Source organism: Pseudomonas sp. PVC-3-1 (assembly GCF_057444315.1).
Map to the genome: position 1 here is coordinate 4,575,733 of NZ_CM172023.1, position 111,987 is coordinate 4,687,719.

The window sequence follows — 111,987 nt, forward strand, 5'->3', positions numbered from 1 at the left end:
GGTCACTGTATCCGGGCGAGGAGGCATGGCCGGGCGGCACCAGGCTGTCCACGAAGGTTTCGTCCTCGGTGGTCAGCTGCAAGTCCAGCGCGGACAGGTAGCCGTCCCAGTGCTCCTCGGTGCGCGGGCCGGCGATGAGCGAGCTGACCAGCGGATTGTTCAACACCCAGGCCAGGGCAAAAGCTGCTGGCGTGGTACCGCGGGCAGCTGCGTGTTCAGCGATGCGCTGGGCGATCTGCAGCGATTCGGGTCGCCATTCGGTCTGCTGAATGCGCTTGTCGCCGCGGCCGACGCGGGAGTCCGCCGGAGGTTCGGCGCCGGGCCGGTACTTGCCGGTGAGCACGCCACGGGCCAACGGGCTGTAAGGCACCACGCCGATGCCGTAGTGGCCGGCGACAGGCAGCTGCTCGACCTCGGCGGTACGATCCACCAGGTTGTACAGCGGCTCGCTGCAGATCGGCCGGTCGATGCCCAACTGGTCGGCCAGGCGTACCACTTCGGCGATGCGCCAGCCACGGAAATTCGACAGCCCGTAATAGCACACCTTGCCCTGGCGAATCAGCTCGCCTACTGCGCGCAACCCCTCTTCCAGCGGCGCGTCGACGTCGGTGCGGTGGAAGTAGAGGATGTCCAGGTAGTCGGTGCCCAGGCGCCGCAGGCTGTCTTCCACCGACTGATAGATCCACTTGCGTGACTGCCCACGGTTGTTCGGGCCGTCGCCCAGGGCGTTGCCGAACTTGCTGGCGATCACCCAGTCATCGCGCCGGTCGGCCACCGCGCGTCCGACGACCTCTTCGGAGCGACCCTTGTGATAGACGTCGGCGGTGTCGAGGAAGTTGACGCCCTGCTCGAAGGCCTTGTCGATGATGCGGCGCGAGGTCGGCTCATCGGTCTCGCCGCCGAACATCATGGCGCCCAGGCACAGGGGTGAAACTTTCAGGGCACTGCGGCCCAGGTAACGGTATTGCATGGGGTACTCCTCAGGCGGCGTCGCGCTCGGCAAACACGCGGCGGGCAACGCCCAGCGCGGTGGAGGCCGTGGGCCAGCCGGAATAGAAAGCCAGGTGGGTGATGGCCTCGATCAGTTCCTCGCGGGTCAGGCCGTTGTCCAGCGCCTTGCCCAGGTGGAAATGGAGTTCGTTGGCCTGGTAGCGCGCCACCAGACTGGAGACGGTGACCAGGCTGCGGTCACGTGGCGAGAGGCCGGGGCGCTCCCAGACATCGCCGAACAGCACCTGATCGGTGTAGTCGGCCAGCGCCGGGGCGATGTCGCCGAATGCCTTGTGGGCGGTGGAAGCTGGTTCGCTCATGGTGTTCTCCGCTTCGCTATTGACTGATGGGCCATGCTAGGCCCCGTCGGGCCGCCGATTAAGAGCCGAAACGCGTTTGGACCTATGAGGCAGACTCATGAATGCCCTGGCATAACCCATGAGCCAGGCTCATAGGCGAATGCGCTTTGGCCCGTCTAATCACGGCGAAAGTCCTTGAGTAAAGTCCATTCCAGAGGTTTCGCCGGGCAATCCTGCCCTTTCCGCTTCAGGAGAGACATCGATGGACAAGCGCACACTGGGCCGCAGCGGCCTGCAGGTATCGGCACTGGGTCTGGGCTGCATGGGCCTGAGCTACGGCTACGGGCCGGCGGTGGATCGCTACGATGGCATCCGTTTGTTACGCAGCGCCTTCGACAGCGGCGTGACCTTCTTCGACACCGCGGAGGCCTACGGCCCCTTCACCAACGAGGAGTTGCTGGGCGGAGCCCTGGCACCGGTGCGCGACCAGGTGGTGATCGCCACCAAGTTCGGCTTCAGGGACGGTGACGTGTCCCTGGCTCTGGACAGCCGCCCGGAGAACATTCGCGCCGTGGCGGAGGCTTCTCTCAGGCGCCTGAAGACCGACCGCATCGACCTCTTCTACCAGCACCGCGTCGACCCTAACGTGCCCATGGAAGAAGTCGCCGGCACCGTTGGCGAGCTGATCCGCGAAGGCAAGGTGAAACACTTCGGCCTCTCTGAAGCCGGCCCACAATCCATCCGCCGTGCTCACGCCGTGCAACCGGTGGCAGCGCTGCAGAGCGAGTACTCGCTGTGGTGGCGTGAACCGGAGAAGGAAATCATCCCGCTGCTGGATGAACTGGGTATCGGCTTCGTGCCTTTCAGCCCGCTGGGCAAGGGCTTCCTCACCGGCGCCATCGACGAACGCACGCAGTTCTCGGCCAACGATTTCCGCAACGTTGTGCCGCGATTCTCGGAGGAAAACCGCAAGGCCAACGCGGGCCTGATCGAGGTACTCGGCCGCATCGCCGACAGCAAGGGCGCGACCCGCGCGCAGATCGCCATTGCCTGGCTACTGGCCCAGCAGCCGTGGATAGTGCCGATCCCCGGCACCACCAAGCTGCATCGACTGGAGGAAAACCTCGGCGCGGCCTCACTGGTGCTGGACGCCCCCGACCTCAGCGCCATCGAAACGGCATTGCGCGAGATCGAGATCGTCGGTGAGCGCTATCCAGCCCATCTGCAGCAGCGCGTGGGGCGCTGACCGCCCCGCCTGGGGAGGCCCCACAGGAGCGGACTCCGTCCGCCCGCACCTTCGACAGGGCATAAGTGCGTGGTGTTCGGGATGTGGCCTCGATCGCCATAGCAGGGCGCAGCGCCCAGATCAATTGGAGTGGCGGAGATTCGATCGCGGACGGCGTCCGCTCCTACGCGGAACCATACCGCGGCAGGAGCGAGCTTGCTCACGAACAGCCCAGGCTCTCTGTCACGGGCGCTTTGGCCACACGGTTGATAGCAACTCACTGGCCGCCGTAGGAGCGAGCCGGCCGCATGCCCCGCCCGGACATCCATGGCAGGTCGGCTCGCCCCTACAGTGCCACGCCCTTCCCTCCCCAGGTCCCCGGCCCTTTCCTCTCGGGGAAAGGAGGCGCATGCCGGGTGTTCCCGTTACAGCGAATAGCAAGCCTGGCGTAGTAGCGAACTGCGTCCACGATCAACCCACCAACGCTCCGATCCAGCCGGGAGTTGAGCGAAATCATCACGGGTGAAACCGTTCCAGCACGAGCAATCCATGTCCGCACCGGCCAGCACGTAACGACGTTTCGTCTCCCTTGGATCGCGTCGGTACCATTTGCGTTCCGAACAGTTCCAAGATTCGTTTGAGCTGAAAGCACAAGGCCCGCCAATGAGCGGGCCCGTGGAACCCCTGGGTCGGTTACAGCGCCATGTCACTGGCGGCTTTTACTGGCGCCGGGGCAGCGTCGGTCGGCTGGGCGGCCGGGGCCTGGTCGATGGCGGGCGGCGGGTCCAGTTGCAGGACCTTGGCGGTGTAGCTCCACTCGGCGTAGGTCTTCTCCGGGCTGTCGTTGAGCTTGGTGCCGTAGCTCGGGACAATCTGGTGGACCTTGGCCTGCCACTCGGGGGTGGCGAGCTTGTCCTTGAACACCTTCTCCAGCACGTTGAGCATGATCGGCGCCGCAGTGGAAGCGCCCGGCGAAGCGCCCAGCAGACCGGCAATGCTGCCGTCGGCGGAAGCGACGATCTCGGTGCCGAGCTTGAGCACACCGCCCTTCTCTTCGTCACGCTTGATGATCTGCACGCGCTGGCCGGCCTGCCACAAGCGCCAGTCTTCGGCTTTCGCCTCGGGGAAGTATTCGCGCAGTGCGGCGAGACGATCATCGTCGGACAGCATCAGCTGGCCGGCGAGGTACTCAACCAGCGGGTACTCGTCGATGCCCACGCGAGTCATCGGCCAGACGTTGTGAACGTTGGTGCTGCCCAGCAGGTCGAGGTACGAGCCTTCCTTGAGGAACTTGGTGGAGAAGGTGGCGAACGGCCCGAAGAGGATCACGCGCTTGCCATCGAGCACGCGGGTGTCCAGGTGCGGCACGGACATCGGCGGCGCGCCGACCGAGGCCTTGCCATAGGCCTTGGCCAGGTGCTGCTGGGCAATGGTCGGATTCTCGGTGACGAGGAAGGAACCGCCCACCGGGAAACCGGCGTAGTCCTTGGCTTCCTCGATGCCGGATTTCTGCAGCAGGCGCAGTGCGCCGCCGCCAGCGCCGATGAAGACGAACTTGGCGTCGGTCTCGGTAACGCTGCCGTCTTTCAGGTTCTTGTACTCGACGCGCCAGGTGCCATCACTGTTACGGGTGATGTTCTCGACTTCGCTGGAGAGCTTCAGGCTGAAGTTGGGCTTGGTCTGCAGGTAGCCGGCGAACTGGCGGGTGATCTCGCCGAAGTTCACGTCGGTGCCGATCGGCGTCCAGGTGGCGGCGATCTTCTGCGACGGGTCGCGGCCCTGCATCATCAGCGGCACCCATTTGGCGATCTGCGCCGGGTCTTCGGAGTACTGCATGCCGCGGAACAGCGGGCTGGCCTGCAGCGCCTCGTAGCGCTTCTTGAGGAAGGCGATGTTGTCGTCACCCCAGACGAAGCTCATGTGCGGGGTGGAATTGATGAACGAGCGCGGGTTCTTCAGCACGCCGTTCTGCACCTGCCAGGCCCAGAACTGACGGGAGATCTGGAACGACTCGTTGATCTCCACCGCCTTGGCGATGGTGACGTTGCCGTCCTTGTCCTCGGGGGTGTAGTTCAGCTCGGCCAGGGCGGAATGGCCGGTGCCGGCGTTGTTCCAGCCGTTGGAGCTTTCCTGGGCGACGCCGTCCAGGCGCTCGACCATCTCCATCGACCAGCCCGGTTCCAGCTCGTTGAGCCAGACGCCCAGGGTGGTGCTCATGATGCCGCCGCCGATCAGCAGCACGTCGACTTTCTTGGTATCCGCGAACGCGGGCGCGCAATTCACTGCCAGAGCGAGGCCCAGCAGCGCCCCGCTAACTTTCTTGATCATCGAAAGGTTTCTCGTCGTTAGGGCTTGGCCTTCCCCATCGACGTCATACAGCGTGAAGGCCGAACCCGGCGCGCAAAGTGCGCACGATGGGCAAGGCGACAGTTGACGAGGATGAGTCGGGACTCAGTTCCCTCCTCCGCCGGCTCTGAGGCCTGCTTGATGGAATGAGGGACGTCCTGCGCAGAGAGACACGCAAAGCCTTCGGCTTTGGCTTTTGTTGTGGGAGGGATGCATGGTCTGCTGAAACGTTTGGGCATTCTATAGAAAGCCGCGGTCATTCACCAAGCGTCCTGGTCAACTATCGACCAGCCGGTTTGTGTGTAGGTGTGTTCTCCAGTGAACGCGGAGCGCGGCCCGAAGCAGTAGGAGCGAGCTTGCTCGCGAACCAACCTCAGCGGCGGTATCGCCGGGTAATCCTTCGCGAGCAAGCTCGCTCCTACAAAATGCGGCCCCCTTGCTGCACCACCCCTGCACCACAACGTTACCGAAGCGCACCGCAAACTCGCACGAATTGCCCTATCCGTTACCGTTTCGCCCCTTCCGATTCCATCGTTCCCAGTCCGTCTTCCTACACGTACCGCTCTACCCCGCCCAATTCCAATCACTTCGCCATCATTGGCACGGCATCTGCTTATTTGCATGCATGGATAATTGGATCCAAAAATCCACGAGGAAACACCCCCATGCGCCTGGTGCCCACTGCCCGCCCACCGATGAGTGCCGAAGACGAGGCCTATGACTATCTCCTCCAGGCCATCTGCACCGGCCGCTACAAAACCGGCGACCGCCTGGTGGCCGAGGACATCGCCAGCGAGATCGGCATGAGCCGGATGCCCGTGCGCGGCGCCTTCAAGCGCCTGGACGCCGAGGGCCTGGTGACCCTGCGACCCAATCGCGGCGCCATCGTCAGCGGCCTGAACATCGATGAGATGCGCGAAGTCTTCGAGATGCGCAGCGCCCTCGAAGGCCTGGCCATCCGCCTCGCCGTGCCGCAGCTGACCGACCGCGATCTCTCGCGCCTGGAACGCATGCTCGACGAAATGGACGACTACCGCGACGACAGCGCCGGGTGGGTCAGCCGCCACCGCGCCTTCCACGAATACCTCTGCAGCCTTTCCGGACGTCCGCGCCTGCAACGGCAGATCACCGCCCTGTACTCGGTGATCGAGCCGCACATGCGCCTGTGGCTGCAGCACGTCGACAAGCCCATGAGCGCCCGCGAAGAACACGCGGTGATCCTCGACGCGCTGCGCTCGGGCGATGCCCGCGAAGCCGAGCGGGTGATCTGCGACCACATCGAAGGGACCATCCCGTCCCTCGCGAAATTCCTGGAGGCGCAAGCCACCTGACAGCGCCATCCACCAATGCGCAATCCACCCAAAGCGCCATCCAACCAAACGAAATCCACGAAGTCGATCCACGAAGAAGCGAATCGAAGCAACGGGCGCCTAGACCCGTACTTCTGTGTCCCTGAACTGCCCCTGGCAACCCCACCCCGGAGAGCAACATGTTCGAACGCAGGATCCCGCAGTGCCTTCTCGCCCTTTGCCTGGCCGCCCCACTGGCGCACGCCGATGTGAAGATTCCCGACCGCTTGCAGAACGCCAGCAAGGTCACCTTCTGCGGCGGCATGGACTCTCCGCCCATGGGCTTCTATGACGCCAACCAGAAGCTGACCGGTGTCACCATCGACCTGGGCGAAGCCATCGCCAAGCGTCTGGGCGACAAGAAGATCGACTGGCGCATCACGCCCTTCTCCGGGCTGATCCCGGCGCTGCTCGCCGGCCAGTGCGACATGCTGGTGGACCAGTTGTTCGACAAGCCCGAACGGCGCGAAGTGATCGACATGGTCAACTACATGTACTCCAGCCAGGCAGTGGTCGTCGGCAAGGGCAACCCCGAGGGCATCCGCACCCTGGACGATCTCTCCGGCAAGAAGGTTGCGGTGCTCAACGGCTCGACCATCCGCACCCTGCTCGAAGCACACAACGAGAAGCTGGCCAAGGCCGGCAAGCCGCCGATGAAGGTGGTGGTCTACAACACCGACACCGACGCCTTCCAGTCCCTGCGCATCCGCCAGACCGACGCCTACGGCACCACCGTGGAAACCGCCGGCTACTACCAGAGCACCGCGCCGGACCTGTTCGAGATCGGCGTGCCGGCCTTCGCGCGCATCCTCACCGGCCTTGGCATCCGCAAGGAAGACAAGCAACTGAGCGAGGCGGTGACGCAGATCATCAAGGACATGCAGGCCGACGGCAGCTATGCCGCGCTCCTGGCCAAGTGGCACATCGAAGGCGACAAACTGGACTGAGGTAACGAGACATGAACTTCAGTTGGGACGTGTTCTGGCAGTACCTGCTGCGGCCGAGCGATATCTACCTCTACGGTCTGTGGCTGACCTGCGTGATCGCCGTCAGCGCGATGCTCCTGGGCTGCGTGCTCGGGCTGCTGGCAGCGCTGATGCGCCTGTCGACCAACCCGCTACTGCAATACCCGGTGCGCTTCTACGTGTGGCTGATGCGCGGCACGCCGCTGCTGGTGCAGATCGTCTTCCTCTACACCGCACTGGCCGCCGGCGGCATCTTCCGTTTCGAGGACCTGGATCTGGGGCTGTTCATCCTGCCCGGCAACATCCAGGCGGCGATCATCGCCCTGGGTCTCAACGAAGGCGCCTACATGGCCGAGATCATCCGCGCCGGTATCGGCGCGGTGGACAAGGGCCAGTATGAAGCCGGCAAATCCCTCGGCATGACCTTCCCCAAGCTGATGCGGCGCATCGTGTTGCCGCAGGCGTTCCGGGTGATCGTTCCGCCGCTGGGGAACGAGTTCAACGTGATGCTGAAGAACACCACCCTGGTCAGCGTGATCGGCGTGCAGGAACTGCTGCTGAGCACCCAGATGGTCACCTCGGCGACCTTCCGCGTGTTCGAGCTGTACCTGGTCGTGGCGATCTACTTCCTCGCCCTGACCACCCTGTGGGGCTTCTTCCAGCGCTGGCTGGAAGTGCGCTTCGGCAAATCCGATGGCCAGGCCGCCGCACCGAACCGCATGTTCGGCCGCCAGGCGATGAAATTGCTGAGGGGGCGTTGAGATGATCCCGGACATGAAAGACGTGGTGATCCAGGCCCGCGACGTGCATAAGGCCTTCGGCGAGCTGGAAATCCTCAAGGGGGTTTCCCTGGAGGTGCGCCGTGGCGAAGTAGTGGTACTGATCGGCGCCTCCGGCTCGGGCAAGACCACCTTCATCCGCTGCATGAACCACCTGGAAGACATCCAGGGCGGCAGCATCCGCGTCAACGGCGAGCTGATGGGCTACCGCGAGCGCCCGGACGGCAAGCTGGTGCGCGACTCGGAAAGCAACATCGCCCGCCGCCGCCGCGACATCGGCATGGTGTTCCAGCGCTTCAACCTGTTCCCGCACATGACCGTGCTGGAAAACATCATCGAAGCGCCGACCCAGGTGCTCGGCGTGTCCAAGAGCGAAGCGCTGGAACAGGCACGCCGGCTGCTGGCGCGGGTACGCCTGTCGGACAAGGCCGAGCACTACCCCGGCCAGCTTTCCGGCGGCCAGCAGCAGCGCGTGGCCATCGCCCGCGCCCTGGCGATGAAGCCGCAGGCCATGCTGTTCGACGAACCCACCAGCGCCCTTGACCCGGAAACCGTCGGCGAAGTGCTGCAGGTGATGAAGGAACTGGCCGACGAAGGCATGACCATGGTGGTGGTCACCCACGAGATGGGCTTCGCCCGCGAAGTGGCCGACCGCGTGGTGGTCCTGCATCAGGGCGAACTCATCGAAGAAGGCCCGCCCGCGCAGGTCTTCGGCAATCCGCACCACCCGCGTACGCGGGAATTCCTCAGTCGCGTTCTCTAAAGATAAGGACAGGTCATGCGTAAACGCGTTCTATTCGCCAGCACCCTCACCCTCCTCGCCTGCGCCACCGCCGCCCAGGCCGACGACAAGCTGGTGCGCTTCTACAACTGGTCCGACTACATGGGCCCGGACACCCTGAAGAACTTCGAGAAGGACACCGGCATCAAGGTCCAGTACGACGTCTTCGACACCAATGAGATGCTTGAGGCCAAGCTGCTCTCGGGGCACTCGGGCTATGACCTGGTGGTGCCGTCGAGCCAGTTCCTCACCAAGCAGATCAACGCCGGCGTCTACCAGAAACTCGACCGCGCCCAACTGCCCAACTGGAAGCACCTGGACCCGCGCCTGATGAAGCGTCTGGAAGCCGCCGACCCGGGCAACCAGTACGCCGTGCCCTACATGTGGGGCACCGTGGGCATCGGCTACAACTACGACAAGGTCAAGGCCGCTCTGGGTGATAGCGCCCCGCTGGATTCCTGGGACCTGATCTTCAAGCCCGAGAACCTCGCCAAACTGCACAGCTGCGGCGTGGCCTTCCTCGACGCACCGGTGAAGATCATCCCGCAGGCGCTGCACTACCTGGGCCTGGACCCGAACAGCACCAACCCCGAGGACTACACCAAGGCTTCCGCGCTGCTGCAGAAGCTGCGCCCGTCGATCACCTACTTCAACTCCTCGAAGTACACCACCGACCTCGCCAACGGCGACATCTGTGTAGCGGTCGGCTACTCGGGCGACGTAATGCAGGCGCAGACCCGCGCCCAGGAAGCCGGCAAGAAGATCGACGTGCGCTACGTGATCCCCAAGGAAGGCGCCAACCTCTGGTTCGACATGCTCGCCATCCCGCGCGACTCGAAGAACCCCAAGGGTGCCCACGCGCTGGTGAACTACCTGCTGCGCCCGGAAGTGATCGCCCCGGTCAGCGACTACGTCGGCTACGCCAACCCCAACCCCGACGCGACGCCGCTGCTCGACCCGAAAGTCCGTGACAACCCCGGCATCTACCCCAGCGACGCGGTGATCGAGAAGCTCTACGTCTCCGCCGACCTGCCGCCGAAAATCCAGCGCGTGATCACCCGCGAATGGACCCGTATCAAGACTGACCGCTGAACCGAAGAGAGTTTTCCATGCTGAGCTTCTCTGCCCACGAGTACCCCTACGCCTCCCAGCGCCAGAGCGTGTTCGCCCGCAACGGCATGGTCGCCGCCTCGCAGCCCCTGGCTGCCGAGGCAGGCATCGCCATGCTGCGTGCCGGCGGCAACGCCATCGACGCCGCCATCGCCACTGCCGCGGCGCTGACCGTGGTCGAACCCACCGGTTGCGCCATCGGCGGCGACGCCTTCGCTCTGGTCTGGGTCAAGGACCAGCTGCACGGCCTCGACGCCAGCGGCCACGCGCCGGCCTCCATTTCCATCGACAAGGTAAAAGCTGCCGGCTTTGAGAAGATGCCGGTACACGGCTGGCTGCCGGTCACGGTGCCGGGCATTCCCTCGGCCTGGGCCGAGCTGTCCTCCCGCTTCGGCAAGCTGCCCTTCGCCGATCTGCTGCAACCGGCCATCGCGCTCGCCCGCGATGGATTCCCGGTGTCCCCGGTGGTCGCCCACCAGTGGGAAATCGCCCGACGCGAATACCAGGAAAGCCGCGCCGCCGTGCCGGCGCTGGAAGCCTGGTTCGACGCCTTTACCGTCAACGGCGAAGCGCCGCGCGCCGGCCAGTTGTTCCGCAACCCGGCCCAGGCGAAAACCCTCGCCGAACTGGCCGAAACGAAGTGCGAAAGCTTCTACCGTGGCGCCATCGCCGAGCGCCTGGCCGAGCACTCCGCCGCCACCGGCGGTGAGCTGAGCGCGGCGGACCTGGCCGGCTACAAGCCCAAGTGGGTCGAGCCGATCAAGACCAATTACCGTGGCTATGACGTCTGGGAAATCCCCCCCGCCGGCCAGGGCCTGATCGCCCTGATGACCCTGAACATTCTGCAAGGCTATGACTTCGACCAGCGCGACAGCCAGCTCACCTGGCACCGCCAGCTCGAAGCGATGAAGAAGGCCTACGCCGACGGCCTGCACTACATCACCGACGCCGAGCACATGCGCGTCAGCACCGCCGCGCTGCTCTCCGACGACTACGCCGCGCGTCGCCGCGCCGAGATCGGCGAACACGCCGCCGAGCCCAAGCATGGCGACCCGCTCTCCAGCGGCACCGTGTACATCGCCGCCGCTGACGGCGAAGGCAACATGGTCTCCTTCATCCAGAGCGCGTACCACGGCTTCGGCTCCGGAGTAGTGCTGCCCGACAGCGGCATCGGCCTGCAGAACCGTGGCTCGGAGTTCAGCCTCGACCCGGCGCATTCCAACGCCCTGGCGCCGGGCAAGAAGACCTTCCACACCATCATCCCCGGCTTCCTCAGCAAGGACGGCGTAGCCGTCGGCCCGTTCGGCGTGATGGGCGGCTACATGCAGCCCCAGGGCCACGTGCAGATGGTGATGAACCTGGTCGACTTCGGCCTCAACCCTCAGGCCGCCCTGGACGCCCCGCGCTGGCAATGGCTGGGCGGCATGAAGGTCGGCATCGAGCAGCACGCCAACCGCGACCTGGCCTTCGGCCTCGCCCGGCGCGGCCACGAAGTGGAGATCGCCTGCGACCTGACCGACTACGGCCGCGGGCAGATCATCGTCCGCGACCCGCAGACCGGCGTGCTCTGCGGCGGTACCGAACCGCGCGCGGATTCGCATATCGCGGTGTGCTGAGGAGAAAGCCATGCATGCTCGTGACCTGAACCTTTCGCCACTGATACTGGGCGGCAACGTGTTCGGCTGGACGGCGGACGAAGCGATGTCGCGACGGCTGCTGGACGCGGCGTTTGAGGCAGGGCTGAGCAGTATCGACACCGCCGATATGTATTCGGTCTGGGTACCGGGTCACGAGGGCGGCGAGTCCGAGGCCATCATCGGCCGCTGGCTCGCCAGCCAACCGGGGCGCCGCACCGAGGTGACGCTGTGTACCAAGGTCGGCGCCGAACTCTCGGCACAACGACGCGGGCTGTCGCGCCGCTGGATCCTGGAGGGCGTCGAGGATTCGCTGCGACGCTTGAACACCGACTACATCGACCTGTACTTCAGCCATTATCCCGATGACAGCACGCCCCACGAAGAAACCCTGCGCACTTACGAAGACTTGATCGCCTCTGGGAAGGTGCGCGCCATCGGTGCGTCCAATTTCAGCCGACAACAACTGGAGGCGGCCGAAGCCACTTCTCGCAGCAACGGCCTCCCCGCGTACTCCGCGCTGCAGGTCCAGTACAACCTCTACGACCGCGCCGGCCATGAAGGGGCAACTGCCGCCTTTGCCGACGAACATGATCAACTGGTGGTGACCTACTTCAGCCTCGCCTCAGGCTTTCTCAGTGGAAAGTACCGCAATCCCGGCGACCTCACTGGCAGTGCTCGTGGCGAAGACTTGGCAGGCTACTTCGATGCTCGCGGGTTGAAGATTCTCGCGACGCTGGATCAGGTCGCCGAAGAATGCCAGTCGTCGCCGGCCGAGGTCGCCCTCGCGTGGCTCCGCCAGCAGCCAGGCATCACCGCCCCCATCGCCAGCGCTACCAGTGAACGCCAGTTAGCCAGCCTGGTGCGAGCGACCCAGCTATGCCTTTCCGCCACCCAGCTGGCAAACCTCGACCTTGCCAGCCAGGCGACCTGACGAACCTCCACCGGCCCTCCTTCGAGGGGGCTAGTGAGCAGAGCTCGGCAGCTGCGCCTGCAGCACGATGCCAGCGAGGAAAACCACCGCGCCTGTACCGACTGGCAGCGCCAGAGGCCGCAGCACGCGCACGGGATCGCCGACGAGCCCTCGAGCGGCGGGCCGTGCTGAGTACCTTCGGATTGCTCTCGGCGCTGCTCGGCGATCGGGTTTTCGACATACTGTCGTGAATTTCCCTTGGTGTTCCGCTGCTGCTGATCGTCTTTGTAGGGATGAGAATGCCTCGTCGTCCCAAGGAGCCCCGCTGAAATGACCGCCATGCCACCCCAGGCGCCGACCCTGAATCTGCGCCCGCTGATGTTCGAAACCTTCGTCTGCACGGTGGCGGTGATGTCCTTCGTGGCGCTGATCGGCCCGGTCGCGCGCACCCTGGGCCTGGCGCCCTGGCAAGCGGGCATGACGGTGACCATGGGCGGCATTGCCTGGATGCTCATGGCACGCGTCTGGGGCATCGCCAGTGACCGACTCGGCCGCCGGCGCGTGCTGCTCAGCGGGCTGGCTGGCTTCGCGGTGACCTACGCTCTGCTCTGCGCCTTCATGGCACTGGCGCTGAACACCTCCATGGCGGCACTCCCGGCGTTCATTGGTATCGTCGCTTTACGCGGGCTGGCCGGCGGCTTCTATGCCGCCGTCCCGGCGTGCTCTGCGGCGCTGGTGGCGGACCACGTGAGCGCGGACAAGCGCGCCTCGGCCATGGCCGGGCTGGGTGCCGCCAGCGCCGTGGGCATGGTGGTCGGGCCGAGCTTCGCCGGCCTGCTGGCCATGCTCGGTCTGGCACTGCCGCTGCTGCTCACCTGCCTGCTGCCACTGCTGGCATTGGCCGTGCTGTGGAAGTGGCTGCCGCAGCATGAGCGCGCCCACCAGCGCAAGGGGCCGGCGCTGGCGATCAGCGACAAGCGCCTGCGCCGCTCGCTGACCCTGGGCTTCATCGCCATGGTCTGCGTGACGGTGGCGCAGATGACCGTCGGCTTTTTCGCCCTCGACCGCCTGCAACTGCCGCCCGCCGATGCCGCTCGCGTCGCCGGCATCGCGCTCACGTCCGTGGGCGTGGCGCTGATCTGTGCGCAGATGCTGGTACGCAAGCTGAACTGGGTGCCGCTGCGCCTGATTGGTGTGGGCGGCTGCGTCTCCGCGCTGGGCTTCGCCACGGTGTGCTTCGCCGTGGCACCGTGGATGCTCTATGCCTCCTGCTTTGTCGCTGCCGCCGGCATGGGCTGGGTCTTCCCTGCCGTCTCGGCGCTCAACGCCAACGCAGTGGAAGCAGACGAGCAAGGCGCCGCTGCGGGCAGCCTGGTGGCGGTGCATGGGCTGGGCATGATCAGCGGCCCACTGCTGGGCACCTTGCTGCACCAGGTGGATAGCCGCGCACCCTATGTATTGGTCGCTGCGCTGTTGCTGTTCGGTGTCGCCTGGACCGTGCTGCCGCGCAAGGGTTGATCGCGCCCTGGTCCAGTTGGCTGACGCCCTACAGCAACCGCGCCGCGAGCCAATGGTGGAACGCTCTGCCAGAAGCTGGACGTACCCAGTGGGAGGAGCGCATCCGCGCGATTTGCTGGAACCGCCTCAAAGGCCGTGCCGCCCGGATCGCAGTCCGTGATCAAGGCGGCATGACGTGCAGTCTCGGCGCCGCGTGAAGCTACTGATCACGCGTGCCAGCAGCGATACCAGCCATCCTGCTCGGTCACTTTCAACGGTGCCTGGTAAAGCGCAGACAGATGCTCGCTGGTGAGGATCTCGGCCTTTGGCCCATCAGCCACCACCTTGCCGTTGGCGATCAGCACCACGCGCTCGATCTCCGGGATGATCTCGTCGAGGTGGTGGGTGGTGATGATCATCGCGTGCTCCGGGCCACAGAAGCGCCGCAGCAGGGTGAGCATCTGCAGGCTGGCGCCCATGTCCAGGCCGTTGGCCGGCTCGTCGAGGATCAGTGCGCGGGGCTCGTGGATCAACGCACGGGCCAGCAGCAGGCGGCGCTTCTGGCCGGTGGACAGACGCTGGAACATGCGCTCGGCATAGTCCTCCATCTCCACTGCGGCGAGCATCTCGCGGGACTTTTCGATCTGCTCCGGCGTGGGTTGCAGGTGACCATGGCTGCCGATGGCGCCGAAGAAGCCGGAGATCACCACGTCCAGCGCCTGGGTGAACGGTGTGTAGTCTTCCTGAAGGTCCTGGGAGACGAAGCCGATACGGCTGCGCAGGTCCCACAAGGTAACGTTCTGCAGGCCGAACAGGTTCAGCGAGCTGTCAGGGCGATCCACCGGGTAGAGTTCACGGCTGATCAGTTTGAGCAGCGTGCTCTTGCCGGCGCCGTTGGGGCCGAGGATGGCGACCTTCTCGCCTTCGCCGATGTGCAGGGAGAAACCATCCAGCACGCGGGTCTGCTGCTGGTAGGCGGTGACGTTGTTGAAGTCGATCATGGGCTTTTCGTATCGGGACTGAGGGCAGCCGCTGACAGTAGGCTCCTTGGGCGAGCGACTCAAGCCTTCATCGAATCGCAACTACGCTTTCCACATTTCCCGCCAGCGAGTGCAGCGCGATGAGCGAACAGGACCCTCCCAGCCTCGATGACGACATCTGCGTCCACATCTTCTCCGTTTCCGCCACCATGGTCGGCGTGTGCCTGACGGTAATCGGCATCATCCGGGTCATCCTCACCCTGCGCCGGGAAGACCTGATTATCGATGACATGGTGGCAGTCAACATGATGTTCTACCTGGTCTCGGCGTTCACTTCCTACTGGAGCCTGCGTACTCACCGCACCTTGCGTGGTCAGCGGATGATGCGGGTGGCTGACACGGTATTCCTGATCGCCCTGGCGTTTACCGCCGTCAATGCTGGATTCATCACCTGGGCAATGACCTCCACACCCGCCACCTGATCCACTGGACCGCACTCAGCCCCACTGGACTGCACCTTCACTCGCATAAATGGTCCTGACAGTAGAGAGCCGCGTTTCACTGGAATGCCCTTTCCTGCCACCCGACTTCGGCGGCGACGCCGCGCTGCTGATGGAGGACTTATCCTTCTGACCCAGGGTTGCCGCCTGTCCGAAGTCTCGGCGGGCGGCCTCGATCCGTAACGCCAGCTTTACACCCGCCTGCAATCCTGCCACCCAAGGCCGCAGCAGGTCGCGCCGCCTGAAACTGCACGCTTGGCTATTGCGGACGGTCGCCGTTATGCACGAATGCTCGTTGACAGTCCTCCTGCGCTTCAGTGTGATGGCCTTTCGTTCAGGCAAATGGCATTGCCGACTGACTGTGTGTGCGTTGTCTCCGCAATGCCGCGATGACGAAACTTCGGCGATCCCGACGGTCGCTTCCGGACGTTTCATGGTTTCATCGACACAGGAGATGCCGGCGATGTTGAACCAGGCACCCCGCGATACCCAGGACGTTGAATTCGACGAGCAATTCTTCCTCGCCTTCGAAATCCAGGTCCTGCAGAAAGCCCTGCCGGCTTTCGAAGAAGCCTCGCGCTTTGCCCGCGACCGAGGCCTGCGCTGCAGCGTGGAACTGATCACCAACGCTGACGGCCACCCCGAACTCAGCCTTAGCGCCACCCAGCGCAGCGACCTGCCAGACAGTTGCTATCGCCTGATCGCCGACCCGGCCTCCCAGGGCATAGTCCATGAAGAATTCACCGCGGTGAACCGCCGCACGCGCCGCCAGGGCGCGCGCCTGGCGACGCTGACCTCGCGCTCGCTGGAGCTGCAGTTGGAGGCATTCTTCATGCACGCCTTCGGCATGCGCCTGGACTACAACGTCCTGCGCCTGGACTACTCTTACGAGCATGTTTCTGGGCTCTAGGATTGTTCCGACGTCGCCGGTCGTCGGTTCGGCCGGTGGCGGAACGAGCGTTCCGTCGGACAGTTCCTGCAAAGGATGATTTATGGCAACGATGAACGCGTCGAAGTCGCTATTATTCGCGCCCTGTGCGCCACCTCGTGCGTGTTTCCTCGTTGTCGCTTCGCCATGAATGAATTCCTCGTGCATTTTCAGGACGGTCATTGCCTGGGCAAGACCGTGCTGCGCTCGTTTTCCCGTCAGATGACCCTCTCCGAGGCGCGCGTGCGCCTGCAGGCCTGCTACCCGCTGCGCGTTCCGCACCTGCTGAACATCCTGCACCTGACGCCGATGCTGCCCGGCCGCTGATCCGCCCCATCCGTACAGTTTTCCTGCGCCACTGTGCCTGCAACCGGGCATCGACCGTGGCTGGAGTCGTTCGTCCCGGCACCGTCATCGAGCCAGCCGCTCGCCTGACAGCGAACGCTGTTACCCGGACGCGCGAACCAGTGCCGGCTGAGCCTCGCCCAGCCCTGCGAGGGCTTGCCGCGCTGCCTCGCCGGCCTGCTCCAGCACCTGGCGCTTCCAGCCGTCCTCGTCCACATAGAAGGCATCGCGCAATTGGCGCTGGATGCGCAGGGCCTTGCCCGCCGGAACCCCAGGGTTGTTGGCCAGCCACTGGTCCGCGCGCAGCGCCTTGAGCACCTTGAGGCCCGGCAGCGTGCCGTACTCCAGGGCAATCGCGGTGAGCTCGGCCTGCGGACATTCGCTGGCGGCAGACAGGACCATCTGCCCCTGCAATTGCACCGATACCGATCCGCCTTCCTTCGCCGAGGTCACCTCCGCACCCCACCAGCGGCGCGTGCGCAGCAGGGTCTGCGGGTCATCGTCACCCACGTAGATGCGCTCGCCGTGGCCCTTCGCCCCCAGGCCGGTGTGCACGTCGATCCAGCCCAGCCGTGCGCAGTCGCGGGCGTGCTGGCGGAGTACCTGGCGCACAGTCTGGTTGCTCCAGGTCGGCTGCGCACCGATGTAGAACAGGCCCCTGGGATGGCTGTCCTGGCCACTGGAAATGGCCGACTGCAATTGCTTGCGGCCATGACGCATGGCGTAGCGCAGCAGGCGCAGATGGCTGGTGAGGGAAGGCCAGCGCCCCGGAATCAGGATAGGGTCCAGTGCGGCGTAGGCCTGGTTACGCTGGCGCGGCTGGGAGAAGTCGATGAAGTTGCGGTTGAGATCGACGTTCTCGTGGGTCCAGCGTCGCCACCAGGAAAAGCCGTACGGGTTCGCTGCATGCAGGTAGAGCACCGCGCAATCGGCCCTGGCACACAGCTCCAGCCAGTCGGGATCGTTGAGCAGCGCAACTTGCACTGCCGAACCACAGAAGCCTTCCACACCATGGCAGCCGCTGCTGATGATCAGCAGGTTCCGCGCATCGCGCGGGCCACTGCGCGCCACGTCCAGCGCGAGCGGCTCGCCATCGCGGCCAGTCAGCGGATGACGGTGGGATTCGACGACCAGGCCGGCGGACAGGCACGCGGCGAGGAACTTGCCACGCGCTTCGGCGTAGCTTTGGGAAAAGCAGGCGGACGGTTTCATCACCACTCCGGATGATTGGATTCGAGTCAGAAAAACGGGCCCGACGCGCGGGCCCTTTGGAGATTCAGGCGTGGCCGACAGCGCCCGGCAACGACGCTTCGCCGTGCTCACCCAGCAGGGACTGGCGGGTACGCTCGGGGGCAATGATCCGACAGCCGAGGATGGCGCCGACCACGGTGAGCACACCGAACAGGCCAAGCGCTGTTTCGAAGCCGTGAGCGATGTCGCCGCCGCGCAACTCGACAAGTTGGCCGACGATCCAGGGCGCGAGCATACCGGCGCTGGTCATGCCGCCAATGTGAATGGCCAGCATCGAGCCACGCTGCGCGCTCGGGGCGATATAGGCGACCAGGGTGTTGCAGAAGGTCGGCAGGACGTTCACCAGGATGGCGCCGAGGGCGTAGAGCACCAGGATCGCCAGACGGTCGCCGTGCAGCAGCGTCAGCGCGCAGAAGGCGACTCCGGCGACCGCCGCGAAGAGCATCGGCGGCAGCACCATCGCGCGCTGCACCGAACTGCCGCGCTTCATCGCCCGCTGCGAGAGCGTCGAGAGCAACAGGTTGGCGAGGATCACCCCGACCGTCACCACCATCACCGTATAGCCCGACTGCATGGGCGTCATGCCCTGGCCCTTCTGCAGGTAGACCGGCACCCAGCTGTACACCAGCGCGGTGGGCAGGTAGCTGAGGAAGCCCATCAGGGTGATCCAGATGAAGCTGCGGTTGAGCAACAGGCGGCTGTACGGCAGGCGCAAAGACGAGCCTGGCCCCTCCTCCTCGGTCTGCTGTCCTTCACGGCCGAAGATGAGCCAGACAACCAGCCAGACCAGGCCGAGCAGCGCCAGCAGGAAGTACGCGGTACGCCAACCGAAGTGCTGGATCGCCAGCGGCAGGCTCAGCGCGCCCAGCACGGCGCCGAGCATGATCGACACCTGGATCAGCGCCGAGGGCAGCACGCGCTCCTTCGGGCCGAACCATTTGAAGCAGGCGTGCTGGGTCACCGCCGTGCCCGGCCCGGTGCCGGCGCCCAGCAACAGGCGCCCGGCGACCAGCGCGGCAAAGCCGCTGGACAGCGCCACCAGCAGTTGCGAGGCCATCCACACCACCGACATGCCGGCGAGAATCCAGCGTGTCGGGAAGCGGTTGGCGAGGAACCCCACCAGCACGCCGGAGATCGAATAGAGGAAGAAGAACGCGCTGCCGATGAAGCCGAACTCGATTGGCGAGAGCTTCAGCTCGTCGATGATCTGCGCGCCGGCGAAGGCGAAGATGGTCTTGTCCAGCACGCTGATGACCATCACCAACATCAGCAGGATGAGTACCCCATTACGTCGGGTCATGCTCTGGCTCCCGTGCCCAGGAAGGTTTCCACCAGTCGCACCCACAGGGCCGCGCCGAAGGGGATCGCTGCGTCGTTGAAGTCGTAGCCGGGGTTGTGGACCATGCAGCCGCAGGGGCCGCTGTTGCCATTGCCCAGGGCGATGTAGCAGCCGGGGCGGCGTTCCAGCATCCAGGCGAAATCCTCGCTGCCGAGGAAGCCTGAAGGGATCTCGGACAGCAGGCGCTGCGGACCGACCAGTTCGGTCAGCACCTGGCGTACGAGACGGGTTTCTTCCGGCGTGTTGACCAGTACCGGCACCAGCTCCTCGTATTCGTACTGCAACTCCATGCCATGCACGGCGGCAACGCCACGGGTGATCTCGCCGATGCGCCGCTTGAGCAGCTCGCGCACTTCCGGCCTGGTAGCACGCACGCTCAGACGCAGGTCGGCATGGTCGGGAATCACGTTGGCTGCCTCTCCAGCCTTGAGCATGCCCACGGTCACCACGCCCACTTCGGTGGACGGCACATTGCGCGCAACGATGCTTTGCAGCGCCAGCACCAGTTCGGCGGCAGCGACGATGGGGTCTTTGGTCAGGTGCGGCATGGCGCCGTGGCCGCCGACGCCGGTCAGGCGAATCGCTACGCGGTCCGAGGATGCCGTCAACGCGCCTTCGCGGGTCAGGAAGCAGCCCACCGGCAAGCCTGGCGCGTTGTGCAGTGCGTACACCGCATCGCAGGGGAAGCGCTCGAACAGGCCATCGTCCATCATCGCCACGGCGCCGCCCAGGGTTTCCTCGGCGGGCTGGAAGATCAGGTTGAGCGTGCCGTCGAAGTTGCTCTGCCCGGCCAGGTCGCGAGCGGCGCAGAGCAGGATGGCGGTATGGCCGTCGTGCCCGCAAGCGTGCATGCGGCCGGAGTGCTGGCTGGCGTAGGGCGCGCCGCTGGCTTCATCGATAGGGAGCGCATCCATGTCGGTGCGGATGCCGATGCTGCGCCCGCTATTGCCTTTGCGAAGCACGCCGACAACGCCGGTGCCGCCGACGCCCTGATGAACGTCATAGCCCCATTCGCGCAGGTAACCGGCGACGATAGCGCTGGTGCGCGCTTCCTCGAAGCCCAGTTCAGGGTGCTGATGAAGGTCCCGGCGAATGCGGGAGAAGTCCTCGGCGCTAGCCTCAAGCCTTTCTATCGTGGGGTGCTGACTCATGCCGCATCCTGCTCATTGTTCTGATGTGGCCGGCAGGATGCCGCACGCGCGCGATGCTGAATAATGACCTTCACGCATGCTTATCAAGGCTGGTTATCGACACCTGCTCTCGAGCCAGGATCAGTCGGCCTTGCGCAGGTGCGGCCCCTTGAAGGCGTAGACCAGTTCATCCACCAGGGTCTGCGCCTCGCGGGTCATCAGCTCCGGCGGACGGCAGACCAGGGAAATATCAGTGCCGGGTACGGTCTCGGCGATGTCCAGCGCTTCCAGGGTACTGGACACGATCGGCAGATCGAACACCCGCCGCGACCAGAAGCTCACCGCGTCGGTATTGGCCGCCAGCTCCGCATAGAGCACCACCGAGGCGCACTCGATGACGCGTTCGGGATGGCGCACCTGGTACTGCTCGAACATCTGCCCGGCGAGTGATACATCCAGCGAATCGGGCACCAGCCATTCCTCGTCGAGCAGTTCGTGCAGCGAGCGCGCATGGCGCAATGGATGTCCCTTGCGCACTGCCAGCGTGGTGGGCTGGGCGTAGAGCTCCTGCCAGTGAAAACCGTCGACGTTGCGCGAGGACGGCTGCGACGTAAGCACCAGGTCCAGCTGACCTTCACGCAGGCCTTCAAGCAGCTTGGCTGGGCGCAGTTCGCTGATCTGCAGTTGCACCTTGGGGTAGCGCTTGCGGTAACGCAGCAGGCAGGCGGCGAACTGCTGGCTGGGCGTTACCGGTGACACGCCGATGGCCACACGGCCATCCATGGCGCCCTTGAGCGTCTCGATTTCGTCCCGCGCACGGCGCACCTCCTCCACCACCAGCCGGGCGCGGCGCACCAGGCGTTCGCCATACTCGGTGGCGGTGATGCCACGGTTGGAACGCACCAGCAGCGGCACGCCCAGCTCGGCCTCCAGCTCCTTGATGCTCTTGGACAGGGCGGGCTGGGAAATATGCAGCAGGCGCGAGGCTTCCTGGATGCTGCCGCTCTCGCAGATGGCGACGATGGCGCGGAGTTGATGCAACTTCATGGTTTGGACGACGGCTCAGGGGGCGGTAACGAGTCCGAACATAAAGCAAAATCGAGGCCGGCGTGAGTAACGGTTGGTAAACGGCAGCGGACTGCCCGGTCGAGTGCGCATGAGATTGTAGGAGCGAGCTTGCTCGCGAACGGAGTCAATCGGAGCGCCGAGACCATGCGGTTCGCGAGCAAGCTCGCCCCTACAAAGAGCCGCCTGCCCGCGAGATAGACGCAGGCGAAAAAAAGCGGCCCGAAGGCCGCTGAGTAAACACAAGGAGCGCCGGTGAGCGCCAGTGCAGCCCGCCGTCAGCGGATACCCGTGGCGCGCAAGGCGTTGGGGGTGAAGTCGTTGCTGCTCGACTGCACGGCGAAGTCGTAGCTGCTCTTCTCCTCGTTGCGCAAGCCGGACACCGTATAGCGACCCGACAACACGTCGTAGTGGGTTTCCGCCGTCAGCCAGGTGAACTGCTGGTCGTAGAATGGCCGTGCATGCCCCTCGGACACGCGCCAGAGGCTGCCACGGCCGTCGTAGGCATCGGCCTCGGCGATCTGCCAGCTGTCCTCGTCGATATACAGGTCACGCTTGCTGTAGATGTGGCGCTGCCCCGGCTTCAGGGTCGCCACCACGTGCCACACGCGGTGCAGTTCGTAACGGGTGTGGTCCGGATTCAGGTGGCCGGGCTTGACGATGTCGTCGTACTTCAGCGTCGGCGAGTCGAGCGCGAAGCTGTTGTAGGGGATGTACAACTCCTTCTTGCCCACCAGTTTCCAGTCGTAGCGATCCGGTGCGCCGTTGAACATGTCGAAGTCGTCGTAGGTGCGCATGCCTTCTGCGCCGGGGCTGTCGTAGCCCACCTGCGGTGCGCGGCGCACGCGGCGCTGGCCGGCGTTGTACATCCACGCCATGCGCGGTTCCTTGACCTGGTCGATGGTCTCCAGGACCAGCATCACACTGCCCGCGCGGCGCGGCGGCGAGAGTATTTCCTGGCGGAAGTAGTAGAGGATGTTGTTCATCTTCGCCGGGTCGTAATCCTTGAGCCCGAACGGGAAGGCGAACTGCTCCTTCATGTAGCTGATGGTGTAGGCGCCGTTGGTCTGCGGGTTCATCTGCGCGGTAGTGCGCAGCATGGCATTGCTGCGGTAACGGGTGACGTGGTTCCAGATCACTTCCAGGCCGCTCTGCGGGATCGGGAACGGGATGGTCATGGTGAAGTTGTTCAGCCCGTTGCCGCCCTCGGCCAGCGAAGTGGCGGTGGCGTTCTTTTTCGCCGCGTCGAGTACCGCCTGCGGGTAGCTGGCGCTGCGGTGACTGGGGTAGACCGGGATGCGATAGGTCTCCGGGAAGCGCTGGAACATCGCCATCTGGCCAGGCGTCAGCTTGTCCTGATACTGGCTGGCATTCTGCGCGGTGATGGTGAACAGCGGCTTGTCGGCCACATACGGATCGGCGAGGAAACCACCGGCATCGACCTTGCCGGCATTGGGCGCCAGGCCACCGGTCCAGGCCGGGATACTACCGTCGGCATTGCCTGCCTTCTCGGCGCCAATCGGGGTGAGCTCATTGCCCAGGCGCGCGGCCTGGTCGGCACCGACCGCGGCCATGACCTGGCCGGCGAGCAGACTCAGCGTCAGGCAGCCCGCCTGCAACCATTGCTTGTTGTTCATGCTTGTACCTCTGGGACGGATAGGCATCAGAAGCTGACGCCCAGGCTGACGGCGAGGAAGTCGCGGTCGGTGTTGACGTTGTAATCACCGCCGAAGTAGTCGGTGTAACTGATACTGGCGGTGTAGCGGCTCAGGTACTCGGCATCGACGCCAACGCTGACGGACTTGTCGCCTTCGTTGAAGGTCGGCCCATAGCCTTCCACGTCATGGGAGAACGCCAGGTTCGGGCGCAGCGAGATACCACCGATCAGGTCGTTGTATTCCAGGCCGGCGCGCAGGCGGTAACCCCAGGAGTTCTGGGTGTAGAAGCCCTTGTCGTTGCACTGGCTGGGGTTGGCGGTGTTGACCACCTTCTCGCACAGCGCGTTGCCCGACAGACCCAGCAAGGACGAGGAGCCGGCGTTGGCCAGTTCACCGTTGCCGTACACACTGCTGCGACCGAAGCGCAGGTCCGAGCCATCGGTGGAGCCCAGGTCGCCGATGTGACCGAAGCCGATCTCGCCGACCAGGGTCAGGCGTTCGGCAGCGATCAGCGGAATCTGGTCGAAGGTATTGGTGAAGGTCATCTGCGCCTGGGTGTAGGGCATGCGCTTGTAGCCCTGGATCAGCGAGCCGTATCTCGAGTCCGCCCAACCACTGGAGAAGATCGGCAGGCCGGCGTTGACCAGCGAGCTGGTGGAGGCCGAACCCAGCGTAGCGGCGCCGGAGACGTCGCTGGAGTTGATGCCCATGGGCATGTTCGGGCGGTAGCTGATCTCGCCCTGCACCGCGGTGCTGCCCCAGGTGGTGTTGAAACCCAGACCGTAGAGGCGGATGTCCTCGGGGTAGTCCAAGTACCAGCTGGCGGTGCTGCGCCCGCCCTGCCCGATCAGGCCGCCCACCGGGTCGGCCAGTGCGCCCTTGCCCACCACCCAGTTACTGGTGGGCGTGCGGCTGTGGTAGTTCATCGCATAGGCCGAGAACTCGGTATCGTTGACCATCCAGCGCAATGCCACGCCGAACTGGCCGCCATCACGGGCGTCATGGTCGCGTGTACGTGGCACGTAGCCGTAGCCGCCCTTGATGCCGGTGCCGTCGATGTCGCGGTCAAAGTCGCTGCCGTTCACCGCCATGTTGATGTCGCAGCCCTTGGCCGCCACGTCACTACCGAAGAAGGTGCCGCAGTTGTCCGGCACGGTCTTCTCCCACTCCAGCTGGTAGAAGGCCTCCATGGACAGGGTGTCGGTGAGCCCCTGGTTGAAATACAGCATGCTCACCGGGATCAGCGCTTCCTTCACCTCGGAACCGGGGCGGCGCAGCGCGGCAACGTCCGCCGGGTTGATCGAGTTGATGCCGTTCTGGATGAAGGTGCTCTCGCCCCAGCTCACCACCTGGCGGCCCAGGCGCACAGTGCCCGGCAGGTCGTGCAGTTCATAGTTGTGGTAGAGGAAGGCATCGAGCAGCTCGGCGCCGGAAGACTGGGCGGCGGTATCGCGACCACTGTCGTCGATGTCGTAGAGCGGACGATGCTCGTCCTTCAGTTCGAAGTCGTACCAGTACTTGCCACGCAGGAACAGGCCGCTGTCGCCGTACTTCAGCTCCAGGTCGTGCAGGCCCTTGAAGATCTTGGAGAAGGTCTCGCCCTTCTTGAAGTTCAGGCGACCGTCATCGGAAGTCTGGCTGGACGCCGTGCCGCCGTTGCGGGTGCCGATGAATTTCTTGTCCGGGCTGTCCATTGCCCAGCTCGCTCCGACGGACAGGGTCGAGTCGAAGCGACCCTCGATTTCCCCCACGTTGAAGCTCACTGCCTGAGCCGAAGATGCCCCGCCAAGGGCCATGCTGGTAGCCAGCGCCAGCGCGTGCGGCTTGAAGCCTGCGGCGCCGGTTATTGTTTTTTTCATGCTGCTCTCCGCCTGGATCGTGCTGGTCACGGCAAGCCGTGCCACCCCTGCTCCGCGGCACTTGGGCCGGGAGGCGGACGCATGGTAAGAGCGCTGTCACAACGCTGACTGCTGAAAAAAAGTGATGCCCATAGCCAGAATGAAAACGCCGGCATCTCGCCGCTTGCGAGGCTTTGCGGGTGATAACCGACGGCTATCGCGATACCCAGGATTCAGCCGACCCGGGCCACGCATTGCCCTAAAGTCCGCCGCCATCAGCGACTCCCCAACCCTGAGGTGGACCATGAAGATTGCGTTGACCGGCGACAGCATCCTGCAACGCCGCCTGAATAGCCGTGACGACGAAACCCTGCGCCCGCTGTTCGACCTGCTGCGCGGCGCCGACGTCAGCTTCACCAACCTGGAAGTGCTGCCCAACGACTTCCAGGGCGACGCCGTGCTGGAAAGCGGCGGCTCGCACTTCGGCGCGCCGTCGTGGGTTCTCGATGAGCTGGTGGATGGCGGCTTCGACCTGTTCTCCACTGCCAACAACCACAGCCTGGACTACGGCATTGCCGGTCTGCACGCCGCCCATGCCCAGCTGAAAAAGCGCGAGCTGCTGTTCGCCGGCACCGGCTGCAACCTAGAAGAAGCCCGTCGCCCGGTGTACTGCACCAAACCCGCCGGCACCGTCTCGCTGCTGGCCTGCACCTCCACCTTCGGCAAGGGCCAGGAAGCCAGCGAGCAGACCCGCGACATGCCTGGCCGCCCCGGCCTCAACCCGCTGCGCTACGACACCGTGCACCAACTCGACGGCGCGCAGATGGAGGCCATGCGCGGCATCATCGCCAGCCTCGGCCTGGACCGCCTCTACCAGGGCGCGGTCGACCTGGGCTTCGCCCATCCGATCCCCGACCCGTCGCTGGCGGTGTTCGGCCCCTTTACCCCGCTGCTGTTCCGCCAGGGCGAGTCCTCGCGCCTGCGCACCCTGCCGCGCAAGAAGGACATGGACGAGATTCTGCGCTGGGTCGAAGAAGCGCGGACGATGTCGGATATCGTCGTGCTGAGCATCCACGCCCACGAACTGGGCCATGACGCCACCGGCGAGTGGAACCTGGAGGCGGCCGCCGAATTCATCCAGCCGGTGGCGCGGCGCATGATCGATGCCGGCGTCGACATCGTGGTCGGCCACGGCCCGCACCTGCTGCGCGGCATGGAGATCTACAACGGCAAGCCGATCTTCTACAGCCTGGGCAACTTCATCGGCCAGAACGAACTGGTGGAACGCCTGCCGGCGGACAGCTACGAGCAGTTCCGCGTGGACCGCAACCAGACGCCGTCCAAGGTATTCCTGCAACGCACGCAGAACGACACCCGCAGCTTCCCCTCCGATGCACGCTTCTGGGAAAGCCTGGTGCCCGTCTGCCAGTTCGACGGCCGGCGCCTGACCGGCATCGAGCTGCACCCTGTGAGCCTGGGCCTGGGCGAGGCGGTCCACCGTCGTGGCCGCCCGCGCCTGGCCGAAGGCGAGCATGCACAAGCGATCCTGCAGCGCTTCGCCGCGCTGTCGGAGCCTTACGGTACTCGGCTGTCGGTAGACGGCTCGATTGCGCGTATCACACTCTGATACCGCAGCGCCGGGCAGCCACAAGCTGCCCGGCGCCCTCTTCTTCTCGTACTCATGACCACCGCTCGCATTCTCATCGTCGAGGACGACCTGCGCCTCGCCGCCCTCACCCGCGACTTCCTCGCACAGCACGGCCTGCGCGCCTGCATCGAGTCTGACGGGGCGCGCGCCGCCGACCGCGTGCTGGACGAACGACCGGACCTGGTGATCCTCGACCGCATGCTTCCCGGCGAAGACGGCCTGTCCATCTGCCGGCGCATCCGCTCCAGCTACCAAGGCGCGATCCTGATGCTCAGCGCGCGCTCGGAAGATACCGAGCAGATCGACGGACTGGAGAACGGCGCCGACGATTACGTGTGCAAACCCGTACGCCCCAGCCTGCTGCTGGCCCGTGTGCGGACCCTGCTGCGACGCCCGCGACCAGCCACAGAACCGCCGGATCGCCTGGAGCGCTCCGGCCTGGTCCTGGACGCTCGCCAGCGCGAAGCGCGCCGAGACGGCTCGCGCATCGACCTGACCGGAGCCGAGTTCGACCTGCTCTGGCAACTGGTTAGCCACGCCGGCCAGACCCTCGGCCGCGACGATCTGCTGCTGGCCCTGCGCGGCATCACCTGGGACGGACTGGACCGCTCCGTCGACGTGCGCATCGCCCACCTGCGCGCCAAGCTGGAGGAAGACCCGCAGCACCCGCTGATCGTCACGGTGCGCGGCAAAGGCTATCGTTTCACCGGATAACAGCCCCTGTAGGAGCGAGCTTGCTCGCGAACGGAGTCACCGGCGACACCGATGCTGCTCAGGTTCGCGAGCAAGCTCGCTCCTACCGGATAGTTCTGCGCTCGGATCGCCGCTCACCCTCTACCGATCGGTGCAGGATGAAACCACACGTCAGCCGGCACGATCTGCTCTCTCCCTGGGGAGACGGCCGGGGCGAAGGGAAGCGCAAACACAGGCCCATCCGTAAAAAGACAGTTGCTGCGACAAAGGCCAACTCTCCAAATGACCGCCCGGCTGAAAATTCGTCGCGCGAGGAACTCCTTCCAGTCAAACCAGGCACCCTCACCGCCGCAGGAGTGCCCGGCATGACCGTCAGCATCGACAATCTCAACATCGCCCTGCCCGTAGGCAAAACTCCGACCGATACCGTCTCCATCGAAATTCCGGGACCGCAGGCACTGGCGCAGTACCCCAACCTGGTGACGCGATTGCCGGACGGCAGCCTGCAACTCACCGCGCCCACCAAGGGTGTGGCGAGCAAGAGCGTCCACCGCACCCGCTGCGAGTGGAAGGAACCCATCTACTGGGCCCTGAGCGGCGCCACTGAGCATGTGAACCACCAGCTGATGAAGGTCACCCAGGTGAACTCGGCACAGAAAGTGGTGGTGGCGCAGATGCACGTGAAGGATGACGACAGCCCGCTGCTCAAGGTGTTCTGGCAGAAAGGCAAGCTGACCATGGGCTTCCGTCAGAACTTCAACCAGACCACTCCGGTGAACAGCACGGTGCTGGACAACGTACCGCTGGGAGCGGATTTCGATATCCTGATCCTCGCCACGTCCAGCCTGATGCTGACGGTGCAGGCCAGTTGCAACGGGCGCAATTCGGCGGTGCCGTCGATGCCACTGGATGCCAGCTGGGCGTCGCGGGTGTTCGATTTCCACGGCGGCGTCTACAACCAGATCGACTTCACTGACACGACATTGGCAAGCGATGCGTCGGTGTGCGTGATCAAGGACCTGCAGATCAGGCATGCCTGATGACAGGTGAGTTCGGCGCGTATCGGACATCGCTCGCGGACGCGGTCCGCTGCTGCAGGGGGCTCCTGTGCGAGCATCAACCCTCCCCCAGCCCCTCAGGGGAGAGGGATATCCCAGGCAAGGCGCCATCGAGCAAGACAGTCACTCCTGCGTCATCGTCGAGCGTAGGAGCGGACTCCGTCCGCGATGTCCCTGAGCTTGCTCCGTCGTAGGCGATGGAATCAGGCGATGGCGATCCCTTCGCTCCACGCCATCCTACATCTCTACGCCAAGCCTGCGCCTATGACTCAGGCCCGGCCACCCTGCCTGGCGGTGGTCTTCGGATACTCGCCGAACAGCGCGAAATACGACTGAGAGAATCGTCCCAGGTGCCAGAACGACCACTTCATTGCCACCTCGGCCACCGTCATGCCCGACTCGGCCGCAGCAAGCAGGTCACGGCGAGCGCCGTTGAGACGGCGGTTGCGCAGCCAGACGATGGGGGGAATGCCGGCATAATGCAGGAACGACTGCTGCAGGCTGCGCGGCGACACGCCGACCTTGGCGGCCAGCTCGGCCATGCCGAACTGCTCGTCGGGGCAGTCGTTCACCACTTCCTTGACCCGCTGCACCACGCGCTTGGCCTGGACGATGGAACGCGCGCGGCGCTCGCCATCCAGGGGCGCCTCGCACAGCAGCGAGAAGCAGTGGGAGACGATGCTCTGCGCCACACCCGGCGCATCCATCGGATCGTCGCCGGTCGACGCGCCGGTGAGCAGGTTGCTCAGGGAGGTCGCCACCGACTGGCAGTGGCCTGAGCGCAGTGGCGTCAGCACCAGGTCGGCGAAGGCGTCGGCCGGCTGGCCCCAGTTCGCCGACTCCTTGATCACCACCGCCACCTCGCGGTAGTTCTCCGGCGTGACCCAGGCGTTGCGGGTTTCCCCATCGAGCAGGTAGAGGGCGTTGTCGGACATGTCGAAGCTGAACACCAGCGCGCCGGGCGGGGCGTGGAATTCCTGCTCCACGCGCAGGTTCATCTGCTCTTCGTAGAGCTCGATCCCCTCGACCTCGGCATGCAGGATGCGCCCGGAGAATCGCCCGGCGGACATCTGCGTGTACTGCTGTTCCCAACCAGGAATGGCTATGCGCTGCTGATCTACTTCTTGTGCTTCGACAACCCGGATCGCCATACCCAGCCCTGCTGGTTTTTTCAGATGCAGAAGGCTAACAACCGGCGCGATACCCGTGCAAGATCTCGAACAGCAAAGGCGCGCGGTAATTACTCGCTCAGACGAGAAATCCGCCGACCGGACGTGGCGATCAGCCCGGTCGCCCGCGCGCGCAACTGGCCACAGCCGCCGTCGACGTCCTGCCCGGCGCTGTTGCGCACCTTGGTCAGCACGCCGCGACTGTGCAGGTAGCGGACGATCTCGCCGATGCGCTCGCCGTCCGGACGCTGGTACTGGTCGCCTTCCAGGGCGTTGAAGGGAATCAGGTTGAGCACGCCGCGCTTGCCCTTGAGCAGGCGCAGGATGCCGTCGAGTTCTTCCTGGCTGTCGTTGATGCCCTTGAGCAACGTCCACTGGTACTGGATCGGGTAATCGGTGGCGCGCGCATAGGCCTCGCCCTGCTCCACCAGTTCCTCCGGGGTGAGCTTGGGCGCGCGCGGCAGCAGGTGCTCGCGCAGCTCAGCGTTACTGGTGTGCAGCGACAGCGCCAGCGCCGGCTTGATCCGCTGCTGCGGCAGACGCTCGAACACACGCGGATCGCCAACGGTGGAGAACACCAGATTCTTGTGGCCGATGCCGCCGTCGGTGCCGAGGCGGTCGATGGCTTCCAGAACGTTGTCGAGGTTGTGCGCCGGCTCGCCCATGCCCATGAACACCACCTTCTTTACCGGCCGCACGCGACGCGCGAGGACCAGCTGGGCGACGATCTCGGTGGTGGAAAGCTGGCGCAGCAGGCCGCTCTTGCCGGTCATGCAGAAGCGGCACCCCACGGCGCAACCAACCTGGGTAGACACGCACACGCCGCCGCGCGGTAGCAGCACGCTTTCCACCATCTGCCCATCGGCCAGGCGCACCAGCAGGCGTTCGGAGTTATCGCCTGCGGGATGACGCGAATGGACGGTCGCCACGGCGTCCATCTCGATGGCGAGCTGCGCCACGCCATTGCGCACGTTAAGCGGCAGGAAGTCCTCGCTCGCCTGCCGCTTGGTGCCGGCATCCAGTGGCTTGCCCTGCAGCCAGGCGCGCAACATCCGCCCGCGATGCAGGGGCAGCGCGCCGAGGTCGGCGAGACGTTGGTCGAGGTCGGTGATTCGCATGGGGCGCGAATCCTACCACCGCGCGCTGCCGGGGCGTAGCGCTGCCGGTCGCACTGGAGCGTTCGCCGACTGGATGCTAGGGTCTGCCCATTGCAACGCCAAGGACGCCTCCATGTATCCAGAGCTCATGCGCCGGACTGCCCCGCTCGCACTCAGCCTCATTCCCCTCCTCCTCGCCAATCTCGCGCACGCCGCCCCGCCCGATTTCGACGCCAAGGTGAACAAGCTCGCCCAGCAGGTGATGCGCGAGCAGAACATCGCCGGCCTCGCCATCGGCGTGACCGACCATGGCGAGCAGCGTTTCTACAACTTCGGCGTGGCATCGAAGCAGAGCAAACAGCCGGTGAGCAGCGACACGCTGTTCGAGATCGGTTCGGTGAGCAAGACCTTCACCGCCACCCTCGCCGGCTTCGCCCAGGCCGTTGGCAAGCTCAAGCTGGAAGACAGCCCGACACGCTACCTGAAGGAACTGCGCGGCAGCGCGCTGGACAAGGTGACGCTGATCCAGCTTGCCACCCACGTCACCGGCGGCTTCCCGCTGCAGTTGCCCGACGAGGTGAAGACGCCCGAGCAGCTCACCGACTACTACAAGACCTGGCAGCCGCAGTACCCCGCCGATACCCAGCGCACCTATGCCAACCCCAGCGTCGGCCTGCTCGGCATCGCTACCGCGCGTGCCCTCGACGTGCCGTTCAAGACTGCGATGCAACGCAACGTCTTCGCGCCGCTGGGCCTGAGCAACACCCACATCGACGTACCGGTGACGCGCCAGGCCATCTACGCCCAGGGTTACGACAAGGACGATGCGCCGGTGCGGGTGAACCCCGACCAGGTCGCCGACGAGGCCTACGGGGTGAAGTCCAGTAGCCGCGACCTGCTGCGTTTCGTGCAGATCCAGCTGGGCGAGGTGAAGCTCGGCGACAAGCTGCGGGCAGCGGTGGATGCCACCCGCACCGGCTACTACCAGGTTGGCCCGATGACCCAGGACCTGATCTGGGAGCAGTACGCCTACCCGCCCAAGCTCGCCGAACTGCAGCAGTACAACGGCAGCAGCATGGTGCTGGAAAGCCAGCCGGTCACCGCCCTGCGCAAACCGCTGGCGCCGCAGCAGGACGTGTGGGTGAACAAGACCGGCGCCACCAATGGCTTCGGCACCTACGTCGCCTTCATCCCGGCGAAGCAGCGCGGCATCGTCATCCTCGCCAACCGCAATTATCCCAACGAAGTGCGGGTGAAGCTGGCCTGGGACATTCTCTCGAAGCTGGATTGAGGCGCGCCATGCCAGTGATCGCGTCCGTGTGGCGCTCCTGCAAGCAGCCCGACGCGTGCTTTTGCGTAGGAGCGGACTTTTTCCGCGATGTCGGCCCGGCGGCTCCGGCGTCAAGGCTCGCGAGCAAGCTCGCTCCTACCGGGTTCTCCCGAGGTGCGCGGCCTGTATCGATGACGGTGATGTTCTGAATCAAAACGCCGGTAATGATCCCTGGCGGCGGAGTCTGTAGCGTGCTCAGCTGACAGACTCCGCCACCAGAGGATCAGTGCCTTGCCCCGCCTCCCACTGCAACGCGCGCCCATCGACGACTACAGCCACTCACCGCATTACATCGCCGGGAGATTCCGCAACCTCAAGGCGCGCCCGGCCAACATGCCCGAACCGAGCGCAAAGGTGCTCTGGGATGTTCTGTTCAACAAACCGAAGAACACCGTGCCGCGTGCCCCGGTGCCCGTGCGCGCACTGACGCCGGAGGAACTGGAGGCCGCACCTGATCGCAGCCTGTACCGCCTCGGCCACTCCACCCTGCTGCTCAAGCTGCGCGGCGGCTGGTGGCTGACCGACCCGGTGTTCTCCGAGCGCGCCTCGCCCTTCAGCTTCGCCGGGCCCAAGCGCTTCCACGCGCCGCCGATTGCCCTGCAGGACCTGCCGCCGATCCGCGGTGTGATCCTCTCCCACGACCACTACGACCATCTCGACCGCGCCACCATCGCCGTGCTGGGCGAGCGCGCGGAGGTCTTCCTCACCCCGCTGGGCGTGGGCGACCGCCTGCTCGACTGGGGCGTGCCGGCGGAGAAAATCCGCCAGCTGGACTGGTGGCAGAGCACCGCGGTGGACGGCTTGTGCCTGACCGCTACCCCGGCGCAGCACTTCTCCGGCCGCGGCGTGCGCGACGGCAACCGCACCCTGTGGTGCTCGTGGGTGATCGAGGACGACAGCCTGCGCATCTTCTTCAGCGGCGACACCGGCTACTTCGACGGCTTCGCTGAAATCGGCCGGCGCTTCGGCCACTTCGACCTGACGCTGATGGAGACCGGCGCCTACAACGAAAACTGGCCTTACGTGCACATGCACCCGCAGCAGACCGTGCAGGCGCACCAGGACCTTAACGGCCGCTGGCTGCTGCCGATCCACAACGGCACCTTCGACCTCGCCATGCATGCCTGGTACGAACCCTTCGAGCGCGTACTGGAAATCGCCGGCGAGCGTGGGCTGACCGTCACCACGCCGATGATGGGCGAGCGCATCGACATCCAAGCACCGCACCAGGGCGAGCGCTGGTGGCGCGGCGTGGTCGCCGAAGAATCCCGTACTCCAGCGCCGCGTTGTGGATGCCGAACGGCGCGGGAAGGTTGAGCTCGCCAGGACCAGATGCCAATCGCGGACAAAGTCCGCTCCTACCTGACGCAGCCATGTAGGAGCGAGCTTGCTCGCGAACCGCCCAGCGCGGCACCTGTGGACGTATCACGGACAAGGTTTGCCTTTGTGCCTGCCAGGTACCGCGTAGGAGCGGACTCCGTCCGCGATGTCTCCCCGGCGACTTCAGCATCGCCTCGGGAGGTTCGCGAGCGAGCTCGCTCCTACAGAAAGCCGATTCCCCGGCGCGGACGAGTTGCGCTGGGGGATCGGCCGTTCAGGCAAACTTCCATCCTGCCGTCGCCAAGCGTGTTTCCAGTGCGGCAAGGTCGGCTTCGACTCGCGCAGCCGGTTCCGGCATGTACGCCAACGGATCGGGCAGCGTGGACGACTGACCGAGGAAGCCTTCGGTTGCGGCATGCAGGCAGTACGCGCTGTAGGCCGGGTTGTAGCCGCCCTCCTGAACGACCAGCAGCCGCCCGGCGCAAAGTTCGTCGGCCAGCGCACGGGCGCGGCGGGCCAGGCGGTTGAAGCCCTGCATGGTCACCAGTTGGCGGCCGTTGGGGTCGAACTGCGAGGCATCCAGGCCGTTGGCGATGATCAGCAGGTCCGGCTTGAAAGCGCGCAACGCCGGCTCGACGAAGCGGCTGAAGACCATCTCGTAGAGCTGGTCGCCCGATCCCATGGGCAGCGGCAGGTTGAGGTTACTGCCCAGCCCGGCGCCATAGCCGCGCTCGTCCGCCGCACCGGTCTGTGGATGGCTCGGCCCCCAGGCGCCGTGGTCCATGTGCAGGGACACGGTGAACACCGACGGATCGTCGTAGAAACCTTCCTGGGTGCCATTGCCGTGGTGCACGTCCCAGTCGACGATGGCGACGCGCTCCAGACCGGCCGCCTGGGCCGCGCGCGCGGCTATCCCGGCATGGTTGAAGAAGCAGTAGCCGTCCGCCATGGCGGGCGCAGCATGGTGGCCCGGCGGGCGCACCAGCGCCATGGCCGGATGGCCGCTGGCCAATACGCTCTCCAGCGCCGCCAGGCTGGTGCCGGCAGCGGCTAGCAGCCCGGCGAGACTTCCGGCGGACATCAGCGTGGTGCTGCTGAAGCGCTTGCCGGCGGCGTCCGCCTCGAAGATGCCGCGCAGGTAGTCGGCATCGTGGAAACTCAGCAACTCCTCTTCGCTGGCGTGGCGACCTTCATGCCAGCGCAGCGAGCCGGCCACCGGCCCGCGCTGGAGGATGGCGCGCATGTTCAGCAGCCGCGGATTGCTCTCCGGGTGTTGCAGCTGGTCGGCCAGCAGGTCGCTGGGCGGCGCCTCGAACACGCCAGCGGCAGTGTCGTGGCGCAGCACGTCGTCGTGCCAGAAAATATCCATCGTGTGACTCATCAGAAGCCCTCGGTTTCCATCACTGCGCCCGTGGGCGCAGGCATGCTTCAACTAAATCCATACGGGTTTGCATTCAGCCGGAGAACCAGGCGGGCGGCCGAAGACAGTGCTTCCAGCACGACGAGGCCGCCCAACGACGTTACACGGCTGGAGGCGAACCCGTATCAGTCGATGATGGTGAGTTCCGGCGGTAACTCCGACAGGCTCGCCGAACCCTTCTCGCCGCACAGCACGGTGTCGCCGAGCTTGATGCCGAAGCCCTCGTTGTACAAGGACAGGTTGGGCTCGATGGAGAACGACATGTTCGGCTGGAACACGTGGTCGTCGGCCTCGTCCACCATCATCGCTTCCAGCCAGGTCGGCGGGTACGCAAGACCGAGGCTGTAGCCGATGCGGTGCACGCGGGTGCGCGAGAGGTCGATGCGGTCGAGGATCTGGTTGCACACGCGGTTGGCCTCGCCCACCGGGGTGCCCGGTTTGGCGATCTCGATGGCGGCGTTGAAGGCCTCGGTGAGCAGGGTCGCCACTTTCTTCACGCGCGGGCTGGGTTTGCCGATCACCGCGGTGCGCATGAGGATGGCGTGGTAGCGGTTGCACACGCCGGCGTGTTCGAGGATCACCACGTCGCCATGGCTGATGGTCTGGCGGTGCGGCATGGCGTGGGTCATGGTGCTTCGGCGGCCGGTGGCGCACATCGGGCTGATCGCCGAGTACTCGCTGCCGGCGCGGCCCAGGGCGTTGGCAACGATGCCGGCCACTTCCACCTCGGAGATGCCCGGACGCAGCGCCTCGAAGGCGGCCAGCATGCCCTGGTCGGCCATGCGCGCGGCGCTGCGCTGGTATTCGATTTCCTCGGCGGTCTTGATCAGGCGGTTCTCGGCGACCAGGGGGCCGGCGTCTTCGAAGCGCGCCTCGGGCATGTAGCCCAGCAGCGCGTTATATTGCGCCGGGGAGAAGGTCGAGGCGGTCATTTCCAGGCCGATGCGCGCCTGACTCAAACCCGCCTGGGCCAGCACGTCGGCAACGATCTTCAGCGGGTCCTGCTTGGCGATGTCATAGAAGATCGCCTCGTTGATGCACGACAGCTCCCAGGTGCAGGGCTCTTCGCTGGTGCGGGTGATGAACACCGGCTCGGCCAGCTTGGGCGAGATGATCAGCGCCTGGTACCAGAGGAAGCCCAGGCTGTCGAAGCCGCTCAGGTAGTTGATGTTGTCCGGGTAGTTGACCACCAGGGCATCCAGGCCACGGTCAGCCATGCGGCGTTTGACGGCTTCGACGCGTTGACGGTAAGTGCGAGCGGGGAAAGCAGTAAGCATGGGGACTCCCTCCTCAGGGACAAGGTGCAAGCGACACAGGTGTTCTTGTTTGGGGCCGCCATCGGGCGGCCGTATGCGGTGTTGAAACAGTCAGCTGGGTGGTTGCTGTCGCGCCAGGTACAGGCGCACCAGCATCACCACCAGGGTGAGGACGATCATCAGGGTGGACACGGCGGCAATCGCCGGGTCGAGGTTGTAGCGCAGGCCGTCCCAGATACGCTTGGGCAACGTCACCACGTTCAGGCCGCTGGTGAACAGCGTCACCACCACCTCTTCCCAGCTCATCACGAAGCCCATGAAGAAGCCGCCGGCGACGCCACCGCGCACATTGGGCAGCAGCACGTTCCACAGCGTCGGCCAGAGCCCGGCGCCGAGGGAACGCGAGGCCTTGTACAGGCTCTGGTCGAGCCGTGCGTAGGCCACCAGCAGGGCGATCACTGCGTACGGCAGCGCCATCAGCAGATGGCCGAAGCCCACGCCCAGCAGGCTGTCGAGCACACCCAGGCGTGCATCGAGGTAGTAGATCGACATGGCCGAGACCACCTGCGGGACGATCATCGGCAACAGCACGATGGCGGTCAGCAAGGTGCGGTACCGGCGCTGCAGCCAGATGCCGGTGGCGAACAGGAAGGCCAGCGCCGTGGACAGCGCGCCGACCACCAGCGCCAGGCCGAGGCTCTGCAGGATCGACACCAGCCAGGCGCCATCGAACAGCGTCGCGTAATGGCGCAGCGACCAGCCGCCGTCCGGGAAGGCCAGGTAGCGCTGGTTGCCGAACGACAGCGGGACGATCACCAGGATCGGCAGCAGCAGGAACAGCGCGGACAGCGCCAGGGCGGCCCAGGACAGCCAGCGGCCGACCTGCGGGCGTGGCAGTTGCGGCTTTTTCACGCCCTTGGGCATGGCGGAGAGATAGGTTCCCTGCGGAGTCACAGCTCAGCCCTCCCGAGCAGGCGGCGGTAGCCGATGAGTTGTCCGAACAGCAGCGCGCAACCCACCACCAGCAGCATCAGCACGATGCTCAGTGCGGCGCCCAGGCCCCAGTTGGAGAGCTGGAACATCTGCACGTAGATGTACTCCGCGAGCATCGCCGCCTTGCCGCCGCCCAGCAGCGCCGGGGTGACGAAGCAGCCGAGGCTGAAGACGAAGACGATGGCCGATGCGGCGACCACGCCGGGCAGCGTCAGCGGAATGAAGATGTCGTTGAGCGTCCGCCAGTGGCTGGCGCCCAGGCTGCTGGATGCCCGCAGCAGGCTGTCGTCCACCTGCTTGAGCGAGGACAGTAGCGGCAGCACCGCGTAGGGCACCATGAAGTGCACCATGCCGATCAGCGCGCCCAGTTCGTTGCGTACCAGCGGCGGCGGCGCGTCGAACCAGCCCGTGGCCATCAGCCCCTGGCTGACCAGGCCGCCGTTGCGCAACAGCACCAGCCAGGCGAAGGCGCGGATCAGCATCGACAGCCAGAACGGCAGCAGCACGAACAGTTCGATCAGTTGCCGGCCACGCGGCGTCGCAAAACGCCAGCGGTAGGCGATCAGGTAGGCGATGGCAACGCTGATTGCGGTGGTCAGCAGGCAGATGCGCAGGGTGCGCCAGATAACTGCCTGCAGGTTGGCGTTGTCGGCAATCGCCGCATAGTTCTGCGTGCCCCACTCCGGCAGGCTGAAGCTCCAGCCCAGCACGCCAAGGGTCGGCAGCAGGTAGCCGACCACGACGAGCAATGGCAGGGGCAGGATCAGCAGGCCGTATACCGGCAGCACGCCCGGTGCGAAACGTCGCATCTCAGCCACCGATCAGCGCGAGGTAGCGCTCCAGGGTTTCACCGTAGTGTTCGGCGTGCCACTTGTTGTTCAGCGACACCTGCTTCTTCAGGTTGTCCGGCGCGGTGGGGTTGATCGCCTGCAGCTGGGCGCTGAGCAGGTCGTTGGCCGCAAGGTTCACCGGGCCCATGTTGTAGACCTCCATGAGCTTGGCCTGGACCTCCGGGCGCAATGCGTAGGCGATGAACTCCATGGCCGCCTTGGCGCCGGCCGGGTTGCCCTTGGGCACCATCCACACCGAAGGCGAGACGATGCCGCCGTCGAAGCCCCAGTCGATCTTGCCGCCAGTGTCGTTCTTCACCAGCTCGGCGCGGGTGTGCCACATCTGCGCCATGCTCACCTCGCCATCGCGGATCAACTGCTGCGACTCGGCGCCGGTGGACCAGTGGGTGGCGATGTGCGGCAGCAACTCCTCGATCTTGCGCAGGGCGCGGTCCACATCCAGCGGATAGAGCTGCTCCGGCGGCACACCGTCGGCCAGCAGCGCGCATTCGAGGTTGGCGCTCATCCATTTGTAGAGGGTGCGTTTGCCCGGGTACTTCTTCACGTCCCAGAAGTCGGCCCAGGACTTGGGCGGGTTCTTGCCGAACTGCTCATGGTCGTAGCCGATCACGTAGCTGTAGGTGTAGTTGGCGAGGCCGAAATCATGCACGTCGCCGTAGCCGATCAACGACTTGTCGACGATGCCGAAATCGATGGGCGCGAGGAACTTGTCCTTGCCCAGTCGATAGGACGAATACATCTCGCCGTCGCATACGTCCCAGCGCACCGCGCCGCTGCTAACCTGGGTCTTCAGCGCGCCCTCGGTGGGGCCGCTGCCGTCCACTTTCAGGGTAAGGCCGGACGCCTGGTCGAAGCCGCCGAAGCTCTTTTCGAAAGCCGGCACCGCATCGCCGCCCCAGTTGGCCAGCACCAGGTTGCCGCCAGCAGCGAAGGCACGGCTGCCGGAGCCGAATGGCAAGGCACTGGCGGCGGCGAGCAGCAGCAGGCTGCGGTTGAAATCGCGACGGCTGATGCCGGCGCGCTCGCTTTTCTCGGCGGCGATTTCGATGGCGTCTTCGATGAAGCCTTGGCGTTCTTTCATTGTGATTGCTCCCCGATCGTTTGTTTTCGTTATGCGTGTGTCAGGCGGACAACAGGTGGCAGTGCTGCGGCGACCAGCTGCACCAGTAGCGCTGGCCGCTGCGCAGATCGGCCAGCAGCGGGTGCGCGACCGGCAGGCGCAGGTCGAGGCGCTCGCCCTGCTCCAGGGTCAGTTCGAGGTTGACGTGGGCACCCTGGTAAGTGGCGTTGCCGACGGTGGCGCACAGGCCGTTGTCGCGGCCGGCGTCCTGCAGCGGGCGCAGGTCGATGTGCTCCGGGCGCACTGCCAACCAGCTCTTGCCGCCCTGACTCACCTGGGCCGAGTGGGCCACGCGCAGGTGCTGGCCGCGAAAATCACAGAGCGTGGCTTCTGCCTCGCGGCCCACCACGCCGACCTCCAGCAGATTGGTATCGCCGAGGAAGTTGGCGACGAAGCGGCTGGCCGGACGTTCGTATACCTCGCGCGGTGTGCCGACCTGCTCCAGGCGGCCCTTGTTGAACACGGCGATGCGGTCGGACAGCGCCAGCGCTTCCTCCTGGTCGTGGGTGACGAAGACGAAGGTGGTGCCGAAGTCCTTGTGCATGCGCGCCAGCTCGCCCTGCATTTCCTGGCGCAGACGGCGGTCGAGGGCGGACAGCGGCTCGTCGAGGAGCAGGAGTTTGGGCTTGAACACCAATGCACGGGCCAGCGCGACACGTTGCTGCTGGCCACCGGAGAGCTGGGCGATACCGCGATTGCCCATACCGGCCAGCCCGACGCGCTCCAGCACGTCCGCCACCCGGTGCTCGATCTCCGCGCCCGGCACCTTGCGGATGCGTAGCGGGTAGGCCACGTTCTGCGCCACGCTCATGTGCGGGAACAGCGCGTAGCCCTGGAACACCACGCCGAAATCGCGCTGGTCCGGCGACAGCTGGGTGATGTTGCGGCCGTCCATCTCGATATGCCCTTCGCTGGGCTCGACGAAGCCGGCAAGCATCATCAGCGTGGTGCTCTTGCCCGAGCCCGAGGGGCCGAGCAGCGTGAGGAATTCGCCCTGGCGAATGCTCAGGCTGAGGTCGCTCAGGACCTGCAGGTTGCCGTAGCGCTTGCCCAGGCCGAGCAAGTCGACGAAATGCTGCATGGCGGGTCTCCAGCCGTTTGTTCTTGTGATTGGGTGTTGGCTTGGGGACATCTTCTGTGCAAATTTAACTAACGACAATTCAATAGATTTCCATCTGAATCGTTAGTCAAATTCACACACAAAGGCCCTCCATGCGTCAGAACAGTGCGTTCCGAATGCCCTCCCTCATCGCCCTGCGCGCTTTCGAGGCACTGGTCCGGCAAGGCAGCATCAGCCGTGCGGCGCTGGAGCTGCACGTCACCCACGGGGCGGTCAGCCACCAGGTGAAGAAGCTGGAAGAAGAGCTGGGCATGGCGCTCGTGGAGCGCCAGGGTAAGGGCGTGAAACTGACCGCCGCCGGGCGCCAGCTGAGCCAGCAGATCAGCAGCGCCTTCGACCAGCTACGCGACATTCGCCGCGCCCTGCCCAGCGAGGAACCCGCCGGCGAACTGCGCATCGCCTGCGCTCCTGCATTGCTGGCGCGGGTGTCGTCGCTGCTGGAGAAATTCCTGCGCAACTATCAGGAAGTCGCCCTGCACCTGCTGCCGATGAGCAGCGACCTGGGCCAGGTAGACATGGTGATTTCCTTCGGCGAGACGCACATCGAGGGCCAGCGCTTCGCCGCGCTGGGCGACATCCGCTATTTCCCGGTGTGCAGCCCACGTCTGCTCAACACCCAGGAGCATCTGCGCAAACCGCGCGACCTGGCGCGCCAGGTGCTATTGCACGAGGACGATGGTTTCGACTGGAGCCGCTACTTCCTGGCCGCCGGGGTGCCCGGCTTGCAGGCACGGCAGAACGTCTTCCTGCCCGACGCCTACCTGACCATCCGCGCCGCACTGGCCGGCGGCGGCGTGACCATCAGCGACCATATCCTGGCTGGCGAGGAACTGGCCGAAGGCCGCCTGGTGCGTCTGTTCGACATCGACTTCCCGGCGCCTCATCCGTACTTCCTGATCATCCCGCCCCACGGCAACCAGGCGTTGGCGCGGGAGTTCGCGGATTGGCTGCTGCATGAGCTGGAGGCGATTCCGGCGTTTGACTGATGAGGGTTTTGCCTTTCGCCGGAGTGTGAGGAGTAACCCATCCTACGTTGGAGGCTATCCGGCAAGGTCCGCGTTGGGCGTTCGCGAGCAAGCTCGCTCCTACGAAGAGCACCATGACGCACCCTGTAGGAGCGAGCTTGCTCGCGAACAATGCCCCGCTGCGGGGTGACTACGTCCTCAGAGCTTCCTGCCACCGAGCAGGAAATGCGACAGCGCCGGAATCAGGATCAACGCCCCGAGCATGTTCCAGAGGAACATGAAGGTCAGCAGGATGCCCATGTCCGCCTGGAACTTGATCGGCGACCAGGCCCAGGTAATAACGCCTGCCGCCAGGGTCACGCCGACCAGCGCGACAACCTTGCCGGTGAAGGCGACCGCCTGCTGGTAGGCCACCGACAACGGCAGCCCGGCCCGCTGCAATTGCAGTTGCACGCTGAGCAGGTAGAGCGCGTAGTCCACGCCAATCCCCACGCCCAACGCGATCACCGGCAGCGTGGCGACCTTCACGCCGATGCCCATCATCACCATCAGCGCCTCGCAGAGGATCGAGGTGAGCACCAGCGGCAGCAACGCCACCAGGGTTGCGCGCCAGCTGCGGAAGGTGATCAGGCAGAAGATGCCCACCGCCGCATAGACGTAGAACAACATGCGGTGGTTGGCCTCGCGCACAACGCGGTTGGTGGCGGCCTCGATCCCGGCGCTGCCGGCGGCGAGCAGGAACTGGCGGTCCGGCGTGCTGTTGGCGCGGGCAAAGTTTTCGGCGATGCCAGCCACTTCGTCGAGGGTCTGCGCCTTGTGGTCCTTGAGGAAGGCGATCACCGGCATCAGCGAGCATTCGGTGTTGAACAGCTCCGGAGTGTTCACCGAAGCCTGTTGGGCGGCGTAGTTGAGTACGTCCTGATTGCGCTGCAGGCTGGCGAACTTGGGGTTGCCCTCGTAGGTGCCGGCGGTGATCTGGCGTACCGCGTTGACCAGCGATGTGGTGGCCTGCACGCCCTCGTGCTGTTGCAGCGCCCAGCCCAGGCGGTCGGCAAGGATCAGCGTGCGGTAGTTCAGGCAGCCTTCCGGCGCGGTCTTCACCATCACCGCGAAGAGGTCGCTGGAGAGCGCGTAATGGCTGGTGATGTAGGCGTTGTCGCGGTTGTAGCGCGAGTCGGCGCGCAGCTCCGGTGCGCCGGCGTCGAGGTCACCGATCTGCAGGTGCTGGCTGACCAGCAGGCCGCCGGCGCCCAGCAGCGTCGCCACGACCACGGCGATAGTCGCCCAGCGCCGCTCGGTGAAGTGATCGAGCAACGCCCACAATTTGCCGAGGCCCTGCTGGCGATCCACCTGGCGCTCCTCGCGCAGGGCACGCTCTGCCGCGCGCTGGCTGACGCCAACGTAGGACAGCGCCACCGGCATCATCAGCAGCGAAGTGAAGATCAGCACGGCTACGCCGATGCTGGCGGCAATCGCCAGGTCCTGAATCACCGGGATATCGATCAGCATCAGCACGGCGAAGCCCACGGCATCCGACAGCAGCGCGGTGACACCGGCCAGGAACAGGCGGCGGAAGGTGTTGCGTGCCGCCACCTGCTTGTGGGTGCCACGGCCGATGTCCTGCATGATGCCGTTCATCTTCTGGGTGGCGTGGGACACGCCGATGGCGAAGATCAGGAACGGCACCAGGATCGAATACGGGTCCAGCGCGTAGCCCAGCCAGGCCACCAGGCCGAGCTGCCAGACCACCGCCAGCAGCGAGCAGCCGATCACCAGCAGGCTGCTGCGCAGGCAGCGGGTGTAGAAGAAGATGATGACGAAGGCGGTGACCACCGCCAGGCCGAAGAACAGCATTACCCGCACCAGGCCGTCGATCAGGTCACCCACCAGCTTGGCGAATCCGATCACATGCAGGCGCACCGGGCCCTTGCCCTCCTCGCCGGCGGCGAACGCACGGGCGTCGCCCAGGTATTCGTACTTCAGCCGCAGGTCGTCGAGGGCGCGCGAGAATTCGCGGTAGTCGATGCCCTTGCCGGTGGCCGAGTCGCGGTCGAGCAACGGCACCACCAGCATGCTGGAGCGAAAGTCGTTGCCCACCAGGCTGCCGACAATGCCGGCGCGGGCGATGTTCTGGCGCAATTGCCCGATGGCCTCGGGCTTGCCGTCGTAGCCGTCGGGCATCACCGGGCCGCCCTGGAAACCTTCCTCGGTGACTTCGGTCCAGCGCACCGCCGGCGACCACAGCGACTTCATCCAGGCGCGGTCGACGCCGTGGCTGAGGAACAGCTGGTCACTGATCTGCCGCAGGCTGGAGAGGTAGGCCGGGTCGAAGATGTCGCCATTGGGGTTCTCCACCACCACCCGCACCGAGTTGCCCAGGCCGCGCAATGCGGCGCGGTTGTCCAGGTAATTGCGGATGTAGGGATCGCCGTGGGGGATCATCTTCTCAAAGGCCGGGCGCATTTCCAGGCGGGTCACAGCCATGTAGCCCAGCACCAGGGTGACCAGCGCAATCAGGGCGATGAACAGCGCGCGGTGGTTGAACACCAGGCGCTCCAGCAGGTTGCCGCTGTGGGTATCAAAGTCCCGCAGTTCGCGGACTACAGGCATCTCGCCTTGCTTCAGGTCGACCATGAGGCTGTCTCTCTATCTCTTGTTCTTATGGTTCTTGAACGGGTGGAACACCGGTGCGCTCAGCGCACCGGCATCGCGTTCTCGCGGATGCCACGGGCACCGACCAGCAGCAGCCGAGCGGGACCGGCCACGGCGCCGCTGACAGGCAGGCGCTCGGCCAGATCGAGCGCTTTGAAGCTGGCGCCGCTGTCATCGCTGACCAGGCCCTGGCCGGCCTGACTGAACAGGTACAGCCGGCCGTTGGCGTCGAAGCTGGCGACGGTCAGGCTGACCGGCAGGCCGGTATCCACTGCGCTCCAGTTTTCGCCGCCATCCAGGCTGCGGATTGCGTGACCGCGCAGGCCGTAGGCGAACACCAGGCCGGGCCGCGCGACAACGCCGAAGAAGCTGCCAGCGTAGGGCGACTGCAGGGCGACGAAGCGCTCCTGTTGGCCCTCCTGTTGATGGGAAAGGCGCAACAGCAGCCCCTGCTCGCCGACGACATACAGGTCATCACCGCTGGCGGCCATGGCGGTCAGGTGCAACGCTTGGGGGTTGTCGATGCGGTGGTTCCAGGGCTCCCAACTCTTCCCCCCGTCGCGGGTATGCAGGATCAGGTTGAAAGCGCCGACCACGAAGCCTTCGTTGGCATCGCGGAACCACAGGTCGAGGAACGGCTTGTCGGCGCCCTCCTCCTTCAGCCGCTGGGCCTGATCGAGCCACGTGGCGTTGTCCGGCTGCGGATGGGCGTTGTAGTAATCGATCATCAGCTGGCCGATCTGCCGGCCATCGAGTTGACGTTGCCAGTGCACCCCGCCATCGGCGCTGTGCAGGACGACGCCATCGTGCCCGACCGCCCAGCCGTCCCGCGATGTAGGGAAGCGTACGGCAGTGAGGTCCGAGCTGACCGGCACCTCGGCCTGCAGCCAACTGGTGCCGCCGTCATCGGAATAGAGAATGTGGCCGCGCTGGCCCACGCTCACCAGGCGCTTGTCGACACGGGTGACGGCCAGTAGCGGCACGCGGCTGGGGGTTTTGCTGTGCGCCGCCGGCAGGTCAAGCACGTCGACGAAACCATCGGCGTTTTCACCAGCCTGGGTAGCGCCAGCCAGCAGCAAGGCGCCCAGGAGCATCAGGCGCTTGAAGGGGATCTGCATGGTGCTTTCCTCGGGTAGAACAGCGGCGGCTCCAGCGGGAGCCGCCGCCCACGGTCAGCGAATGCCGCTGCCGGCCAGCGCCTCGGGGGACCACTGGGTCTTGGCCAGCGGGTCGATGTAGCTGATGCCGCCGTACGGGCCGACGACGCCATTGATGTTGTACGAGCCGGCGGTGAGGTCGTAGATCATGAACGGCGTGGCGTCCGGGATGCGCTTGTCGTAGCTCTGGCTGAGGAAGGCGAAGGAGCCGCGATAGAGCTGGCCACGGGCGTCGTACTGGTCGGAGGCCAGGGCCACCCAGCTGTCTTCGTCGAGGTAGAAGCGACGCTTGGCGTAGATGTGCCGCGCGCCGGATTTCAGGGTGCCTTCGACGACCCACACGCGGTGCTTCTCCCAGCGCACGTAGTCCGGCGACAGGTGGTTGGGCGTGACCACCGGCTTGATGTCGCTGGCATAGGTCAGGCGGTAGGTGTTGTAGGGCACGATCATTTCCTGCTTGCCCACCAGCTTCCAGTCGTAGCGGTCCAGCGCACCGTTGAAGACGAACACGTCGTCGTAGGTGCCGGCGCCGGCCATGCCGGGGTTCGGGGTGTCGTAGGCGAGGTTCGGCGCCAGCTTCACACGGCGCTGGCCAGGCAGGTACTGCCAGGCGCGGCGCGGCTGCTGCAGCGGGTTGGCGGCGTCCTTGAGCATCATCGCCTCGCCGGCGCGGCGCGCCGGGCCGCTGTAGTACAGCTTCATCTGGTAGTAGACCTCGGAGCCTTTTACCGGCTGGGTGAGGTCTTCGTACACCGGGTAGTTGATGAAGGCCTGGCCGGTGGTGGCAAGGTTGGCGCTGCCGGAAGCGTCGACGTTCCAGGAGTCGTACTTGGCCTTGATGTTCACGCCCTGGTAGCGCAGCAGGAAGTTCCACATCGCCTCGGCGCCGGTCTTCGGAATCGGGAACGGCACACCCGGCAACGCGTTGTCGATGGCGGTGCCGCCCTCCAGGGACTGGGCAGTGACGGCGTTCTTCCTGCTGTTCTCCAGCACGGTATCCGGCAGCGCGGCGCTGCGGTGCGTCGGGTAGACGTCCACACGGAAGGTCGGATAACGCTTGGCCAGCTCGACGGTGGTAGCGGACAGTTCGTTCTTGTACTGGTCGACGTTCTTGCCGTCGATCACCAGCACCGGTTTGTCGCTGGCGAACGGGTCCGGACGCATGCTGTCGCCCGCCTTGAAGCTGGCCGGGGCGGTGGTCAGGCCGCCGGCATAGGCGGGAATCGAGCCGTCGCTGCTGGCGGCTTTCTCGGCGCCGATCAGGGTCAGGGTGCTGCCCAGCTGGGCGGCGTCCTGCGGGGAAACAGCGGCCTGGGCCAGACCGCAGAGGGTCAGGCCGAGGGCGGTGGCGATCAGGGTGGGCTTGAAGTTCATGCTGTGTTTCTCCTGCTTCAATATCGAAGCCTGGGGTGAAATCAGAAAGTGGCCTTCAGGGAGGCGGTGACCATGCCGCGGTCCTTCAGCAGGGGCGCGAGGCCGCCTTGCGAGGTGATCTGGCCGGGAATGCACTGGTACTGGCCGTTAGCGCCGGGGGTGTTGTTGTCGCGGCCGCTTTCGCAGGTATCGAAGGGGCCGAAGGCGTCGACGTATTTCAGGTCCAGGCGGTACTTCTGGTGGAAGTCCGCGGCCACGCCGACCGAGTAGCTGCCGGCGTCTTCGTTGCCGCCCAGTTGCACCGCCGAGTTGCCGTGCAGGCCGACGTTGTAGGACATGGGCATGGACAGGTCGACGCCGGGGAAGGCCTGGTACCAGGTCGGCGTGAAGTTGGCGGACATGGCGTAGGCGTTGGTGGTGACCTTGTCGACACCGTGGTAGCTGGAGTCACCCTTGAAGGTCTGCTCGCCTTCGGTGACATCGACCAGGTGCGTCAGGGTGCCTTCCACGGCCAGGGACGAGGCATCCCACAGCGGGGTGGCACCGAAGGTCACCAGGCCGTTGAGCACGACGTGGAAGGTCTTGCCGCGAGCCAGGCCCGTGTCGCCGTCACTGGGCAGCTCGCCGATCAGGTTGGCGCCGTTGATGCGGCCTGCCTGTGCCGCCGCGTAGAGCGCCGAGTTGACGGTGGTGAAGTTGCTCGCCAGCGGCATGTTCTCGCGGTAGTTGAGGTCCATGCCGACGCTGACGCCGCCAATCTCCTTCGACAGGCTGATGCCGTAGATATCGATGTCGTCGGCGTAGGCGGTGATGTAGTTCATCCCCGGCAGGCCGGCGAGACCGGGCTTGTGCAGGTTCGGCGCGTCCACCAGCACGGCCGGCAGGGTGTCGGAGGTGTTGCGGTAGTAGAAGCCCAGGGTGCCGTCGAGCCATTCCGGGCTCCACTTGGCCATCAGGCCGAAGTCGCCGGTGTTGTCGGGCTTGCGGTCATGGCCGCGCGGCGCGCCGTAGAAGGCATTCTGCGCGGGCAGCGGCAGCCAGAAGACGTTGCCGCCGTCGTTGAGCATGTCGTAGGGGCCCATGTAGGTACCGCCTTCGGGGAAGCGCGAGTTCTCGAACTCGAGGAAGTACTGCGCGGCCAGGGTCAGCTCGGGGTTCACCGTCAACGAGGCGGACAGCTGGTTGCGCGGCATGAACAGCTCCTTGGCCTCGGTACCGGGCACGTTGTACAGCTTGCCCAGGTCCAGGGCCGATTGGCCGTAGTTGATGCCGTTGGCGGCGCTGAACAGGGTTTCGCCCCAGTAGATGGTGTGGCGGCCGAGCTTGCCGCTGAGCTGCATGTCGTCGCCGACCTGGTGGCTGGCGAAGACGAAGGCATCGAGCAGCTCGCCGGACGGGCCGTTGTAATAGCGGTCGGCGAAGTTGCTCAGGCCGTGGGTGGACGGCTGTGCACCGCGCGGGGAAACCACCGTGCCGTTGCGGGTAACCAGGTGCCCGGCGTTGCCTTTCTGGCCGGGGAACGGGTTGTCCGCGCCGACATCATCGTAGGCATGGTCGTACCAGCCAGCGGCGGAAAGGCGGAAGCCCATGCTGTCGCGGTAGACGAAGTCCAGCTCGCTGAGCAGGTCGAAGCGCTGGGTCACCGGAGTGCCGGAGGAGAAGTTGCGGTCGCCGTCGTTGGTGTTGGCGGTGCCGGCGATCTTGCTGTTGGGCGATTCGACCCGCTGCCCGTAGCTGAGCTTGACGGTGTTGTCGAAGCGGATCGACAGGTCCGGATTGCCGGTGTCCAGCTCGAAGGCCTGCAGGGGCTGGCCGGCCATGGCGGCGAGGACTGCGGTCGCCAGCAGGCAGCGCTGCAGGGGACGATGCTGATTGCTCTGGTGATGCATGCGTGTGCTCCGTTTCTTGTTGTGGTCGGGACGCTTTCCGGGCCCGTCCCGCAGCCCCCTCTTCCGCTCTGGAAGAGCGCGCGCCGGGGCGCACGAGGGCCTGCCCCGGCGCGAACGCCGGAACCGGGGTGGTTGTTGAATCAGGTGTGGTGGATCAGTTATCCAGCATCTGGATCAGGGCTTCGGCCTCTGGCCAGTCGCCAAAGCCCGATGCCGGGTTGAGGTGGCCGACACGGCCCAGCTCCACCAGGCTGGCGCGCCAGTGGCGGGCCATGCGCTGTACGGCCTCGGGGCTTGCCAGCGGATCGTTGTCGCTGCTCGCCAGCAGTGTCGGGAACGGCAGCGGCTCGAGTGGCAGCGGCGCCCAGCCCATCTCGGCGAGGACCGTCGGCTTGGGGTAATGGGCCGGCCAGTCACCGTCCAGGTCCGGCGGGGTGGCGAGCAGTGCGCCCTTGATCGGCCGGCTGTAGCGCGCCGCCCAGTGAGCGACCATCAGCACACCGGCGCTGTGGGCAACCAGGATCACCTCGCCTTCGATGCTCTCCAGCTCGCGCTGAATGGCTTCGATGCGGGCGTTCAGGTCCAGCTTGTTCTCGGTCAGCGGCGGTACGCTGCGCACATTGGGCAGGCGCTGCTCGAGCAGGGTCTGCCAGTGCTCGGCGACGTGGTCGCGCAGGCCGGGGACCATGAGGACGGTGGTGGTAGATTTATTGTTGCTCACCGGTTCACCTTTGGGTGATTTCGAACTTGTTGGACAGACAGTAGAGGTGCACCGGTGGCGGTGCTTTGCATTGAGCGTCAGGCACTTCGCATTTGATGACAGGCCCCGGCCAGCCTGATATCCCGCCGTTGCGCCGCAGCCCCTGGGTGACGGGACGTACGGTGCATTCCAGAGCGCCGCAAGCACTGGCCGAAGCGTGAAACTTCGTACACGCTTGGTTACAGCTGTCGCTAGAATCTGAAGTCATCGACCCAGCCAGCGTGCACTCTGGTCGTCAGGCGTCCATGAACCCTGCCGGCACGGAGCAACCACAAGAACAAGAAGGCGACTCACGCATGACCCCAATGGTTCGCATTGCGGCCCTCACCAACTATCTGGAAGTGGCCCGACACCTGGGCCTCAATCCGCAGCAGCAACTGAGCTCGGTGGGCCTTTCCCAATCCATGCTCGAGCACCCGGAGCAGCGCATTCCCGTTGCCACGGCGGTGACCCTGCTGGAGGAGTCGGCGCGCATCAGCGGCTGCGAAACCTTCGGCCTGCGCATGGCCGAATCGCGCCAGCTCGCCGACTTCGGCGTGATCAGCCTGCTGCTGTCACACCAGGCAACGCTGCGCGAGGCGATGGACACCATCATCCGCTACCGCCACCTGCTCAACGAATCCCTGGCGCTGTACGTGGATCAGGAAGGCAAGATGGCGATCCTGCGCGAGGAGCTCCTCACCGTGCCGCCCATGCCCATGCGCCAGGGCCTGGAGCTGGCCCTGGGCACCCTCTACCGCCTCTGCGCTGCCCTCCTCGGCCCGCACTGGCGGCCGGTCAGCGTCAACTTCAGCCACGACGCCCCGGCAGACATGCAGGTGCACCGCCGGCTGTTCGGCTGCAAGATCGAATTCGGCAGCGAGTTCAATGGCATCGTCATCCCCGCCGCCGACCTCGACGCCGCCAACCCCATGGCTGACCCGGCCATGGCGCGGCATGCGCGCAGCTTCGTCGACTCCCTGCCCGGCGCCACCGACGGCAGCACACTGAACGAGGTGCGCAAGTCGATCTACCTGCTGCTGCCCATGGGCCGCGCGACCATCGAACAGATCGCCCAGTCGCTGGGGCTGAACGTGCGCACGCTGCAGCGGCGGCTGGAAGACAACGGGGTTACCTTCTCCGATCTGATCAACGAAGTCCGCCGCGAACTGGTGCTGCGCTACATGGAGAACCCGCGCTATTCGCTGGGGCGCATCGCCGATCTGCTGGGGTATTCGATGCCCAGTTCCTTTACCCGCTGGTTCGCCGTGCAGTACGGGATGTCGCCGGCGGCATGGCGCAAGGAGCATCTGGGCCGGGAGGGGGAGTGATCGCCTCCGGGGCTCATGCTGTGCGGTTCGCGAGCAAGCTCGCTCCTACAAAGAGCGCACCATCTCCACCCTGTAGGAGCGAGCTTGCTCGCGAACGCACTTGAAGCGGGCGTGACCCGCTTGAGGTCAAGCTAAGGCTGGGCAGGCACACAAGCAAAATCGCGGACGGAGTCCGCTCCTACGATAGCCAAACCGCGCGTAGGAGCGGACTTCGTCCGCGATCCACATTCGCCACGGGCCAGTACGTAGGGCGGATAACGCTGGCGCGTTATGCGCCCTATGGCTCAAGACCTGCTCAGCGGGTTCAACCCGCGACCTTCAACATCCCCAGCACCAACAGGGCCAGGAACACCGTCTCCCCCAGCATCAGCAGGATCGGCTTGATCCCCACCGTCGCCAGCGCCTTGAGCTGGGTCTTCATCCCCAGCGCCGCGATGGCGATCACCAGGCACCACTGCGAGAGCTTCCCTCCCGCCTCGACCACCAACGTGGGCAGGTAGCCGGTGCTGTTCACCGCCGCCAGCAGCACAAAACCCACGGCAAACCACGGCAGCAGCGGTGGACGTTTGTCGCCAGGTTCAACGCCACGGGCGCGGGTGATCATCGCCGCGCAGAGGATTACCGGCAGCAGCATGGCCACGCGCATCAGCTTGACTACCGTGGCGCTGTCGCCGACTTCCTTCGAGATGCTGTAGCCCGCGCCGACCACCTGGGCCACGTCGTGGATGGTGCCGCCGAGGAAGATCCCCGCCTGCAGCGGCGGCAGGCCCAGCGAGCGGACGATCATCGGGTAGAGAATCATCGCCAGGGTCGACAGCGCCGACACGCCGAGAACGGTGAACAGCGTGGCCTTTTCCTTCTGCGTGTGTGCCGGCAGCGCCGCCGCCAGGGCGAGGGCCGCCGAGGCGCCGCAGATGGCGGTGGCGCCGCCGGTGAGCAGGCCGAAGAGGAAGTTGAAGCCCATGGCACGGGCCGCTGCGATCGACACCAGGATGGTCACCGTCACCAGCACTACCACCATGATCACCGGCTGCCAGCCCAGCTCGGCAATCTGCCCGAAGGTGATGCGAATACCCAGCAGCGCCACGCCCAGGCGCAGGATCTCGCGGGCGGTGAACTCGATGCCGGCCTTGCACACGCTGTCGGCGGAGAGGAAGTTCATCGCCAGGCCGAGCAGTAGCGCGAAGAGCATCACCGGCGCGCCGTAATGCTCGGAAAGAAAGGTTGCCGCCGCCGCTACCATGGCGCTGACCAGCAGGCCCGGCAGCAAGGTGCGGCTGCGGGTGCCCAGGGCGGAAAGGGTCATCGTGGTCATGCCGGCACCTCCTGCCGGGCCATCACCGCGTAACACTCGTCGGCGTGCCATTCGATGGCATATCGCTGCAGGCCGAAGCCCTTGATGCCCGCCGGGCAGCCGCTGGCGAGGTCGAAGCGTAGGCCGTGGGCCAGGCACTGCAGCCAGCGGCCATCCAGCCGCCCGCTGAACAGCGAGGCTCCGGCATGCGGGCAGCGGTCGTCGATGGCATGCAGTTCGCCGTCGACGTCAAAGAGCAGGATGATGCCCTTCTCATGGTGCAGCAGACTGCGACCGCCGCGCGCCGGCAGGCGGTCAGCGGGGATACGGATCGAGCCGTTCATGCCGGGATCGCCTCCGGGACCTGTCGTTCCAGCGCTCGGTAAAGCGCCGCCAGCAGCTGCTCCGGGCTCTGCCCGCCCAAGGCGAAGGCACGGCCTTCGAGGAGGAACATCGGTACGCTGGAGTCGGCCAGGGCCACGCGGCGGCCGATGAACTGGCGCGCGCCATCAGCCAGGACCTCGTCGAAATCGGCCACATTGAAATCGCAGGCGCGCAGCAGGCGGCGCAGGGTGTCGCGGTTGCCGATGTCCTGGCCGAGCTGGAAGTGCGCGCGGAAGATCATCTCCAGCAACTGCTCCTTCTGGCTGTCGCTGCCCACGTGCACCGCGCGCTGGAACACGCGGTGCGCATAGGTGGTATTGGGCATGGTGAGAATGCGTTCGAGATCGAGGTCGACTTTCGCCACCTCCGCCGCCCGCCGCACTTCACCCATGCGCGCCTTCACCGCGCGCTTGCCGCCCAGGCGGCGCTGGTAGAACTCGGCGAAGGGCTCACCCTCCATGGCAATCTGCGGCAGCAGTTGCAGGCCCAACCAGTTCACCCGCACGTTCAGTTCCGGACGCTGGCGCGCCAGCAGGCGCAGGGCAACGTCGAGGTTGCGCTTGCCAATCAGGCACCAGGGGCAGATGAAGTCGAACGTCATGTCCACGCTCAGATTAAAAGACGGAGCCGGCATCACACGCCCTCCTCTTCGCCGCGCAGGCGGCGGATATCGCTGTGGTAGTGGCGCCGGGCGTAGAAGAAGACCAGCGCGGCAAGAATGCTCACCAACGGGATGAGCTGGAATGCGCGATCCAGGCCGATATGGTCAGCCAGCACGCCGGTGAGCAGCGGGCCGGGGGCCAGACCCAGCAGATTGTTGGCCAGTGTCAGAGTGGCGAAGGCCGTGCCGTGCACCGCCGGCGCGGTGAGGTTGGCGACCATTGCGCCGGAAGGCCCGGACGTACCGGCAGCGACCAGCATTCCCAGACAGATCAGGCTCAGTTGCGCAGTACCCGGCGGCAGGTGGAAGGCCACCGACAGCAGCAGGCAGCTGACCAGGCAGAAGCCGATGGCGAGGATGATCTTGCGTGGCGGGTTGGCGCGACCCAGGCGGTCGCAGAGGATGCCGCAGAGCACCATGCCGCTGCCGCCGACCAGCACGATCACCGCCGAGATCAGCCCTGCCTTGCCGGTGTCCAGGTGGTAGTAGCGGTTCAGGTAACTGGGAATCCACACCATCACTGCGGCGGCGACGAACAGCTGCAGGCCGCTGCCCAGATAGGCGGCGATCACCGAGCGGCTGCCGAACAGGCTACGCAACGAGCGCCCGCCGGCCTGGCGCGGCGCTTCGGCAGCGGCCACCGGGGCGATGCGCTTCTCGCTGACGATCAGCGGATAGAGCAGCGCCAGCAGCAGGCCGAACAGTGCCATGCCGGCGAAGGCCCAGCGCCAGCCCAGGTGCGCGGCAAGCACGCCGCCCAGGCCCATGCCGAGCACCGAGCCGAACATGCCGCCGGCCATGAAGGCGCCGGTCAGGGTGGCGCGCAGGTGCGCCGGGAATACCGAGATCACCACGGCGATGCCGACGCTGCCGTAGGCGGCCTCACCGACTCCGACGAAGAAGCGCGCGGCGAACATCTGCGGGAAGGTCTGCGCGACGGCGCAGCCCAAAGTGGCGAGGCTCCACAACATGGCCATCAGCGCCAGGCTGCGCACGCGGCCCCAGCGGTCGGCGAGCAGCGACAGCGGGAAGGTCAGCAGGCCGACCATCACCGCGACGATGCCACTGAGCAGGCCCAGCTGTGCGTCACTCAGGGCCCACTCGACCTTGAGCAGTGGGAAAACGGCATTGAGCACCTGGCGCGACATGTAGTCGGAAATCAGCAGGCCGAAGGTCAGGGCGAACACCACCCAGGCATAGCGGCGCGGCACGCTGGGCGCAGTGGCAGGGATGTCGCCCAGGGCGACGGAGTGGATGGCCATGGTGCTTGCTCTCCAGGTGGGTCAATGGATTCTTGTTGTGGATGGTACGAGCAAGGGGATGAGCCCTTGGCCTAGCGGAAAGTGGAGATGTCCCCACCTGCCCCTTTGCAACCTGCGAGCCCCGTGCGACTGGGTGGCCCTCTCCCCCGCCCTCTCCCTGAAGGGAGAGGGAGCGGTCCGTGCCGGCTGACGCCACGGTCTCATCCTGCACCGAACGGTCCCCTCTCCCTTCAGGGAGAGGGTTAGGGAGAGGGAAGCCGCCATGCAGAACCATAACGATCATGTTTCGAGGCCCGTCACGCACGAAGCGGGACGGACTTCTGGCCCGGCTGGCGGTTGGGCGCCATGCCGTTCATGCGCAGGGTTTCTTCCACGCTGTCGTACTGCACGCCGATCTTGTAGATGGCGCGCGCTTCCTTGCCGCTGGCGACCTCGCGGCCCAGTTCATGGGCGACGCGGACGCACTGCTGGATCTGTTCCACCGACGTCATGCGCTGGCCGTGCTGGCCGATGATGGTGTCCTCGATGCCGCAACGCGGGTGCAGCCCCATGGCCATCGCCATCATGTTGAACGGCAGGACGTTCTTGAGCAGCGACTCGGCGGTGACGGTGGCGCCGTCCGGTGCGCGGTGCACGAAGTTCATGAAGTTGAACGGATTGGGGCCGTCGAAGCCGCCGCCAATGCCGATCCAGGTCAGGTTCAGCGGGCCCTTGTAGACTCCCTTGCGCACCAGACGCTCGAGGGTTTCCAGGGCATGCATGCCGGTGAGCTGGAAGTGCGGCTGGATGCCGGAGGCCTGTAGGCGCTTGAGGTGTTCCTCGACCCAGGCCGGGCCGGCCGGCACGGTCATCTCGCTGTAGGCCGCCTGGTACAGCGGGTTTTCCAGGGAGGTGCCCTTGAGGTACTCCGGATAGAGCAGCTCCATGATGTTCATCTGGGTGGTGTTGATCGCCACCGTTACCTGGTCGGGCTTGGGAGTCAGCTCGGCGAGCATGTGGCGAGTGTCGTCGGACAGCCATTTGGCCGCTTCGCCGTCGCTCTCCGGGGCGAAGGAAATCGAGCCACCGACCTGGATGATCATGTCCGGCACGGCTTCGCGCACGCCGGCGATCAGCTCGTTGAACTTCGACAGTCGCTTGGAGCCTTTGCCGTCGAGTTCACGTACGTGCAGATGCAGCACGGTGGCGCCCGCTTCGTAGCAGTCCACGGCCTTCTGCACCTGTTCGTCCATGGTCACCGGGATGTCTTCGGGGAAGTCCTCGGGCATCCATTCAGGGCCGTAGGGAGCGGTGGTGATGACCACTTTTTCCTGGTTCTCGGGGTGCAGCGAATCGTCGAAGAATTGCATGTCGGTCTCCGTAATTGTTCTTGTGAAGAGGGCTCAGAACGGCTTGTCGCCGATGATCCCGGCGCGCTCCATGCGGCGCACGCAGGGCGGGTAGTCCATCACCGCGTAGTGCTGGGTAGAGCGGTTGTCCCAGATCGCCACGTCGTTCTTCTTCCAGCGCCAGCGCACCTGGAATTCGGGGATGTAGACCTGGCTGACCAGGTAGCGCAGGAGGTCCGAGGCGCCGGGGTTGGCGTCTTGGCCGAAGCGCACGTTCTGCGCGGTGTGGTAGTTGGTGAAGTGGGTGGTGAAGGCGTTGACGAACAGCACCTTCTCCCCGGTTTCCGGGTGGGTGCGCACCACGGGGTGCTCGGCGTCGGGATACATGGCCTTGAGCGCCAGGCGCTTCTCGATGGGCATCGCCGCACCGAAACTGGCTTCGATGCTGTGGCGCGCACGCAGCTTCTCGATACGTTCCTTGATCTCGGCCGGAAGCATGTCGTAGGCCAGCGCCATGTTCGCCCACATGGTGTCGCCGCCCACCGGCGGGCACTCCACGCAGCGCAGGACGCAGCCCAGGGGCGGCGCCTCGCGCCAGGTGGCGTCTGTGTGCCAGGCGTTCTCGTAGCGATCGTTGGGCAGGTCGGGGGTCTTGTAGATGCGCACCAGGCCCGGATGCTCCGGGTCGCTGCCGGCCACCGGGTGGTCTTCCAGTTCACCGAAGCGGCGGGCGAAGGCCACGTGCTCGGCGCGGCTGATGTCCTGGTCGCGCAGGAACAGTACCTTGTGCTTGAGCAGCAGCTCGCGCAGCTCGGCGAACAGGCCCTCGTCGCGGGAAGCGTCGCCCAGGTTCACCCCTGAGATTTCGGCGCCAATGCTGCAGGTCAGACGTTCTACGTGCATGGCGGCGCCCTCAGATGACGAAGATCGACGAGCCGGTGGTCTTGCGCGACTCAAGGTCGCGATGGGCTTGGACGGCATCCTCCAGCGCATAGTGCTGGTTGATCTCGATGCGGATATCGCCGTTGCCCACGTGGGTGAACAGTTCGTCCAGCAGCGCCGCCTTCTCCGCCGGGTCGGCGATGTAGTCGGCCAGGGCCGGGCGAGTCAGGAAGATCGAACCCTTCATCGCCAGCAGCACCGGATCGAACGGCGGGATCGGGCCCGATGCGGTGCCGACGCAGACCATCAGGCCACGGCGCTTGAGCGACTCCAGGGACGTCATGAAGGTGTCCTTGCCGACGCTGTCGAAGACCACGTCCACGCCACGGCCATCGGTGAGTTCGCGAACGCGCTCGGCGACACTCTCATGGCTGTAGTTGATGACGTGCTCGCAGCCGTGGGCGAAGGCCACTTCAGCCTTGGCGTCGCTGGAAACGGTGCCGATCACCCGCAGGCCAAGCAGTTTCGCCCATTGCGAAACGATCAGGCCGACACCACCGGCGGCGGCATGCAGCAGGATGCTCTGGCCCGGCTTGAAGTCGTGGATGCGACGCAGCAGATAGGCCGAGGTCAGGCCGCGCATGGTCATGGCGGCAGCGGTCTCGAAGGCGATGTTCTCCGGCAGGCGGATCAGCGGCGCCGCCGGTACCAGGCGCTCGGTGCTGTATGCGCCGAGGGTGTTGATGAAGCCGGTGTAGGTCACGCGGTCACCGGGCACGACGTTGGTTACGCCGTCGCCCACCGCGACTACCACACCGGCGGCTTCCACGCCCATGCCGCTGGGCAGCGGTACGGCGTAGGTGCCATTGCGGAAGTAGGTGTCGGCGTAGTTCAGGCCCACCGCCACATGGCGGATGCGCACTTGCCCCGGGCCGGGCTCGCCGACCTCCACGTCCTCGTAACGCAGGACTTCGGGTCCCCCTGTTTCATAGAAACGAACGGCTTTGGCCATGGCCGGAATCTCCAGTTGTCTTGTTGTCGTGGGCGCTTTCGTTTGGAGCAGGCAAGCGCCCTTTGAGCGGACAATAGGCAGGGGGCCGACGGGCAGCTTCACATGGTGCGACAGGGGCTTTTCATTTCATGACAGGCCGGAAGGCACGGGGCTGAGGTGTACCTGCAGGAGCGAGCTTGCTCGCGAACCGTGTCTGCCCGGCAGCTCCAGGCATCAAGCGGTTCGCGAGCAAGCTCGCTCCTGCAATTTGGGGGGCAACTCCGGTGGGAATGGCTGCGGCCAGGCGGCCGCAGCGCGGGGGGTTGGATCAGTGGAACGGGAAGATGTAGTTCATCCAGGCCGCCATGCGCAGGAGGATCTTGCGCATGATCGCCACATGGTGGAAATGCTCGCTGTAGATCGCCGCCTGGCCGTATGCACCGCCCGGCATCAGGGGCGCATACTGGGCATAGTCCGGGTCGGTGATCTCGATGAGCACCGGCACACGCCCGGGCGGCGGTGAGCCGGTATAGCTGATCAGGGTACCCGACGGCTGTACCTGGCCCTCGCCGATCACACCGATGGCCTGTTTCACCTTGCCGGAGAAGACCTTGCCGGGAATCCCGTCAAAGGCCACTTCGGCTTCGTCACCGGCGGTCAGGCGCAACTGGCTGTTCTGCCGCATCCAGGCCGCGAAGTATTGTCCTTCGTCCGGCACAAAGACCATGGACGGGCGCAACGGCAGGCGCGTCGCCATCATCCCCGGACGCAGCGACACGTGGGTAACGAAGCCACGAGACGGCGCACGCACCACGGTGTTATCGAGGTTGAACTGCGCCAGCGCCAGCTGGGCTTCCAGGTCATCGACGCGGGCGGTGGTGAGGTCGACATCACGTTTGTTTCCCACATTGCGCAGCGCCAGTTCACGGGCACGGGACTGATCGGCGCGCGCCGATACCAGCTGTGCCTTGATCGAGTCCAGTTTCAGCTGGAACGGTTTGGGGTCGATACGGAACAGCACCGTCCCTTTCTCGATCATCTGGTTGCCCTTCACAGGCACCTCGATCACCTGGCCGGTGACCACCGGAATCACCGGAGTGGAGACGAAGTAGGAACGCGCCACCTCGGAATACGGGTGGTTGTAGTTCATGGTGAAGATCAGCGCGCCGATCAGCACCACGCCACCAAGCACGGCGGTGGGTACCGTCCACTTGTTCAGCGGGATGCGGAAGATCTTGAAGATGGCGATGCAGATGGCGGTGTAGGTCAGAACCAGCAACAAGTCCATGGATCAGCCCTCCCCGCCGGGTTGAGACGCTGCCGCTGCCGGTGGCGGCTCCGCAACGGTGGCGGGAGCGCGACCTTCCAGCACATCCAGGCGCTGGCGCAATTCGGCCAACTGCGCCTCGAGGTACTCCGCCTCGGCCTGCGGTGTTCGACCATGATGAAAGCCCCAGCCGCGGTCCTTGCGGTACAACATGGCCCAGATCCAGAGGAACGGCCACAGCGCATGCAGGGTGAACAGACTGACCCAGCCGGCCGCGTGGATCGCGTCCTGGTGGGGGTGGTCGCGGTGCACCGCGATCTCATAAGGAATGTCGTGCAGCACGATGATCCCGTAGAACAGCACCACGGCAGCGAAAACCAATATTCCCAGCGCAACGTAATCGAGCATCCCGCCCTCCTTGCCCCCCGAGCCCAGTGCCGGGGCGAGTCGCTTGAGTATGGATGAGCCATGGCAATCTGCACGATCGTTGCAACGCCTGAATTCGGCGCTTTCGAAGAGTCGCCAGGAATCCCTGGCCGGCCCCATTCGTCCGACGGGACGCCCCATCGACGGATTTTCACGTTCACTGGGAAAGGACATCACCCAGAGGACTCGACCATGCCACGGCCCACCATCCTGCTGCTGATCGGCGCGCTGGCCGTGCTGCTCGGCGGCTCATCCTGCGGCACGCACAACGACCGTCACGATGCCCCACCGCCGCCACCGATGGACGACGGGCAGATGGGCTATCAGCGCATTCCGCAGCAGCAGATCCAGCCGCAGGTGCAATCGATTCCGCGGCGCTGACCACCCAGCTTTGTAGGAGCGAGCTTGCTCGCGAACCGCCCTCACACCGCCGGCAACCGGCTAGAGCGTTCGCGAGCAAGCTCGCTCCTACAGCCCCCTGCGGCGTCGATCAGGAATGTCGCGCGCGCATCCGTCCCGCCGGGCTCAGCAGGATCACCCGCGCCACCACCAGCGCCAGCACGCCGGCCACGGCGAAGCCAGCGAGGATCGCCACCCCACCGTCCTGCTCGAGAAAATCGGTCAACGCCGCGAGCCCCGCAGCCAGGAACAACAACACCAGGCCGAACCACTGCATCCGCAGGGCGCGCAGGCGCCAGGAGCTACGGTGTTCCGGCAGAAGAGTTTTCTCGTGGCCCATGACAGCCTCCTGATGAGGAGTGTCACTCCACGCTAACAGGCAATATGGCCCCTGACGCGGAAGCTGACGAAACGCCCAGGCACGCCGCCACCATCAAATTGAAACCTTCGTCCCATGTCGCTGCCGAACGGTGATCGAAGCCGCCGGGCCGGCAGGCCAGAGCGTTTCGCCATTGATACAGGTCCGCATGTATTGCGTGGAACTGTCTATCCTTCACCCGGCTGTCATGAAACAGGGAAGGCCTGCATGCCTAAGAAGCTGGTGCTGGTGGCGCTCGTAGCGCTGCTGCTGGGGGGCGGAGTGTGGTGGTACCTGCACTCCCGCGAAAGTGACGACAAACGCCTGGTGCTCTACGGCAACGTGGACATCCGCCAGGTATCGCTGGCCTTCACCGGCAGCGAGCGCATCGCGAAGATGAATGTCGAGGAAGGCGATCAGGTGAAAGCCGGCGACGTGCTGGCCAGCCTCGACACCCGCACCCTGCGCCTGCAGATCGACAAGGCCCAGGCGCAGATCGCCGCCCAAGAGCAGAACCTGCTGCGCCTGAAGAACGGCTCGCGCCCCGAGGACATCGATCGCGCCAAGGCACAGGACAAGGCCGCCCGTGCCCAACTCGACCTCGCCAACACCCAGCTGCGCCGGCTGGAGAACATCCGCGCCAATAGCCCCGGCGGCCGCGCCGTCAGTCAGCAGGACATCGACAGCGCCGTCTCGCAGCAGAAGGTCGCCCAGGCCGAGCTGGAAGACCGGCAGAAATCCCTGCGCCTGGCGCAGATCGGCCCGCGCGCGGAAGACATCGCCCAGGCCGACGCCCAGCTCGCCGCCGCCCGTGCCGACGTGGCGCTGCTGCAGCACAACCTCGACGAAGCCGACCTCAAGGCGCCGCAGAACGCCACCGTGCGCTCGCGCCTGCTGGAGCCCGGCGACATGGCGTCGCCGCAGCGACCGGTGTACTCCCTGGCGCTGACCGACCCGAAATGGATCCGCGCCTACGTCAGCGAAACCAACCTGGGCCGTATCAAGCCCGGCCTGAAGGCCCAGGTGTTCACCGACAGCCACCCGGACCAGGCCATCGACGGCCATGTCGGCTTCATCTCCTCCGTCGCCGAATTCACGCCCAAGTCGGTGCAGACCGAGGAGCTGCGTACCAGCCTTGTCTACGAGGTGCGCGTGCTGGTGGCTGACCCGGACAACCGCCTGCGCCTGGGCATGCCGGCCACGGTGCGCTTTGCCGACGAGCCACGCTGATGAGCGACGCTCCAGTCATCCGCGCCGAAGGCCTGGCGAAGCACTTCCTGGTGAAAGAGTCGGGCAAGACGGTGCAGGCGCTGAAAGACATCAGCCTGGACATTCCACGCGGTCAGCTCACCGCGCTGGTCGGCCCGGACGGCGCCGGCAAGACCACCTTCCTGCGCCTGGTCGCCGGGCTGCTGCAGGCCGACGCCGGCACGCTCACGGTGCTGGACCTGGACGTCCACGCCCACCCACAGCAGGTGCAGGACCGCATCAGCTACATGCCGCAGCGCTTCGGTCTCTATGAGGACCTGAGCGTGCAGGAGAACCTCGACCTCTACGCCGACCTCCACGGCGTCCCCCACAAGGAACGCCAGGAGCGCTACCAGCGCCTGCTGGAGATGACCGACCTGGCGCGCTTCACCGACCGCCCGGCGGGCAAGCTCTCCGGCGGCATGAAACAGAAGCTCGGCCTGGCCTGCACCCTGGTTCGTTCGCCGGACCTGCTGCTGCTCGACGAGCCCACCGTCGGCGTCGACCCGCTGTCGCGCCGTGAACTGTGGGAGATCATCCAGCAGTTGATCGAACAGGAGCAGCTCAGCGTGCTGGTTTCCACCTCGTACATGGACGAGGCCGAGCGTTGCGCGGAGGTCTTCCTGCTGCACCAGGGCCATCTGATGGCCAAGGGCGACCCGGCCTCGATCCGCGAACACGCCGACAACCTCTGCTTCATCGCCACCCCGCCCCAGGAAGAGCCCGCGCGCACCCTGCAGGCGCGGCTGCTGGACGACCACCAGAACATCGTCGATGCGGTGCCGCAGTCCGGCGAAGTGCGCTTCATCCGCCAGCCCGACGCCGACCAGGCCACCCTCGACAAGCTGCTCGACGGTGCGCCGGTGCGCCAGGTGGACGCGCGCCTGGAAGACGGCTTCATGTTCCTGCTGCGCGCCCGCAGCGACGCCGAGCAGGTCGACATGGAGTCGCTCAAGGCCGGCACCCGTCGCCACGGAGAGGGCCGCGCCGACAGTGACGAAACGGTGATCGAAGTGAAGGACCTGGTGCGCAAGTTCGGCGACTTCACCGCCGTGGCCAGCACCAGTTTCAGCGTGCACCGCGGGGAAATCTTCGGCCTGCTCGGCCCCAATGGTGCCGGCAAGACCACCACCTTCCGCATGCTCTGCGGGCTGCTGCCGGCCACCAGCGGCACGCTGCAGGTGGCCGGGGTCAACCTGCGCCACGCGCGGGCCCAGGCACGGCGCAAGGTCGGCTACGTTTCTCAGAAGTTCTCCCTCTACGGCAATCTCTCCGTCGCCGAGAACCTGCGCTTCTTCGGCGGCGCCTACGGGCTGGGCGGCAAGCAGCTGAAGCAGCGGATGGATGATGTTTCCCGCCAGTTCGACCTCGCCGGCCAGGAGGACTCGCCCAGCGGCCAGCTCCCCGGCGGCTTCAAGCAGCGTCTGGCGATGGCGGTCGGCCTGCTCCACGAACCGGAAATCCTCTTCCTCGACGAACCCACCAGTGGCGCCGACCCGCTGGCCCGCCGTGGATTCTGGCAGCGCATCACGGCGCTGGCGGCGTCCGGCACCACCATCATCATCACCACCCACTTCATGGAAGAAGCCGAGTACTGCGACCGCATCGTCATCCAGGACGCCGGCAAGCTGCTGGCCATGGGCACCCCGCAAGAGGTGCGCGAGCAGGCCGGCGGCAAGGGCAGCACGCTGAACATGGAGCAGGCGTTCATCCAGATCGTCGAAACCAATCGCGTAGAAAGCAACCGCCAGCACGCCAAGGCGGGAGCGGCATGAGCGCCGGCGGCTTCTGGCGGCGCCTCGCCTCGCTGACCCGCAAGGAAGTGCGGCAGCTGGTGCGCGACCGCAGCAACCTGCTGATCGGCATCGGCCTGCCCATCGCGCTCATCCTGATCTTCGGCTACGGCCTGTCGCTGGACGTCAAGCGCGCCATCGTCGCCATCGTCCTCGACGACCCCTCCCCCGTGGCCCGTGACGTCGCCGCCGGGATCAGCCGCACCGAGTACCTGGAGCCACACCTGGTGCGCTCATTCGCCGAGGGCGAGAAGCTGATGCGCGCCCGCGAGGTGGATGCGGTGGTGCAGTTCCCTTCCGACTTCACCCGCAACCTCAATGACGGCCATGCGCAGATCCAGGTGCTGGTACAGGGCTCGGATGCCACCCGCGCCGCCAGCGTCTCGACCTACGTCAGCAGTGCGCTGGCGGGATACGGCGAGAAGCAGGCCGACCGTGGCTCCAACTCGGCGAGCCAGGCTGGCGCGGTCACCATCGTCCAGCGCATGTGGTTCAACGCCGCCAACACCAGCACCTGGTACCTGGTGCCGGGGCTGATCGTGCTGATCATGACCCTGGTCGGCGCCTTCCTCACCGCCCTGGTGATGGCCCGCGAGTGGGAGCGCGGCACGCTGGAGGCGCTGTTCGTCACGCCGGTGCGGCCGGTGGAAATCCTCCTGGCGAAGATCATTCCCTGCTTCGGCATCGGCATGATCGGCCTGGCACTGTGCCTGCTCGCCGCGCGCTTCCTGTTCGACGTGCCGATCTACGGCTCCTTCATCGTCCTGGTAATCGCCTCCATGCTCTACATGCTGGTGGCGCTGGGCATCGGCCTGCTGATCTCGGCGGTGACCAAGAACCAGTTCCTCGCCAGCCAGATCGCCCTGCTCGCCAGCTTCCTGCCGGCAATGATGCTCTCGGGCTTCATCTTCGACCTGCGCAACGTGCCCACCGCCATCCGCGTGATCGGCAACCTGCTGCCGGCGACCTACTTCATGGAACTGGTGAAATCCCTGTTCCTGGCCGGCGACTTCTGGCCAATGATCTTCAAGAACTGCGCCATCCTCGCCGCCTACGCCGTCGCCCTGCTAGGTCTGGCGCGGCTGGTGACGCGCAAACGGCTGGACTAGAACGTGTTCAAGGTCTCGCCGAGCGCAGCCCAGACAAGGCGGAAACGGGCGAAAAAGCGCAGTTTACGTGGTGTAAATGAGCATTTTGAGCCTGTTTCCAACGCAGTATGGGCAAGCGCAGGCAGACATTGAGCAGGTTCTGACGACATGGAATTTCTCTGGCGCATCCTCAACCTCTGGCGCAAGGAACTGCTGGTGATCCTCAAGGACCCGGCCAACCGCATCGTGCTGGTGGCGCCGGTGCTGATGCAGAGCGTGCTGTTCGGCTACGCGGTGACCTTCGACCTGAACGACGCGCCTTACGCCATCCTCGACCTGAGCCACAGCGAATCCTCCACCCGCCTCGCCTCGCGGCTGGACGGCAGCGGCATCTTCCATCGCGTGGCAACGCTCACCCGCGTGGAGGAAATCCAGACGGTCATCGACGAGCAGAAGGCCCTGCTGGTGATCCACATTCCCTCAGACTTCCAGACCCGCCTGGCCCAGGGCGACCCGGCGCCGATCCAGGTCATCCTCGACGGGCGCAACTCCAACACCGCCGGCTCCGCCGCTGCCGGCCTCGCCGTGGTGGTGGACGAATTCAACCGGGAGCAGGGCCTGGCCTCCGCGCCGATCAGCGTGGTCAGCCGCTCCTGGTACAACCCCAACCTGGAAACCCGCTGGCCACTGATCCCCGCGCTGATCGCCACCCTGAGCATGATGCAGACACTGATGCTCACCGCGCTCTCGGTTGCCCGCGAGCGTGAACAGGGCACCTTCGACCAGTTGCTGGTCACGCCCTACACGCCGCTGGAAATCATGTTCGGCAAGGCCATCCCACCGCTGCTGATCGGCCTGGTGCAGGCCACGCTGGTGCTGCTGATGGCGCTGTTCTGGTTCCGAATACCCATGGCCGGTTCGCTGCTGAACCTCTACGGCGGGCTGACGGTGTTCACCATCGCCTGCGTCGGGCTGGGCATGTCGATCAGCGCGGTGTCGCTGAATATGCAGCAGGCGATGCTCTACACCTTCGTGCTGATCATGCCGCTGACGCTGCTCTCCGGCCTTGCCACGCCGGTGCGCAACATGCCCGAGTTCCTGCAGATGGTGACTTACGCCAACCCGCTGCGCTTTGGCATCGACCTGATCCAGCGCGTCTACCTCGAAGGCGCGACCCTGGTCGATGTCTGGCACAACCTGATCCCCATGCTGGTGGTGGCCGCCGTCACCCTGCCGCTCGCCTCGTGGCTGTTCCGCCACCGGCTTGCGTAGCGAGTCACCCGGCATGGCGAGCGAATGCAATATCCTGACAGGGCGTTACCTGGGAAATGGACAACCATGAGCGACACCAGCAGCTTCATCGTCTTCGCCGTCACCCAGCTCCTGCTGCCGTTCTGGCTCGGCCACCTGTACTGCCGCAAGCAGGGCATTGCCACTCAATCCTGGCGCGCGGGCGGCATCTACCTGATCGCCCTATCGGTGGCGATGCTGTTCTTCATCGGCCTGCTGGGCCTGCCCACCCACGTGAAGAATGTCGGCATGGTAACCAACCGCCCCATGGGCCTGGCCTGCGGCGTGATCGGCATTCTCGGCGGTCTACTGATGGGCTATGTCGCGCGACGTTTCGAAAGCACTTCGGATGACTAGTTTTGCAAGAGGGTGTCACCCATGAACCTCACCTTCCGCTTCGTCTCCAGCGCCCTGCTGGGTGCCAGCCTCGCGGGCTGCGCAGTGGGCCCCGACTACGAGGCGCCGAAAACGCAGACGCCGGCCAGTTGGCAGGCCGCCCACTCCGGCAGCGGGCAACTGCACCCAGCCGAAGGCAGCACCCGCCTCGGCGAGGACTGGTGGAGCCTGTTCAACGACCCGGTGCTGAACAACCTGCAGCGCCGCGCCGACAAGGCCAGCCCCGACCTCAACAGCGCCGTACTGCGTTTTGCCCAGAGCCGCATGCAGCGGCAGATGGTAGCCGCGCAGCGCGGCGTCGACGTCAACGCCTCGGCCGCAGTGAATCGCCAGCGCCTGAGCGAGAACGGCTCCAACGCGCTGATGATCCAACGCATCGCCCCCACCGGCGACAGCGACCAGATCGCCAAGGTCCTGGCCGAACCCTTCACGCTCTACCAGGCCGGCTTCGATGCCTCCTGGGAACCGGACCTGTGGGGGCGCATCCGCCGCTCCATCGAAGCCGCCGATGCCAGCGTCGATGCACAGCAGGCGATGTTCGAGGAAACCCGCCTGGGCGTATCGGCGGAACTGGCCCGCAGCTACTTCGAGCTGCGCGGCGTGCAGCAACAGATCGCCGTGGCTCAGCAGGACATCGCCGCCACCGAGGAATCGATGCAGTTGATCCAGGTGCGCGCCGACGGCGGGCTGGTGGACGATTTCGACGTCGAGCGCCAGCGCGGCCAGCTCGCCGAGCTGCGCTCCAGCCTGCCGCAACTGCAGGCCAGCGAGAGCGCGGCAATCAACCAGATCGGCGTGCTGATCGGCGCCGAGCCGGGCAGCCTGCGCGAGGACCTGAAACCCGTCGCGCAGACTGCGCCGCAGACACCCGACCTGAGCCTGGGCCTGCCTTCGGAAGTGGCGCGCCGGCGCCCGGACATCCGCGCCGCCGAAGCCCAGCTGCACGCCGCCACCGCCAACATCGGCGTGGCCGTGGCCGACCTCTACCCGACGATTCGCCTGGGTGCGAACTTCGGCTACGAGTCGGTGGAAGACAGCAAGTTCGGCGACTGGGGCAGCCGCACCTGGACGGTCGGCCCGAGCCTGTCGCTGCCGATTTTCGACAACGGCCGGCGGCGCTCGCAGATCAACCTGCGCAAACTGGAACAGCAGGAAGCGGCGGTGTCCTACCAGCAGACCGTGCTCAAGGCCTGGCAGGAAGTGGACGACGCGCTGAGCCATTACGGTGCCGAACGCCAACGCAACCAGCGTCTGCAGGAAAAACTGCGCAGCAGCGATATCGCCTATGGCATGGCCAAGGCACGCTATGCCGGCGGCATGACGGACTTCCTGGTGGAACTGGACGCCCAGCGCGCGTACCTGCAATCACGCCGCGACGTGGTGGATAGCGACACCCAGCTGCGCCTGACGCTGATCGCCCTGTGCAAGGCGCTCGGCGGCGGTACGCCGGCGCCGGAAGCCAGCGCCAGCCGCTAAGGACCGTTCTTCTGCGCGGTGACCTTGCCATCGCGCAGGTCCTTGGCGACCCGGCGCTGCATCTCGTAGGCCGGCGCTTCCACCGCGTCGAAGTCCTCGGAATAGCGCGTGGCGAAGCCCTGCACGCCCCACTCCTGGTACTGCTTCACGTGCCACAGCTCGTGAGCCCAGAGGGCGACGTCCTTCTGCGCGTCGTCCTCGCTGCGGAACACGATCACGTCCACCAGGGTGACGGCCTCGGTATCGGGGTTCTGCATGATTGCCTGGCCAGCGTTCAGGTCATCCAGCGCACCGATGGAATAGCGTGCGGCCATGAGCACGTCGTCGGGGTAGTAAGGTTGCAGCTGGGCGCGAATCTCCAGCGGGATCGGTTCGGTGCCGCCCTGCACGGCCTGATCGCGGGACTGCTGCAGCCAGACGGCCAATGCCTGGGCGGCCATCTTGCGAGTGTCAGTGAGCACAGGGCCGAGCACGGCACCCAGGTCTGGCAGGCACATGCAGGTGTCCAGGCACACCTGACGCTGCCCCGCCGGGCACGTCACGGCAAGGGCGTCGACGGACGCGGCCAACCCGGCGAGCAACGCCAGGGCGCGCAGGAAGCGGGTTGCGAGGGAGGATGGCATGAAAAGGCTCCGCTACAGCGTGGAGAAAGACATGGTGCTCAGACAATGGCGCGGCGCGATCATGCCATGCCGCCAGCAAAAAAAGAGCGCTGGCGCGACGGATGAAACTTCTGGTAGCTTCTGCTCCATGAATGCCGCCAACCGCACCTTCCAGCAGATTATTACCACCATCGCTCCGATGGTGGGTTAGCGCATTCCGCGAACAACCAAACCCGCCTCCCGGCGGGTTTTTTAATGCCCGCCGTCCGAGGCTCCCGATCGAGGAGACACTGATGGACCAGGCAACCCACCCAGAGCAGCACCCGCTGCAAGCGCTCATCCAGGCTGCAGACGAAGCCATCGGCCGCGAGGACTTCAACGCCCTGCTCGAGTTCTACACCGACGACGCCCTGCTGGTGGTCAAGCCCGGCCTGCTGGCGCGCGGCAAGGAACAGATCCGCCGCGCCTTCGTCGCCATCGCCGAGCACTTCGGCCACAACCTGCGGGTGCGCCAGGGTCGCCTGGAAATCCTCGAGACCGGCGATATCGCCCTGGTGGTCGCGCAGACTTTGCTCGACACCAGCCACGGCAAGCTGAGCCGTCGCGCCACCTACGTGTTCCGCCGCGAAGCCGACGGCGCCTGGCGCTGCGCCGTCGACAATTCCTACGGCACCGATCTGCTGGAGGTAACCACATGAATTCACCGACCGGTACGCTGCACCTCCTGTGTGGCAAGGCGGCATCGGGCAAATCCCGCCTGGCGCGGGAGCTGGCCGAGGCGCCGGGCACCGTGATGCTGGCCGAGGAACAATGGCTGGCCGAGCTGTTTCCCTGGGGCATCAGCAATCCTGACGACTACCAGCTCTACGCTCGCCGCGTACGCAAGGTCATGGGCCCGCACGTGGTCGGCCTGCTGCGCGCCGGCACCAGCGTGGCGCTGGATATCCCCGCCAACACCCTGGCCGACCGCCGCTGGCTGATTGATCTGGCGGAGCAGGCCGGTGCGGCGCACTGCCTGCATTTTCTCGACGTCGACCCGGCCACCTGCCGCGACCGGCTGCTGGCGCGCCACGCGATTGCCCCGCTCGCCGCGCCGCTGGACCCGGCCGGCTACGAAGCGCTCAACCGCTACTTCGTCGCCCCACGCCCGGAGGAAAGACTGCAGGTGCAGCGCCATGGCGCCTGAGCGCGTAGAATCGCCGCCCCGATTTGCTCCAATCGCCTGAATCAGAAAGACCGGAAAGATGAACACCGACGCCATCGCCACCCTGCGAGAGCAACTGCTCACCGCCCTGAACCCCGTCCCCGCGGAAACCCGCCGCCTGTTCCATGGCCGCGGCCGCCGCTGGCCGGGGCTGGAGCAGGTCACCGCCGACTGGCTGGAAGGCGTGCTGCTGGTGTCGCTGTTCCGTGAGCCTGAAGCGGAGGAGCTGGCGGCCCTCAGGACGATGCTGAGCGACCTGGCTGACAGCGAGGTATGGCGTGCCAGCGGCGCCCGCAGCCTGATGCTGCAGCACCGCTACACCCTGGAAAGCACCATGGAAGTGCTTGCTGGCGAGACCTTCGACGGCTGGCAGATCAGCGAACACGGCCTGCGCTACCAGCTCGACCTGGGCCGCAAGCAGAACAACGGCCTGTTCCTCGACATGCGTTACGGCCGCCAGTGGGTGCAGGCCAACTCCGCAGGCCTGCGCGTGCTCAACCTGTTCGCCTACACCTGCGGCTTCTCCGTGGCAGCGATCGCCGGCGGTGCGCAGAAGGTGGTCAACCTCGACATGGCCCGCGCGGCGCTCAGCCGTGGCCGCGATAACCACCGCCTGAACGGCCACGACCTGTCGAAGGTGAGCTTCCTCGACCACGACCTGTTCAAGTCCTGGGGCAAGGTGAAGAAGTCCGGCCCCTACGACCTGATCATCATCGACCCGCCGAGCTTCCAGAAAGGCAGCTTCGTCCTCGACAAGGACTACGCCCGCGTCCTGCGCCGCCTGCCGGAGCTGCTGGATGGCGCAGGCACCGTACTGGCCTGCGTAAACGACCCCGCCGTCGGCATGGACTTCCTCCTCCAGGGCATGGCCGCCGAGGCGCCGCCGCTGCGCTTCATCGAACGCCTGGAAAACCCACCGGAATTCGCCGACATCGAGGAAGACAGCGGCCTGAAGGCACTGGTGTTTCGCCTCGACTGATCCGCCGGCCAGGCACGGCCCTTGTAGGAGCGAGCTTGCTCGCGAATCCCGCTTCACGCCGGGCCAACCGGTGCAATGCGTTCGCGAGCAAGCTCGCTCCTACAGCCATCCTGAAAACCCAGCGCAAGGCATCTCCCGATGAAAGGCCGCACTAACCCTTGCGGCCAAGCCACCATCACGCCATCCTTGGCACTGTATGTAAAACCAGTGCCTGCCGATGTCCGCGCCGCTCGATCCCAGCCTTTACTACCTGACCAACTTCCACCGCGCCCTCGACTGGATCGACGAGCGCTACGCCGACCTGCTCGACGCCGAGGAAGCCCGGTTCATCGCGGACTTCCGCGCGCTGCCGCTGCCTTCGCGGGCGCTGCTGGTGCGGCTGGTCATGCGCAAGGGGCCGCACTTTCGCGCGGGCAAGCTGAGCTATGTCGAAATCGGCGACATTCCCAGCGCCGCCGCGCCGCTATTGGAACTGGGCTGGCTGGACGACGACTACCCGCTGACACTGGAAGAGCTGCTCCCTCTGCTGCTCAAGGACGAACTGCTCGCGCGCTTTCGCGATGACCTGCCGCGCGGTTCGCTGAAAAAGGCTGAACTCTACGAGTACCTGCACGCCTATCACGGGCAGGTGCTGCCATTCGAAGGCTGGTACCCGCAACTCGACCAACTCTACACCCTGATGGCGACGCCGCTGTGCGACCGCCTGCGCCTGCTGTTCTTCGGCAACCTGCAGCAGGACTGGTCGGAGTTCGTCCTCGCCGACCTAGGCATCTTCCGCTACGAAACCGTCCCCATCACCGCCGACTCCCGCGCCTTTCGCTGTCGCGACGATCTGGAAGCCTACATCCACCTGTGGAACAGTGCCGTCCGCTTCGAAACAGGCGAGCCCATCGCCGAGCTATTGTCGGAATTGGGCGACTTCCACAGCGATAACACCTACCTGCAAGCCCGCCACGGCCGTCTGCTGTACCGCATGGCCCACCAACTGGAGCGCGAAGGCGAGCTGGACGCCGCGCTGGCGCTCTATCAGCGCACCACCGCCAGTGGCTCGCGGCAGCGGCAGATTCGCGTGCTGGAACGCCTGCAGCGCTTCGAAGATGCCCACGCCCTGGTACAGACCGCACTGGCCGCGCCGGAAAGCGACGGCGAGCTGCAACTGGTGGAGCGTGCGCTGACGCGGCTGGAACGCCAGCTCGGCCTTCCGAACGGAAAAGTGGTCAAGCCCGTACCGCCGCTGCGTATCGACGTGGAACTGCCGCGCCCCGACGTCAACGTCGAATTCGCCGTGCAATCCGTGCTCCACGAGGAAGAAGCGCCCGTGCACTACGTGGAAAATGCGCTGATCTGCAGCCTGTTCGGCCTGCTCTGCTGGGACGTGATCTTCGCCCCGCTGCCGGGCGCCTTCTTCCATCCTTTCCAGGCCGGCCCGAGCGATCTGAACCGTGGCGATTTCGTCAGCCGCCGCGCCGAAGGCTTTGCCGCGCGCCTGGCACTGCTGGACAGCGACGCCTACCTCGCCGCGATCCGTGAAACCTACGTCGCCAAGTCCGGCATCCTCTCCCCCTTTGTGCACTGGGAGCTGCTCGACGAAAACCTGCTGCAGCAAGCCCTGCACTGCCTGCCGGCGGCGCACCTGAAGCTGTGGTTCGAGCGCCTGCTGGCCGACCCGAGGGCCAACCGCGCCGGCATGCCTGACCTGATCCAGTTCTGGCCCGGCGAGGCGCGCTATCGGATGATCGAAGTGAAAGGCCCCGGCGACCGTCTGCAGGATAACCAGAAGCGCTGGCTGGCCTTCTGCGCCGAGCACGGCATGCCGGTGGAAGTCTGCTACGTGCGCTGGCAGGGCGAGGCGAACGAAAGCGAATGAGCTACGCCATCGCCGTGCGCGCGCTGTGCGAATTCACCGCCAAGGAAGGTGACCTCGACCTGCGCTTCACCCCCGCCCCAACCGCCCAGGAAGGCATGGCCGGGCACGCCACGGTGGTCTCCCGCCGGGGGCTGGGCTACATCGCCGAGCTGCCGTTGCGCGGCGAGTATCCGGGCCTGGTGGTCAGCGGCCGCGCCGACGGCTACGACCCGACCGCCAACCTGCTGGAAGAGATCAAGACCCACCGCGGCGACGTTGCGCGCATCCCCCAGAACCACCGGCTGCTGCACTGGGCACAGGTGAAGGTCTACGGCTGGCTGCTGTGCCAGACGCTGGAAATCGACGCCATCGATCTGGCCGTCGTCTACTTCAACGTCATCACCCAGAAGGAAACCGAGTTCCGCGAGCGCTTCGCCGCCGTCGACCTGCGTGCCTTCTTCGATCTGCAATGCCAACGCTTCGTGCAGTGGGCCGAACAGGAAAGCGCCCATCGCGTCGAACGCGACCAGGGCCTGGAGGCGCTGCGCTTCCCGTACGCCGACTTCCGCCAGGGCCAGCGCATGCTCGCCGAGTCCGTCTACCGCGCCGCTCGCGACGGCCAGACGCTGATGGCGCAGGCCACCACAGGGATCGGCAAAACCCTCGGCACGCTGTTTCCGCAGCTCAAGGCCTTCCCCGGGCAGAAGCTCGACCGACTGTTCTTTCTCACCGCCAAGACTCCCGGCCGGCGGCTGGCTCTCGACGCCCTGGCAACCCTGCGCCAACAGGATGCTGCCCAGCCGCTGCGGGTGCTGGAACACGTCGCCCGCGACAAGGCCTGCGAGCATCCGGACAAATCCTGCCACGGCGACTCCTGCCCGCTGGCCAAGGGGTTCTACGACCGCCTGCCCGCCGCCCGCGAGGCCGCGCTCAAGCAGCGCTGGCTGACCCAGGAGGCGGTGCGCAACGTGGCGCTGGAGCACCAGGTGTGCCCCTACTACCTGAGCCAGGAACTGTGCCGCTGGGCCGACGTGGTGGTGGGTGACTACAACTACTACTTCGACATGACCGCCCTGCTCTACGGCCTTACCGTGCTCAACGACTGGAAGGTCACCCTGCTGGTGGACGAGGCGCACAACCTGATCGAGCGCGGCCGCGGCATGTACAGCGCCGAGCTGGACCAGAGTGAGTTCAACGCGCTGCGCAAGGTCGCCCCGGCCGGGCTCAAAGGCGTGCTGGAGCGCGTCGGCCGGCATTGGAACCAGATGCACCGCGACCAGGAGGTCGACTACCAGATCTACCCGGCGGTACCGGACCTGTTCATCGCCATGTTGCAGAAGGCCGTCAGCGCCATCACCGACCACCTCACCGACCAGCCCACCGGCAACGAGGCCGAACTGCTGCGCTTCTACCTCGATGCCATGTTGTTCTGCCGGCTGGCCGAAGCCTACGGGCCGCACTCGCTGTTCGACATCACCCGTCACGACGGCAGCGGTCAGCGCACACTCTCCACCCTGTGCCTGCGCAACGTGGTGCCAGCGCCCTTCCTCGCCGAACGCTTCGAAGTGGCCCACAGCACCACGCTGTTCTCCGCCACGCTGAACCCGGCCAATTACTACGCCGATCTGCTCGGTCTGCCGGAAGACACCACCTGGCGCGAGGTGGAATCGCCCTTCCGCGCCGAGCAACTGGAAGTCCACGCACTGGGCAACCTGTCGACCCGCTACCAGCACCGCGAGGCCAGCCTGACGCCGATCAGTACCCTGATGGCCCGCCAGTTCCGCGCCCGCCCCGGCAACTATCTGGCGTTCTTCAGCAGCTACGCCTACCTGCAACAGGCACTGGACCGCTTCGCCACGGAACACCCGGATATCCCGCGCTGGGTGCAGTCGCGCAGCATGAACGAGATCGAACGCCAGGCCTTCCTCGACCGCTTCACCACGCACTCGCAAGGCATCGGTTTCGCCGTGCTCGGCGGCGCGTTCGGCGAGGGCATCGACCTGCCGGGCGATCGCCTGATAGGCGCCTTCATCGCCACGCTGGGCCTGCCGCAGGTGAACGAGGTCAACGAGGAGATCAAGCAGCGCATGCAGGGCATGTTCGGCGACGGGTATGACTACACCTACCTGTTCCCCGGCCTGCAGAAGGTCGTCCAGGCGGCCGGGCGGGTGATCCGCACGCCGACAGACTCGGGAGTGATCTACCTGCTGGATGACCGCTTCAATCAACCGGCGGTGAGGCGGTTGCTGCCGAGCTGGTGGAAGACGCAACGACTGAAGTTCGTCGCCGATCCTGCGCAACCCAAGGGGCCGCAGGGGTTCCTGTTGTTGTAGTGCCTCGCGCCGACGGCCCCGCTTCGCGCTTGGCCTTGTGCCATGCAGTTCGCGAGCAAGCTCGCTCCTCCAAGGACCGCGCAGGACTCCAGCCTGTAGGAGCGAGCTTGCTCGCGAACCCAACCAGCGCCAGCCTTGCCGACTGATCGCGAGCAAGCTCGCTCCTACGAAAAGCGCTCGGCATCCGGTAGGCTCTGGGTTCGTTCCAAGCAGAGCCCCGAAACATGCCCAACCTCACCTGCCCCCACCTGACCGGCGATCACGTCGAACTCATTCAATTGCGCGCAGAACACGCCGACGCCCTGTTGGCCGCCGCTGCCGATGGAGAGCTGTGGAACCTCAAGGTCACGGTGGTTCCAGGGCGGGATACCGTCGCTGGCTACATCGCCAAGGCCGAAAAAGGCCTGGAAGAAGGCAGCGTGCTGCCCTTCGCCATCCTCGATCGGCGCACTGGGAAGATCGTCGGCAGCACCCGTTTCTGGAAGGTCGACCGCGCCAACCGCAAGCTGGAGATCGGCCATACCTGGCTCGCCCTGTCGGCGCAGCGCACGCCGATCAACACCGAGGCCAAGCTCCTGCTGCTCACCTACGCCTTCGAGGAACTCGACTGCGTGCGCGTGCAGTTCACCACCGACGAGCTGAACGAGAAATCCCGCGCCGCCATCCTGCGCCTGGGCGCCGTGCAGGAAGGTATCGTCCGCCATGAACGCATCATGCCCGACGGCCGCAAGCGCAACTCGGTGCGCTTCAGCATCATCGACAGCGAGTGGCCCGAGGTGAAGGCGCGGCTGCTGGAAAGGCTCGGCCGCGCCACGGCCTGATCTCATTGAGGATCAGATCAGCCCTGGTAGAACACTTCGTCGCTATAGGGATACCACCAGGAATGAATCTGCGGCTGGTGGTCGATGATCACCATCTTCGACCGGCGGAACGCGTCCAGCCCCTGGCGACCGAGCTCGCGGCCCATGCCGGACATCTTCCAGCCACCGAACGGCAGTGCATCGTTATCGATCAGCGGGTTGTTCACCCAGACCATGCCCGCTTCCAGGCGGTCCGCCGCTTCCATGGCCTCGGCCAGGTCGGTGGAGAACAGCGAGGCGCCCAGGCCGAAGGGTGAATCGTTGGCCAGGCGCACGGCCTCGTCGAAATCCTTCACCTTGCAGATTGCCGCCACCGGACCGAAGCACTCCTCGTGGAAGATCGCCATGGCCGGAGTGACGTCAGTGAGGATGGTCGGCTCGTAGTACCAGCCCACCGGGAACTGTTCCGGGATGCGTCCGCCGCAGACCAGCGTGGCGCCCTTGGCGATGGCGTCGTCCACCAGGCGGATAACCTTGGCGCGGGCTGCCTCACTGACCATCGGGCCGATCTCGGAGCGCTCCAGCCCGTGGCCGATGCGCAGCGCGCGGGTGCGCTCGGCGAAGCGGGCGACGAACTCGTCATGCACCTCATCGACCACATAGAAACGCTCCGCCGAGGTGCAGATCTGCCCACTCAGGTGGAAGGCGGCGGTCACCGCGCCAGCCGCCGCGACTTCCAGCGGCGCATGACGGGAGATGATCATCGGGTCGCTGCCGCCGGCCTCGATCACCGCCGGTTTCATCCGCTCGGCACAGGCCACCGCCACCGCCTTGCCGGCAGCCACGCTGCCGGTGAAAGCCACGGCGTGGGTGCGCTCGGACTGCACCAGGCGCTGCGCGGTGCTGGCATCGCCCGGCACACAGCTGATCATCCCCGCCGGTAGTACCTTGAAGTGCTCCATGAATTTCAGCGTGCACAGCGTGGTGCTTTCCGCCGGCTTGACGATGCAGGCATTGCCCGCCGCCAGCGAGGCAGCCAGGGTCCAGCACATCAGCAGGATGGGGAAGTTGAACGGCATGATGTGCACGCTCACCCCATAGGGCTCGTAGCGCACATGCTGGAACGAGCCGAGCTGCGTGGTGCCGGCCACCTTGCCGGCCTCGTCGCGCGCCATCTCGGCGTAGTAGCGGAAGATCGGCGCGCAGTTGGCCAGCTCGCCCATGGCCTCGGGGAATGGCTTGCCCATTTCCAGGGTCATCAACCGCGCCACTTCGCGCTGGGTGGCCTGGTCGGTCTCGATGGCATTCGCCAGCTGATGGAGGATCGCCGCACGGGATTTCGCGTCCACGCGTTTCCACTCGCGCTGGGCGGCATTGGCCGCGTCGATGGCAGCGTCTACGTCCTGCGCATCGCACAGGGCAATGCGACCGACCTGGGTGAGGTCGGCGGGGTTGATGATGTCGCGCACGCGCTGCGTCGCTACGCCCTGGTAATGCGGGCCGATGAAACGCAGGGGCAGATCAACGTGGAAGTCGGTCATGGAATGCTCCGCAGGGATTCGGATGAGGCCAGGCGCTGGGCGATCACGTCGCTCTCCAGCGGCTGGCGCCAGTTCGGCAGATGGGAATCGAGCAGCGCCGCCAGCGGACGCAGGTGCTCGTTATCGAGCGCGCGCTGGAACAGGCGCAGCACACGCGGCAGGTGTTTGAGGTAACCGTGCTTGCCATCGCGTTTGGCCAGGCGCACGAAGATGCCCAGCACCTTGGCGTGGCGCTGCGCGGCGAGCACCTGGAAATCCGTCATGAAGCGCCGGCCGTCCACTTCCGGGCGCTGGCTGAGGTAATGGGTGAGCAGGGTCACGCGCAGGGTTTCGGGGATGTCGCGGCGCGCGTCTTCGAGCAGCGACATGAGGTCGTAGGCCGGTGCGCCGAACAGCGCGTCCTGGAAGTCCAGCAGCCCGCACGCCGCCACGCCCGCCCTGCCCTCCAGCAGCATCAGGTTGTCGACATGGTAGTCGCGCAGCACCAGCACCTCGCGGCGCAGGGACACGTCACGCCAGAGCGCGGCGAATTCCGTCAGATAGCGCTCGCGAAGTTGCGCAGCGGCTTTCTCGCCGACCAGCAGCGGCGCATACCAGTCGATGAACAGCGCCGCCTCCTCACCCAGCTTCTGCCCGTCGTAGGCCGGTACGCCCTCGGCTGCTTGCGGGCCGGCGCGGTGCAGACGCACCAGGGCGTCCACAGCGAGACGGTACAGCTCCGTCTCGTTGTGGCCGGCAGCGAACAGCCGGGTGTAGGTGGCGTCGCCAAAGTCCTCGATCAGCGCCAGGCCCAGTTCACGGTCGGCGGCCAGCACGCCGGGCGCCGACAGCCCGCAGTCGCGCAGCAGTTGCGCCACCCGCAGGTAGGGTGCCAGCGGCTCGGCGCCGGGTGGCGAGTCCATCAGCAGCAGGCCCCTGCCGTCGACGCGGAAGTAGCGCCGCGCCGAGGCATCCGCCGGCAGCGCGGTGATGGCCGCGCCGGCCAGGTCGCTGCTCGCCAGGAAAGTCTCGCGGGCGGCGGTACGGGTGGTTTCGCAAGGCAGGTTCATGGCATCACCGGATCATGTAGACCTTCTTGATGGTCTCGTGCACGGTGCACACGCCCTTCCAGTCCTTTGGGAAGAAGGCCGCGGTGTCCGGCTCGATCTCGATCACCTCGCCGGACTCGTGCACGTAGGTGCAGCGGCCTTCGAGGAAGTGGCAGAACTCGTCGCTGGTCACGTGGCAGAACCACTTGCCCGGCGTGCAGTGCCAGATGCCGCATTCGGACTGGCCTTCGGGCCCCTTGTGCAGGACCACGCCGCTGACATGTGACTCGCCCTCGAGCATGGTCGGGATTACGCCCCAGTCCTTGAGTTCGGTGACTTGCAGAGGGCGATAGATAACGGGGGTCTTCATGTCTTTCTCCAGCAATGGCCACCCACTCGGGCGGCCGGATAAGGCATAGGGCGAATAACCGCTTGCGGTTATCCGCCGATGGGTTCGGCGCAGGATCGACGGCAGATAACGCGTGGGGCGTTATGCGCCCTACGAAATCACGCCAGCATGTAGAGATTGCGCAACGTGGTGTGCACGGTGCATTCGCCGGTCCAGCCGGCCGGGAACAGCACCAGGGTGTCGGGCTCGACCTCGATCACTTCGCCCTCGTCGGAGCGATAGGTGGCGCGCCCGGAAACGAAGTGGCAGAGCTCGTCACGTGGAATCGACAGCCGCCAACGGCCGGGGGTGCAGACCCACAGGCCGGTTTCCGGGCTGTTGTTCGGGCCCTTGAACAGCAGGCGGCCGCTGGAGTGCGAGACGCCCTCCAGCGCGTCGGACTGCACGCCCCAGTCCACCAGGTCGTCATAGTCGCGGGCACCGCGGATGTACGGTGCGCTGGCGGCGCCATTAAAGAAGGGGCTCTTGCACTCAGGCATGGTTCACCGCCTTGCCCTGGGCGAGCTGGTCGAGGATACGCGCGGCGTCTTCCGGGCCCTTGCGCGAACGCATGTAGTCACTGGTGCGCGCGAGGCGCCCCTTCATCAGTTCGTCGCCCAGCAACTGGGCGATATTGCGCGCCAGGTCTTCCTCGCTCCAGTCGTAGCGGTCCATGCGCAGGCCGTGGCCACTTTCCTGGGCACGCATGGCATTGTCGTGGCCATCCCAGACGTAGGGCATGACGATGGCCGGTTTGCCGAAGAACAGGCACTCGGTGAAGCTGTTGTTGCCGCCGTGGTGGATTACCCCGTCGACCTGGGCGATCACCGAGGGCTGCGGGTACCAGTTGGAGATGATCACGTTGTCCGGCAGGTCGGTGTACTTCTCCACGTGCTCGCCGACGTTGAACAGCGCGCGGTACGGCAGCTTGCCGATGGTGGTGACCAGGCGCTTGAGCAGATCGACATCGCCCGAGCCCAGACTGCCGAAGCTGACATAGAGCAGCGGTTTGTCGTTGTGCGCCTTGAACTGCGGGATCTCGTAGGGCTTGTCGGTGCGAACGCAGCCCTGCAGGTAGTGGAACTGCCGCGCCGGCAACGGATGGCGGCGCTGGAACTTAACCGGGTCCGGGTACAACAGCAGGTTCATGTAGGGCGACTCTTCGAAAAAGGTGCCCAGCGGATACGGACGCTCGCCACACTCGGCGAGGAAGTCGTTGAAGTCGGCATGGATCGGCGCGATCACTTCTTCGAAGCGTTTCTGGAAGCGCGCGTGACCGTCCTTGTCCTCCACGCTCATCCCCGACAGATACGGCGGGATGTCCGGGTCATGCACTTCGTTTTCCGAGCAGGAGATGATCCGCACCCACGGCTTGCCGTAATGCTTGATGGCCGGGAAGAGGATCACGTTGTCCACGCAGATCAGGTCCGGCTTGATCCGGTCGAGGATCGCCGGCAGTTCCTTCTGCGCCCACTTGGAGGTGGAGACGATGGCCTCCCAGCATTCCTTCACGTAGTTGTCGAGCTGGTCGATCGGGGCCTTGCGGAAGTTGGGGATGTGGCCGTTGATGAAGTCGGTCCAGTAGCGCGCCATCTCTTCCGCCGGCATCGGCTCGGACATGTTCACGTAGTGCTCCTCGAAGCCGTAGGCCGAGTACACCCCGGTCATCCCCGGATCGGTGAGGAACACCGCCTTGTGCCCCAACGCCTCGCAGGCCTGGGCGATGCCTACCGAATTGAGGGCCGGGCCGTAGGCGGCCTCGGGGAAGAATGCGATGACCTTGCGTTCACTACTCATGGTGCTCTCCTGTAAGTCTTGTTCTTGAAGCAATCAGTGAGTCAGCACGCGGCCGTGCCGCGCATCCCAGCCCAGGCGCACCGGCATGCCGGCGGCAAGGCGCAAGAAGTCGTAGTCCGAAGACGGCACGCGGACGATCAGCGGCTTGCTGGAGAGCGCCGTGTTCACGTGCAGGTTGGTGTCCAGGCCGTGGTAGGCGACCTCCGCCACCTCGCCATGGACCTGGTTGTCGGTGGCCGGCGTGGCGTCGGTGAGCACGCGCAGACGTTCCGGGCGCAGCGCCAGGGTCACGCTCTCGGGGCTCGACTCGGCGGTAGTCTCGATGTTCAGCACCTGGTCGCCTGCCTGCAGGCGATTGGTGCCCACGCGCCGGCCCTCGATCAGGTTGCTGACGCCGATGAAGTCGGCGACGAAGCGACTGCCCGGGTTCTCGTAGAGTTCGCTGGGGCTGCCGCACTGGCAGACCTTGCCGTCACGCAGCACGGCCATGCGGTCGGACATGACCAGGGCTTCTTCCTGGTCGTGGGTGACCATGATGAAAGTGATGCCGCTCTCGTGCTGCAGACGCTTGAGTTCCAGCTGCATCTTCTCGCGCAGCTTCTTGTCCAGCGCACCGAGGGGTTCGTCCAGCAGCAGCACGCGCGGGCGCTTCACCAGTGCGCGGGCCAGGGCGACGCGCTGGCGCTGGCCACCGGAAAGCTGGTCCGGGCGACGGTTGGCGAGCGGGCCGAGCTGCGCGGTTTCCAGCACCGCGTCGACACGCTGGCGAATCTCGCCGGCGGGCAGCTTCTCCATCTCCAGGCCATAGGCGATGTTGCTGCGCACGGTCATGTTGGGGAACAGCGCGTAGGACTGGAACATCAGGTTCAGCGGGCGCTTGTTCGGCGGCAGCGGCGAGATGTCCTGGCCGTTGAGATAGATGGCGCCGGAGCTGGGCGTCTCGAAGCCGGCGATCATCCGCATCAGCGTGGTCTTGCCGCAGCCGGACGGGCCAAGCAGCGCGAAGAACTCGTTCTCGCGGATCGCCAGGGACACCTGGTCCACCGCCGTCAGGCCCTCGCCATAGGATTTGCTGACCTGGTCCAGCACCAGCAGGTCGGAAGACTTAGTCATGGGCTTTGGGCACCTTGTTCAGACGTTGGGAGGCGAACAGCGCGGTGAAGCTGACCAGCATCACCAGGGTGGCGAGGGCGTTGATTTCCGGGGTCACGCCGAAGCGGATCATCGAGTAGATCTGCATCGGCAGCGTGGTGGAGGCGCTGCCGGAACCGGAGTTGAAGAAGGCGATGATGAATTCGTCCACCGACAGGGTGAACGCCAGCAGCCCGCCGGCCAGCACGCCGGGGAAGATCGCTGGTAACAGCACACGGCGCGCGGTGGTGAACCAGCCGGCGCCCAGGTCGATGGAGGCTTCGAGGATCGAGTAGTCGAAGTGCTTGAGCCGCGTGCGCACCACCGCGCAGACGAAGGCAATGTTGAATACCACGTGGCTGAGGATGATCGAGTGCAGCCCCAGGCTCATCTTCAGCAGGTTGAAGAAGCTCAGCAGCGCGATGGCCAGGACGATATCGGGGATGATCATCGGCGCCATCAGCAGGGTGTCGGCGATGTTGCTGCCCTTCCTGCCGCTGCTGCGGGCGCGCATTTCCACGCCCAGCGCAAGCAAGGTGCCGAGCACGCAGGCGATGAAGGTGGAGGTCAGTGCGACGATCAGCGTGTTCAGCGCCGCGTGCTGGATCGACGCGTTGGCCAGCAGCTTGGCGTACCACTTCAGCGACGCGCCGCCCCACGCGGTGGGCAGGCCGCTGGCATTGAACGACAGCAGGATCAGCACCAGGATCGGCACATAGAGGAAGGCGTACACCAGCCACAGGTGTGTGCCGAGGGCGATGCCGGATGAGTTACGCATGGCGTTCGCCCTCCGCGCCCTGGGCCCGGCGCGAGACCATGGCCTGGATGAACAGCAACAGCAGCATGATGCCGATCAGGAAGAAGCTCAGCGCCGCACCGAAAGGCCAGTCCCGCGCGGTGAGGAATTGCGCGTAGATCAGGTTGCCGACCATCTGCACCTGCTTGCCACCCAGCAGGTCGGCGGTAATGAAGTTGCCGATGGAGAGCACGAAGACGAATACCGCGCCGGCGGCCACGCCCGGTACCGACAGCGGCAGGATCACCCGGCGGAAGGTGGTCCAGCCGGAGGCGCCGAGGTCTCGCGAGGCTTCCCAGAGCTCATTGTCGATGCGCGACAGCGAGCTGTAGATGGCAAGGATGACGAAGGGGATGTAGTTGTAGACCAGCCCGAGCACCACGGTGGCGTCGGTGTAGAGCAGGCTGATCGGCTCGCCGCTGTAGCCCAGCAGGCTGAACAGTCGGTTGAGCAGGCCTTCGCGGTTGAGCAGCACGATCCAGGCGTAGGTGCGGATCAGGTAGTTGCTCCAGAACGGCAGCATCACCAGGAACAGGTACACCGCCTGCCGGCGTGGCGTGGTGCGGGTGATGGCGTAGGCCGCCGGGTAGCCGATGATCACCGCGAACAACATGGCCAGGCCGGCGATCTTCGCCGAGCGCAGGAGGATGTCGAGGTACAGCGGGTCCACCGCGCGGCGGTAGTTTTCCCAGGTGAACACATAGTCGATGCCGCCGTAGGCACCGCGCTCGAGGAAGCTGTAGACCAGCACCAGCAGGCACGGCAGCAGCAGGAACAGGGCCAGCCAGCCCAGACCGGGCGCGAGCAGCCAGGCCGACAATTTGCGGTCGGCGGATAAAGCGGTCATGCGTAGTTCCCCCAACCCCACGCCAGGCGGGGTGCTTCAGGGTTATTCCGGAGAGAATTGCGGGGCGCCAGTGCGACGCCCCATCGGCCTTACTGAGCGGCCATGATTTCCGTTACGGCGCGGGTGTACGCCTTCTGCGTCGAGCCACCCACATCACGCAACTGCTGTTGCTTGACCAGTTCGGCCGGCGTGGTGGTGAGGTTCGGGTACTTGGCCAGCAGGTCCGGCTTCAGGGTCGCCATCGCCGCCTGGTTGGGTACCTTGTAGAGGATGTTTTCCGCGACCCAGGCGTGGTTCGCCGGCTCCAGCATGTAGTTGATGAAGCGGTAGGCGGCGTCCGGGTTCTTCGAGCTTTTCAGCACGACCATGGTGTCCACCCACAGGTCGGAGCCCTCTTTGGGCACGACGAACTTGATCGACTCGTTGGCCTGGGTGCCGTAGTTGCACCAGCCGTCCCAGGCGTGGGCCATCAGCGCCTCGCCCGAAGCCAGCTTGGAGTAGAAGGTGGTGTCGTCAAAGGACAGCAGGCGTTTCTTGGTGGCGATCAGTTGGTCGCGCACCGCGTTGATCTGGTCCGGGTTGCCGTCGTTCACCGACCAGCCATTGGCGAGGAAACCCGCGCCCAGCAGCCAGCGGTCGGTGGCCAGCATGGTGGTCTTGCCTTTGAGAGCGTCGGAGGGCTTGAGCAGATCGCTCCAGCTCGAAGGTGCCGGGCTGACCTTGTCCGAGCGGTAGCAGATGCCGGTGGTGCCCCAGGTGTAAGGCACGGAGAAGTGGTTGCCGACGTCGTACTCGAGCTTCTGCGCTTCAGGGTAGAGGTTCTTGAGATTCGGCACCTTCGCCGGATCGATCTCGGCGAGCAGGCCCTGCTTGTGCAGGATCTCCGCAAAGGGCGAGGACACGAACACCACGTCGTAGCCTTCACCACCTGAGGCCATGAGCTTGCCCATGATCTCTTCGTTGGTGGCGTGGAGGGATTTGTCGGCTTCGAGGCCAGTGGCCTTCTGGAATTTCTCCAGGTTATCCGGGGCCATGTAGCCGTCCCAGATGGAGATCACCAGATCCTTGGCACTGGCCGTGGTGGCGGACAGCGTGAGCGCGAGGGTCGCCCCTGCGTAGAGCATGGTCTTCAGCTTCATCTTGCGCACCTGACGATGGTTGTTTTTGTGTGTCGACGGCAGCGGAACGAAAAGCGTACTACATGTCTTTTTTTCAAAATAAAAACCGAACCGCTGGCGAAGTCAACAATTTCCTACAACCATTTCCATATTCTTGTTGGACCACCCCCGCTGTGGCATAAGGGGTCGCCCCGCGCCCACAAGCCTGCCGGGGCCCGCTGGAGAGAAGCCGCTTGAGCAAGGACACCGAGAAAAGACCACGCACCAACCACCTGGAACTGGCCCGGCGGATCATCGAGCACGCCCAGGACACTGGGCTGGGGGATGGCGACGGCCTGTCCGAGCAGCAATTGGCACGCACCTTTGGCGTATCGCGCACGCTGATCCGCGCCGGCCTGGACCTGCTGCTGGAGCAGCAACTGGTGGCCCACGAGCCGGGCAAGGGCTATCGGCTTTCGGCAGACCCTTCTGCCCAGGTGCTGGGCCCCGCCCTGCCCCAGGCCGAGGAGGAAGCCCTCGCCGCCTCGGTCCTGCGCGACCGCATGGCCGGCCGCCTCGGCAACAGCCTGAGCGCCAGCGAACTGATGCGCCGCTATGACATCAACCGAGTCGCCGCGCAAAAGGTGCTGGCCCAGCTCAGCGAAGACCAGGTGCTGGAACGCGGCGCCGGGCAGAGCTGGTCGTTCCGCCCGCTGCTGAACAACCTCGCGGCGCTGGAAGACAGCCTGCGCTACCGCCTGATCCTCGAACCCGAAGCTTTGCTTGCCCCCGGCTTCGACCCGGACCTGGCGCGCCTCGCCCTGCTGCGTGGCGCCATGGAAGAGCTGCTCGGCGCGCCCATCGAGCGCTTCGACGTGGCGCAATTCCGCGAACTGGATATCGGCTTCCACGAGCTGATCGCCCAGGGTTGCGGCAACCGCTTCGTTGGCGACTCGCTGCTGCAGCACCAGCGTCTGCGCCGCCTGCCCAACCTGCTGCCGATGGTCAGCGTGCACCGCCTGCAGGAAGCCCTGCGCGAGCACCTGCGGATCATCGAGCAGATCGAGCGCGGCCAGCTGGAAATCGCCGCGGACCTGATGCGCCTGCACCTGCGGCTGTCCTTCGCGCAGCGCCCGCAGACCGCCAACCGCGGGATTCCGCAGTCATTTGCCGGGGCACGCCGCTAAGTATTTTTCACTCATGGTGTTTTTTTTAACGAAAAAATGCAGTATCAGTTTCACGCAGTGCCCGTGAGCAACACCCGGATGTGCCCATGACGCAAAGAACAAGAACCATCGCCTTCTTCCCCGAAGCCAGCTTCGGCGCCGCGCTGAACTGCATTGGCATCGCCCAGGCCCTGCGCGAGCTCGGCGCGCGCCCGGTGTTCATCTGCCACGCGCATTTCCAGGGCATCTTCGCCGAGTACGGTTTCGCCGAGTACCCGCTGCAGCTGGACTCGCCGCTCTCCGCCGCCGACCACCAGCACTACTGGGAGCGCTTCATCGAGCGCAACGTCCCCTACTTCGACCAGCCGCCCCTGGCGCAGATCGACAGCTATGTGGCGCCGGCCTGGGAAGCGATCATCGACACCGCCATCGAGTCGGAGAAGCCGCTGCAGCAGTTGCTCGCCCGGCTAAAGCCCGACGCCATCGTGCTGGACAACGTGGTCAGTTTCCCGGCCATCTCGGCCGCCGGCTGCCCCTGGGTGCGCATGGTCTCGTGCGCGGAAACCGAGTTGCCCGACGCCGCCGTGCCGCCCTACCTGTCCGGCGCCAGCAGCAGCGATGCAACGGCCTGCGCGACGTATCGCGAGCACTACCTGCAAGCAACGAAAGCGGCCCACGAGCGCTTCGCCCGCTTCCTCGCGGAGTGCGGCCACCCCGCCCTGCCCGCCGGCCAGTTCCTCGAGGATTCGCCCTGGCTCAATCTGCTGCTGTCGCCGACACCGGTGCGCTATGAGCGCGAAAAACCGCTGCCGGCCGAGCGCTATCTGTACCTCGACGGCTGCGTGCGCAGCGAGGCGCCGTACATCCCGCCGCAATTTCCCCGGCATAACGACGCGCCGCTGATCTACGTGAGCTTCGGCAGCCTGGGCGCGGCCGACGTGGCGATGATGCGCCGGCTGATCGACGCCGTGGCGCAACTGCCCTACCGCTTCCTGATCAACGTCGGCGCCTACCGCGAGCACTACGACACGGTGCCGGACAACGTCTACCTCGACAGCTGGTACCCGCAGCCTGCGGTACTGCGCGAGTGTCAGTTGTTCATCCACCATGGCGGCAACAACAGCTTCTGCGAGGCGCTGTATTTCGGCCTGCCGTCGGTGATCATTCCCTACTGCTGGGACGGCCACGACAACGCCCGGCGCGCCGAGGAAGTCGGCGTCGCGCGCTACCTGCCGCGCTTCGAGAATCCGCTCGTGGCGCTGCCCGGCGCGCTGGCCGAACTGCTCGCGGACACTGCCATGCAGCAACGACTGACCGCCGTGCGCGAACAGATGCAGGCCTCGCGCGGCACCGACGCTGCGGCGCGGGCGATCCTGAAAATCTGCGCCGACTGACACGCACACTGGCACCCTCGAAGACCTTGCGATTGGCACTCTGCTACAGGCCAATCCATACGTAAGCTGGGCTCCCATTATCCCGGAGCCCGGCATGACCACCTTCAATGACCAGCCGACCCTGCTCGGCGACACCCTGCACCTGCGTCCGTTACGCGCAGAGGATTTCGACGCTCTCTACGCTGCCGCCAACTCAGCGGAAACCTGGGCCGGCCACCCGGCCACCGAGCGCTATCGCCGCGAGGTCTTCGAGCCCTACTTCCAGTTTCTGGTACACGCCGGCGGCTGCCTGCTGGTCCTCGACCGGGCAAGCGGCGAAGCCATCGGCTGCTCGCGCTATTACCCGGTGCCGGACCAGCCAGACGACATCGGCATCGGTTTCACCTTCATCAACCACCGCTACTGGGGCGGCGCGACCAACCTCGAGCTGAAGTCGCTGATGCTCGGCCACGCCTTCGCGCAGTTCGAGCGCGTGTGGTTCCACATCGCGCCGAGCAACATCCGCTCGCAGAAAGGTACGGCGAAACTGGGCGCGGAGCTGGCCTACGAGGCGGTGCTGGACCTCTCCGGCACACCCGTCCAGTGGCTCTGTTATGAACTGCCACGGGACCGCTGGGCCAAGGGCGCGATTTGAGCATTTGTATGAAACGGCAGTGCTTGAACGTTAGGAATGGATGATAGGTACGCAGGCCCACTCCAGCGAGATTAGGGGGAAACAACAACCCACGGACTCTCGCCATGAAACGCTCGCTCTGGCTCCAGGAAATCGCCGACGAACTCACCCCTTCCGCACCGTTGCGCGAGCATCTCGATGCCGATGTCGCGATCATCGGCGGCGGCTTCGTCGGGCTGTGGACCGCCCTGCGCCTGCTCGAGCTGGACCCGACATGCCGCATCGTGATCCTCGAGCGGGACATCTGCGGCGGTGGCGCCTCCGGTCGCAACGGCGGCTTCGTCATGTCCTGGTGGCCGAAGATCAGCTCGCTGGTGGCGCAGTGCGGCCAGGAGGAAGCGCTACGCCTGGCTCGCGCCTCGGAGACGAACATCGCAGAGATCGGCCAGTTCTGCGAAGAGCATGGCATCGATGCGCACTTCCGCCGTGGCGGCTGGCTGTGGACCGCCACCACCGCGGCCCAGCGCGGCTCCTGGAAAGGTGTGCAGCGCACCTGTGAGAGCCTCGGCGCCCAGGTGTTTCGCACCCTGCCGGACAACGAAGTCGAGCGCCGCGCCGGCTCGCGCCAACACCTGGAAGGTGTGATCGAGGACAGCAACGCCACCGTGCAACCCGCCCGCCTTGCCCGCGGTCTGCGCCGGGTCGCCCTGGAAAAGGGCGTGCGCATTTTCGAGAACACCCCTGTGGACGACATCCAGCGCAGCCAGCCGGCCGTGCTGCGCACTCCCGAAGGTTCGGTGACCGCGCCACGCGTCGTGCTCGCCACCAACGCCTGGGCCGCGCAGATCCCGGAACTGAGCCGCCTGGTCCTGCCAGTCACCAGCACCATAGTCGCGACCCGACCCATGCCCGAACGGCTGGAGCAGATCGGCTGGACCGGCGGCGAATCCATCACCGATTCGCAACTGATGGTGGACTTCTACCGCACCACCCAGGATGGCCGCATCGCCTTCGGCAAGGGCACCGGGATGATCAACTATGCGAGCCGGATCGATGACAGTTTCGACGACAACCCGCGCCTGACCGAGGAAACCGAGCAGGACTTCCGCCGCACCTATCCCAACCTCGCCGACGAGGCCATCACCCATGCCTGGTGCGGCCCGATCGACCGCACCTACGACAGCATGCCGGTGTTCGGCCACCTCGACGGCGCGCCCCACATCTTCTACGGCATCGGCTGGAGCGGCAACGGCGTCGGACCGACCCGCCTGGGCGCACGCATCCTTGCCAGCCTGGTGCTGGGGCGCAACGACGAATGGAGCCGCTGCGGCCTGGTCGGCCGGCAGCCCAAGCGCTTCCCGCCCGAGCCGGTGCGCTATGTCGGCGGCCTGATGGTGCGCGGCGCGGTACAGCGCAAGGAGCAGGCCGAGGCACAGAACCGCAAGCCGTCGTGGATCGACCTGCGACTGGCCAAATTCGCCCCCGTGGGCCTGGAAGACAAGAGCGCCTGAGTGCGCGAGGAGAACGCCATGAACCCGCCGATCCACCTGCCCGATACTGCCCGCTTCGACCTCCCTGCCGCCGTGCCGGCCAAGGAGCCGGTCGGCTCGCCGATCGCCGAGGCGGCTACCCATGCCGCCGAAGGCCAGGGCGGCCTGCTCACCGGCGTGTGGGAGTGCACGCCGGGGCGGTTCCGCCGGCAGATCCTGCAGCGCGAGTTCAGCCATTTCATCAGCGGCCACGGCTTCTTCGTTCCCGACAGCGGCGAGCCGATCGAACTGCGCGCCGGTGACGCCATCCTCTTTCCGGCAGACTGCCAGGGCACCTGGGACATCCGTGAAACCCTGCGCAAGAGCTTCGTGATCATCCCTTGAGGCCGGCACCGAGCCCGGCGATCTGCGCCGCTCGCAGAGCAATCCAGAGCACCGCGACGTCCTCGGTGGAGTCCAGCGAGAGGCCGGTGATCTCCTCGATTCGGCGGATGCGATAGACCAGCGTCTGCCGGTGCACGCTGAGCCGCTCGGCGGTCTTCTGCCACGAGCGGTTCTGCTCCAGGAACACCAGCAGGGTGTGCTCCAGCTGGGCGCCATGCTCGCCGTCATAGTCGGCCAGCGCTCCCAGCGCCCGGCGGTGCACCAGCAGCGCTTCCTCCAGGCTGGAGGGCAGCCACAGCAGCTCGCCGGCGGAACGCGCATAGTGCGCCAGCGGACAACTGGCCGAGGTGTGCGCCAGGGCCAGGCGCGCTTCACGCAGCGCCTCGCTGGTGCGCCCCGCGTGGCCCAGGGGGTCGGACAGCCCCAGCGGGCAATCCAGCGCCTGCTGTACCGTCTGCGCCGAATCGGCACTCGCCAGCAGCAGGATCAGTTCCTCGCCCTGGGCCCGCGCCAGCACCGCCACACCCTGCAGGTGCAGGCGCTGGCTCCAGCGCTCGGGTAGTTCCGCCTGGCAGCGGGCAATGCCGAACAGCGCCTTGCCCACCGGGAAGCCCATCGCGCTCAGGCGCTCGTGGGCAGGCCGCTCGCTCAGCCGCTGCCGCAGCAGATCATCCAGCAGCTCCCAGCCCTGACGCAGAAGCCGCTCCTGCTCGACCTGCTGGCGCTCCAACTCGATGCCCAGCACCGCCGTAACATGGTGCAGCAGGCCGTAGTCGAGCAGGCCGCCGCACGCCAGGACCTTGCACGCCGGAATCGATGGCAGCGCCATGGACAACGCTTCGCCCTCCTCGGAGGCATGCCGGGTCACCGTGGTTGCTGTGCCGCTGCGCCTGCCCAGGCGCTCGCGCCAGCCTGACGGCAAAGGCGCAAGACCCGGATGCCAGGGCTCCAGGGTCTGGGCGTCGAACAGATAGAGGCACGTGCGCAGATCCGCGGCCAGGCGTTGCAGGAGAAACTCCAGGCCGTTATTGCGCAAGCCCATGCGGGCACTCTCGTAGATGCGCGTCACTGCGCCGCGGCGCTCCAGCTCCTCCTGCTTGCTGGTGTCGATGATCGCCCGCGCCACCGCCGAGAACGGCACCGACTTGTGGATCAGCAACAGAGGGAAATCCAGGCGTTGCGCCGTGGCCAGCAGCGACTCGATGTTCCTGGGCGCCTGCATGTTCTCACCCAGCATGAGCCCGGCGACACGGGCCGCGGCCAACCGTTCGACATAGTCGCGCTGGGGCTCCGCACCCGCCGGGATGCCTATGCCGGTAGTCATCAGCAGCTCGCCCTCGCCCAGCCACTGCGCCGGGTCCGGCAACTCGCACGCATGCGCCCAGCGCAGTTTCCTGCTGGCATGGCTGGCGCCGGCCACCAGGCGGGTCGCCAGGGCGGGATCGTCAATGATGTCCTGTATGGAAATGGGCATGGGGTCTCCAGCAGACGGTGGTTCTGCACACAGATCGCGGGCGCCGGGCAAGGATCACATCGGGCGCGCGAGCTGAAATCCGTACAAAGGTATGAACCACCCAAGAGCGATTTGTAAATCTGTCTGATGTCTCGCCGAGCGCGCCGCGCGGAGACTGGAGCACAGGCCGTGTCGTCACCGACACCCGGCCCCCTGTCTTCACGCAGCCTCACGAAGCCCCATCGGAGCCCATAACAATGCCAAAGTCTCTGAGCAGCGCCGTTGTCCTTTCCCTCGCCTGCCTCCCCCTGACCGGTCTTTCAGGCCTTGCCCTGGCCGATATCACCGTCGCCTCCCAGGGCGGCGCCAACAAGGCCGCGCAACAGAAAGCCTATTACGAGCCCTACAGCGCCCAGACCGGCAGCAAGATCATCGCCGACGAGTTCAACGGCGAGATGGCCAAGGTCAAGATCCAGGTCGATACCGGCAGCGTCACCTGGGACGTGGTCGAGCTCGAAATGCCCGAACTGACCCGCGCCTGCGACGACGGCCTGCTGGAGGAACTGGGCAGCGACCCGGCCATCGCCGCCCTGGCGCCCAAGCTGGTCAAGGGCGCCATCCAGCCGTGCGGCGCCGGCATCTTCGTCTGGTCAACGGTGCTGGCCTACAACGCCGACAAGCTGAAAGTCGCACCCACCGGCTGGGCTGACTTCTGGGACGTGAAGAAGTACCCGGGCAAGCGCGGCCTGCGCAAGAGTCCGATGTACACCCTGGAATACGCGCTGATGGCCGACGGCGTGCCCTACAAGGACATCTACGACCTGCTCGCCACCCAGGAGGGCCAGGACCGTGCCTTCCGCAAGCTCGACGAGATCAAGCCATACATCCAGTGGTGGGAAGCCGGCGCGCAACCGCCGCAGTACCTGATGTCCGGCGACGTGGTGATGAGCGCGGTATACAACGGCCGCATCGCCGCGGTGCAGAACGAAACCAATCTGAAGGTGGTGTGGGACGGCGGCATCTACGACATCGAGACCTACGCCATTCCCAAGGGCGCGAAAAACGCCGCCGAAGGCCGCAAATTCATCGAATTCGCCCTGCAGCCCCAGCAACAGAAGGCCTACTCCGACCATATCGCCTACGGCCCGGTTAACCTCGCCGCCGCCGCTGAGATTGCCCCCGCCCAGGCCCGCGACCTGCCGAGCGCGCCGCAGAACCTGGACAAGCAGTTGGCCATGAACGCCAGCTTCTGGGCCGACCACGGCGAGCAGCTGCAACAACGCTTCAACGCCTGGGCGGCGCGCTGAAGCCAGCCAGGGCGCACACGTCTTCCATCGCCAGAAACCCTGCACCAGCAACATGAGAAAGGCCCGCCACTGGCGGGCCTTCACCTTCCGAGCTCCGTCGCTCCTCACCAATACCTACCAGCCGAAGCTCCTGACGGCGAGCCTCGCTGCAGCCATCGCCAGGCAACGCAGGCTATCTCCGCATCGCCGGCACGTCCTCGCTCATGAAGTCCGCCAACCGGCCGATACATCAATTGCCTGGCACAACGCCTCTGGTTAGGCTCCGAAACCCGGAACAAACCCGTCGAGTACGCCAGGTACGCGCCCAGCACTCCTACGACACTCGCCCCCCCTATGCGACGTTTTCACTGACGCGAGCCCATGGTCACCACAGTCATCCTCAGCATGCTCTGCGTGCACCTGCTCTGTTTCTGCGTGATGTTCCTGCTGATCAGCACCAGGTTGAATGGCAAGAAGATGGGCATGGAAGTCTTCGCCCTCGGCAACCTGCTGCTGGGGCTCGCCTACATTCTGCAACTGCTAGGCGGCCCTGCGAGCTGGGGGGCGATGAGCCTGATCAACCACACGCTGACCCTCTGCGCCCCGGTAGCGTACGTGCTGGGCGCCCTGCGTTTCTTCGATCGCCCGCCCCCGGTCTGGCGGCCACTGCTCGCGCTGGCCGCCCTCTATACGGCCTTGCAGGTGGTGGTGCAGTCAACGCTCGGCAGCGAGGCGCGCCATGCCTTGCTGGCAGGCTCGTGCGCGCTGCTCTTCCTGGCCATGGCGGTGGCGGTGCTCTATGCGCGGCGCACCGTCGCCAGGGACCTGCGAGTCGAAATGATCGTGTTCGCCGTGCTGATCGGCGGAATCTGCCTACTGAACGCTGCGAAGTTCGTGATGATCCTCCAGGGAGGGCTGGCGGCGCTCGATATGAGCAGCGGCTTCCAGAAGATCTTCTACATCTACATGTCGTTCCTTGGCACCGTGCTTCCGCCTTGCGCCGTCTGGCTCGTGCTGCGCCGCCTCACGGATGAACTGCGCACCATGGCTGCCCATGACCCGCTCACCCAATTGCTCAATCGGCGCGGGCTGACCGAGGCGCTGGATGTGCATTTCCGCTCCCACGGCGCTGTGTCCGCTTACCTGCTGATCGTGGATATCGACCATTTCAAGCGCATCAACGATACCCACGGCCACAAAGTGGGCGACCTGGTGTTGTGCCGTGTGGCCGAGCTGCTCAAGGCCACTGCCCGCCAGGGCGACCTGACGTGCAGGCTGGGCGGGGAGGAGTTCGTCCTTGTCGCGCTCGACACGGACAGGGCCGGTGCCTTCCAGTTGGCGGAGCGTGCGCGTGCCGCCATTGAGCACAGCGAAGTACTGGGGATCGACACCGACCAGCCGATCCGTTGCACCGCGACCATCGGCGTTTCGGACAATTTCACCAGCACACAAGCGCTCGATACGTACATGCAGCAGGCCGACGCCGCGCTTTACCGGGGCAAGACGTCGGGGCGCAATCGCGTCGAATGCGCGTACGCGTAGCACAGCGCCCGCAGACAGAAAAAACGTCGCTGCGCCGCCTTCCCAAGCGTCACCAGCGCCCGGCAAGATAGCCGCATTCGCCGCCGCGCTTCGGTGGCCCACCTTCTGCCTCGCGTCACCGGAGTCGTATGCAACCGCGCGACCTTGCCGCCTACCTGTTCCTCGCGATCGGCTGGGGGTTGTCCTTTCTCGTGCTGCTCAAGGCCATCGCCGGGTTCGGTTGGGTCGGCGCAGTCAGCTTCCGCGCGCTGATTGCCAGCTTCACGCTGTTTGCGGTGGCAAGACTGTCCGGGCGCCGGCTGAATTTCGACGGGCTGTGGAAGCCGCTGTGCGTGGTCGGCGCGACGACGGTGGCTGGCCAACTGATCGGCATGACCTACGCCACACCACGCATCGGCACCGCCATGGCGGCAATCTTCGTCGCCGGGATTCCGCTGTTCTCCATGCTCATCGGCCGCCTCTGGGGCCTGGAGCGCATTACCTGGAGCGGCCTGGGCGGGTTGGTGCTGGGTTTCTGCGGCATGGTGTTGCTGGTGGGGTTCCCGGCGGTGCCGGTCACCCACGAGTTCATCCTCGGCTGCGCGGCGTCGGTATTCGGCGCAGTGTGCGCGGCCTTCGGCAGCAATTACGCGAGCTTGAAACTGCGCACCGCCGGGCCCTGGGAAGTGACCTGCGGCGCCTTCGGGATCGGCGGGCTGCTGACCCTGCCGCTGCTGATCTGGGTGCCGGTGCCCGGCACGCCGCAGCCCATCGACTTCCTCTTCCTGCTGCTATGCGGCTGCGTGCTCAGCGCGGTGAACTACGTCGTCTACTTCCAGCTTGTGGCGCGCATCGGCGCCACCAGGACAATCAGCGTGGAATTCGTCGTCACCGTGGTCGCCGTGCTGGTCGGCGCACTGGTACTGGGCGAGAGCCTGTCGCTGATGCAGGGCGTAGGTGCGCTGATCATCCTGACCGGCTGTGCCCTGGTGCTCGGCCTCGTTCCGGGCACCAGGGCGCGCGCTGTCAGTTGATCGCCTGCAGCGATACGGTGTCTGGCGCAGCGTCGTCGCGGTCGATCACCTCCATGGGCAGGTGCGAAGTTTCCCGTAGCAGCCAGGAACACACCGCCACCAGCAACAGTGCCGCCGCGCCGTAGAGCGCCACGCCGAACGGATTGCGGCCGGTGGCGATGAGGATGGCCGTGGCAATGCTCGACGCCGTGCCGCCGCCCAGCGCCGCACCGATCTGGTAGCTGAAGGAAATCCCCGAATAGCGCATTTCCCGCGGGAACTGCTCGGCGAGAAACGCCGGGATCGGCCCCTGGGTCGCGCCCATGAAGAAGCCCACGGCGACGTACGCCAGCAGCGCCAGCGGCAAGCTGTGCAGCCCGATCAGCGGGAAGAAGGCAAACAGCCCCAGCGCCATGATCGCCGCCCCGAAGATCATCACAGCGCGGCGACCGAAGCGGTCCGACAGGTGCCCGAAGAACGGTGCCGAGGCGACGATCGCCACCGACAACGAGAAGTCGAACAGCAAGGCCTGACTGCTGCTGTATCCGATATCGGTAGCGTATGCGAGGAAGAAGGTACTGCCGATGTAGGCGATGGTGACGTAGCCGAAGGCGATGCCGATGCACAGCAGCAGCTCGCGCGGACGGCGGCGGAAGGCCTCCATCAGCGGCATGCGTGCCTCGGCCTTCGGCGCGGTCCTGGGCTGCGGCGCGGTGTTCTGCAGGCGCGCGTAGAGACCGATCAGCACCAGCAGGCCACCGAGCCAGAACGGGATGCGCCAGGCGATACCGCTCAGGTCATCGTCGAAGGCAAAGCTGACGATGGCGAACACTGCCGAGCCGAAGATACCGCCGATGCCAATGCCCATGCTCGTGAAGCTGCCCCACAGGCCGCGGCGCCCCTTGGGCGCGACCTCGATGCCGAACAGCGCCGCCCCGCCCCACTCGCCGCCGGCGGCGAAGCCCTGCACCAGGCGCAGGAGCACCAGCAGGACGGGCGCAGCCGCACCGATACTGGCGTGGGTTGGCAGGAAGCCGATCAGCAAGGTACTCAGACCCATCAGCACCAGGGTAGCGACCAGCGCCTTCTGCCGGCCGTAGCGGTCCCCCAGGTGGCCGAACACCACGCCGCCCAGCGGACGGGCAAAGAAGCCGGCGCCGAACGCCGCAAAGGCGACCAGCACGGCGGTCAGGCGATCCATGCCGGGGAAGAACAGCTGCGGGAAGATAAGTGCGGCGGCGTAGCCGTAGATGACGAAATCGTAGAACTCCAGCGCGGTACCCATGCCGGAAACGCAGAAGGTGCGAAAGGCCGAGCGCGAGCCGGGAGCTGCGGGCGTGTGGTCGATCATGGCGGTTCACTCTTGTTTTTGTGGCAACACGAAACCCGCGCGGCGGCTGCGGGGCCGTCGCGGGGCGTGGGTTTGTATGTGGTGATACGCAGGGCGCATAACCCGGAGTGGGTTATCCGCCGGTAGCTCGGCGGCGGATAACGCTGACGCGTTATGCGCCCTACGGACTAATGGAGCTCTGACGCGCCCCTCTCCCTAACCCTCTCCCTGAAGGGAGAGGGGACTGTCCGGCATCAAGCGGAACACCTTGCCAATCGGCAACTCCGTCAGCTCCCTCTCCCTTCGGAGCGGGGCGCGCAGCCAGGGCTGGGGAGAGGGTGCGACCAGCTGGCATCACGTTTTCAGAAACGCAGGAACCCCTCATCCGCCAGCTTCTTCGGCGTGCCGGCGACGTATTCCAGGGCGCAGTTCGTGGTGTCCAGGCCGATGCTCAGCAGGGTTTCCCAGCGTTCGGTATCCGGTTCGGACATGTCCGGGTGGAAGCACACCACCGCCTGGTCGCCGTCCGCGCCGCAGAAGGCGTCGGCACGTTCGCGCAGGGCCTTGCCGGTCATGCCGGCGGTAGCGGCCTTGAGGTGCTCCAGGCGCGCGTAGGTGGTGGACACGTCCGCCGTGCGCTCGCCCCAGCTCAGTTCACCGTCGAGGAAGTGGTTGGTGTGCAGCAGCCAGCCATCCTCGCGCGGCACCACTACGGCGGTGTGCGCGGGGCTCATCTCGATGCTGGCGGCGCGGGCGCGCACGTCGTTGCGGGTGAACACACTGAGCACGGTGGATGCGCTGACCCGCGCCGAACGGGCCATGTCGATGGCCTCGGTGACGCTGGTGGCTTCTTCCAGCACGCGACGGGCGATCGCATGCACTGGCACGCCGGCGCTGCCGTCGTCACTGGTGTGGTGCAGGATGTTGAAGTGCACGCCGAGCCCTGCGCTGTTTACGCCGATCTTGCCGAGCATGCCGAACTCGGTGAACAGCTTGGCGGTCAGGCCGGTGCTGCCGGTGAAGCCCAGCAGCAGGCCGTGCGGCACCAGGCTGTCGTGCCAGTCCCAGGTCTGCAAACTGCGCGGCGCAGTGCTGCCGGCGGGGGCATGGACGGAGGTGGAGCATTCACCTTCTACCGGCTGTTCGGGCATCACCGCGAGAATTTCGGTGCGGGCGTTCAGCGCCGCCAACTGCCACAGCGGCAGGCCGACGCCCAGGGCCAGGCCTTCGACTTCCTTCGCCAAGGCCGGGCACCAGTCGGCCAGCGCTGCCAGGCTGGCTTCACCGATGGCGCGCGCCTTGTCGATCTCCACGCCGACGCGCGGGAAGAAATCCAGGTACAGCGCCACGCTCTGGCGGATCTGCTCGGCGAAGGTTTCGCCGATCTGCCGGCCACGCTGCAGCGGGTCGCGGATGTCGGTGGTGAAGGTGTGAAGAATCACGGCAAGGCTCCTGCAATTGCTTTTCATCGGGGTCGCAGCGCCGGGGCGCTGCGGTTGGATCAGAGTTTGTCGCTCGGACGACTATAGACTTCGCGGCCGGCGAACCAGGTCTTGAGCACTCGGGTATCACGCAACGCCTCGGGCTTGACCGTGAACACATCGCGGTCGAGCAGGATCAGGTCCGCCTGCTTGCCCGGCTTGAGCGACCCGATGCTCGATTCCAGGCGCATGGTGCGCGCGGCGTTGAGGGTGTAGGCCTGGAACATGGTCTGCCGGTCGATGTCTTCGGCGGCGTTGAGCACACCCTTCGGGCCGACGCGCTGGATCGCCTGGTAGATGGCCTTCCACGGATCGGGCGTGGTGATCGGCCAGTCGCTGGCCCCGGAAATGGTCGCGCCGTTCTTCAGCAGCGAACGCGCCGGGTACATGTGCAGGAAGGCCATGGCGCTGACGTAGGGTTTGACCAGGTCGACGCTGTTCTCGTCGGCGGCAGCCCAGTACAGCTGCATCGCGGCAATGACGTCGAGCGCCTTGAAGCGCGGGAAGTCCCTGGGATTGACCATCTGCAGGTGAGTGATCGAATGCGGGATGCCGCTGTGGCGATCCTTGCGCGCCTGCTCGATGCCATTGAGCGATTCACGTACCGCGCGGTCACCAATGGCATGGATGTGCACCAGCCAGCCGCGAGCATCGGCGGCGCTGACCAGCTCACCGAAGTGCCTGGGATCGATCAGCAACTCGCCGTACTTCTTCGAATTGCTGTAGGGCTCGAGCATCGCCGCGCTCTGCGCCGGCACCTCGGCCACGCCGTCGGCGAAGACCTTGATGCCCGGCAACGTCAGGTTGGGAACATCGATGAATTGCTGGCGCACCTTGTCCAGCTCGTCGAGGTCGGCCGGTGTGGCCTTGGAGTCGGCCATCAGCAGCGCGGCGACGTGTGCCGTCAGCCCGCCCTGCTCCGCCAGCAGTTTGTAGGCCGGCAGCACGCCGACGGAGTCGTTGTGGATGTCGCCTCCGGGGTTCTCGTTCGCCAGGGGTTCCATCCAGGCGGTGATGCCCAGCTCGTGGTAGTAGCTCTGCGCGCCCTTCAGCGCCTTGAGCAGCTCGTCGTTGCTGGCCAGCGGCAACAGCGCCTGCACCGGGTACAAGCCGGCATCCACCAGGAAGCCGTTGGGCTTGCCGTCGGCGCCGTGGCCGATGGTGGCCTGCTCCTCGCCCTTCAGCGATTTGACCTTGGCCACATCGATGCCCGCCAGGTCGAGCAGAGCCTGGTTGGCCCAGCCAGTGTGGTAGTCGCCGCCCGCCAGGAGGATCGGCTGCTTCGCCCATTCACCCTGGTTGAAGCGCTGCTGCAGCTCGCCGAGCTCGTCCCAGTACGCCGTGGGCACGCCGCCGACATAGAGGAACTGACCACGCCGCGCGCGGCCGTCGTCACGCCACTGGCGCAGCTTGCTCTCGAACTCGGCCAGCGGCAGGTCCTGGTTGTCCAGGTTGGCCTGGAGCATCTGCAGGCCGCCCTTCACCAGGTGGGTATGGGCATCGATGAAACCGGGCATCAGCACCTGACCCTGCAGGTCGATGACCTGGGTGGACGGTTGCCGGAGCTTGAGAACCTGCGCATCGGAACCCACCGCAAGAATGCGGCCGTTCTCTACCGCCACCGCCTGCTGCAGCGCCTGGCCGGGTTCGGCGGTGTAGACCTTGCCGCCGTGGAAGATGAGGTCGGCGGCGGCCATAGTTTCCATAGAGGAAAAAGCGCAAGCCGCCGACACCAGCGCCGGAATCAGTAGTTTCATCGCAAAGCCTTCGTTATTGTTGATCTGTGACGAAGGTTAAGCAAAAGCCCCGGCGGCTTTAACACTGACTTCCCGCACAACTTCTGTTCCTGTCAGGAAGCAATCCATGGACAAGATGACGGCCCTCACCATGTTCGTCGCCACCGCCGACCACGGCGGCTTCAGCCGCGCCGCCGAACAGCTGGGCAAGACGCCCTCGGCGATCACCAAGGGCGTGGCACAGCTGGAGGCCGATCTGGGCCAGCGCCTGTTCGAGCGCACCACGCGACGCATGGCGCTGACCGAAGCCGGGCACATCTACCTGGAAGGCGCACGCCAGGCGCTGATGCAGTTGCAACGGGCCGAAGAAGAAGTGGAACAGCTGCAGACCGAATTGCGCGGCAGCCTGCGCATCGTCTCGCCGCCCTCCTTCGCCCCGGCCTTCTTCAACGCGGTGTGCTGCCGCTTTCTGCGCGAGCACCCGCAGGTACGCCTGGAGGTGGACCTGCTGGACGAGTTCGTCGACCTGGTGGAAGGCGGCTACGACATCGCGCTGCGCGACGGCCCCATCGACCTGCCGGACGTCATCGCCCAGCCGCTGATCGAGAACCGCCTGTTGCTCTGCGCCAGCCCCAGGTACCTCGCGGAAAAGGGTCTGGAGGTGACGTTGGAGAATTACGAGCAGCACGACTGGCTGATCTTCCGCCACCCGCTGCTGAACCGGAATTTCTGGTGGGTACAGAAGGACGGCGAGCGCCTGCGCATCCGCCAGCCCGTGCCGCGTATCGCCAGCGACAACTACGATTTCCTGCTCTCCTGCCTGCTGGACGGGCAGGGGCTGCAGTTCCTGCCGCAATGGAGCGCGCTGCCCTACCTCGAAAGCGGCGAGCTGGTGGAGCAGCTACCCGATTGCTGGCGCGACCAGAGCGCCTTCGGGCCCTGGGTGCACGTGCTCTACCTGCCGCACCGGCGCAGCACGCGCAAGGTGCGGGTGTTTATCGAGTACCTGCGGGAGCATTTGCAGGGGAAGGGGCTGGTCTGAGCGATCCCTTCAGGACCGGCGCCGTGGCGAACCTATCGCCAATGAAGCCTGCTCCTACGTGCGCGTCTCCAGCATGAACTCGATGAACGCACGCACCCGCGACGGTACGTGGCGCGCATGGGGGTAGATCAGCAGGAATGGCCGTGTGGTCTGGCCGTAGTCTTTCAGCACCTCCACCAGTTCGCCCCGCTCCAGTTCGTCCTGCACGGTAAATCGATACGTCTGCATCAATCCGCCGCCACACTTGGCCAGGGTCACGGTGGCGAGGTAGTCCTCCAGCACCGTAAAGCTGCCGGCTGTCTCCCTCTCCACCGGCTTGCCATTCACGCGGAATGTCCAGGGCACGCGCCGCCCGGTGCTGGGCAGTTCGAACTGGATGCATTCGTGCCTGGCGAGATCGTCCGGCGTCTGCGGTATGCCGGCCTGCGCCAGGTACTCGGGCGTGGCGACGATCACGTTCTCCGCCTCCTCCAGGCGCCGCGCCACCAGGCTCGAATCCGCCGGGTCGCGGCCACGGATCGCCAGGTCATACCCCTCGCCCGCAAAGTCGATGTTGCGGTTGCTGACGTGCACATCCACCTGCACCTGCGGATAGCGCCGGCGGAACTCCGGCAGCCGCGGGAACAACCGGTAATGCGCGTACGGCGTCGGCACACTGATACGCAACCGCCCGGATGCCACGCTCTGGCCTCCACTGACAGCGCGCTCGGCGTCCACCAGTTGGATCAGCGCCTGGCGGCATTGCTCGAAGTAACTGCGGCCGTCCTCGGTCAGGCGCATCTGCCGCGTGGTGCGTACGAACAGACGCACGCCCAGGCGCTCCTCCAGGCGCGCCACCGAACGGCTCACCGCGGCGGGTGTGATCCCTGCCTCGTTGGCCGCCGCGGTAAAGCTGCCGGTTTCCGCGGCGAGGCAGAACAACTCGATGCTGCCCAGTTGCAGGTCGTCGAAGTGGCGGGGCATGGCGCGCTCGATTGATTACATGGAGTATCAATTCAAATGCCGTCTACCTCATTTTTCAAGCCTAGATTGCAGCCTAGATTGGCCTCCAGGACGCGGGCACCCCGCCCCGCCACACTCTCGGAGCAATACCATGAGCAAGACTGTCATCGTTACCGGCGCCTCCAGCGGCCTCGGCTTCGCCATCGCCCGCGCCTACCTGGAGCGCGGCTACAACGTGGTCGGCAACGCCCGCACCCAGGCCCGCCTGGACGAAGCCGCCGCCCGGCTGGGCAACCCGCACAACTTCCTTACCGTAGCCGGCGACATCGCCCAACCGGGCACCGCCAAACGCCTGTTCGCCCAGGCCATCGAGGCTTTCGGCCAGGTGGATATCCTGATCAACAATGCCGGCATCTTCATCGCCAAGCCGGTGGGCGACTACACCGAGGAAGACCTCGAATCCATCGTCGACACCAACCTCAAGGGCTTCTTCTACCCGTCCCAGGTTGCCGCGCAGCACATGTCCGCCAAGGGTTCAGGACATATCGTCGCCATCACGGCTTCCATCGCCATGCAGCCCAACGTGAAGGTCCCGGCGCTGCTGCCGGTACTGATCAAGGGCGGCCTGAACAGCGCGGTGCGGGGCCTGGCGCTGGAGCTGGCGTCTGCCCACGTGCAGGTCAACGCCGTGGCACCGGGAATCATCGAGACCCCGCTGCACCCCGATGACGAAGGCACCCGCGCATTCCTTCGCGGCCTGTCGCCCAGTGGCGAGATCGGCAATCCGCAGGATATCGTCGACGCGGTGCTCTACCTGACCGATTCGACCTTCGTCAGCGGAACCATCCTCAACGTCGACGGCGGCTCCACCACTGGCGTCTGGTAAGCAAACCTTTCGAACAACAACGGAGAATCGCAATGCCCTACGTGAACATCCAGGTGACCGACGAAGGCGTCACCGCCGACGAGCGCCGCCAACTGATCGAAGGCGTCACCGAACTGCTCGAGCGCGTGCTGCGCAAGCCGCCGTCCACCACCTATGTGGTGATCCAGGAGATCGCCACCGACGCCTGGGGCGTAGGCGGCAAGACCGTTGCCGAACTGAAGGCGCAGGGCAAGCACGGCAGCAGCTGACCGCGCGGGCACGCCGAGGGCTCAGCAGAGCCTTCGGCGCTTGCCATGCACCAAGCGGGTGCTGATAGGATCGGGCGTCTACCCGCTCCTTCGACAGCCGAGGCATGGAATGCTCGCCGCGCTCAAGCGTTACCCGCTACAGGTCAACCTGCTGCTCAGCGGCACCTTCCTGCTCACCATGGGCCGCGCCATTACCCTGCCCTACCTGGTGATCTACCTCTCGACCCAGTTCGGCCTGCCCGTCAACCGCATCGGCCTGATCATGGGCGGCGCGCTGTTCGGTGGCTCGTTGCTGAGCCTCTACGGCGGCTTCCTGATCGACCGCCTGCCGGGCTTTCGCCTGATCCTCGGCTTCGGCACCTGCTTCGTCGCCGCCTTCGCCGGCATGCTGCTGACCACACAGCTATGGCTGTTCTTCCTGTTCCTGCTGGGCTTCAACTTCGCCTACTCGGTCACCGACGTGGTGGTGAAGACCATCTTCGGCCGCCTGCTGCCGTCCGGTGAACAGGGCCGCGCGTTTTCCATCCGCTACACCCTGATCAACCTGGCCTACGCCATCGGCCCGTTCATCGGCGCCGCCCTGGCGCACTGGAGCCAGCACCTGCCCTTTGTGCTGTCGGCATGCCTGGGCGCACTCTTCCTGCTGGCCTTCGCGCGCTATGGCGACCGTGGCATGCGCCCCGCTGAAGGTGTCGCCCCGCCGTCGTTCATCGCGGTGATCGGCGTGCTGGCCAAGGACCACCGGCTGATGTACTTCACCATCGGCGGCGTGCTCACTGCCGTGGTGTTCGGCCAGTTCTCCGCCTACCTCTCGCAATACCTGGTGGCCACCGGCACGGCGGAGTACGCCTATCAGGTGATCCAGACGCTGCTGGGGGTCAACGCCGTGACGGTGATCGCCCTGCAGTACCTGCTGGGCAAGCGCATCGGCAATGAGCACCTGCAGCGCTGGCTGATCGTCGGTCTCGGATTGTTCGTGCTGGGCATCATCGGCTTTGGCCTGTCTCAAAGCCTGTGGCACTGGGGGCTGGCGATGGTGGTTTTCACCCTGGGCGAGATCATCGTGATTCCCGCCGAGTACATGTTCATCGACCGCATCGCCCCGCCACACCTGCGCGGCGTGTACTACGGCACGCAGAACCTGGCCAACCTCGGCGGCGCCTTCGGGCCGATCCTGGTGGGCTACTTCCTCGCCCTGTTCGCGCCGCACTGGGTGTTCGTCATGCTCGGCGTCTTCATCGTCGGCGGCGGGGTGTTCTATGTGCTGGGGTCCAGGCTGAGCCAGCGCACCGCCAGCGGGGCTTGACCTCAAGTCCACTTGAACCGGGATGCTGGTTCCATCGACTCACTCGAAGGAATCAGCCATGCCCAACCCCCTCGCGCTCCTGCTGCACGTCGCAGCCATCGGTATCGGTGCCACCCTGCTGATGGATGGCTGGGCCGTCCTGCGCAAGCAACTGCTGGGCGTGCCGTCGCTGGATTACGCCCTGCTCGGGCGCTGGGTCGGCCATATGCCGCGCGGCCGCTTCTACCACCCAGCCATCGGCCAGGCGGCACCGGTGCGAGGTGAACGCATGATGGGCTGGCTGCTGCACTATCTGACCGGCATCGTCTTCGCCGTGACGTTCGTCCTGCTCGCCGGTTCTGGCTGGTTGTGTCACCCCACCTGCGCCGCCGCCCTGATCTTCGGCATGGTGACGGTGCTGGCGCCCTTCCTGCTGATGCAGCCGGCATTCGGCCTGGGCATCGCCGCCGCGAAGACAGCCAACCCGACGAAGGCGCGACTGCACAGCCTGCTAACTCACCTGGTCTTCGGGGTCGGCCTGTATGTGACGGCCGTCCTGCTTCGCCCATCCTTGTGCGGCGCCTGAACGACCCGCCCCCTCAGATCAGAATTCATTCGATGGCGAAGGCCTCAACAAAGGGTGCATCCTCAGGTTCCGATTGAGATGCCGAACCCGGCAACTGGCCACACATCGCCTGGACACACACCGGCGAGCCTGTCATCGCATGCCGGAGATCATCATGTCGAACCATCGCAACCACCTTCTGCGTACCGTTCGGACCACCTCTTTCAACAACGAAGTCGCCGCCGAACTGCTGCGCGAGCTGTGCTCCTGCAACGTCACCGAAGAGCAGGCTCGGCGCATCCGCTGCGCCGCGCGCCAGCTGATGCTCGACGCCGATGCGCTGGAATGTGTCTGGCAAGAACTCAACAGCTAGACCGCCCGTTTCTTGCAGGAGCGAGCTTGCTCGCGAACCCCCCAGCGCCGGCATCCCCTGAAACCCCGTTCGCGAGCAAGCTCGCTCCTACAGGTTCGACCGTCTCGCGAATGCTCAAGCGTGCTGGGCGCCGGCCCGCTTGAGCAATTGTTTGCAACGCTCGGACAGGTGCACCACCCGCAGGTGCTTGCCAGCCTTGTGGTAGCGCTCGCGCAGGGTCATCAATGCGGCGATGGCGGAATAGTCGACGAAGCTCAGGTGCGCGCAGTCCAGGGTCACCTGCTGCGGGTCATTCGCCGGGTCGAACTGATTGAGGAAAGGCGTGGTGGATGCAAAGAACAGCGTGCCATGGACGCGATACCGCTTGCTGCCATCGGCCTCGTCCTGGACGTCCGCATACAGCTCGCGGGCATGCTTCCAGGCGAAGTCCAGCGCCGCCAGGATGATGCCGCAGAACACCGCCATGGCCAGATCCGTGGCGACGGTGATGGCGGTCACCGCGATGATCACCAGCACATCGCTCACTGGCACCTTGTTCAGTACCCGCAGCGACGCCCAGGCGAAGGTCTGCTGAGACACCACGAACATCACGCCCACCAGCGCCGCCAGCGGGATGCGTTCGATCAACGGCGAGAGGAACAGCACGAAGAGCAGGATCATCATCCCGGCGACCACACCGGAAAGCCTGCCGCGACCACCGGAGCTGAGGTTGATTACCGTCTGGCCGATCATGGCGCAGCCGCCCATCCCGCCGAACAGGGCGGAGACGATGTTGGCGCCGCCCAGGGCCACACACTCGCGGTCGGGGAAGCCGCGGGTCTGGGTGATCTCGTCGGTGAGGTTCAGCGTCAGCAGGGTTTCCAGGATGCCGACCATGGCCATGAGGAAGGCATAAGGCGCGATGATCCGCAACGTTTCCAGGGTCCAGGGGATCTCGGGCAAAGCGAACTGCGGCAAGCCGCCGGCGATGTGCGCCATATCGCCCAGGGTGCGCGTCGGCAGGCCGAGCAGGTAGACCAGCAGGCCAACGCCCAGGATCGCCACCAGCGCCGGCGGCACCGCGCGGGTCAGCTTCGGCAGCCCGTAGACCACTGCCATGGTCAGCGCCACCAGGCCCAGCATCACGTAGAGCGGGTTGCCGCTGAGCCAGTGCTCGCCGTCCTTGAAGTGCTCGAGCTGAGCCATGGCGATGACGATGGCCAGGCCATTGACGAAGCCCAGCATCACCGGATGCGGCACCATGCGCACCAGCTTGCCCAGGCGCAACAGGCCGAACAGGATCATCACCAGCCCGCCCAGCAGCACCGTCGCCAGCAGGTACTGCACGCCGTGCTGCACCACCAGCGCAACGATGACCACCGCCATCGAGCCGGCGGCGCCGGAGACCATGCCGGGGCGACCGCCAAACAGCGCGGTGAGGGTGCAGAGGATGAAGGCGCCGTACAGGCCCATCAACGGGTTGAGATGGGCGACCAGGGCGAAGGCGATGCACTCGGGCACCAGCGCGAAGGACGTGGTCAGTCCGGCCAGGACATCGGCACGCAAGCGGGCGGGTTTCATTTTCTACTCGGGACGGGGACTGCGAAGGGGCCGCAATGGTACGGAAAACCGCCCCACCCGGCCACCCGCCGATCCCGCGCCCGCACTCAGGCCTGGTTTTTTACCAGCGCACCGTGGAGGAACAGCTGCTCCAGCACCTGCGCGGAGCTGGAGCTGGCCGCGCGGCCATAGCGCTCGGCGTCGACCATGCCGTAGAGCATGGAGAGGAAGAGTTCGGTGAACACCGCAGCGGTAATGTCGATGCGGAACCTGCCGCTCTGCTGACCGCGCAGGAAGAAGGCGTCCACCGCCTCGGTGTAGTAGCTCCAGCGCTCGGTCGTCGCCTGCATGTCGAGGTTCTCGGCGCGGTACTGGAACAGCAGGAAGTTCAGCATGTCGCGGTGTCTGAGGTGCTCGGCGATCAGACGACGCAGCGCCTCCAGCGGTTCCGCCTGTTGCAGCTCCGAAGCTTCGAGGATCTGCCGGATCACCACATGGCCGTAGTCCTCGAGCATTTCCATCAGGCCGTCGCGGGTGCCGCAGAAGCGGTGCAGAGTCGCCTTGCTCACCCCCGCCGATTCCGCCAGCTCCTTCAGCGTCGCCCGAGGGCGGTCGACGATGGCGACGGCCAGCGCCTTGAGCAGACGTTCATCGTGGGCGGAGAGAGTCATTCAGGGGCCTCGTGTCAGGTGGCGGATCGTCTCATTGTGCAGAAAGAAGCCTCTCTTTTGAAAGGTCATGACACATTTTATACACCACAGAAGCAAATGAGACATTATTGACTCATTTTGAGTTTGAAAGGATCATACGCACCTTTCCAGATAGACAGATCCCAGGTGAAACATGGGCAGGTTGCGTGCAGTAGGGACAATCAGTGCGTTGGTGGCAGCGTTGGCGCTGGCCGGTTGCGGACAATCCGGTGAACCACCGGCGGCCGCGGAGGCGGCGCGCCCGGTGGATGTGGTGGCGGTGGCAACCGAACCTCTCACCCTGACGTCGGAGTTGCCGGGGCGTATCGAGCCGATGCGTGTTGCCGAGGTGCGGGCGCGGGTGGCAGGCATCGTGGTGCAGAAGCGCTTCGAGGAAGGTGCCGACGTGAAGGCCGGCGACCTGCTGTTCCAGATCGATCCGGCGCCGCTCAAGGCTGCCGTGTCCCGCGCCGAAGGCGAACTGGCGCGAGCCCAGGCGGCGCAGCAGGAAGCCCAGGCACGGGTGAAGCGTTACGAGCCACTGGTGAAGATCGAAGCGGTCAGCCAGCAGGACTTCGACACCGCCACCGCCGACCTGCGCAGTGCCCAGGCGTCGGTGCGCTCGGCCCAGGCAGACCTGGAAACCGCACGCCTGAACCTGGGCTATGCCTCGGTCAAGGCGCCGATCTCCGGGCGCATCGGCCGCGCGCTGGTGACCGAGGGCGCGCTGGTCGGCCAGGGCGACGCCACGCTGATGGCGCGTATCCAGCAGCTCGACCCGATCTACGCCGACTTCACCCAGCCGGTAGCCGACGCCCTGCGCCTGCGTGAAGCGCTCAAGAGCGGCAACCTCCCCGCTGGCCAGAGCCAGGCCCTGAGCCTGCGCGTCGAAGGCACACAGTACGAGCGCCAGGGCGAGTTGCTGTTCACCGATATCTCGGTGGATCGCGGCACAGGCCAGGTCTCACTGCGCGGCAGGTTCGACAACGCCGACGGCCTGCTGCTGCCGGGCATGTACGTGCGCGTCACTGCCCCGCAGGGCACCGACGCCAAGGCCATTCTGGTGCCGCAACGCGCCGTGCAGCGCGCCACCGACGGCACCGCTCACGTGCTGGTGATCGGCGCCGAAAGCCGCGTCGAGACCCGCCAGGTGCAGACCGGCGCCATGCAGGGTTCGCGTTGGCAGATCAGCCAGGGCCTGGCCAGCGGCGACCAGGTCATCGTCGGCGGGCTCACCGGCCTGCAACCGGGCGCCAAGGTCGAAGCCCGTCACGCTCAGGAGCAACAGCAGGCGTCGCGTCAGTAAGGCAGCGCCGAGGAATTCCCCATGTCACTGTTCTTCATCAAGCGCCCCAACTTCGCGTGGGTGGTGGCGCTGTTCATTTCCCTGGCCGGCCTGCTGGCGATTCCGCTGCTGCCGGTCGCCCAGTATCCCAGCGTGGCGCCGCCACAGATCACCGTCACCGCCACCTATCCCGGCGCCTCGGCGCAGGTGCTGGTGGATTCGGTCACCAGCGTGATCGAGGAGGAGCTCAACGGCGCCAAGGGCCTGCTCTATTTCGAATCCACCAGCAACTCCAACGGCATGGCCGAAGTGGTGGTCACCTTCCAGCCCGGCACCAACCCGGAGCTGGCCCAGGTGGATGTGCAGAACCGCCTGAAGAAGGCCGAGGCACGCATGCCCCAGGCCGTGCTCACGCAGGGGCTGGAGGTCGAGCAGACCAGTGCAGGCTTCCTGCTGATCTACGCGCTGAACTACAAGGAAGGCTCCCAGCGCACCGATACCACCGCCCTGGGCGACTACGCCGCGCGCAACATCAACAACGAGCTGCGCCGCGTACAAGGCGTCGGCAAGCTGCAGTTCTTCTCCTCCGAAGCCGCCATGCGCGTGTGGATCGACCCGCAGAAACTGGTCGGCTACGGCCTGTCCATCGATGACGTGGGCAACGCCATTCGCGGGCAGAACGTGCAGGTGCCGGCCGGCAGTTTCGGCGCGTCCCCCGGCAGCACCGAGCAGGAGCTGACTGCCACCCTCGCCGTGAAAGGCACCCTGGACGATCCGGCGGAGTTCGGCCGTATCGTCCTGCGCGCCAATCCGGACGGTTCCACCGTCAAGCTGGCCGACGTGGCGCGCCTGGAAGTGGGCAGCGAGAGCTACAACTTCACCGCGCGCCTGGACGGCAAGCCCACCGTGGCCGGCGCCATCCAGCTCTCCCCTGGCGCCAACGCCCTGCAGACCGCGGCCCTGGTTAAGGAACGACTGGCCGAGCTGTCGGTGAACTTCCCCGACGACGTCGAGTACTCGGTGCCCTACGACACCTCGCGCTTCGTCGACGTGGCCATCGAAAAGGTCATCCACACCCTGCTCGAAGCCATGGTGCTGGTATTCCTGGTGATGTTCCTGTTCCTGCAGAACGTGCGCTACACCCTGATCCCGGCCATCGTCGTGCCGGTGTGCCTGCTGGGCACGCTGACGGCGATGTACCTGCTGGGCTTCTCGGTGAACATGATGACCATGTTCGGCATGGTGCTGGCCATCGGCATCCTGGTGGACGACGCCATCGTGGTGGTGGAGAACGTCGAGCGGATCATGGCCGAGGAAGGCCTCTCCCCGCCTGCCGCCACCGTCAAGGCGATGGGCCAGGTGTCCGGCGCGATCATCGGCATCACCCTGGTGCTCTCGGCGGTATTCATGCCGCTGGCGTTCATGGCCGGCTCGGTGGGCGTCATCTACCAGCAATTCTCCCTGTCGCTGGCGGTGTCGATCCTGTTCTCCGGCTTCCTCGCCCTGACCTTCACCCCGGCGCTGTGCGCCACGCTGCTCAAGCCGATCCCGGCGGGCCATCACGAGAAGCGCGGCTTCTTCGGCGCCTTCAACCGCGGCTTCGCTCGCCTGACCGAGCGCTACACGCGGCTCAACAGCGCGCTGGTGAAACGCGCCGGGCGCTACATGCTGATCTACGCCGGCATCGTCGCCCTGCTCGGCTACAGCTACCTGCGCCTGCCGGAATCCTTCGTGCCGGTGGAAGACCAGGGCTACATGATCGTCGACATCCAGCTGCCGCCGGGCGCCACCCGTGCGCGTGCCGACGTTACCGGCCAGGAACTGGAGCAGTTCCTGAAGTCCCGCGAGGCCGTGGCCTCGTCCTTCCTGGTGATGGGCTTCAGCTTCTCCGGCATGGGCGAGAACGCCGCACTGGCGTTCCCGACCCTGAAGGACTGGTCCGTGCGTGACAAATCGCAGTCCGCCGAGGCGGAAACCGCGGCGATCAACGAGCGCTTCGCCGGCATCAGCGACGGCGCGATCATGGCCGTTACCCCGCCGCCGATCGACGGCCTGGGCAACTCCGGCGGCTTCTCGCTGCGCCTGCAGGACCGCGCCGGGCTCGGCCGCGAGGCACTGTTGGCGGCCCGCGACCAGCTGCTCGGTGAGGCCAACGGCAATCCGAAGATCCTCTACGCCATGATGGAAGGCCTCGCCGAGGCACCCCAGCTGCGCCTGGAGATCGACCGAGAGAAGGCGCGCACCCTGGGCGTCAGCTTCGAGTCCATCAGCAGTGCGCTGTCGACCGCCTTCGGCTCCTCGGTGATCAACGACTTCGCCAACGCAGGCCGCCAGCAACGCGTGGTGGTGCAGGCCGAACAAGGCGACCGGATGACCCCGGAGGCCGTGCTCAAGCTCTACGTGCCCAATAGCAACGGCGAGCTGGTGCCGCTGTCCGCCTTCGTCAGCACCCGCTGGGAAGAAGGCCCGGTGCAACTGGCGCGCTACAACGGCTATCCGTCGATCCGCATCGCCGGTGATGCCGCGCCCGGCGTCAGCACCGGCGAGGCCATGGCCGAAATGCAGCGTCTGGTGAGCGAGCTGCCGGCCGGCATCGGCTACGAATGGACCGGCCTCTCCTACCAGGAGAAAGTCGCCAGCGGCCAGGCGAGCCAACTGTTCGCCCTGGCCATCCTGGTGGTGTTCCTGCTGCTGGTGGCGCTCTACGAGAGCTGGGCGATCCCGCTGTCGGTGATGCTCATCGTGCCCATCGGCGCCCTCGGCGCGGTGCTCGCGGTGACCGTCACCGGCCTGCCCAACGACGTGTACTTCAAGGTCGGCCTGATCACCATCATCGGCCTGGCAGCGAAGAACGCGATCCTCATCGTCGAGTTCGCCAAGGAGCTCTGGGAACAGGGCCACAGCCTGCGCGACGCCGCGATCCAGGCGGCACGCCTGCGCTTCCGACCGATCATCATGACCTCCATGGCCTTCATCCTCGGCGTGGTGCCGCTGGTGATCGCCAGCGGAGCCGGCGCCGCCAGCCAACGCGCCATCGGCACCGGGGTGATCGGCGGAATGCTCAGCGCCACGCTGCTGGGGGTGATCTTCGTGCCTATCTGCTTCGTCTGGCTGCTGTCGCTGCTGCGTCGCCAACCCAAACCTGCGCATCAATCCACGGAGGCCGCGCAATGACCACCCTGCGCAAACCTGCCTTTGCCGCCAGCGCGTTGCTGCTGGCGATGATTCTGGGCGGTTGCTCCATGGCGCCCACCTACGAGCGCCCGCAAGCGCCCGTGGCGGCGAACTGGAACAGCCCGGCTGCGGAAAACGGCCAGGCGGCCAGCAACCTCGACTGGCAGACCTTCATAGTCGACAGCGAACTGCGCAGCCTGGTGAGCGTCGCCCTGGACAACAACCGCTCGCTGCGCCAGACCCTGCTGGACATCGAACAGGCCCGCGCGCAGTACCGCATCCAGCGCGCCGACCGCGTGCCGGGGCTGAATGCAGCGGCCAACGGCAATCGCCAGCGGCTGCCCGGTGATCTGTCCAACAGCGGCAGCTCGGCGGTGAGCAGCAGCTACCAGGTCGGCCTGGCCCTGCCCGAGTACGAGCTGGACCTGTTCGGCCGGGTGAAGAGCCTGACCGACGCCGCGCTGGAGCAATACCTCTCCACCGAGGAAGCCGCCCGCAGTGCACGCATCGCGCTGATCGCCGAGGTCAGCCAGGCCTATCTCACCTACGACGGCGCCCAGCGCCGCCATTCGCTCACCGAGCAGACCCTGGTCAGCCGCGAGGATTCGCTGAGCCTGATCAGCCAGCGGCGCACCGCCGGCGCGGCCACGGCGCTGGACTATCAGGAAGCGCTCGGACTGGTGGAACAGTCCCGCGCCGAGCTGGAAAGCAACGCACGGCAGAAACAGCAGGCGCTCAATGCCCTGGTGCTGCTGCTCGGCACATCCGATGCGGCCAAACGCATCCCGCAGGTGCCGCAGGACAAGCCCATGCTGATCCAGGACATCGCGCCCGGCACCCCGTCGGAACTGATCGAGCGGCGCCCGGACATCCTCGCCGCCGAGCATGTGCTCAAGGCGCGCAACGCCGACATCGGTGCAGCCCGCGCGGCGTTCTTCCCGCGCATCAGCCTGACCGGCAGCTTCGGTACGTCCAGCGCGGAAATGTCCGGTCTGTTCGACGGCGGCTCACGTTCGTGGAGCTTCGTGCCGACCTTGTCGCTGCCAATCTTCGACGCGGGGCGCAACAGCGCCAACCTCGACCTCGCCAAGGTGCGCAAGGATTCGGCCGTGGCCGCCTACGAAGGCACCATCCAGACGGCGTTCCGCGAAGTGGCCGACGCGCTCGCGGCGACCGACACCCTGCGCCGCGAGGAAGCCGCGCGCCGGGCCCTGGCCAACACCACCAACGAGACGCTGAAACTGGCCAAGGCGCGCTACGAAGGCGGCGTCGACAGCCACCTGCGCTACCTCGACGCGCAGCGCAGCAACTTCGTCAACGAGTCGGCCTACATCGAGACCAGCACCCAGCGGCAGATCGCCCTGGTGGACCTGTTCCGCGCCCTCGGCGGTGGCTGGAGCGGCGGAGCGGCGAAGTGACGGCGCAACGCTGACCCAGCACCTCCACGTGGGGCGCATAGCCGGGAACGGGTTATCCGCCGCCATGGCGGGGCGTTATGCGCCCTACGCTGCTCCTCTGCCGGCGGATGGCAATCGCGGACGGAGTCCGCTCCTACGAGAGGCCTCTGCGCAAGGGCCGCCCCTCACCCTAACCCTCTCCCAGGGGGAGAGGGGACCGCTTGGTACAGGATGAATTCGGCGCCAGCCGGCACGGACGGCTCCCTCTCCCTCCGGGAGAGGGCTGGGGTGAGGGGAAAGCATCGGCACGGGCTTCCCGAGAAAGACAATTACCCCTACCGGGCTTGATACTTGCTTAGCGGACTTTGTCCGCACAGCTTGGTGCACCACAGCGGCCGCTCAGCCGCCAAACACCGGCCGGAAGAAACTCCGCTCGTAGCTGAGGATGCAGCGGGTATCCTCGGCGTAGCGGAACGCAGCCTGGCATTCGGGATCGTCCATGGACTGCTCCCGGTAGCGTTCGTAGTCGGCCAGGCTGGGGAAGGTGAACATCGCCAGAGCAATGTTGCTGGCGCCCTCGGAGGGCAGGAAGTAGCCATGGTGCTGGCCGCCGAAGCGCTCCACCAGGGGAATCCACAGCCGGCCGTAGTGTTCGAATT

Annotated in this window: 101 protein-coding genes (2 of these 101 cut by a window edge); 50 read left to right on the forward strand and 51 right to left on the reverse strand. The window is 65.7% G+C overall.

The window, feature by feature from the left end; all coding sequences use genetic code 11:
* A protein-coding gene (locus AC2T4A_RS21145; RefSeq protein ID WP_486741704.1) for an aldo/keto reductase crosses the window boundary here: on the reverse strand, nucleotides 1-970 show its 5' portion. Its footprint begins 38 nt before the window's first position; 970 of the gene's 1,008 nt are visible here — the first part of the coding sequence; the start codon lies at nucleotides 968-970; its stop codon lies off the left edge, out of view.
* Nucleotides 971-980: 10 nt separating this feature from the next.
* The gene (locus AC2T4A_RS21150; RefSeq protein WP_088421705.1) at nucleotides 981-1,310 is read right to left on the reverse strand and encodes a carboxymuconolactone decarboxylase family protein; all 330 of its coding nucleotides are present in this window, start codon (nucleotides 1,308-1,310) and stop codon (nucleotides 981-983) included.
* A gap of 241 nt (nucleotides 1,311-1,551) precedes the next feature.
* Here AC2T4A_RS21150 and AC2T4A_RS21155 point away from each other — a divergent pair, with 241 nt between their 5' ends.
* Nucleotides 1,552-2,535: an aldo/keto reductase gene (locus AC2T4A_RS21155; protein WP_486741705.1), complete on the forward strand. Its 984-nt coding sequence runs from the start codon at nucleotides 1,552-1,554 to the stop codon at nucleotides 2,533-2,535.
* 672 nt (nucleotides 2,536-3,207) lie between these two features.
* Here the strand turns inward: AC2T4A_RS21155 and mqo are convergent.
* Nucleotides 3,208-4,842: a malate dehydrogenase (quinone) gene (mqo, locus tag AC2T4A_RS21160; protein WP_486741706.1), complete on the reverse strand. Its 1,635-nt coding sequence runs from the start codon at nucleotides 4,840-4,842 to the stop codon at nucleotides 3,208-3,210.
* 683 nt (nucleotides 4,843-5,525) lie between these two features.
* Between mqo and AC2T4A_RS21165 the strand changes: the two genes are divergently transcribed.
* The 8 genes from AC2T4A_RS21165 (at nucleotide 5,526) to AC2T4A_RS21200 (ending at nucleotide 13,909) form a co-directional block, all read left to right on the forward strand.
* Nucleotides 5,526-6,191, forward strand: coding sequence for a GntR family transcriptional regulator (locus tag AC2T4A_RS21165; protein WP_416751249.1), 666 nt, complete (start codon nucleotides 5,526-5,528; stop codon nucleotides 6,189-6,191).
* 158 nt (nucleotides 6,192-6,349) lie between these two features.
* Nucleotides 6,350-7,156, forward strand: coding sequence for an ABC transporter substrate-binding protein (locus AC2T4A_RS21170; protein ID WP_478377985.1), 807 nt, complete (start codon nucleotides 6,350-6,352; stop codon nucleotides 7,154-7,156).
* Between the two features lie 11 nt (nucleotides 7,157-7,167).
* Complete coding sequence (locus AC2T4A_RS21175; protein WP_401034282.1) at nucleotides 7,168-7,935, forward strand: amino acid ABC transporter permease; 768 nt, start codon at nucleotides 7,168-7,170, stop codon at nucleotides 7,933-7,935.
* Nucleotide 7,936: 1 nt separating this feature from the next.
* Nucleotides 7,937-8,716: an amino acid ABC transporter ATP-binding protein gene (locus AC2T4A_RS21180; protein WP_370601450.1), complete on the forward strand. Its 780-nt coding sequence runs from the start codon at nucleotides 7,937-7,939 to the stop codon at nucleotides 8,714-8,716.
* Between the two features lie 15 nt (nucleotides 8,717-8,731).
* Nucleotides 8,732-9,826, forward strand: coding sequence for a polyamine ABC transporter substrate-binding protein (locus tag AC2T4A_RS21185; protein ID WP_486741707.1), 1,095 nt, complete (start codon nucleotides 8,732-8,734; stop codon nucleotides 9,824-9,826).
* Between the two features lie 17 nt (nucleotides 9,827-9,843).
* Nucleotides 9,844-11,460: a gamma-glutamyltransferase family protein gene (locus AC2T4A_RS21190; protein WP_486741708.1), complete on the forward strand. Its 1,617-nt coding sequence runs from the start codon at nucleotides 9,844-9,846 to the stop codon at nucleotides 11,458-11,460.
* A gap of 10 nt (nucleotides 11,461-11,470) precedes the next feature.
* Entirely contained in the window at nucleotides 11,471-12,412 is a 942-nt protein-coding gene (locus AC2T4A_RS21195; RefSeq protein ID WP_486741709.1) for an aldo/keto reductase, read from the forward strand.
* A 309-nt stretch (nucleotides 12,413-12,721) separates the two neighbouring features.
* Nucleotides 12,722-13,909, forward strand: a complete 1,188-nt coding sequence (locus AC2T4A_RS21200) for an MFS transporter (protein ID WP_416751238.1) — start codon at nucleotides 12,722-12,724, stop codon at nucleotides 13,907-13,909.
* Between the two features lie 206 nt (nucleotides 13,910-14,115).
* Here the strand turns inward: AC2T4A_RS21200 and AC2T4A_RS21205 are convergent, their stop codons facing one another.
* Nucleotides 14,116-14,889: an ABC transporter ATP-binding protein gene (locus AC2T4A_RS21205; RefSeq protein ID WP_486741710.1), complete on the reverse strand. Its 774-nt coding sequence runs from the start codon at nucleotides 14,887-14,889 to the stop codon at nucleotides 14,116-14,118.
* Between the two features lie 119 nt (nucleotides 14,890-15,008).
* On the opposite strand from AC2T4A_RS21205, the gene AC2T4A_RS21210 reads away from it, so the two are divergent.
* The 3 genes from AC2T4A_RS21210 to AC2T4A_RS21220 all read left to right on the forward strand — a co-directional run bounded on the left by AC2T4A_RS21210 (nucleotide 15,009) and on the right by AC2T4A_RS21220 (nucleotide 16,623).
* On the forward strand, nucleotides 15,009-15,350 hold the full coding sequence (locus tag AC2T4A_RS21210; RefSeq protein ID WP_416751235.1) for a hypothetical protein: 342 nt from the start codon (nucleotides 15,009-15,011) through the stop codon (nucleotides 15,348-15,350).
* Nucleotides 15,351-15,831: 481 nt separating this feature from the next.
* Nucleotides 15,832-16,278, forward strand: a complete 447-nt coding sequence (locus tag AC2T4A_RS21215; RefSeq protein WP_416751233.1) for a hypothetical protein — start codon at nucleotides 15,832-15,834, stop codon at nucleotides 16,276-16,278.
* Between the two features lie 165 nt (nucleotides 16,279-16,443).
* Nucleotides 16,444-16,623 carry a hypothetical protein gene (locus AC2T4A_RS21220; protein ID WP_024762799.1) on the forward strand — a complete coding sequence of 60 codons (180 nt, stop codon included), beginning with the start codon at nucleotides 16,444-16,446 and terminating at the stop codon, nucleotides 16,621-16,623.
* Between the two features lie 120 nt (nucleotides 16,624-16,743).
* Here the strand turns inward: AC2T4A_RS21220 and AC2T4A_RS21225 are convergent, their stop codons facing one another.
* From AC2T4A_RS21225 to AC2T4A_RS21250, 6 genes are all read right to left on the reverse strand, one after another.
* Complete coding sequence (locus AC2T4A_RS21225; protein WP_486741711.1) at nucleotides 16,744-17,853, reverse strand: M14 family metallopeptidase; 1,110 nt, start codon at nucleotides 17,851-17,853, stop codon at nucleotides 16,744-16,746.
* Between the two features lie 64 nt (nucleotides 17,854-17,917).
* Nucleotides 17,918-19,192, reverse strand: a complete 1,275-nt coding sequence (locus AC2T4A_RS21230; protein WP_486741712.1) for an MFS transporter — start codon at nucleotides 19,190-19,192, stop codon at nucleotides 17,918-17,920.
* Nucleotides 19,189-20,382, reverse strand: coding sequence for a M20 aminoacylase family protein (locus AC2T4A_RS21235; protein WP_486741713.1), 1,194 nt, complete (start codon nucleotides 20,380-20,382; stop codon nucleotides 19,189-19,191). The genes AC2T4A_RS21230 and AC2T4A_RS21235 overlap by 4 nt, the downstream gene beginning before the upstream one ends.
* A gap of 120 nt (nucleotides 20,383-20,502) precedes the next feature.
* On the reverse strand, nucleotides 20,503-21,408 hold the full coding sequence (locus AC2T4A_RS21240) for a LysR substrate-binding domain-containing protein (RefSeq protein WP_416751224.1): 906 nt from the start codon (nucleotides 21,406-21,408) through the stop codon (nucleotides 20,503-20,505).
* A gap of 296 nt (nucleotides 21,409-21,704) precedes the next feature.
* Nucleotides 21,705-23,063, reverse strand: a complete 1,359-nt coding sequence (locus AC2T4A_RS21245; RefSeq protein WP_416751222.1) for a DUF1329 domain-containing protein — start codon at nucleotides 23,061-23,063, stop codon at nucleotides 21,705-21,707.
* Between the two features lie 26 nt (nucleotides 23,064-23,089).
* A complete protein-coding gene (locus AC2T4A_RS21250) occupies nucleotides 23,090-24,943 on the reverse strand; it encodes a DUF1302 domain-containing protein (protein ID WP_416751220.1) in 1,854 nt (617 codons plus the stop codon).
* Between the two features lie 283 nt (nucleotides 24,944-25,226).
* Here AC2T4A_RS21250 and AC2T4A_RS21255 point away from each other — a divergent pair, with 283 nt between their 5' ends.
* From AC2T4A_RS21255 to AC2T4A_RS21265, 3 genes are all read left to right on the forward strand, one after another.
* Nucleotides 25,227-26,549 carry a CapA family protein gene (locus AC2T4A_RS21255; RefSeq protein WP_478377996.1) on the forward strand — a complete coding sequence of 441 codons (1,323 nt, stop codon included), beginning with the start codon at nucleotides 25,227-25,229 and terminating at the stop codon, nucleotides 26,547-26,549.
* A 54-nt stretch (nucleotides 26,550-26,603) separates the two neighbouring features.
* Nucleotides 26,604-27,284 carry a response regulator gene (locus tag AC2T4A_RS21260; RefSeq protein WP_478377997.1) on the forward strand — a complete coding sequence of 227 codons (681 nt, stop codon included), beginning with the start codon at nucleotides 26,604-26,606 and terminating at the stop codon, nucleotides 27,282-27,284.
* A 344-nt stretch (nucleotides 27,285-27,628) separates the two neighbouring features.
* A complete protein-coding gene (locus AC2T4A_RS21265) occupies nucleotides 27,629-28,303 on the forward strand; it encodes a polysaccharide lyase family 7 protein (RefSeq protein WP_416751214.1) in 675 nt (224 codons plus the stop codon).
* Between the two features lie 287 nt (nucleotides 28,304-28,590).
* Here AC2T4A_RS21265 and AC2T4A_RS21270 read toward each other — a convergent pair whose 3' ends face one another.
* Nucleotides 28,591-29,391, reverse strand: coding sequence for an AraC family transcriptional regulator (locus AC2T4A_RS21270; RefSeq protein ID WP_478377999.1), 801 nt, complete (start codon nucleotides 29,389-29,391; stop codon nucleotides 28,591-28,593).
* 170 nt (nucleotides 29,392-29,561) lie between these two features.
* The gene (locus tag AC2T4A_RS21275) at nucleotides 29,562-30,608 is read right to left on the reverse strand and encodes an RNA methyltransferase (RefSeq protein WP_486741714.1); all 1,047 of its coding nucleotides are present in this window, start codon (nucleotides 30,606-30,608) and stop codon (nucleotides 29,562-29,564) included.
* A gap of 127 nt (nucleotides 30,609-30,735) precedes the next feature.
* Between AC2T4A_RS21275 and ampC the strand changes: the two genes are divergently transcribed.
* On the forward strand, nucleotides 30,736-31,878 hold the full coding sequence (gene ampC / locus AC2T4A_RS21280) for a class C beta-lactamase (RefSeq protein ID WP_416751306.1): 1,143 nt from the start codon (nucleotides 30,736-30,738) through the stop codon (nucleotides 31,876-31,878).
* 270 nt (nucleotides 31,879-32,148) lie between these two features.
* Nucleotides 32,149-33,234 (forward strand): MBL fold metallo-hydrolase, encoded by a 1,086-nt coding sequence (locus AC2T4A_RS21285; protein ID WP_416751208.1) that lies wholly within the window; start codon nucleotides 32,149-32,151, stop codon nucleotides 33,232-33,234.
* A 277-nt stretch (nucleotides 33,235-33,511) separates the two neighbouring features.
* Here AC2T4A_RS21285 and AC2T4A_RS21290 read toward each other — a convergent pair whose 3' ends face one another.
* From AC2T4A_RS21290 to AC2T4A_RS21315, 6 genes are all read right to left on the reverse strand, one after another.
* Complete coding sequence (locus AC2T4A_RS21290; RefSeq protein ID WP_486741715.1) at nucleotides 33,512-34,606, reverse strand: arginase family protein; 1,095 nt, start codon at nucleotides 34,604-34,606, stop codon at nucleotides 33,512-33,514.
* A gap of 176 nt (nucleotides 34,607-34,782) precedes the next feature.
* Complete coding sequence (locus AC2T4A_RS21295) at nucleotides 34,783-35,934, reverse strand: M24 family metallopeptidase (RefSeq protein ID WP_486741716.1); 1,152 nt, start codon at nucleotides 35,932-35,934, stop codon at nucleotides 34,783-34,785.
* A 90-nt stretch (nucleotides 35,935-36,024) separates the two neighbouring features.
* Nucleotides 36,025-36,867: an ABC transporter permease gene (locus tag AC2T4A_RS21300; protein ID WP_486741717.1), complete on the reverse strand. Its 843-nt coding sequence runs from the start codon at nucleotides 36,865-36,867 to the stop codon at nucleotides 36,025-36,027.
* Nucleotides 36,864-37,715 carry an ABC transporter permease gene (locus AC2T4A_RS21305; RefSeq protein WP_486741718.1) on the reverse strand — a complete coding sequence of 284 codons (852 nt, stop codon included), beginning with the start codon at nucleotides 37,713-37,715 and terminating at the stop codon, nucleotides 36,864-36,866. Before AC2T4A_RS21305 ends, AC2T4A_RS21300 begins: the two co-directional genes overlap by 4 nt.
* Before the next feature lies 1 nt (nucleotide 37,716).
* Nucleotides 37,717-38,838, reverse strand: a complete 1,122-nt coding sequence (locus tag AC2T4A_RS21310; RefSeq protein ID WP_486741719.1) for an ABC transporter substrate-binding protein — start codon at nucleotides 38,836-38,838, stop codon at nucleotides 37,717-37,719.
* 40 nt (nucleotides 38,839-38,878) lie between these two features.
* Nucleotides 38,879-39,958: an ABC transporter ATP-binding protein gene (locus AC2T4A_RS21315; protein ID WP_486741720.1), complete on the reverse strand. Its 1,080-nt coding sequence runs from the start codon at nucleotides 39,956-39,958 to the stop codon at nucleotides 38,879-38,881.
* 155 nt (nucleotides 39,959-40,113) lie between these two features.
* Here AC2T4A_RS21315 and AC2T4A_RS21320 point away from each other — a divergent pair, with 155 nt between their 5' ends.
* On the forward strand, nucleotides 40,114-40,983 hold the full coding sequence (locus AC2T4A_RS21320; protein ID WP_045207678.1) for a LysR substrate-binding domain-containing protein: 870 nt from the start codon (nucleotides 40,114-40,116) through the stop codon (nucleotides 40,981-40,983).
* A 177-nt stretch (nucleotides 40,984-41,160) separates the two neighbouring features.
* On the opposite strand, the gene AC2T4A_RS21325 is transcribed toward AC2T4A_RS21320, so the two are convergent.
* The 5 genes from AC2T4A_RS21325 to AC2T4A_RS21345 form a co-directional block, all read right to left on the reverse strand.
* Nucleotides 41,161-43,596 carry an efflux RND transporter permease subunit gene (locus AC2T4A_RS21325; RefSeq protein ID WP_486741721.1) on the reverse strand — a complete coding sequence of 812 codons (2,436 nt, stop codon included), beginning with the start codon at nucleotides 43,594-43,596 and terminating at the stop codon, nucleotides 41,161-41,163.
* 59 nt (nucleotides 43,597-43,655) lie between these two features.
* Entirely contained in the window at nucleotides 43,656-44,732 is a 1,077-nt protein-coding gene (locus AC2T4A_RS21330; protein ID WP_486741722.1) for a WD40/YVTN/BNR-like repeat-containing protein, read from the reverse strand.
* A 54-nt stretch (nucleotides 44,733-44,786) separates the two neighbouring features.
* On the reverse strand, nucleotides 44,787-46,145 hold the full coding sequence (locus AC2T4A_RS21335) for a DUF1329 domain-containing protein (RefSeq protein WP_416751190.1): 1,359 nt from the start codon (nucleotides 46,143-46,145) through the stop codon (nucleotides 44,787-44,789).
* 41 nt (nucleotides 46,146-46,186) lie between these two features.
* A complete protein-coding gene (locus AC2T4A_RS21340) occupies nucleotides 46,187-48,034 on the reverse strand; it encodes a DUF1302 domain-containing protein (RefSeq protein WP_486741723.1) in 1,848 nt (615 codons plus the stop codon).
* Between the two features lie 154 nt (nucleotides 48,035-48,188).
* Entirely contained in the window at nucleotides 48,189-48,722 is a 534-nt protein-coding gene (locus tag AC2T4A_RS21345) for an RBBP9/YdeN family alpha/beta hydrolase (RefSeq protein ID WP_416751304.1), read from the reverse strand.
* Between the two features lie 377 nt (nucleotides 48,723-49,099).
* Here AC2T4A_RS21345 and AC2T4A_RS21350 point away from each other — a divergent pair, with 377 nt between their 5' ends.
* Nucleotides 49,100-50,104, forward strand: a complete 1,005-nt coding sequence (locus AC2T4A_RS21350; RefSeq protein WP_416751302.1) for an AraC family transcriptional regulator — start codon at nucleotides 49,100-49,102, stop codon at nucleotides 50,102-50,104.
* Between the two features lie 304 nt (nucleotides 50,105-50,408).
* Here the strand turns inward: AC2T4A_RS21350 and AC2T4A_RS21355 are convergent, their stop codons facing one another.
* The 9 genes from AC2T4A_RS21355 to AC2T4A_RS21395 form a co-directional block, all read right to left on the reverse strand.
* Nucleotides 50,409-51,419: a YeiH family protein gene (locus AC2T4A_RS21355; protein ID WP_486741724.1), complete on the reverse strand. Its 1,011-nt coding sequence runs from the start codon at nucleotides 51,417-51,419 to the stop codon at nucleotides 50,409-50,411.
* Nucleotides 51,416-51,742 carry a Rieske (2Fe-2S) protein gene (locus tag AC2T4A_RS21360; RefSeq protein ID WP_486741725.1) on the reverse strand — a complete coding sequence of 109 codons (327 nt, stop codon included), beginning with the start codon at nucleotides 51,740-51,742 and terminating at the stop codon, nucleotides 51,416-51,418. Before AC2T4A_RS21360 ends, AC2T4A_RS21355 begins: the two co-directional genes overlap by 4 nt.
* Nucleotides 51,739-52,383: a DsbA family protein gene (locus AC2T4A_RS21365; RefSeq protein ID WP_486741726.1), complete on the reverse strand. Its 645-nt coding sequence runs from the start codon at nucleotides 52,381-52,383 to the stop codon at nucleotides 51,739-51,741. The genes AC2T4A_RS21360 and AC2T4A_RS21365 overlap by 4 nt, the downstream gene beginning before the upstream one ends.
* Before the next feature lie 32 nt (nucleotides 52,384-52,415).
* The gene (locus AC2T4A_RS21370) at nucleotides 52,416-53,705 is read right to left on the reverse strand and encodes an MFS transporter (RefSeq protein ID WP_416751180.1); all 1,290 of its coding nucleotides are present in this window, start codon (nucleotides 53,703-53,705) and stop codon (nucleotides 52,416-52,418) included.
* A gap of 296 nt (nucleotides 53,706-54,001) precedes the next feature.
* Entirely contained in the window at nucleotides 54,002-55,054 is a 1,053-nt protein-coding gene (locus AC2T4A_RS21375; protein WP_169939312.1) for a beta-keto acid cleavage family enzyme, read from the reverse strand.
* 33 nt (nucleotides 55,055-55,087) lie between these two features.
* Nucleotides 55,088-55,936: a TauD/TfdA dioxygenase family protein gene (locus tag AC2T4A_RS21380; RefSeq protein WP_486741727.1), complete on the reverse strand. Its 849-nt coding sequence runs from the start codon at nucleotides 55,934-55,936 to the stop codon at nucleotides 55,088-55,090.
* A 10-nt stretch (nucleotides 55,937-55,946) separates the two neighbouring features.
* Nucleotides 55,947-56,927, reverse strand: coding sequence for a quinone oxidoreductase family protein (locus tag AC2T4A_RS21385; protein ID WP_478378014.1), 981 nt, complete (start codon nucleotides 56,925-56,927; stop codon nucleotides 55,947-55,949).
* A 307-nt stretch (nucleotides 56,928-57,234) separates the two neighbouring features.
* Nucleotides 57,235-58,194 carry an HlyD family secretion protein gene (locus AC2T4A_RS21390; protein WP_416751173.1) on the reverse strand — a complete coding sequence of 320 codons (960 nt, stop codon included), beginning with the start codon at nucleotides 58,192-58,194 and terminating at the stop codon, nucleotides 57,235-57,237.
* A 3-nt stretch (nucleotides 58,195-58,197) separates the two neighbouring features.
* The gene (locus tag AC2T4A_RS21395; protein ID WP_478378015.1) at nucleotides 58,198-58,581 is read right to left on the reverse strand and encodes a DUF3302 domain-containing protein; all 384 of its coding nucleotides are present in this window, start codon (nucleotides 58,579-58,581) and stop codon (nucleotides 58,198-58,200) included.
* 210 nt (nucleotides 58,582-58,791) lie between these two features.
* On the opposite strand from AC2T4A_RS21395, the gene AC2T4A_RS21400 reads away from it, so the two are divergent.
* Nucleotides 58,792-58,980: a hypothetical protein gene (locus AC2T4A_RS21400; RefSeq protein WP_416751169.1), complete on the forward strand. Its 189-nt coding sequence runs from the start codon at nucleotides 58,792-58,794 to the stop codon at nucleotides 58,978-58,980.
* Between the two features lie 109 nt (nucleotides 58,981-59,089).
* Here AC2T4A_RS21400 and AC2T4A_RS21405 read toward each other — a convergent pair whose 3' ends face one another.
* On the reverse strand, nucleotides 59,090-59,338 hold the full coding sequence (locus AC2T4A_RS21405; protein WP_416751167.1) for a hypothetical protein: 249 nt from the start codon (nucleotides 59,336-59,338) through the stop codon (nucleotides 59,090-59,092).
* A gap of 246 nt (nucleotides 59,339-59,584) precedes the next feature.
* Here AC2T4A_RS21405 and AC2T4A_RS21410 point away from each other — a divergent pair, with 246 nt between their 5' ends.
* The 6 genes from AC2T4A_RS21410 (at nucleotide 59,585) to AC2T4A_RS21435 (ending at nucleotide 66,647) form a co-directional block, all read left to right on the forward strand.
* On the forward strand, nucleotides 59,585-60,586 hold the full coding sequence (locus tag AC2T4A_RS21410; RefSeq protein ID WP_478378017.1) for an HlyD family secretion protein: 1,002 nt from the start codon (nucleotides 59,585-59,587) through the stop codon (nucleotides 60,584-60,586).
* Nucleotides 60,586-62,379 (forward strand): ATP-binding cassette domain-containing protein, encoded by a 1,794-nt coding sequence (locus AC2T4A_RS21415; RefSeq protein ID WP_486741728.1) that lies wholly within the window; start codon nucleotides 60,586-60,588, stop codon nucleotides 62,377-62,379. The genes AC2T4A_RS21410 and AC2T4A_RS21415 overlap by 1 nt, the downstream gene beginning before the upstream one ends.
* On the forward strand, nucleotides 62,376-63,506 hold the full coding sequence (locus tag AC2T4A_RS21420) for an ABC transporter permease (RefSeq protein ID WP_486741729.1): 1,131 nt from the start codon (nucleotides 62,376-62,378) through the stop codon (nucleotides 63,504-63,506). Before AC2T4A_RS21415 ends, AC2T4A_RS21420 begins: the two co-directional genes overlap by 4 nt.
* 147 nt (nucleotides 63,507-63,653) lie before the next feature.
* A complete protein-coding gene (locus tag AC2T4A_RS21425) occupies nucleotides 63,654-64,757 on the forward strand; it encodes an ABC transporter permease (RefSeq protein WP_486741730.1) in 1,104 nt (367 codons plus the stop codon).
* A 66-nt stretch (nucleotides 64,758-64,823) separates the two neighbouring features.
* Nucleotides 64,824-65,132, forward strand: coding sequence for a hypothetical protein (locus AC2T4A_RS21430; protein ID WP_486741731.1), 309 nt, complete (start codon nucleotides 64,824-64,826; stop codon nucleotides 65,130-65,132).
* Between the two features lie 21 nt (nucleotides 65,133-65,153).
* The gene (locus AC2T4A_RS21435; protein ID WP_486741732.1) at nucleotides 65,154-66,647 is read left to right on the forward strand and encodes an efflux transporter outer membrane subunit; all 1,494 of its coding nucleotides are present in this window, start codon (nucleotides 65,154-65,156) and stop codon (nucleotides 66,645-66,647) included.
* Here AC2T4A_RS21435 and AC2T4A_RS21440 read toward each other — a convergent pair.
* Nucleotides 66,644-67,270, reverse strand: coding sequence for an eCIS core domain-containing protein (locus AC2T4A_RS21440; RefSeq protein ID WP_486741733.1), 627 nt, complete (start codon nucleotides 67,268-67,270; stop codon nucleotides 66,644-66,646). The two genes, AC2T4A_RS21435 and AC2T4A_RS21440, sit on opposite strands and share 4 nt — an antisense overlap.
* Between AC2T4A_RS21440 and AC2T4A_RS21445 the strand changes: the two genes are divergently transcribed.
* From AC2T4A_RS21445 to AC2T4A_RS21475, 7 genes are all read left to right on the forward strand, one after another.
* Nucleotides 67,269-67,460, forward strand: coding sequence for a hypothetical protein (locus tag AC2T4A_RS21445; RefSeq protein ID WP_416751151.1), 192 nt, complete (start codon nucleotides 67,269-67,271; stop codon nucleotides 67,458-67,460). The two genes, AC2T4A_RS21440 and AC2T4A_RS21445, sit on opposite strands and share 2 nt — an antisense overlap.
* A gap of 82 nt (nucleotides 67,461-67,542) precedes the next feature.
* Complete coding sequence (locus AC2T4A_RS21450; protein ID WP_416751149.1) at nucleotides 67,543-67,947, forward strand: YybH family protein; 405 nt, start codon at nucleotides 67,543-67,545, stop codon at nucleotides 67,945-67,947.
* The gene (locus tag AC2T4A_RS21455; protein ID WP_416751147.1) at nucleotides 67,944-68,435 is read left to right on the forward strand and encodes a P-loop nucleotide/nucleoside kinase family protein; all 492 of its coding nucleotides are present in this window, start codon (nucleotides 67,944-67,946) and stop codon (nucleotides 68,433-68,435) included. Before AC2T4A_RS21450 ends, AC2T4A_RS21455 begins: the two co-directional genes overlap by 4 nt.
* Before the next feature lie 58 nt (nucleotides 68,436-68,493).
* Nucleotides 68,494-69,432: a class I SAM-dependent methyltransferase gene (locus tag AC2T4A_RS21460; protein ID WP_478378023.1), complete on the forward strand. Its 939-nt coding sequence runs from the start codon at nucleotides 68,494-68,496 to the stop codon at nucleotides 69,430-69,432.
* Between the two features lie 217 nt (nucleotides 69,433-69,649).
* Entirely contained in the window at nucleotides 69,650-71,299 is a 1,650-nt protein-coding gene (locus tag AC2T4A_RS21465; protein WP_486741734.1) for a VRR-NUC domain-containing protein, read from the forward strand.
* On the forward strand, nucleotides 71,296-73,611 hold the full coding sequence (locus AC2T4A_RS21470; RefSeq protein WP_486741735.1) for an ATP-dependent DNA helicase: 2,316 nt from the start codon (nucleotides 71,296-71,298) through the stop codon (nucleotides 73,609-73,611). The genes AC2T4A_RS21465 and AC2T4A_RS21470 overlap by 4 nt, the downstream gene beginning before the upstream one ends.
* A 224-nt stretch (nucleotides 73,612-73,835) precedes the next feature.
* The gene (locus tag AC2T4A_RS21475; RefSeq protein WP_478378025.1) at nucleotides 73,836-74,432 is read left to right on the forward strand and encodes a GNAT family N-acetyltransferase; all 597 of its coding nucleotides are present in this window, start codon (nucleotides 73,836-73,838) and stop codon (nucleotides 74,430-74,432) included.
* 17 nt (nucleotides 74,433-74,449) lie between these two features.
* Here AC2T4A_RS21475 and AC2T4A_RS21480 read toward each other — a convergent pair whose 3' ends face one another.
* The 9 genes from AC2T4A_RS21480 to AC2T4A_RS21520 form a co-directional block, all read right to left on the reverse strand.
* Nucleotides 74,450-75,952, reverse strand: coding sequence for an aldehyde dehydrogenase family protein (locus AC2T4A_RS21480; protein ID WP_486741736.1), 1,503 nt, complete (start codon nucleotides 75,950-75,952; stop codon nucleotides 74,450-74,452).
* Nucleotides 75,949-77,001: an aminoglycoside phosphotransferase family protein gene (locus tag AC2T4A_RS21485; RefSeq protein ID WP_486741737.1), complete on the reverse strand. Its 1,053-nt coding sequence runs from the start codon at nucleotides 76,999-77,001 to the stop codon at nucleotides 75,949-75,951. Before AC2T4A_RS21485 ends, AC2T4A_RS21480 begins: the two co-directional genes overlap by 4 nt.
* Nucleotides 77,002-77,005: 4 nt before the next feature.
* Entirely contained in the window at nucleotides 77,006-77,350 is a 345-nt protein-coding gene (locus AC2T4A_RS21490; RefSeq protein ID WP_081518261.1) for a cupin domain-containing protein, read from the reverse strand.
* 137 nt (nucleotides 77,351-77,487) lie between these two features.
* Entirely contained in the window at nucleotides 77,488-77,868 is a 381-nt protein-coding gene (locus tag AC2T4A_RS21495) for a cupin domain-containing protein (protein ID WP_416751131.1), read from the reverse strand.
* Nucleotides 77,861-79,165, reverse strand: a complete 1,305-nt coding sequence (locus AC2T4A_RS21500) for a nucleotide disphospho-sugar-binding domain-containing protein (protein WP_486741738.1) — start codon at nucleotides 79,163-79,165, stop codon at nucleotides 77,861-77,863. Before AC2T4A_RS21500 ends, AC2T4A_RS21495 begins: the two co-directional genes overlap by 8 nt.
* Before the next feature lie 33 nt (nucleotides 79,166-79,198).
* The gene (locus AC2T4A_RS21505) at nucleotides 79,199-80,278 is read right to left on the reverse strand and encodes an ABC transporter ATP-binding protein (RefSeq protein WP_486741739.1); all 1,080 of its coding nucleotides are present in this window, start codon (nucleotides 80,276-80,278) and stop codon (nucleotides 79,199-79,201) included.
* Nucleotides 80,271-81,074 (reverse strand): ABC transporter permease, encoded by an 804-nt coding sequence (locus tag AC2T4A_RS21510; protein WP_416751124.1) that lies wholly within the window; start codon nucleotides 81,072-81,074, stop codon nucleotides 80,271-80,273. The genes AC2T4A_RS21505 and AC2T4A_RS21510 overlap by 8 nt, the downstream gene beginning before the upstream one ends.
* Nucleotides 81,067-81,939 carry an ABC transporter permease gene (locus tag AC2T4A_RS21515; RefSeq protein WP_084357710.1) on the reverse strand — a complete coding sequence of 291 codons (873 nt, stop codon included), beginning with the start codon at nucleotides 81,937-81,939 and terminating at the stop codon, nucleotides 81,067-81,069. Before AC2T4A_RS21515 ends, AC2T4A_RS21510 begins: the two co-directional genes overlap by 8 nt.
* Before the next feature lie 89 nt (nucleotides 81,940-82,028).
* Nucleotides 82,029-83,078: a polyamine ABC transporter substrate-binding protein gene (locus tag AC2T4A_RS21520; protein ID WP_017519222.1), complete on the reverse strand. Its 1,050-nt coding sequence runs from the start codon at nucleotides 83,076-83,078 to the stop codon at nucleotides 82,029-82,031.
* Nucleotides 83,079-83,290: 212 nt separating this feature from the next.
* On the opposite strand from AC2T4A_RS21520, the gene AC2T4A_RS21525 reads away from it, so the two are divergent.
* The 5 genes from AC2T4A_RS21525 to AC2T4A_RS21545 all read left to right on the forward strand — a co-directional run bounded on the left by AC2T4A_RS21525 (nucleotide 83,291) and on the right by AC2T4A_RS21545 (nucleotide 88,083).
* Nucleotides 83,291-84,223 (forward strand): GntR family transcriptional regulator, encoded by a 933-nt coding sequence (locus AC2T4A_RS21525; protein WP_416751121.1) that lies wholly within the window; start codon nucleotides 83,291-83,293, stop codon nucleotides 84,221-84,223.
* A gap of 86 nt (nucleotides 84,224-84,309) precedes the next feature.
* Nucleotides 84,310-85,596 (forward strand): glycosyltransferase, encoded by a 1,287-nt coding sequence (locus AC2T4A_RS21530; protein WP_486741740.1) that lies wholly within the window; start codon nucleotides 84,310-84,312, stop codon nucleotides 85,594-85,596.
* Between the two features lie 94 nt (nucleotides 85,597-85,690).
* Complete coding sequence (locus AC2T4A_RS21535; protein WP_486741741.1) at nucleotides 85,691-86,230, forward strand: GNAT family N-acetyltransferase; 540 nt, start codon at nucleotides 85,691-85,693, stop codon at nucleotides 86,228-86,230.
* Between the two features lie 104 nt (nucleotides 86,231-86,334).
* Nucleotides 86,335-87,720 carry an NAD(P)/FAD-dependent oxidoreductase gene (locus AC2T4A_RS21540; RefSeq protein WP_486741742.1) on the forward strand — a complete coding sequence of 462 codons (1,386 nt, stop codon included), beginning with the start codon at nucleotides 86,335-86,337 and terminating at the stop codon, nucleotides 87,718-87,720.
* A gap of 18 nt (nucleotides 87,721-87,738) precedes the next feature.
* Nucleotides 87,739-88,083: a cupin domain-containing protein gene (locus tag AC2T4A_RS21545; RefSeq protein WP_486741743.1), complete on the forward strand. Its 345-nt coding sequence runs from the start codon at nucleotides 87,739-87,741 to the stop codon at nucleotides 88,081-88,083.
* Here AC2T4A_RS21545 and AC2T4A_RS21550 read toward each other — a convergent pair.
* On the reverse strand, nucleotides 88,073-89,557 hold the full coding sequence (locus AC2T4A_RS21550) for a PucR family transcriptional regulator (RefSeq protein WP_486741744.1): 1,485 nt from the start codon (nucleotides 89,555-89,557) through the stop codon (nucleotides 88,073-88,075). The two genes, AC2T4A_RS21545 and AC2T4A_RS21550, sit on opposite strands and share 11 nt — an antisense overlap.
* Before the next feature lie 236 nt (nucleotides 89,558-89,793).
* Between AC2T4A_RS21550 and AC2T4A_RS21555 the strand changes: the two genes are divergently transcribed.
* From AC2T4A_RS21555 to AC2T4A_RS21565, 3 genes are all read left to right on the forward strand, one after another.
* On the forward strand, nucleotides 89,794-90,843 hold the full coding sequence (locus AC2T4A_RS21555; RefSeq protein ID WP_486741745.1) for an ABC transporter substrate-binding protein: 1,050 nt from the start codon (nucleotides 89,794-89,796) through the stop codon (nucleotides 90,841-90,843).
* A 360-nt stretch (nucleotides 90,844-91,203) separates the two neighbouring features.
* Complete coding sequence (locus AC2T4A_RS21560) at nucleotides 91,204-92,364, forward strand: GGDEF domain-containing protein (protein WP_486741746.1); 1,161 nt, start codon at nucleotides 91,204-91,206, stop codon at nucleotides 92,362-92,364.
* Between the two features lie 128 nt (nucleotides 92,365-92,492).
* Complete coding sequence (locus AC2T4A_RS21565; protein ID WP_416751105.1) at nucleotides 92,493-93,377, forward strand: DMT family transporter; 885 nt, start codon at nucleotides 92,493-92,495, stop codon at nucleotides 93,375-93,377.
* Here the strand turns inward: AC2T4A_RS21565 and AC2T4A_RS21570 are convergent.
* From AC2T4A_RS21570 to AC2T4A_RS21580, 3 genes are all read right to left on the reverse strand, one after another.
* Nucleotides 93,370-94,707: an MFS transporter gene (locus tag AC2T4A_RS21570; RefSeq protein WP_416751103.1), complete on the reverse strand. Its 1,338-nt coding sequence runs from the start codon at nucleotides 94,705-94,707 to the stop codon at nucleotides 93,370-93,372. The genes AC2T4A_RS21565 and AC2T4A_RS21570 overlap by 8 nt on opposite strands.
* Before the next feature lie 341 nt (nucleotides 94,708-95,048).
* On the reverse strand, nucleotides 95,049-96,128 hold the full coding sequence (locus AC2T4A_RS21575; RefSeq protein ID WP_486741747.1) for a C45 family autoproteolytic acyltransferase/hydrolase: 1,080 nt from the start codon (nucleotides 96,126-96,128) through the stop codon (nucleotides 95,049-95,051).
* A gap of 59 nt (nucleotides 96,129-96,187) precedes the next feature.
* Nucleotides 96,188-97,924, reverse strand: coding sequence for an amidohydrolase (locus AC2T4A_RS21580; protein ID WP_416751099.1), 1,737 nt, complete (start codon nucleotides 97,922-97,924; stop codon nucleotides 96,188-96,190).
* Between the two features lie 106 nt (nucleotides 97,925-98,030).
* Here AC2T4A_RS21580 and AC2T4A_RS21585 point away from each other — a divergent pair, with 106 nt between their 5' ends.
* Complete coding sequence (locus tag AC2T4A_RS21585) at nucleotides 98,031-98,945, forward strand: LysR family transcriptional regulator (protein WP_478378036.1); 915 nt, start codon at nucleotides 98,031-98,033, stop codon at nucleotides 98,943-98,945.
* A 54-nt stretch (nucleotides 98,946-98,999) separates the two neighbouring features.
* Here the strand turns inward: AC2T4A_RS21585 and AC2T4A_RS21590 are convergent, their stop codons facing one another.
* A complete protein-coding gene (locus AC2T4A_RS21590; protein WP_486741748.1) occupies nucleotides 99,000-99,908 on the reverse strand; it encodes a LysR family transcriptional regulator in 909 nt (302 codons plus the stop codon).
* 130 nt (nucleotides 99,909-100,038) lie between these two features.
* Here AC2T4A_RS21590 and AC2T4A_RS21595 point away from each other — a divergent pair, with 130 nt between their 5' ends.
* The 5 genes from AC2T4A_RS21595 (at nucleotide 100,039) to AC2T4A_RS21615 (ending at nucleotide 103,244) form a co-directional block, all read left to right on the forward strand.
* The gene (locus AC2T4A_RS21595; RefSeq protein ID WP_416751093.1) at nucleotides 100,039-100,773 is read left to right on the forward strand and encodes an SDR family NAD(P)-dependent oxidoreductase; all 735 of its coding nucleotides are present in this window, start codon (nucleotides 100,039-100,041) and stop codon (nucleotides 100,771-100,773) included.
* Nucleotides 100,774-100,805: 32 nt separating this feature from the next.
* A complete protein-coding gene (locus AC2T4A_RS21600; protein WP_138216719.1) occupies nucleotides 100,806-101,021 on the forward strand; it encodes a tautomerase family protein in 216 nt (71 codons plus the stop codon).
* A 109-nt stretch (nucleotides 101,022-101,130) separates the two neighbouring features.
* On the forward strand, nucleotides 101,131-102,327 hold the full coding sequence (locus AC2T4A_RS21605; protein ID WP_486741749.1) for an MFS transporter: 1,197 nt from the start codon (nucleotides 101,131-101,133) through the stop codon (nucleotides 102,325-102,327).
* A gap of 58 nt (nucleotides 102,328-102,385) precedes the next feature.
* On the forward strand, nucleotides 102,386-102,892 hold the full coding sequence (locus AC2T4A_RS21610; protein ID WP_486741750.1) for a DUF2938 domain-containing protein: 507 nt from the start codon (nucleotides 102,386-102,388) through the stop codon (nucleotides 102,890-102,892).
* A 154-nt stretch (nucleotides 102,893-103,046) separates the two neighbouring features.
* Nucleotides 103,047-103,244, forward strand: coding sequence for a hypothetical protein (locus AC2T4A_RS21615; RefSeq protein WP_416751086.1), 198 nt, complete (start codon nucleotides 103,047-103,049; stop codon nucleotides 103,242-103,244).
* 114 nt (nucleotides 103,245-103,358) lie between these two features.
* Here the strand turns inward: AC2T4A_RS21615 and AC2T4A_RS21620 are convergent, their stop codons facing one another.
* The gene (locus AC2T4A_RS21620) at nucleotides 103,359-104,804 is read right to left on the reverse strand and encodes a SulP family inorganic anion transporter (protein ID WP_486741751.1); all 1,446 of its coding nucleotides are present in this window, start codon (nucleotides 104,802-104,804) and stop codon (nucleotides 103,359-103,361) included.
* 86 nt (nucleotides 104,805-104,890) lie between these two features.
* Nucleotides 104,891-105,454 (reverse strand): TetR/AcrR family transcriptional regulator, encoded by a 564-nt coding sequence (locus AC2T4A_RS21625; protein WP_416751082.1) that lies wholly within the window; start codon nucleotides 105,452-105,454, stop codon nucleotides 104,891-104,893.
* Between the two features lie 172 nt (nucleotides 105,455-105,626).
* Between AC2T4A_RS21625 and AC2T4A_RS21630 the strand changes: the two genes are divergently transcribed.
* From AC2T4A_RS21630 to AC2T4A_RS21640, 3 genes are read left to right on the forward strand one after another with little or no spacing between them, the layout of a single operon-like run.
* Nucleotides 105,627-106,778: a MexC family multidrug efflux RND transporter periplasmic adaptor subunit gene (locus AC2T4A_RS21630; protein ID WP_416751080.1), complete on the forward strand. Its 1,152-nt coding sequence runs from the start codon at nucleotides 105,627-105,629 to the stop codon at nucleotides 106,776-106,778.
* Nucleotides 106,779-106,799: 21 nt separating this feature from the next.
* Nucleotides 106,800-109,931 (forward strand): multidrug efflux RND transporter permease subunit, encoded by a 3,132-nt coding sequence (locus tag AC2T4A_RS21635; protein WP_486741752.1) that lies wholly within the window; start codon nucleotides 106,800-106,802, stop codon nucleotides 109,929-109,931.
* A 5-nt stretch (nucleotides 109,932-109,936) separates the two neighbouring features.
* Nucleotides 109,937-111,349, forward strand: coding sequence for an efflux transporter outer membrane subunit (locus AC2T4A_RS21640; protein WP_486743708.1), 1,413 nt, complete (start codon nucleotides 109,937-109,939; stop codon nucleotides 111,347-111,349).
* A 378-nt stretch (nucleotides 111,350-111,727) separates the two neighbouring features.
* On the opposite strand, the gene AC2T4A_RS21645 is transcribed toward AC2T4A_RS21640, so the two are convergent.
* Nucleotides 111,728-111,987 carry the 3' portion of an NIPSNAP family protein gene (locus AC2T4A_RS21645; protein WP_416751078.1) on the reverse strand. 49 nt of this gene lie beyond the right edge of the window, so 260 of the gene's 309 nt are visible here — the last part of the coding sequence; its start codon lies off the right edge, out of view; it ends in the stop codon at nucleotides 111,728-111,730.

Excerpts from the sequence above, each read along its gene's own strand:
- AC2T4A_RS21150 (WP_088421705.1), bottom strand. The coding sequence starts at position 1,310 with ATGAGCGAACCAGCTTCCACCGCCCACAAGGCATTCGGCGACATCGCC.
- AC2T4A_RS21155 (WP_486741705.1), top strand. The coding sequence starts at position 1,552 with ATGGACAAGCGCACACTGGGCCGCAGCGGCCTGCAGGTATCGGCACTG.
- mqo (WP_486741706.1), bottom strand. The coding sequence starts at position 4,842 with ATGATCAAGAAAGTTAGCGGGGCGCTGCTGGGCCTCGCTCTGGCAGTG.
- AC2T4A_RS21165 (WP_416751249.1), top strand. The coding sequence starts at position 5,526 with ATGCGCCTGGTGCCCACTGCCCGCCCACCGATGAGTGCCGAAGACGAG.
- AC2T4A_RS21170 (WP_478377985.1), top strand. The coding sequence starts at position 6,350 with ATGTTCGAACGCAGGATCCCGCAGTGCCTTCTCGCCCTTTGCCTGGCC.
- AC2T4A_RS21175 (WP_401034282.1), top strand. The coding sequence starts at position 7,168 with ATGAACTTCAGTTGGGACGTGTTCTGGCAGTACCTGCTGCGGCCGAGC.
- AC2T4A_RS21180 (WP_370601450.1), top strand. The coding sequence starts at position 7,937 with ATGATCCCGGACATGAAAGACGTGGTGATCCAGGCCCGCGACGTGCAT.
- AC2T4A_RS21185 (WP_486741707.1), top strand. The coding sequence starts at position 8,732 with ATGCGTAAACGCGTTCTATTCGCCAGCACCCTCACCCTCCTCGCCTGC.
- AC2T4A_RS21190 (WP_486741708.1), top strand. The coding sequence starts at position 9,844 with ATGCTGAGCTTCTCTGCCCACGAGTACCCCTACGCCTCCCAGCGCCAG.
- AC2T4A_RS21195 (WP_486741709.1), top strand. The coding sequence starts at position 11,471 with ATGCATGCTCGTGACCTGAACCTTTCGCCACTGATACTGGGCGGCAAC.
- AC2T4A_RS21200 (WP_416751238.1), top strand. The coding sequence starts at position 12,722 with ATGACCGCCATGCCACCCCAGGCGCCGACCCTGAATCTGCGCCCGCTG.
- AC2T4A_RS21205 (WP_486741710.1), bottom strand. The coding sequence starts at position 14,889 with ATGATCGACTTCAACAACGTCACCGCCTACCAGCAGCAGACCCGCGTG.
- AC2T4A_RS21210 (WP_416751235.1), top strand. The coding sequence starts at position 15,009 with ATGAGCGAACAGGACCCTCCCAGCCTCGATGACGACATCTGCGTCCAC.
- AC2T4A_RS21215 (WP_416751233.1), top strand. The coding sequence starts at position 15,832 with ATGTTGAACCAGGCACCCCGCGATACCCAGGACGTTGAATTCGACGAG.
- AC2T4A_RS21220 (WP_024762799.1), top strand. The coding sequence starts at position 16,444 with ATGAATGAATTCCTCGTGCATTTTCAGGACGGTCATTGCCTGGGCAAG.
- AC2T4A_RS21225 (WP_486741711.1), bottom strand. The coding sequence starts at position 17,853 with ATGAAACCGTCCGCCTGCTTTTCCCAAAGCTACGCCGAAGCGCGTGGC.
- AC2T4A_RS21230 (WP_486741712.1), bottom strand. The coding sequence starts at position 19,192 with ATGACCCGACGTAATGGGGTACTCATCCTGCTGATGTTGGTGATGGTC.
- AC2T4A_RS21235 (WP_486741713.1), bottom strand. The coding sequence starts at position 20,382 with ATGAGTCAGCACCCCACGATAGAAAGGCTTGAGGCTAGCGCCGAGGAC.
- AC2T4A_RS21240 (WP_416751224.1), bottom strand. The coding sequence starts at position 21,408 with ATGAAGTTGCATCAACTCCGCGCCATCGTCGCCATCTGCGAGAGCGGC.
- AC2T4A_RS21245 (WP_416751222.1), bottom strand. The coding sequence starts at position 23,063 with ATGAACAACAAGCAATGGTTGCAGGCGGGCTGCCTGACGCTGAGTCTG.
- AC2T4A_RS21250 (WP_416751220.1), bottom strand. The coding sequence starts at position 24,943 with ATGAAAAAAACAATAACCGGCGCCGCAGGCTTCAAGCCGCACGCGCTG.
- AC2T4A_RS21255 (WP_478377996.1), top strand. The coding sequence starts at position 25,227 with ATGAAGATTGCGTTGACCGGCGACAGCATCCTGCAACGCCGCCTGAAT.
- AC2T4A_RS21260 (WP_478377997.1), top strand. The coding sequence starts at position 26,604 with ATGACCACCGCTCGCATTCTCATCGTCGAGGACGACCTGCGCCTCGCC.
- AC2T4A_RS21265 (WP_416751214.1), top strand. The coding sequence starts at position 27,629 with ATGACCGTCAGCATCGACAATCTCAACATCGCCCTGCCCGTAGGCAAA.
- AC2T4A_RS21270 (WP_478377999.1), bottom strand. The coding sequence starts at position 29,391 with ATGTCCGCCGGGCGATTCTCCGGGCGCATCCTGCATGCCGAGGTCGAG.
- AC2T4A_RS21275 (WP_486741714.1), bottom strand. The coding sequence starts at position 30,608 with ATGCGAATCACCGACCTCGACCAACGTCTCGCCGACCTCGGCGCGCTG.
- ampC (WP_416751306.1), top strand. The coding sequence starts at position 30,736 with ATGCGCCGGACTGCCCCGCTCGCACTCAGCCTCATTCCCCTCCTCCTC.
- AC2T4A_RS21290 (WP_486741715.1), bottom strand. The coding sequence starts at position 34,606 with ATGGATATTTTCTGGCACGACGACGTGCTGCGCCACGACACTGCCGCT.
- AC2T4A_RS21295 (WP_486741716.1), bottom strand. The coding sequence starts at position 35,934 with ATGCTTACTGCTTTCCCCGCTCGCACTTACCGTCAACGCGTCGAAGCC.
- AC2T4A_RS21305 (WP_486741718.1), bottom strand. The coding sequence starts at position 37,715 with ATGCGACGTTTCGCACCGGGCGTGCTGCCGGTATACGGCCTGCTGATC.
- AC2T4A_RS21310 (WP_486741719.1), bottom strand. The coding sequence starts at position 38,838 with ATGAAAGAACGCCAAGGCTTCATCGAAGACGCCATCGAAATCGCCGCC.
- AC2T4A_RS21315 (WP_486741720.1), bottom strand. The coding sequence starts at position 39,958 with ATGCAGCATTTCGTCGACTTGCTCGGCCTGGGCAAGCGCTACGGCAAC.
- AC2T4A_RS21320 (WP_045207678.1), top strand. The coding sequence starts at position 40,114 with ATGCCCTCCCTCATCGCCCTGCGCGCTTTCGAGGCACTGGTCCGGCAA.
- AC2T4A_RS21325 (WP_486741721.1), bottom strand. The coding sequence starts at position 43,596 with ATGGTCGACCTGAAGCAAGGCGAGATGCCTGTAGTCCGCGAACTGCGG.
- AC2T4A_RS21330 (WP_486741722.1), bottom strand. The coding sequence starts at position 44,732 with ATGCAGATCCCCTTCAAGCGCCTGATGCTCCTGGGCGCCTTGCTGCTG.
- AC2T4A_RS21335 (WP_416751190.1), bottom strand. The coding sequence starts at position 46,145 with ATGAACTTCAAGCCCACCCTGATCGCCACCGCCCTCGGCCTGACCCTC.
- AC2T4A_RS21340 (WP_486741723.1), bottom strand. The coding sequence starts at position 48,034 with ATGCATCACCAGAGCAATCAGCATCGTCCCCTGCAGCGCTGCCTGCTG.
- AC2T4A_RS21345 (WP_416751304.1), bottom strand. The coding sequence starts at position 48,722 with ATGGTCCCCGGCCTGCGCGACCACGTCGCCGAGCACTGGCAGACCCTG.
- AC2T4A_RS21350 (WP_416751302.1), top strand. The coding sequence starts at position 49,100 with ATGGTTCGCATTGCGGCCCTCACCAACTATCTGGAAGTGGCCCGACAC.
- AC2T4A_RS21355 (WP_486741724.1), bottom strand. The coding sequence starts at position 51,419 with ATGACCACGATGACCCTTTCCGCCCTGGGCACCCGCAGCCGCACCTTG.
- AC2T4A_RS21360 (WP_486741725.1), bottom strand. The coding sequence starts at position 51,742 with ATGAACGGCTCGATCCGTATCCCCGCTGACCGCCTGCCGGCGCGCGGC.
- AC2T4A_RS21365 (WP_486741726.1), bottom strand. The coding sequence starts at position 52,383 with ATGACGTTCGACTTCATCTGCCCCTGGTGCCTGATTGGCAAGCGCAAC.
- AC2T4A_RS21370 (WP_416751180.1), bottom strand. The coding sequence starts at position 53,705 with ATGGCCATCCACTCCGTCGCCCTGGGCGACATCCCTGCCACTGCGCCC.
- AC2T4A_RS21375 (WP_169939312.1), bottom strand. The coding sequence starts at position 55,054 with ATGCAATTCTTCGACGATTCGCTGCACCCCGAGAACCAGGAAAAAGTG.
- AC2T4A_RS21380 (WP_486741727.1), bottom strand. The coding sequence starts at position 55,936 with ATGCACGTAGAACGTCTGACCTGCAGCATTGGCGCCGAAATCTCAGGG.
- AC2T4A_RS21385 (WP_478378014.1), bottom strand. The coding sequence starts at position 56,927 with ATGGCCAAAGCCGTTCGTTTCTATGAAACAGGGGGACCCGAAGTCCTG.
- AC2T4A_RS21390 (WP_416751173.1), bottom strand. The coding sequence starts at position 58,194 with ATGGACTTGTTGCTGGTTCTGACCTACACCGCCATCTGCATCGCCATC.
- AC2T4A_RS21395 (WP_478378015.1), bottom strand. The coding sequence starts at position 58,581 with ATGCTCGATTACGTTGCGCTGGGAATATTGGTTTTCGCTGCCGTGGTG.
- AC2T4A_RS21400 (WP_416751169.1), top strand. The coding sequence starts at position 58,792 with ATGCCACGGCCCACCATCCTGCTGCTGATCGGCGCGCTGGCCGTGCTG.
- AC2T4A_RS21405 (WP_416751167.1), bottom strand. The coding sequence starts at position 59,338 with ATGGGCCACGAGAAAACTCTTCTGCCGGAACACCGTAGCTCCTGGCGC.
- AC2T4A_RS21410 (WP_478378017.1), top strand. The coding sequence starts at position 59,585 with ATGCCTAAGAAGCTGGTGCTGGTGGCGCTCGTAGCGCTGCTGCTGGGG.
- AC2T4A_RS21415 (WP_486741728.1), top strand. The coding sequence starts at position 60,586 with ATGAGCGACGCTCCAGTCATCCGCGCCGAAGGCCTGGCGAAGCACTTC.
- AC2T4A_RS21420 (WP_486741729.1), top strand. The coding sequence starts at position 62,376 with ATGAGCGCCGGCGGCTTCTGGCGGCGCCTCGCCTCGCTGACCCGCAAG.
- AC2T4A_RS21425 (WP_486741730.1), top strand. The coding sequence starts at position 63,654 with ATGGAATTTCTCTGGCGCATCCTCAACCTCTGGCGCAAGGAACTGCTG.
- AC2T4A_RS21430 (WP_486741731.1), top strand. The coding sequence starts at position 64,824 with ATGAGCGACACCAGCAGCTTCATCGTCTTCGCCGTCACCCAGCTCCTG.
- AC2T4A_RS21435 (WP_486741732.1), top strand. The coding sequence starts at position 65,154 with ATGAACCTCACCTTCCGCTTCGTCTCCAGCGCCCTGCTGGGTGCCAGC.
- AC2T4A_RS21445 (WP_416751151.1), top strand. The coding sequence starts at position 67,269 with ATGAAAAGGCTCCGCTACAGCGTGGAGAAAGACATGGTGCTCAGACAA.
- AC2T4A_RS21440 (WP_486741733.1), bottom strand. The coding sequence starts at position 67,270 with ATGCCATCCTCCCTCGCAACCCGCTTCCTGCGCGCCCTGGCGTTGCTC.
- AC2T4A_RS21450 (WP_416751149.1), top strand. The coding sequence starts at position 67,543 with ATGGACCAGGCAACCCACCCAGAGCAGCACCCGCTGCAAGCGCTCATC.
- AC2T4A_RS21455 (WP_416751147.1), top strand. The coding sequence starts at position 67,944 with ATGAATTCACCGACCGGTACGCTGCACCTCCTGTGTGGCAAGGCGGCA.
- AC2T4A_RS21460 (WP_478378023.1), top strand. The coding sequence starts at position 68,494 with ATGAACACCGACGCCATCGCCACCCTGCGAGAGCAACTGCTCACCGCC.
- AC2T4A_RS21465 (WP_486741734.1), top strand. The coding sequence starts at position 69,650 with ATGTCCGCGCCGCTCGATCCCAGCCTTTACTACCTGACCAACTTCCAC.
- AC2T4A_RS21470 (WP_486741735.1), top strand. The coding sequence starts at position 71,296 with ATGAGCTACGCCATCGCCGTGCGCGCGCTGTGCGAATTCACCGCCAAG.
- AC2T4A_RS21475 (WP_478378025.1), top strand. The coding sequence starts at position 73,836 with ATGCCCAACCTCACCTGCCCCCACCTGACCGGCGATCACGTCGAACTC.
- AC2T4A_RS21480 (WP_486741736.1), bottom strand. The coding sequence starts at position 75,952 with ATGACCGACTTCCACGTTGATCTGCCCCTGCGTTTCATCGGCCCGCAT.
- AC2T4A_RS21485 (WP_486741737.1), bottom strand. The coding sequence starts at position 77,001 with ATGAACCTGCCTTGCGAAACCACCCGTACCGCCGCCCGCGAGACTTTC.
- AC2T4A_RS21490 (WP_081518261.1), bottom strand. The coding sequence starts at position 77,350 with ATGAAGACCCCCGTTATCTATCGCCCTCTGCAAGTCACCGAACTCAAG.
- AC2T4A_RS21495 (WP_416751131.1), bottom strand. The coding sequence starts at position 77,868 with ATGCCTGAGTGCAAGAGCCCCTTCTTTAATGGCGCCGCCAGCGCACCG.
- AC2T4A_RS21500 (WP_486741738.1), bottom strand. The coding sequence starts at position 79,165 with ATGAGTAGTGAACGCAAGGTCATCGCATTCTTCCCCGAGGCCGCCTAC.
- AC2T4A_RS21505 (WP_486741739.1), bottom strand. The coding sequence starts at position 80,278 with ATGACTAAGTCTTCCGACCTGCTGGTGCTGGACCAGGTCAGCAAATCC.
- AC2T4A_RS21510 (WP_416751124.1), bottom strand. The coding sequence starts at position 81,074 with ATGCGTAACTCATCCGGCATCGCCCTCGGCACACACCTGTGGCTGGTG.
- AC2T4A_RS21515 (WP_084357710.1), bottom strand. The coding sequence starts at position 81,939 with ATGACCGCTTTATCCGCCGACCGCAAATTGTCGGCCTGGCTGCTCGCG.
- AC2T4A_RS21520 (WP_017519222.1), bottom strand. The coding sequence starts at position 83,078 with ATGAAGCTGAAGACCATGCTCTACGCAGGGGCGACCCTCGCGCTCACG.
- AC2T4A_RS21530 (WP_486741740.1), top strand. The coding sequence starts at position 84,310 with ATGACGCAAAGAACAAGAACCATCGCCTTCTTCCCCGAAGCCAGCTTC.
- AC2T4A_RS21535 (WP_486741741.1), top strand. The coding sequence starts at position 85,691 with ATGACCACCTTCAATGACCAGCCGACCCTGCTCGGCGACACCCTGCAC.
- AC2T4A_RS21540 (WP_486741742.1), top strand. The coding sequence starts at position 86,335 with ATGAAACGCTCGCTCTGGCTCCAGGAAATCGCCGACGAACTCACCCCT.
- AC2T4A_RS21545 (WP_486741743.1), top strand. The coding sequence starts at position 87,739 with ATGAACCCGCCGATCCACCTGCCCGATACTGCCCGCTTCGACCTCCCT.
- AC2T4A_RS21550 (WP_486741744.1), bottom strand. The coding sequence starts at position 89,557 with ATGCCCATTTCCATACAGGACATCATTGACGATCCCGCCCTGGCGACC.
- AC2T4A_RS21555 (WP_486741745.1), top strand. The coding sequence starts at position 89,794 with ATGCCAAAGTCTCTGAGCAGCGCCGTTGTCCTTTCCCTCGCCTGCCTC.
- AC2T4A_RS21560 (WP_486741746.1), top strand. The coding sequence starts at position 91,204 with ATGGTCACCACAGTCATCCTCAGCATGCTCTGCGTGCACCTGCTCTGT.
- AC2T4A_RS21565 (WP_416751105.1), top strand. The coding sequence starts at position 92,493 with ATGCAACCGCGCGACCTTGCCGCCTACCTGTTCCTCGCGATCGGCTGG.
- AC2T4A_RS21570 (WP_416751103.1), bottom strand. The coding sequence starts at position 94,707 with ATGATCGACCACACGCCCGCAGCTCCCGGCTCGCGCTCGGCCTTTCGC.
- AC2T4A_RS21580 (WP_416751099.1), bottom strand. The coding sequence starts at position 97,924 with ATGAAACTACTGATTCCGGCGCTGGTGTCGGCGGCTTGCGCTTTTTCC.
- AC2T4A_RS21585 (WP_478378036.1), top strand. The coding sequence starts at position 98,031 with ATGGACAAGATGACGGCCCTCACCATGTTCGTCGCCACCGCCGACCAC.
- AC2T4A_RS21590 (WP_486741748.1), bottom strand. The coding sequence starts at position 99,908 with ATGCCCCGCCACTTCGACGACCTGCAACTGGGCAGCATCGAGTTGTTC.
- AC2T4A_RS21595 (WP_416751093.1), top strand. The coding sequence starts at position 100,039 with ATGAGCAAGACTGTCATCGTTACCGGCGCCTCCAGCGGCCTCGGCTTC.
- AC2T4A_RS21600 (WP_138216719.1), top strand. The coding sequence starts at position 100,806 with ATGCCCTACGTGAACATCCAGGTGACCGACGAAGGCGTCACCGCCGAC.
- AC2T4A_RS21605 (WP_486741749.1), top strand. The coding sequence starts at position 101,131 with ATGCTCGCCGCGCTCAAGCGTTACCCGCTACAGGTCAACCTGCTGCTC.
- AC2T4A_RS21610 (WP_486741750.1), top strand. The coding sequence starts at position 102,386 with ATGCCCAACCCCCTCGCGCTCCTGCTGCACGTCGCAGCCATCGGTATC.
- AC2T4A_RS21615 (WP_416751086.1), top strand. The coding sequence starts at position 103,047 with ATGTCGAACCATCGCAACCACCTTCTGCGTACCGTTCGGACCACCTCT.
- AC2T4A_RS21620 (WP_486741751.1), bottom strand. The coding sequence starts at position 104,804 with ATGAAACCCGCCCGCTTGCGTGCCGATGTCCTGGCCGGACTGACCACG.
- AC2T4A_RS21625 (WP_416751082.1), bottom strand. The coding sequence starts at position 105,454 with ATGACTCTCTCCGCCCACGATGAACGTCTGCTCAAGGCGCTGGCCGTC.
- AC2T4A_RS21630 (WP_416751080.1), top strand. The coding sequence starts at position 105,627 with ATGGGCAGGTTGCGTGCAGTAGGGACAATCAGTGCGTTGGTGGCAGCG.
- AC2T4A_RS21635 (WP_486741752.1), top strand. The coding sequence starts at position 106,800 with ATGTCACTGTTCTTCATCAAGCGCCCCAACTTCGCGTGGGTGGTGGCG.